The organism is Devosia sp. Leaf420 (assembly GCF_001425445.1).
Classification (GTDB): Bacteria; Pseudomonadota; Alphaproteobacteria; order Rhizobiales; family Devosiaceae; genus Devosia.
On record NZ_LMQU01000001.1, the window covers coordinates 1 to 113543 of the forward strand.

Below are 113543 nucleotides of genomic sequence, written 5' to 3' on the forward strand. Positions count from 1 at the left end.
CGGTTTCGGCTTCCTCTCGGCGGGTGAGGGCGTCGGTCACAGCAACTTCAACGCCGCCGCCGAGCTGGTAGAGGCCGGTCGACGCATTGTTGGCGGTCGAAACGCCAACACCACCGATTGCATAGACGAGGACCGAATCGGTCACGACTGCGCCAGCGCGGAGGTTTGCAAAGAACTCACCCGAAGAGGTGACGTTGTTGCTCCAGAGGTAGTCACCGGTGACTTCAACGCCGAGCAGGAGCGGCGCGAACACCAGCATAGAGGCCATCCCACGAGAAACCAGCAGATTCATAGATCGGCTGCGGGGTGGTCGGGATGATGAGGTCAGCAGCCTGAGCGGCAACCGAACCGAGAGCGGCGATCGAAACGCCAACGAGGAGAGTACGAAGAGTCATGAGGAGCCCTCAAATAGAATCCGTTGATGCCCTCAAATTGGCAGACACCTCGATGCGCTGCAATGGTACCGGCATTCACATCGGACATCCGCAGGCGTCTTTTCACTAGGTGTAACCAAAGCAACACACTTCTGTTCAGCAGCTGTTAATGGATGCCAAAAAACCAAACGGCGAACCGACAGAAGTCGGTTCGCCGCAAGGGTGCAAGAATAAAGCTCCCGGCGACAAGCGCCAGGAACTAGACATTCTTAGAAGTGGTAGAACACACCAACGGTGGCCTTGGCCGTTTCGAAGAACGGATCAGCAGCACCGGTGTTGGTGAAATCCCCCTGGCCAACAACTTCACCGCGGACGGTGATGGCGTCGGTCACAGCAACTTCAACGCCGCCGCCGAGCTGGTAGAGGCCGGTCGACGCATTGTTGGCGGTCGAAACGCCAACACCACCGATTGCATAGACGNATAGCCGATGAATTGCACGATTGCCAACACCACCGATTGCATAGACGAGGACCGAATCGGTCACGACTGCGCCAGCGCGGAGGTTTGCAAAGAACTCACCCGAAGAGGTGACGTTGTTGCTCCAGAGGTAGTCACCGGTGACTTCAACGCCGAGCAGGAACGGGTCGACGGGGAGGAAGTTCACGCCGACAACGCCACCGATGACGCCGTAGGTGGTGTTGTTGACCTGGGAAGCATATTCTTGGCCAGCGGTGTTGCCGACGAACTGACCACCGGCGCGAACACCAGCATAGAGGCCATCCCACGAGAAACCAGCAGATTCATAGATCGGCTGCGGGGTGGTCGGGATAGATCGGAAGAGCACNTTGGCCAGCGGTGTTGCCGACGAACTGACCACCGGCGCGAACACCAGCATAGAGGCCATCCCACGAGAAACCAGCAGATTCATAGATCGGCTGCGGGGTGGTCGGGATGATGAGGTCAGCAGCCTGAGCGCCACCAACCATCAGAGCAGCGGCAGCAACGCCGAGCGAGAGAGAACGTACAAACATATCTTGCACTCCCAATAGAGTTAACCGTAGTCGCCGGACTAATGACTCAAGGGGTGATGAGAGGCAACCCCGCCCCGACACATATTAGGCGGTGAGGATAAGTTTTCATGACCAAAATCGGCCATGTGTTGCCATAAGGTCGCTACTTTGGTTCAGTTTGATACAAATTGACGCAATTTCCGGGAGGCCAAGGCCAAAATGCGTAATCGTACAGCCTCTGAAATAAGGCAGCGACGGCTTGTCTTGCCACATTGTTGCCGGAAATGCAAATGGCCTCGCAAGGATTGCGAGGCCATTTTTCATGATTCTGTAAGAATCAGGTTTGTTCGGTCAAGTCTGATCAGAAATGGAAGGCGGCGCCGACCGTGAACTGGTCCTTGGGATTGTTTCCTTCGACAGGAAAGCCGTGCAAATATTGGGCGCGAACAGACATATTGTCGGTGACCGCGACTTCGACGCCGCCACCTAGCAACACGTCACTCTCCTCGGGCACGCCCAGATCGATGCCGTAGCCGCCGGCGGCATAGACGACGACATTATCGGAAACGACCAGACCGGCGCGACCGAGGAGCTGGCCATAGCTGGTGTCGAGATTTCCCCCGGTGACGCCCTGCACCGCGACTTCAGCGCCAAGCAGATAGAAATCGAATTGGGCGTTTACGCCGGCCATGGCGCCGAGACCATATTGCATCCCGCCGGCGTCGCTATTTTGGATGCCGCCATAGAGCCCTCCGTAAAAGCCGCTCCAGTCAAAACCGGCGTCTTCATAAACTGGAAGTTCGGCTGGGGTGCTCGTGGGCACGGTGATGAGATCGGCTGCAAAAGCGGAGCCCGACATGAGGGCGGTGGCAAGCGTTGCCAGGGCGATCTTCTGAGACATGCGCATCGCGGTTCTCCTTAGCATTGCGACCATCAGGTAAGTTGCAAACGGCAGATCAAACTGCTCGTTCCCTGATGGTCCTTTGCGGCCCACGAGCGATGCACATGTGCAACAGGTCTCGCGCGGCCAAGGCGAACTTCATTGGGCAATCGGGCTTCAAGCGGACGATGAGCGGGCTAAAAGAAGGCGCCCGCCAATCGTTGCCCGGAGGTCACAGTGTCAGGAGGCGGCGAGTTCGCCAACGAGGACGGGATCGGCGCGGTAGTCAGACGGAAAGAGCGAAGCGAGCGCGTCGATCTTGGGCAGGTCGTTGCGCACGATATAGGGCCAGGTCGGGTTCAGCGTCAGGAAATCCTGATGATACTGCTCGGCGGGATAGAAGCCCTTGAACTGCTCGATGGTGGTTACGATCGGACCATCGAACTTTTTGAGGGCGTCGAGCTCAGCAATGTAGGCTTTGGCCGTGTCGGCCTGTGCCGCGTTGAGCGCGAAAATGGTCGAGCGGTATTGCGTGCCGCGGTCCGGTCCCTGGAAATTGAGCTGAGTCGGGTTGTGCGCGACGGAGAAATAGATCTGGAGAATTTTGCCGAAGCTGATGACGGTGGGGTCGTAGGTCACTTCGACCGTTTCGGCGTGACCAGTGTCCCCGCGCGAGGATTGATCATAGGTGGCCGTCTCGGCGCTGCCGCCAGCATAGCCTGAAACGGCCCGGGTCACGCCTTTGACGTGTTGGAAGACACCCTGAACACCCCAGAAGCAGCCGCCGGCGAGCACAGCTTTGGCGCTCGAGCCGGTTTCCTTGAGGTCTTTGGACGGAGGCGGAATTTCGACCGGCTCCTCCTGGGCCATCGATGGGCCAGACATGAAGGGCAGGGAAAGAATCGGGAGGGCAGCGAGGCCGCCGAGCAAGGAGCGGCGCGAGAGCTGAAAGCGCGGAGACGAGGACTGCATAAGACACCTGAGTTGCGAGGCGTCCCAGTCATAATCCCCCTGCCCCAACTTGCGTAGACACAAGTTGGAGAGACAGATCAGCAAACGACTAAGTGATCAAATTGCTCGTTTAGGATTTTAGAAGATCTTCGTTTCTTCACCACCCACATCTTCAAAACTGAAGGAAAGGGTGGCGCGAGAGACGGGGCTCGAACCCGCGACCTCCGGCGTGACAGGCCGGCGCTCTAACCAACTGAGCTACTCCCGCATCGGCGAACCGTGTGGCCCGCTGAACGTGACGCTGATGTACCCAGCCCCTATTCCTAAGTCAAGCGCTGCAAACGGCATCGGGCATAAAAACTCCACAGTGCACGATTGGCCTGTGGAAAACTCTTGAGGTTCAAATGATAAGCCGGGTTCGCTCACCTGGGAGATGAGGTCGATACTCCTGATTTACGGGTTTTGGATTGTGGCGCGGCAGAGGATGCGGGCCGCGGTCGGCTTCTAGCCTCAAGAAGGATCACAAAGCCAGTGTTATTTCAGATAGCGGGGCTCAGTCTGCGGTTATGGCGCGCAAGACCTGGGCGTAGGTGGATTTGTCCTGGTCCTTGCCATCGCGGCACTGCTTGGTGCCGATGGCGATCTGTGCGATATCAGGCGCCCTGCTCCCGCTTATCGGGAAAGATTTGGCCGCGGTCGAAGCGGTTTGGTGGTCGCTGTGCTCGTTGAAGTGGATAGCTGCGACATTGGCCTTGGCTTGATTCTGGAAAAGCACGACGACGCAAACATAGTCATCGTCCTTAAGATCGTAATTTGTGAGGATGGCTTCGACCTGCAGCGCACCACTGCCATGGGCGAGGATGAGATCAACCCACTGATTCCGCTTCCAGTCCCATTTGCCATGGAAGATATGGCATGGCGCGCTCGATCCGAGATCCTGGCATTCGGCGAGTTTCACCATACGCCAATCGTAGCCCGTCCAATCGCTGCGGCTATCATTGGCGACAGCACCAGGCGTCAAGGTCATTGCAGCGAGGATTGGGACGAACTTGGAAAGGAACATTGCCGCATTGTTGCGCAGGGAACACCGCGCCGCAACGGGCTGCGATATCTTGAAGCTTCACCAAGGGAGACTGGTGGGCGATGACGGACTCGAACCGCCGACATTCTCGGTGTAAACGAGACGCTCTACCAACTGAGCTAATCGCCCGTCCGACACAGCGTGTCTGGAACGAGGCTCTGATTAGGGGGCTTGCCCTGCCCCGTCAACTGCAAAACAAAACGGCCCCACGTTTTCCGCGGGGCCGCCTGGCAGAATGCGCTAAAAGCAAAGCTCTTAGTTGATCGCGTCCTTGAGGCCCTTGCCGGGCTTGAACTTGGCCTGGTTCGAGGCCGGAATCTGAATTTCTGCGCCGGTGGCAGGATTGCGGCCGGTCGAGGCCTTGCGCTGGGAAACGGCAAAGGTGCCGAAGCCAACGAGACGAACTTCATCACCCGACTTAAGGGCGGCGGTGATGGCTTCGAACACTGCGTCAACCGCTTCAGCGGCCTGAGCCTTCGTGATCGTTGCCTTGTCGGCAACGACGCCAACCAGATCGTTCTTGTTCATTGCGTATCCTCACGGTGAATGCCCGCCCTCGCTGGCGTAGCTTTAGGTGGCGGCAACCCTTGGTCGATTCTAGCTCGCACGCAAGTGTTTCCGCCGTTTTGGCGAGGCCGAACGGTACGGAAATGTTAATGGCGCGGAATTTTGCACCCGACAAGGCCGAACTCGCCCGAAAACCGGGCTTTTCACCATCATTCCGCCGGTTTTTCTGCTGTGGCGGGCATGGTTCGGATACCAGCCATCAACGGAAGCGCCAGAAGGTAAATAACGATAGCCACCATCCAGATGAGTCCTGGCCAATCTTGGCGCACTCCCGCGTAGATGTAACTGAAGAGTAGCGGACCAAAGACGGAAGCGATGCTGACGATGCTGGCCATGACGCCCTGGAGCTGACCCTGACGATCCGCATCGACCTGTCGCGTGGCGAGAGATTGCAATGCGGGCATGCCTATGCCGCCCAAGGCGAAGATGGGCGCCATGGCAAAGAGTACCCAACCGTGACCTGCGAAAACCAGCGTCAGCATAGCGCCGATCTCAAAGGTCATCCCGACGATCAAGGCCCAGCGTTCGCCGAGGCGCGCGACGGCAGGACCGGTGAGGAATGCTTGCGCGAGGGCATGAAAAACGCCGAAGGCGCCAAGGGACAGACCAATCATCATGCCGTTGAAGGCAAAGCGATCCTCGCTGAACTGCGCCCAGGCCGTGCCATAGACGGTGCCGACGAAGTTCATGATGAGGAAAATCGCCATCAGCGGCACCAGCGCCTTGAAGTTGAACGCCCAGGCGAGCGGCTTGAAGGGGTTGAGGGTCGACCAGGTGAACTGCGCCTCGGGCTGACCGTGCCGCGATTCTGGCAGCACGAAGAGCGCTAGGGCAAAATTGATGCCGTTGAGCGCGGCAGCGGCAAGAAATGGCGCATGAAGCCACCAATCGCCCAAAACGCCACCAAGGACAGGACCGATGATGAAGCCGACGCCGAACATAGCGTGGAAGAGACCGAAGCGTTCGGCGCGCTCTTGTTCAGGAGTTATGTCAGTAATGTAGGCGGTCGCCACGGCCATATTCGCGCTGGTGACGCCAGCAATGGCTCTGCCAATGACCAGCATCCAGAGGTGGGGCGCCAGCGCCATGATCAGATAATCGATCGCAGCGCCGGCTAGCGAAACGAGCAGAACCGGGCGACGACCGAAGCGATCACTAAGCACGCCGAGGATGGGCGAAAACAGAAACTGGCAGGCGGAGTAAAGCGCCAGCATAAGGCCGAGCAGCAGCGAAACATCGGTAGTGTGCCCGACATCGCGAAGGAGCGCGGGGAGAATCGGAAAGATCAGGCCGATGCCAATCGCGTCGAGCATGACGGCGGACAGAATTACGACGAGCGCCTTGTTCATCGAGAGCTCCAGACCGCGGTTCAAACCGCCGGCTGCAGAATGAGGATGGCTTGTCTGCGCCTGAGAACAGCGCGAGGCAAGCCATTTGCTCTAGATGTATCGACGAATGGTGCTGACAGACTTCGGCAGCAGCGATCCCTTTCTTATGCCGGGACTGGCTTTGGGGATCTGACAGTCGCAAAGAGCGGTGTTGCCAGGAGATAAAGCGCAGCACCGACCAGCCAGATTGTGCCGATCCAGATATCCCGTGTGGCAAAGAAGATCACTGTGGTGAGGACGGGGCCGACAATACCAGCAAGGCTCATCAGACTGGTTAGAACGCCTTGTAACTGACCTTGCTGCTCATCACTGACCTTGCTCGTCAGCAACGACTGGAGCGCAGGCATGGCAACGCCACCGAGGGCGAAGAGCGGGGTGAGCGCATAACCCATCCAGCTTTGATAGGCGAAGGCCATCAAGGTGTAAGCCAGCGTATCAAAGGTGACGCCAATCATAAGCGTACCTAAATCGCCGAAGCGCCTGGTCAACGGACCGACAAGGAAGGCTTGAGCCAGAGCGCCGGTGACGCCGAAGACCGAAAGGGACATGCCTATATGCACCGAGTCCCAACCGAACCGCTCCGCACCATAGAAGACCCAGATCGTGCCGGGGACCGCGGCTATCAGGCCGAAGACGACCGAGACGACGACCATGGGCAGCAGCGGCTTGAAATTCCACAGCCAGAGCAGCGGCGCCAAAGGATTAAGTTGCTTGATATCGAATTTTCCCTCCGTTGCCTTGCGGCTTTCGGGAAGCACGAAGAGAGCAACGATCAGATTGATGCCGTTGAAAAGCGCTGCGGCGAGGAAGGGCGAACGGAGCCACCACGCGCCGAGAACGCCGCCGATGACTGGGCCGATGATAAACCCTGAACTCATCACCGCGCCAACCAAACCAAAGCGTTGGGCGCGTTGTTCGGGCGGGGTGATGTCGGTGATGTAAGCCGTGGCGACAGCCATATTGGCGCTGGTGATTCCGGCCATGGCGCGGCCGACGACCAAGACCCAGCCGAGAGGCGTCAGCGCCATGACGAGATAATCGAGCAAAGTGCCTGCCAAGGAAAGCAAGAGCACCGGACGCCGGCCAAAGCGATCGCTCAACGCGCCAAGGACGGGCGACGCCACAAATTGCATCGTGGCATAGACAGCGAGCATGGCTCCATAGAGAAAGCCAATATCGCCACCCTGAGTAAGCTGCGTCAGCAGTTCAGGCAGGATGGGGAAAATAAGACCGGCGCCGATCGCATCGATGGCGACGGTCGCGAGAATGACAATCAGGGCCTTGTTCATCAGGACCTCCAAAGGTAATTTATCATCGATAAGTTATTTATCGGTGATAAGCTCCTTTATCGCTGATAAGTCAAGAGGATTACGTATGGCTATCGATCGCGGACGTATTGTCGATGAGGCGCTCGCCTTGCTGAATGAAGTGGGCATCGACAAACTGACGACGCGAAAACTGGCGGAGCGGCTGGGGGTGCAGCAACCGGCGCTCTATTGGCATTTCAGGAACAAGTCTGCGCTGCTCGACGCCATCAACAGCGAAATGCTGGCGCGCTATCACACGCACCGCCTGCCCTCGCCCGGCGAGGACTGGGTGGAGTTCACCTATGCGACAGCGCGGAGCATGCGCACGACGCTGCTGGCGGTGCGGGATGGAGCGCGGATCGCAGCGGGCACGCGGCCCTCGACAACGGATTTTGCGGACGCAGAGCTGCAGCTCAAGCTCTATGTCGATGCGGGATTTACAGCGGAAGAAGCGCTACACATCTCAATTTCGATCGCGCGCTACGTTGTCGGATATGTGCTCGAAGAACAGGGCGAGCGCGAGCGGCGGGCGGAGGAAGAGGGTCAGGATGGGGATATCGATGGCGAGTTGAAGCCGTTTCCGATTTTGGCGGAGGCGTTTCGGTCGCTGGAGAAGGAGGGGAGCATCAATACTGAGGCGGCGTTTGAGCGCGGGCTGGGATATATGGTTGAGGGGATGAGGGGAAGTAAGGCAGCGCAGGGTTCCAAGTAGTCCTCATGATGAGGTGCGGAGCGCAGCGGAGCCTCGAACCACGAGGGCGTGGCGCTTGAGCCTCCACTCGCTCGCTCTCGTGGTTCGAGGCTTTGCTCTGCAAAGCACCTCACCATGAGGGCTCTTGGAAACAGGGCCACTGACGGCACAAAGAAAAACGGCGGCCTTGGAGGCCGCCGTTTTCATATTCGTTGCACAATTCAGTGCGTCAGGCTTGCCGCGTTGTCTTCGACCGGATCGGTCTTGGCTACGGCTGGCGCCTCTTCGAAATTCCATTCGATGGCTTCCGGCTTGCGCACCAGAGCGCGTTCGATGACCTGGTCCATGCGGGAGACCGGAACGATCTCCATGCCTTCCTTGACGATGTCCGGAATCTCGATGAGATCGCGGACGTTTTCTTCAGGGATCAGCACGGTCTTGATGCCGCCGCGGAGGGCTGCAAGGAGCTTTTCCTTGAGACCGCCGATGGGAAGCACCCTGCCCCGCAGCGTGATTTCGCCGGTCATGGCGACATCGTTTCGGACCGGAATGCCGGTCATCACCGAGACGATGGCCGTTGCGAGACCGATACCAGCGGACGGACCATCCTTGGGTGTTGCGCCTTCGGGAAGGTGGACGTGGATGTCGCGCGTATCGAACATCGGCGGCTTGATGCCGAAGTCGATCGAGCGAGACCGGACATAGGCCGTGGCCGCAGTCAGCGATTCCTTCATCACTTCCTTGATGTTGCCGGTGACCGTCATGCGGCCCTTGCCCGGCGTCATCACGCCTTCGATGGTCAGGATTTCGCCGCCAACCGAAGTCCAGGCGAGGCCCGTCACGAGACCAACCTGGGATTCAGCTTCGATCTCACCATGCTTGAAGATCAGCGGCCCGAGATATTCGGCGAGCTTTTCTTCGGTGATCTCGATCGACTTGACCTTGGTGCGGACGATGTCCGTAACGGCCTTACGCATCAACTTAGAGATTTCGCGCTTGAGATTGCGGACGCCGGCTTCGCGGGTATAGCCGCGAATGACCTTCATCAGCATCTCGTCGCTGAGCACGAATTCGCCATGGGCGACGCCGTTTTCCTTGGCGGCTTCCGGGATCAGGTGCTGCTTGGCGATCGCGTGCTTCTCCTCTTCGGTATAACCCGAGAGGCGAATGATCTCCATGCGGTCCATCAGCGGGCCGGGGATGTTCAGCGTGTTCGAAGTCGTGACGAACATCACATCCGAAAGGTCATAGTCGACCTCGAGGTAGTGATCGGCGAACGTGTTGTTCTGTTCGGGATCGAGCACTTCGAGAAGAGCCGAAGACGGATCGCCACGGAAATCCTGGCCCATCTTGTCGATCTCATCGAGCAGGAAGAGCGGGTTGGATTTTCCGACCTTCTTGAGCGACTGGATGATCTTGCCGGGCATAGAGCCGATATAGGTGCGGCGGTGACCGCGGATTTCGGCTTCGTCACGAACGCCACCGAGCGCCATGCGCACGAATTCGCGGCCGGTCGCCTTGGCGATCGACTTGCCGAGCGAGGTCTTGCCGACACCCGGAGGGCCAACGAGGCAGAGGATCGGGCCCTTGAGCGTACCGGTGCGAGCCTGCACGGCTAGGTATTCAAGGATACGTTCCTTGACCTTCTCGAGACCGTAGTGGTCTTCGTCGAGCACCTTTTCGGCAAGGTTCAGGTCGCGCTTGACCTTGGACTTCTTGCCCCATGGGAGGCCGAGAAGCGTATCAAGATAGTTACGCACGACGGTGGCTTCAGCCGACATCGGGCTCATGGCCTTGAGCTTTTTGACTTCGCCATCAGCCTTGGCCCGCGCTTCCTTGGACAGCTTGGTCTTGGCGATGCGGTCTTCCAGTTCGGTGATCTCGTTGGCGCCGTCTTCGCCGTCGCCGAGTTCCTTCTGGATCGCCTTCATCTGCTCGTTGAGATAGTACTCGCGCTGCGTCTTCTCCATCTGGCGCTTGACGCGCGAGCGGATGCGCTTTTCGACCTGCAAGACGCCGATCTCGCCTTCCATGAGGCCAATGACCTTCTGGAAGCGTTCGATGACGGAAACGGTCGACAGCAAGTCTTCCTTTTCCGGGATCTTGATGACGAGGTGGCTGGCAATGGTATCGGCGAGCTTACTCGGGCTTTCGATCTGACCGACCGCAGCCACGACCTCTGCCGAGATCTTCTTGTTCAGCTTGACGTAGTTTTCAAACTCGCTCTGGGCCGAGCGCGCCAAAGCTTCGAGTTCAGTCGCGTCTTCCTCGGGCTCAGGAAGCGGGCTGGCTTCGGCTTCGAAATATTCTTCGGTCTGAAGGTACTGATCGATGGTCGCGCGGCTGAGGCCTTCCACGAGGACCTTTACGGTGCCGTCGGGGAGTTTCAGAAGCTGGAGCACAGTCGCGATCGTGCCGGTGCCATATATCTGGTCCGGGGCTGGATCATCGTCCTGCGCATTCTTCTGGGTCACGACAAGAATATGCTTGTCGTCGCGCATGACCTCTTCAAGTGCCTTGACGGATTTTTCGCGGCCGACAAAAAGCGGCACGATCATACCAGGGAAGACAACGATGTCGCGCAGGGGGAGAACCGGGTAAACCCGGTCCCGGCTCGTTTCGCCGGTGGGATTGACGTCCGACATCACATTTCCTTTCCGGGGCGCGCCGGGAGGAATTGGGGTAGCGCGCCCGTATTGCGACTGCCCAATCCGTTAAGGCTGGGCGATTCAGGTTAATAAATAGGGTGGAGTGGGCTCCCCGCAAGTCAATCATTGCGGTTTTGTGACCTTGCGATGGTCTCTGCACAGGAGACATGCGCGATAGGACAGGAACAGCCATGTGCCTTGGCTGCAAAGGAGAATCTGGATTTTGGTGCAGTCCAGAGATTGGGTCGGGGGTGGAGCCATGCAATGGTGGGGGCCATTGATGACCCTGATTTGACCCGACCGGAGCACTCGCATGGCCAGCAAGACCAAACGCATCGATATTCTCGGTATCGCGACGGCGGCTGGAGCCTCGGTGCGGGGCTGCGGCATGGGGCCGGAAGCGCTGCGGGTGGCAGGTCTCTTGGAGGCACTGGTCGAGCTGGAGCATGAGATCGCCGACCATGGCGATCTGCGGCGTCCGGTGGCCGCGGTGACGACCAATCCATCGAGCTGGCGGCTACCAGATGAACGAAAGGCCGACGTGCTAGATCTCGCCGCGCGGACGAGCGACGCCGGCTACGACATTCTGGCTGAAGGCGGTTTTCCGCTGTTTATCGGTGGTGACCACTCGATCGCCATGGGCACGCTTTCAGCGGTGTCGCGGCATTGCGCTGAGAAGAGCAAGCCGGTGCATGTGATCTGGATAGATGCACATGCTGACTACAATACGCCAGACACCTCCCCTTCTGGAAATCTGCACGGCATGCCGCTGGCGCTGCTCTGCGGTGAGCCCGGTTTTGACGACAGCTTCAAGGGCGATTGGCTCGGGCGGATCGATCCGCGCAATGTGACGATCTTCGGTGCGCGGTCGATCGACCGGGAGGAACGGCGCTTGCTCCAGGCGCGCGGGGTCGAGGTCGTTGATATGCGCAAGATCGATCAGTCCGGCGTTGTGGCGCTGATGCAGCCGATCCTCAAGCGCGTGGCGGCGGAGGGCGGGCATTTGCATGTGAGCCTCGATGTCGATGCGATCGATCCAGCTATCGCGCCGGGCGGTGGAACGCTGGTGCCGGGTGGCCTCACTTATCGTGAGGCGCACCTGATCATGGAGATGCTGCACGATAGCGGTGTTGTGGGTTCGCTCGATGTAGTCGAGCTCAACCCGTTTTTGGATCACGGCGGCAAGAGCGCGACGCTGCTGGTCGATCTGGTCGCGAGCCTCTTCGGCCGCTCGATCATGGGCGAAGAGCCGGGACCGGTGGAATTCGTCACCGATGCCTGAGATCAGGCGGCGACCCGACTGATGACGGCACGGTCGCGGCCACCTGCTTTGGCTGCATAGAGCGCCTTATCGGCGCGGCGATAGACGTCTGCGAGGACAGCATCCTCATCCGATGCCTGGGCGATGCCGGCGCTAAAGCGGACGGCCTCACCGTTGGGCAAGGTTACGCTCGAAGCCACGAGATCGCGCAGGCGCTCACCGTGGCGCTGAGCGTCGACGGCATCCGTACCGGGGAAGACCAAGCAGAACTCTTCGCCACCAACACGGGCCGACAGTTCGGCTTCGGGAGCGAGCTTTTGGACATTGCGCGCTACGGCCGCGAGAACGCGGTCGCCTTCTTCGTGGCCAAACCGATCATTGACCGATTTAAAGTGGTCGATATCGAGCAAGATCAGCGAGAAATTTCGACCATCGCGCTGGGCCGAGGCGAATAGTCTTTCGCCCATGGCGTAGAAGCGGCGGCGATTGGCGAGACCAGTCAGCTCGTCCCGGAAGGCGAGATTGGCCAACGCATCTTCGGCACGGTCCTTGAGCGCCGCAACCCAGGAAAGCGTGATCAGAATGGTGCCGATGTAGGCGCCGAGGAATGGCAGGGTGACAGCGGGCACCGGCGCCATCGGATTGGCGATCAGGTCGGGCCAGAGGAACTCACCGGCGAAGCGCCCGGCTGCGGCGACAAAGGCCACGGCATAAGCCAGTGCCATGAGGATCGATGTGCGCGTTTGTACCGCGGTCGGTCCGAGCGTGACGATGAACCAGGCAAGCACCGCATATTGGACGCAGAGGACAGCGGACGTCACGAAAGCGGCGGTGCTGATATCGCGACCGATGATGGCGACAAGGACCATCGATACGGCGGGCGGTATGAAAAACCAGACGCGCTTTACCCGGCGCTCGGTCAACGTCGAGAGGGCTGCCCACTGGAACGAGACATTGGCGCTGACAAAACCGGCATAAGCGATGATCACCCAATCATTGCCCGTCGCACGCGAGAACATCGCGGTGACCCAAGCGCAGATGCCGCAGAGAAGACCCCAGCAAAAGAGGACCGTTTCGGGGCGGCTGCGGCGCAGCGTCATGATGGTGATGCCGGCAGCAAACATCACAAAGGTGATGATCCGCGCAATGATGAGCGTTCCCATATCGAGAACGAAAGTTTCGCCCATCAACAACTCCATGCCACGGACTACGCACTGCCAAGATGGCAGAAAACTAACGAAGCATACGTTCTGGCCGACTGTCTCTTAGGCAAAAAGCGAAACGGCCTCCAGCACTTAAGCTGAAGGCCGTAAACCAAAGGTAACCCGTGACAGGCGGTTAGGCCGATGCGGGCTCTTCGTCCTTCTGGCGTTCGGAATAGATGTAAAGCGGACGGACGTCCTTGCCCTTCACAACTTCTTCCGAGATGACGACTTCCTCGACGCCTTCGAGCGAGGGAAGGTCGTACATGGTGTCGAGGAGGATAGCTTCCATGATCGAGCGGAGGCCGCGGGCACCAGTCTTGCGCTCGATGGCCTTCTCGGCGATCGCCTTGAGAGCGTCTTCGTGGAAGGTCAGTTCGACTTCTTCCATCTGGAAGAGGCGCTGGTACTGACGCACGAGGGCGTTCTTTGGCGCGGTCAGGATTTCGATCAGGGCCGGAATATCGAGGTCTTCGAGGGTCGCGAGGACCGGGAGACGACCGATGAATTCCGGGATCAGGCCGAAACGGACGAGATCTTCGGGCGCAACGTCCTTGAGGAGATCGCCGACGCGACGGTCCTGCGGATCCTTGACGGTGGCCGCAAAGCCGATGCCCGAGCCTTCGCCACGCGCCGAAATGATCTTCTCGAGGCCGGCGAAAGCGCCACCGCAGATGAAAAGAATATTCGTCGTGTCGACCTGCAGGAATTCCTGCTGCGGATGCTTGCGGCCGCCCTGCGGAGGCACGGAGGCAACGGTGCCTTCCATGATCTTGAGGAGAGCCTGCTGCACACCTTCGCCCGACACGTCGCGGGTTATCGACGGATTGTCCGACTTGCGGGAAATCTTGTCGACTTCGTCGATATAGACGATGCCGCGCTGGGCCTTTTCGACATTGTAGTCGGCAGCCTGAAGCAGCTTGAGAATGATGTTTTCGACGTCCTCACCGACATAACCGGCTTCGGTCAGGGTCGTGGCGTCAGCCATGGTGAAGGGCACATCGAGAATGCGCGCCAGGGTCTGGGCGAGCAGGGTCTTACCCGAACCCGTCGGACCGATCAGCAGAATGTTGGACTTGGAAAGCTCAACGTCCTGATTCTTGGTCGCGTGGTGAAGGCGCTTGTAGTGGTTGTGGACAGCCACGGAGAGCACGCGCTTGGCGCGGAACTGGCCGATGACGTAGTCGTCCAGCACCTTGCAGATCTCTGCAGGGGTTGGAACGCCATCGGAGGACTTGACCATGGAGGTCTTGTTCTCTTCGCGGATGATGTCCATGCAGAGCTCAACGCATTCATCGCAGATGAATACGGTCGGCCCGGCGATCAGCTTGCGAACCTCATGCTGCGACTTACCGCAGAACGAGCAGTACAGCGTGTTCTTGGAGGTTTCGCCGTTCGTTGTCTCTTTGGACATCTAGTCACTCCCGGGAGCTTGAGGCCCCCAAAATCAGCGTTATCGGAAACCGTAACGCGCAAGACATAAACAAAGTCTAAGCCGAAACGACCTTAAAGGCCGTTCCGGCTGCGTGCAATTGCGTCGGGATCACAGTCCAGAGCGCATCGGCATTGTGATTAACGCGCCCCAAATCAGGCAGAGGCCTCCGGAACAGCGCGCTTTTCGTGGATGGAATCAATCAGACCGAAGGTCTTGGCTTCTTCCGGCGATAGGAAGCGATCGCGCTCGAGAGCGTTCTCGATTTCTTCGTAGGTACGGCCCGTGTGCTTCTCATAAATCTGATTAAGACGGCGCTTCAAGCCCTCGACTTCCTTGGCATGAATCAGGATATCGGTGACCTGACCCTGGAAGCCGCCGGAAGGCTGGTGGACCATGATGCGCGAGTTCGGCAGCGAGGTGCGCATGCCGGCTTCGCCTGCCGCGAGCAGCAACGAACCCATGGATGCAGCCTGGCCCATGACCATGGTGGCAACGGCCGGACGAATGAACTGCATGGTGTCGTAAATGGAAAGGCCTGCCGTCACCACGCCGCCTGGCGAGTTGATGTACATGGCGATTTCCTTCTTCGGGTTCTCTGATTCGAGAAACAGAAGCTGGGCGACGATGAGCGAGGCCATATTGTCCTCGACCACACCGGTCACGAAAATGATACGTTCGCGCAGAAGGCGCGAGTAAATGTCGAAGGCGCGTTCGCCACGGTTCGACTGCTCGACCACCATGGGTACGAGCGTGTTCATGTAAAGATCGTGCGGATCCCGCATATTGTGCCCCTTGGCCCCCATTAGCGTCGCAAGCGAATGGCAGGCTTGGTTGGTTTGTCCCGAGATGCTGCCCCGAACGCGCACAAGGCAAGGCAGTTTCTGGGATGAAAATCGAATCGGCGCGACTGGCCGATTGCAGACGATGCCGCCTTAACGGGCGGTAAAAGGAGAAATAGGCGGCAATGGGGCTGGCTTCAATAGACCCAGCCCCACACAATGACACTAAGGTGAATGCCGCGTTTGGGACGTTGCGAGATGCAAGGCTTTGTCCCCTGCCCGTTTCCGCGCCACTCTTGCCAAGATCAAGCGAACGAGACGGCAACGCCTTTTTTCTTGAAATAGGCCTGCATGAGCTTGCGACCCTGGCGATTGCCCTGGGCAAGCTTTGCCGTTTCGAAAACGGCTTCCTTGGCGCCCTCGCGCGCCAGTGCCGCCTTCAATGCGGCAATGTGCAGGTCGAGGTCTTCGTTGTTGTTCTTGATCGAGGCGTAAACCGCATCGGTCGCCTCGGAAACGGTGATGTCGCTCACGGGGTAAATCCTTCGTCGCTTTTGGCGTTCTCAAGACATGATTGGTGCCGTCTTGCCAAGCCTTTTCGGCATGATTTGGTCGGCAGAGATTTTATGGCCCGCGAAATTCGGGTCGCGATTCGCCGGTTTCGCTGTGGCGGTGGTCTTCTTTGAGCGGCCTGATCTGAATGCGGCAGTAGGCGGCGATTGGGTCGTCGGCAAAGAGCGCGAGCGCTTCGTCCACGTCAGTCGCCTCGATCAACACCACGCCGCCGATGACTTCCTTGGCCTCGGCGAAGGGTCCGTCGGTCTGCGCGACCTTGAGATGGCGGCGGCGATCGATAACGCGCTCGGCCGCGACATCTTCGAGCGGGGACGCGAGCAGAAGGTGGCCACTCCTGCGCAGCTTGTGGTCGTGTTCGATGGTCGCATCATCGAGGCGGCGCATCTCCTCGGGCGTTACGCCGTCGAAGGCATTTGGCGCAAAATTGAAAAGGCAAAGGAATTTCATGGCTGGTCTCCTTGGTTGGACAGCCAGAGGACGAGCGGCTCAACCGGTGTCCGACTATTTGTGCCGCTTTTTTTGCGAAGACGGACAAATAAATTGCATGGGGCGTGACCGGGCCTAATGTGGAGGCGAACAAGCTTCCCGGACGACCATGGCTGCCATTATCCAAGTCAAACCCATCACCGACATCCCGGCCGGCCTCAGCGCCAGCGCCGCACCGCGCGATCCCGCGTTTTTTCAGAACCCCTATGCCTTCTATGCTGAGCGGCATGCGACGAACCCGGCATTCTTCTGGGACGAATATGGGCATTGGTGTTTTGGTGGGTTCAAATCGGTGTCAGCGCTGCTGCGCGACAAACGATTTGGGCGCGAGATTCTGCATGTGGCCACGCGCGAGGAAATCGGGCTGCCGCAGCCAAAGCCGCACGTGGCGGATTTTGATCTCACCGAAAAATTCTCGCTACTGAACCTTGAGCCACCGGCCCATACGCGGTTGCGGACATTGGTCAACAGGGCCTTCGTTTCGCGGCAGGTCGAGCAGTTGCGGCCGCGCATTCGTCAATTGGCAAACGAGATCATCGATGGGTTCGAAGGCGAAGAGAGCGTTGACCTGATCAAGGCATTTGCCGCGCCCCTGCCCGCGATCATCATTGCGGAAATGATCGGGCTACCGGCTGAATCGGCGCCGCAATTGCTCAATTGGTCCAACCGCATGGTGACCATGTATATGTTCGGCGTGACCCATGAGACCGAGCTCGATGCCAATCAGGCGTCGGCAGATTTCATGGCCTATCTGCGCGAGATCATTGGCGAACGGCGCAAAACTCCGCGCGAGGACCTACTTACCCATATGCTGACTGCCGAACAGGGCGGCGAGCGGTTGAGTGATGAGGAGGTGATGTCCACCGCGATCCTGCTGCTCAATGCCGGGCATGAGGCCACGGTGCACACGACAGGAAATGGCGTCAAGTCCATCCTTGAAAGCGGGCTGGATCCCAAGACGCTGTTCGCGACGCCCGAGCAGACCGAGGCGACTGTGGAAGAGTGCCTGCGGTTCGACGCCCCGCTGCATCTCTTTACCCGTTACGCCTTGATGGACACCGAAGTGGAGGGCATCCCGTTACGCAAAGGTGACGTGATCGGGCTGATGCTCGCCGCGGCTAATCGCGATCCCTCGCGCTTCGCCAATGCCGACCGGTTCGATCCGTTCCGGACCGATGGCGCCAATGTCAGCTTTAGCGCGGGTATCCACTTCTGCATCGGTGCGCCGCTTGCGCGGATTGAGCTTCAGGAGGCGATGTCAGTGCTGTTCGAGCGGCTGCCAAAGCTGCGGCTGGCGGAAACGCCGCGCTACGCCGACGTCTACCATTTCCACGGGCTCGAAAGGCTGATGGTGCGCTGGGACTAAAGCGTCGCCAGTATTCCAGGCAGCAGGAGCGGGAGATCTTCGCTCATCATGCCGGGGCCGCCGAAACGATTGGCGGCTTCGGCGTGAAGCCAAGCACCGGCACAGGCGGCCTCAAAGCCGTTCATGCCTTGACCGATAAGGCCGCCAATAATGCCGGCGAGCACGTCCCCTGCTCCGGCCGTGCCAAGCCAGGTGGGCGCGTTTGCATTGATGGCGGCTCGACCATCCGGCGCAGCGATGACGGTGTCGCTGCCTTTGAGAAGGATAACGGCTCCCGAATGCAGCGCAGCAGCGCGGGCGCGTTCGAGCTTGCCGCCCGGTACATTGCCGAAGAGACGCTGAAATTCACCCTCATGCGGGGTGAGAACGACGGCGCGAGCCGGATTGGCCTTGATGGCGGAAAAGAGGGTTTCGCTTTCGCTCGCAAAGCTGCTGATTCCGTCGGCGTCGAGGACAAGGCTGGCGCCGGAGTTTAGCACCGAGAGTGTCTTGTCGCGGGTTTCGGCGCCTATGCCAGCGGCTGGGCCGAGGACGACGGCATTCATGCGCTTGTCCTCGAGAAGTTTGGAGAGTTCCGCTGCATTGCTCGCGGGCTTGAGCATGACGGCCGTCATGTGGGCAGCATGGACGCGTAACGCATCGGTTGCGCCTGTGATAGACACAAGGCCTGCGCCGACCCGGAAAGCCCCATAGGCCGCCAAGCGTGCGCCGCCGGTTTCCAGTTCACTGCCAGAGACAACGATGACATGGCCGCGGTCGAATTTATGACCATCAGCCATGGCTTGAGGCAGGCTCCAAAGGCTGCGCGTGTTCTGCCAGGCGCGCGGCAGGATGCGTTCGAGAACATTTTCGGGAATGCCGATTTCGGCCAAGACGACCTCGCCGCAATGTTGACGGCCGGGCAGCAACAGGTGCCCTGGCTTGAGGCGGAAGAAAGTGACCGTCATATCGGCGATCATGGCAACGCCGCGTACGGCGCCACTGGCGCCATCGATACCACTCGGGACATCGATGGAGACCACCGGCAACGTTGATGCGTTGACGAGGGCGATTATGTCGGCGATCTCGCCATCCACATCGCGGTCGAGCCCGGCACCGAGAATTGCGTCAATGACGAGGTCGGCGTCTTCGATGTCCTTCTCGGTCGGACGATCGATGCGACCAGTCCATTGTTCGGCAGCAACCTGGGCATCGCCGCGAAGCGTGTCGCGATCCCCGAGAATACGAACCTGCACCGGCCAGCCACGTTGCTGCAGCAGACGAGCGACGATGAATCCGTCGCCGCCATTATTGCCGGTGCCGCAGAGGACGAGGACGGAGCGCTGGTAATAGCGCTCTATGATGGCTTCGGTGACGGCTTTGCCGGCGGCCTCCATCAGGCGGAAGGAGCGGACGCCACCCTCTATCGCCAGACGATCCGCCTGCCCCATTTCCTGTGGCGTCAGTAGAGCATCGGTATAGGGCATGGCTGTCTCGCTTCACGAACGTCGTCTGACTCTCATAACGACTTAGGCGTGAAAATGAACAGGGTAATGGCAGGAGAAAGTGGGCCGCTGTAAAATGCGGTCGGTTCGGCCGCTTAGCAACGTTGGAGCGACCGCGGCTATCGCGATCGTGCCTCCATCTTTGCAGGCCTCGATTATCCGCAGCCTACGGGGAGCCAACGCCTTCTACCTCCACCGTGGGCATCAAACCTGCCAAGATTTCGGCGAGCTCCGCATGTCGGAAGGGTTTGGTCAGGCGCGGCAGATCGGGCGCTAGTCCTTCCACCTCCGAATAGCCCGAAACAATGACGACTGGCAGATCCGGCATGGTGCGGCGTATGTCACGCGCGAGTTCGGCGCCTGTCATGCCGGGCATCAAATGGTCCGTAATTAGAAGGTCGGGGATAGCGCCATTTCGGACGAGCAGCAGTGCCTCTTCGGCCGATGCGGCTTCGATGACGATGTAGCCCAGGTCGACCAGCATGTCGCTCGTGTTCATGCGAACCAGTGGTTCATCGTCGACCAACAGCGCAGTGCCTCGCTTGGCAGACGGCGCGAAGCTTGGCTCCGCGTCTGGCTTCATATCGACATAGCCCTCACTTATCGGTAACCAAAGCTCGACCGATGTACCTTGGCCCGGTGCGCTGACAATATCGAGGGCGCCGCCGAGCTGGGCGGTGAGGCCGTGGACCATCGACAAGCCAAGGCCTGTCCCCTTGCCGATGCCCTTGGTGGAAAAGAAGGGTTCGATCGCCCTGGCGATTGTCGCTTCATCCATGCCCGTGCCGGTATCGACGACGCGTAGGCGTACATAGCAACCGGCAGAAAGGCCGAGCTTGGTGTCGCCCGAAGACTGCTCGAGCGTGGCTGCTATGGTCAGGTTGCCGCCATCCGCCATGGCGTCGCGGGCGTTGACCGCGAGATTAAGCAACGCCATCTCAAGCTGATTCTCGTCGGCCTTGGCGGGTGGCAAGTCGGGCTCGACGTTGAGGGTGATGTTGATCGAGGGCCCAAGCGTCGAGCCAATCAGACCCTTCATGCTATCAATCAAAGCCGCGACATCGACGGCAGTCGCCTGGAGCGGCTGGCGGCGGGCGAAGGCAAGAAGGCGTTGGACCAACAACTTGGCGCGCTCTGCGGACTGAAGCGCGCGGTCGATGAGGCGGCGCTGCCGGTCGCTTGTCAGCTCCGTGCGCGTCAGCATATCGAGCGAGCCGATGATGGGGGTCAGCAGATTATTGAAGTCGTGCGCGACGCCGCCGGTCAACTGGCCCATTGCTTCGAGCTTCTGGCTCTGGCGCAGTTGCTCCTGTGCCTCGACCAAAGCATGTTCCTTGGCTTTTACGAGGCTCATATCGCGGCCGACGGCAACGAAATTCTGACCATCAGCCTCGGGCGCGACCGTCCATTCGATCGACTTCCAGCCACCATCGCTGGTTGCGATGCGATTTTCGAAACGAGTCGGTCGCCGCGTTTCAGCCATCCGGCTAATCGCTGCAAGCGTCGGGGCGGTATCGTCAGGGTGCATGAAGCTGGCATAACCGCGACTGAGCAATTCAGCCTCGGACCAACCCAGTACGCGCTCCCAGGCGGGGCTGACCGCAGACATCATCCCGCTATAGTCGGCTCGGGCGAACATGTCCTGAGAGAGGCTCCAGAGACGATCGCGTTCAGCCGAACGCTCTGCGACCTGCTGTTCCAGGGTTTCATTGAGCGCGCGCAACTCCTGCTGCGCACGCGCGCGTTCCAAGGCTGCCCAGATATAGGCGGCAACTTCCCTGACGAGATCTTCCTCATCGTCGGTCCAGGAACGAGGAGTGCTCTGATGCAAATGAAGGCCGGCGACCCAAGCCCCATTGCGATGGAGTGGTACCGAGAGCGCAGCGCCCATGCCGAAGGTGGAATAGGCTTCGGCATCGGGTTGCGTTCGCGTGTCATCGACGCGCAGCACAGACCCAGCCTCTAGCAGGCGAACAGTCGATTTTGCGAAGCTGCCAAGCTGATGCACACCCAACATGCCAGCCAGCCCATCAGCGTGCCATTCGTTCGTCACGACGAACTTGCCGTCTTCGATACGGTAGTAATTTGCCTGATCGACACCCAGATGCGGCCCCAGTCGGCGTGCGACGGCGGACTTAATTTCCATCGGATCCGATAGACTTTGCAGCACCTGACCCAATTCGGCGCGAAGCCGGTGCCGCGTCGCTGCACGGAAAGCGTCTTCGTCGGCGCGCGAGCGCTCCACCGCGAACTTCATGCGGTCGGCGACTTCGCGGATCAGAGCCTCTTCCTCGGAGGTCCAGACGCGCGCTGACTTGGCCTGGACGGCCAGAAGACCGACGAACGTGGTTTCCTTGAAAAGAACGACGTCCACAAAGGAGCCAACTTGCCGCGAACCAAGACCTTCGCGCGCCGCGTCGTTCAGGCGCTCGTCGTTGACCACGTCATCCACCCTGATCGCGGTCTGCGATCGATAGGCAGAGAGCAGATCTGGGCCAAAAGCTTCAAGAGAATGCTGGCCGATTAGCGAGATGACGCCATCGGCATATTCGCATTCGACGGTCATGAGACTGCCGGCGATTTCGGCATAGAACACGCGATCAGCGTCGAGCCACGTCCCCAGGCTGTCGCTGGCTAGCTGCATGATCGCGGATGTCGTCGGCTGGGCACGGAGATTATCGGTGAGATCGAGAAGAAAAGCCTGTTGGGCCTGGCTGGCGCGTGTTCGGTCGCGTTCTGCTAGAAGGGCTTTTTCCGTCTCTTCGCCGCGGCGGGCACCAAGCACCTGGGCTGTGATTTCGTTACAGGCGCAGTAGATGCCCATAACCGTGCCATCGTCGTCGGCGATCGGCGCATAGAAAAAGGAGAAGTGCGTCTCCTCGGGATAGCCGCGTCGGTTCATGATGAACTTAATGTCGTCCATCTCGACGGGCTGGCCGGAATATGTCCGCTCGACGATGGGCAGAAGATCGGCCCCGATGTCGCTCCAGACGTCCATCAGGTCCTCGCCCAAAGCGGCTGGATGCTTGGACGCGAGAATATCGCTATAGGCGTTATTGTAGATCAGCGTGCGCTTGGGTCCCCAGGCGACGAACATGGGCTGATTGGAGGCGAGGATAATGCCGACCAGCGTCTTCAGTTGGCTTGGCCATGTCGCACGATCTCCGAGCGGCGACAGCGACCAATCGCGACCGAAGATGGTCGTCTTCATGTCATCGCGTGGAGGCTGATCAGCCTCTGATGGATTGGAATACACGTGACGCTCCAGACGACGGCCTGCACTGGCAGTGCTTAAATCAGATGCTTAAGACACGAGCACGCGGTCTGGCTACGACATTCATTCCGCATCCGATTGTTTTGATCGGCGGCGCGCGTCGAATTCACGCATCCGCCATCGGCTTAGCTGCTGAGGCATCTGGAGCTTTTGCTGCCGGGCATGATCACAAGCCCGACCACAAAATTCAGCTCAGCTTGCGGCAGGAAGGTCCAGCTCGCCGCCAATTTCCACAGCTTCGGTCTTTTTGTCGTAGACGCAGATGATGCTCTTTGTCGTGGTGGCGTCGGCCTTGCCGGTGACAACAGCCAGTCCATAGTTCTCACTGCCGAAGGGATCGACAGTCGCTTGGGGATCGGTGAGGATTTCGCTGGTGGCGCCGAGGCAAGCTTCCTCCACCTTGGTGGCAAACTCTGCCCAGGCATCGTCGGAGGATGCGAAGGCGGATAGTGACGCGGCGGAAAGAAGCAGCGCAGCCAGGGTTAGTTTATTCAGCATGTCTTGGTTATCCCAATGATGTCGTTGGGATAAGTTTGCAACGAGATGCGGTTGTTTGAAGGCAAGGGTCAGGTCTGGTCCTTGACAATGATCCGGATCGCGAGCGGTTCGGCGCCATCAGCGATGGCAACAAGACGGTCGATATTGGGATGGGCACCGGGACGATTGCGCGCATCGGCGGTGTGTTCGCCGAACACATCGAGACCGTGACGGGCGGCTTTGGCATCGAGCGTACCGAAGGTCGCTTGAAGGTATTGATAGACCGCGACAGAGCCCTGCTTTCCGGGTTGATTCTCGATGGTCGCGATGACTGTGTCTGTCCCGTCGATCAGGAAGATACGCGCGATGGAGTCGATGGCTGGAAGCTGCTGCAGGTTGTCTTTGAACGACGGACTAGGGGTTATCATGGACTTGGGTTCCTGGTTGTCGGCAGGTGATGAGCGCGAAACACCCGTAAAACAAAAAGGGCCCCGAGGGGCCCTTCTCTCATTCTTGGTTCAACCAATTAAGCCGAGAAGTACATTTCGTATTCGACCGGATGCGGGGTCATTTCGACGCGGAGGACTTCCTGCATCTTCAGTTCGATGTAGGCATCGATGAAGTCGTCGTCCATGACGCCGCCGACCTTGAGGAAGTCGCGGTTTTTGTCGAGGTTTTCCAGCGCTTCGCGGAGCGAGCCGGAAACGGTCGGGATTTCCTTGAGTTCGTCCTTGGGCAGTTCGTAGAGATCCTTGTCCATCGGCTCGCCGGGGTGGATCTTGTTCTTGATGCCGTCGAGGCCGGCCATCAGCAGCGCGGTGTAGGCCAGGTACGGGTTTGCCAGCGGATCGGGGAAGCGAACTTCGACGCGCTTTGCCTTCGGCGACTGGCCGAAGGGAATACGGCAGGAAGCCGAACGGTTACGGGCCGAGTAGGCCAAGAGAACCGGAGCTTCGAAACCGGGCACCAGACGCTTGTAGGAGTTGGTGGTCGGGTTGGTGAAGGCGTTGATCGCCTTGGCATGCTTGATGACGCCACCGATGTAGTAGAGGCAGTCCATCGAGAGGCCGGCATACTGGTCGCCGGCGAAGAGCGGCTTGCCATCTTTCCAGATCGACATGTGGCAGTGCATGCCCGAACCGTTATCGCCATAGACAGGCTTCGGCAGGAAGGTTGCGGTCTTGCCATAGGCATTGGCAACCTGCTGCACGGCATACTTATAGATGAGAACGTCGTCAGCCGACGCGATCATCTGCTTGTACTTGAGGCCGAGTTCGTGCTGGGCGGAAGCCACTTCGTGGTGGTGCTTCTCGATGATGACGCCCATCTGGCCCATGGCTTCGAGCATTTCGCCGCGCATGTCCTGGGCGCTGTCGAGCGGGGGAACCGGGAAGTAGCCCTTCTTGAGGCCGATATGGTGGCCGTTATTGCCGGCTTCATATTCGGTGTTGTTGTTGGTCGGCAATTCGGCGGCGTCGAGGGCGAAACCAACATTGTAGGTTGTTGCCGAGTAGCGGACGTCGTCGAAGATGAAGAATTCGGGCTCGGGACCGAACACGACGGTGTCGCCGATACCGGAGGATTTGACGAGGCCTTCAGCCTTCTTCGCGATCGAACGCGGGTCGCGGTTATAAGGCTGATAGGTTGCTGGCTCGAGAATGTCGCAGTTGATGGCGAGGGTCGAGGCAGCGAAGAACGGGTCGATATAGGCCGAGTTCGGATCGGGCATCAGCACCATGTCGGACTCGTTGATGGCCTTCCAGCCAGCGATCGAGGAACCGTCGAACATCACGCCGTCTTCGAACATGTCTTCGTCGACGACCGAAACGTCCATGGTAACGTGCTGCAGCTTGCCGCGCAGGTCGGTGAAACGCACGTCGAGATACTTGATGTTCTCGTCCTTCATGCGCTGGATAATGTCTGCACCGGTCGTCATAGGTCTTCCCCTGTCTTAGACGGAAATTTTTGTTTGATGGTTGGCTGACGCGCTTCTTAGAGCGCGTCGTCGCCGAATTCGCCCGTACGGATACGGATGGCCTGCTCGATGGAATAGACGAAAATCTTGCCATCGCCGATGCGGCCGGTCTGGGCAGCGTTGCGGATCGCCTCGATCGCCTTTTCGGCGAGATCATCGGGGCAAACTACCTCAACCTTCACCTTGGGCAGGAAATCCACCACATATTCTGCACCACGATAGAGCTCGGTATGGCCCTTTTGACGGCCAAAACCCTTGGCTTCGGTCACGGTGATACCCTGCAAGCCAACTTCCTGCAGCGCCTCTTTGACTTCGTCGAGCTTGAACGGCTTTACGATCGCCTCGATTTTTTTCAACTGGTGCCTCCTGACCGTTTTGGCCCGTTTCGCCAGCTTGTATGCACGGCCTGTGCCAGCCTATGCCAAAGAAGAAAAGTTAGCGTATTTAAGGATTTAGCTGGCGGGACCATGTCGTGTCCTTACGCACCAAACCCGGCGTTGATTATTTTTTAGCCAGACTGCCGATTGTTTTGGCGGTTTTCGGGCAGTGAGGGTCGAGGCGAGGCAGCGACTGATCAAAAAGCAAGCATGACCAGCCATGCGTATTTTAGATTAAGTTCGGTTTTCGCATGAATTATGAATGTGTCAGGAGAAAATTTACCTAACCCAGTTACCAAATAGCCTACGTACTATTCCGTGCGTTACCCCTGGGGGATACGTTGAAAATCCGCCTTTTTAATCGCGCAGACCGCCAACTGGCGCAAAACAATAGCGCTATGCTCGATGCCATTTCGCGCGCGCTGGCCGTTATCGAATTCGATCTTAATGGCAATATTTTATACGCTAACCAGAATTTCCTGGACGTCATGGGCTATGCGCTGGACGAGATCCGCGGCAAGCACCATCGCATCTTTGTCGAACCGACCGAATCCGAAGGCGGTGATTACAAGGCTTTCTGGAAGCGCCTAGCCCAAGGCGAATTTCAGGCCGCCGAATATCGCCGCCTCGCCAAAGGCGGGCGGGATGTGTGGATCCAGGCGAGCTACAACCCGGTGATGGATGCCGAAGGCAAGCCGGTCAAGATCGTCAAGTTTGCCACAGACATCACCAGCGCCAAGCTGAGTTCGGCTGACTTCGCGGGACAGATCGCTGCCATCTCACGTTCGCAGGCCATCATCGAATTCTCGCCGCAAGGCGAAGTACTCGACGCCAATGCCAATTTCTGTTCCGCGCTCGGCTATCGTCTCGACGAGATCAAGGGCCGGCATCACCGGCTCTTCGTGCAGGAGAAAGAAGCCAGCTCTGCTTCCTACAAGCAATTCTGGGACGCGCTCGGGCGTGGCGAATATCAGGCTGCGGAATATCTGCGCATCGGCAAGGGCGGCAAGGAGGTCTGGATCCAGGCCACCTATAATCCAATCTTCGATTTGCACGGCAAAGTCTTCAAGATCGTCAAATACGCGACCGACGTGACGGACCGGAAGCGTGCGGTCAATCTTTTGGGCGAAGGGCTGGGCAAGCTGGCCGAAGGCGATCTGCGCGGCCGGATCAATACGACGTTCAAAGGCGAGCTCGACGTCGTGCGCATTGCCTATAATGACACGGTCGACCGTTTTGCCGAGATCATTTCGCGGCTCCGCCGGTCTTCGAGCATGCTGCATTCGGCAACGGGCGACATTCTCGCTGGTGCCAATGATCTTGCCGAGCGCACCTCTCGTCAGGCCTCTGCGATCCAGGAAACCAGCACGGCCATGGACCATCTTTCGGAAACCGTCGAAGAGAATGCGACCCGAGCCAATGCCGCAAGCGGCAAGGCCCGTGCAGTCTCCAAGACGGCCGAAGCCAGCGGCGCGGTCATGAGCGAAGCGAAGGACGCGATGGGGCGTATCCTGACGTCATCATCGCAGATCTCCAACATTGCCGGCATGATCGACGACATCGCCTTCCAAACCAATCTCCTGGCGCTCAACGCTTCTGTGGAAGCGGCGCGGGCGGGCGAAGCTGGCAAGGGCTTTGCCGTGGTGGCCGTGGAAGTGCGGCGCCTGGCACAATCGGCGGCAGAAGCCTCGGCTGAAGTCAAATCGCTGATCGAGCGCTCATCCACCGAAATCGCAACGGGGTCACGGCTCCTGTCTGATGCGGCAGAACGCATCGCCAGCATGCTCGGCGATGTGCGTGAGAACAGCGATCTGATGGATGCCATCGCCAGCGGCAGCAAGGCGCAATCGAGCGCCATTGCCGAAGCGGCAGCATCGGTGCGGCAGATGGACGAGATGACGCAGCATAATGCGGCGTTGGTCGAGGAAACTAATGCCGCCATCGAGCAGACAGAAGGCCAGGCCCGCGAACTCGAGGACATCGCCGAAATCTTCCTGGTCGGCGGGAGTGGCGAAGAAACGGGCCGGTCGACACAGCGTCGTGTTGCTTAAGCGCTGAGCCAAGAGTGCTTCTATTGCCGGTGACCAGGTGCAATCCTGGTTGCCGGCGATGCTTTTTTGGGTGTGTTAGCGCGTCAAGGCGTGAAAACTTGGCTAAAGGCCCCAGCATTCGGCTCGAATGGCCAATCGAGGCTTTGACTGGCCCACACACTTCATATAGATGCATCCCAACCCGGCCGACGGGGTACCCATGCGGGTGTGGCGGAATTGGTAGACGCACTGGATTTAGGTTCCAGCGCCGCAAGGCGTGGAGGTTCGAGTCCTCTCACCCGCACCATCTCGGTCCTGGCCTAACGAGATCAAACAATACGGGAATAACCCCCATGCAGGTTACTGAAACCCTCAATGAAGGCCTGAAGCGCAAGCTCAGCGTCACGATCCCGGCGGCGGATCTCAATTCTCGCCTCGACGCGAAGCTGGACGAACTCAAGGGCCAGGCCAACATCAAGGGCTTCCGTCCCGGCAAGGTGCCGACCGCGCACCTGAAGAAGGTCTATGGCCGCTCGGCCATGTCCGAAGTGATGACCGACGCGATCAATTCGACCGTGTCCGATACGCTCGACGAGCGTAAGGAACGCGCCGCAGCGCAACCCAAGGTCGATCTGCCGCAGGACCAGAACGTCATCAACGACGTGCTCGATGGCAAGTCGGACCTCGCATTCGAAGTCGAATACGAAGTGCTGCCGCCTGTTTCGCTGATGGACCTCAAGGGCCTCAAGCTGAACAAGCCGGTCGTCGAAGTCACCGAAGAAGAAATCGACGCCGAAGTGAACCGCGTGTTCGCCCAGAATCGCGGCTACACCGACAAGGGTGACGGCGCAGTCGTCGAACAGGGCGACCGTCTCGGTCTCTCCTTCGTCGGCAAGATCGATGGCGTCGAGTTCCCGGGCGGCAAGTCCGACCACGCTCACCTGACCGTTGGCTCGAACGAATTCATTCCTGGCTTCGAAGAACAGCTCGTTGGCCAGAAGAAGGACGAGACCCGCACGATCACGGTCACCTTCCCGGCCGACTATAACAATACCGAACTTGCCGGCAAGGAAGCCACGTTCGACGTCACCGTGCTGCACGTTGACGGCCCGAACCAGGGCGAGCTCGACGATGAATTCGCTAAGCGCCTTGGCCTCGATGACGTTGCGGCCCTCCGCAACACCATCAAGGAACAGATGGACTCCGCGCTCGACAGCATGAGCCGTCAGCACGTCAAGCGCCAGATTCTCGACGCGCTCGACGAAGGGCACAAGTTCGACGTTCCGGAACAGCTCGTGGAAGCCGAATTCGCCACCATCTGGCAGCGTGTTCAGCACGAAGTCGAAGGTCATGGCCGTTCGTTCGAAGACGAAGGCACGACTGAAGAAGAAGCTCGCGAGCAGTACAAGCGTATTGCCGAGCGCCGCGTTCGCCTTGGCCTCGTCGTTGCCGAAATCGGCAACCAGAACGAAGTTCAGGTGACCGACGACGAACACCAGCAGGCTCTGCTTGCTGAAATCCGTCGCTTCCCGGGCCAGGAACAGCAGGTTTACGACTACTACCGCAAGAACGCCCAGGCTCTCGCAAGCCTCCGCGCGCCGGTTTTCGAAAACAAGGTCGTCGACTACATCGCCAGCCTTGCCGACCAGACCGAAGCCAAGATGTCGCGCGACGACCTGGCCAAGCTGATCCAGGCAGACGAAAACGACGTTCCGGAAGAGCATCACCACTAAGGTTTGCTCCGTACGTATTCTGCAAGGCCGTCCCTCGGGGCGGCCTTCTTGTTTTTAACGAAGAAGTCATGAGAGGTTAATGCGTTGTTGGGGCCGGCACGGTAGGGTCGCAGCGGGACAGGGAACGAAGTGGGGTGTCGTTCACGTGCAGGATCAGATCTTGTTTTCGCTGGTCAATCCGATTGTCAGCTTTCTGTTTTCCGCGACCTTCGGAATCATCTGGTTTTACCAACGGCGCTATCTGCATCTCGTCACGCTGGCGCTCGCCTTCCTCTTCATGGGCTTTGGTTTCGTCGTCTACGAGTTCAGGCTGTTCATCGGGCCAGGCGACGTCAACATTCCCGCCAATGCATTCTACGTCGCAACGGTGACGCTGGCCTGTTCGAGCGCCTTGCAGCGACGGAATGTCGAGGTCCCTGCCCCGTTTCTCACCGCCATCATCGTTGCAGGCGCAATTCCCTTTTCCTGGTATCTCTTTATCGATCCCTCCACACCGGCGCGCATCTTCACGACGTCGGCCATGTTCATGGCCATTACGGCAACGACGTTCGTCAACCTCGTCCGGCAATCTGACCGCACTTTGGCGGACAAGCTCTTCGAAGCCGGCGTGGCGCTGGCCTTCTTCATCGCGCTGATCCGGCCAAGCCTCGTCATTCTCGGCATCCTCGATATCCAGAGCCCGACCGGGTTTGCGGGATCGGAATATTGGACCTCGATCCGCGCCTTCAGCCCGATCCTGTCCTTCGTCGTAGCGCTGCTGTTCATCGTCGGCATTGGCCTCGATACGATCAGCCATCTCAAGAGCCAGGCCGACCGCGATTTCCTCACAAACCTCCTCAACCGCCGCGGCTTCGAAACCAAGGCCAGCGAAGCGCTTAAGCGCGACTTTGCCAATTCACGACAGCCGGCGATCCTCCTTGCCGACATCGACGATTTCAAGAAGGTCAATGATAGCTTCGGCCACAAGGTGGGCGATGCGGTGATCATAGCCGTCGCGCGGGTCATGGCGCGCTATGGCGGCGCACTGCTAGCGGGACGTGTCGGCGGAGAAGAATTTGCGCTCTACTACAATGACGTCGACCGCGCGCAATTGCAGGAAGCGGCGCGGGTGATCAAGGCAGCGCTGACCGAAGTCAGTGTGCCTAGCCTGCCTAACGACTACCCCATTACGATGAGCATTGGGCTGCATATGAGCTACAGCCAGGAAGCGCTCACAGATATGATCGCCCGGGCCGACCAGGCGCTGTATCGCGCCAAGCGCGAGGGCAAGGATAAGGCCGTCATCACGGCTGTTCAGTTGCACCTCGCCGTGCGGAACGGCGTGACCGGCTAAGCTGGCCGCAGAACGGCCCGCCGCAAAGCCGGGCACCCTTCGTTTTGTCTTACTGGCTAGTCCATAGCCATTTCGGCGAAGAAGTCCTCTGGGCCTTCGACTTCTTTGAGGCGCTTGCCCACGATCTGCACAAAGCGGGTACCGACGCCGCGGATAAAGGCGCGGTCGTGGGAGACGAGCAGACAGGTGGCACCATGCTCCGCAATGTCTGCCTCGAGCTGTTCTTGCCCTGGAATGTCGAGATGGTTGGTCGGCTCGTCGAGCAGATAGAAGTTTGGCTGCTGCAAGCGTAGCGCGAGGAGGGCCAGACGAGACCGCTGTCCAAGTGACAGCGTGCGAATGGGCTTGCTCTGCCGCTCCGGCTCAAAGCCTGCGCCGGCGAGGAGGCTGATGCTGCGCCGGTCACCTTCATTGTAGCGCGAGAGGATGAAATCGAGCGGCGTCGTATTGAGGGGCAACCAGTCGAGAGCCTGATCAAGATAGCCAGGGACGATCTGCGGACTGAGCCTCAGACCATCGACGGATGTGTTTTGCAGGGCAGCAGCGACACGGTTGACTAACTGCGACTTGCCGGCGCCGTTGCGGCCCAAAAGGACGACGCGATCCCCCTGGAAGATATGCAGCTTATCGATCGAGAATAGCGGCCGACCGTCTGGCGTCGCTATCGCCATGTTTTCAAAAGCTAGCATGACACGGGCCTCTGCACCGCTATTGCCCAGCATAACCTTGCCGGTCTTCTCGCGGTGAACCGAAACGGCCTGGGTCTCGATCTTTTCCGCACGCTCGCGAAGCTGCTTGGATTTGACCGTCAGCAGATCGCTGCCGGAGTTAATGCCGATATTGGTGAGCTTGGCCGCCTGCTTGCGCAGTTGCGCAACTTCCTTAAGATCGCGTTGGCGCTGGTGCTCGGCAGATTGGTCCGCCTCATCAAGGGCAAGGCGCGCATGGCTATACGGCAGCGGAAAGTAATGTGATTGCTCGGGACGGAGGAAAAGTGTTCGATTGGTCGCTGCGTCAAGAAACTGCCGGTCGTGGCTCGCCATGATGACAATCGTCTGGCGCGGCAGGGCGGCAAGCCAGGTTTCGAGCGCAGCAATGCGGCCGAGATCAAGATGGTTGGTGGGTTCGTCGAGCAGCAAAAGGTCCGGCTCGGTGACCCAGCCCCGCGCGATAAGGCCCAGACGCTGCCAGCCGCCGCTAAGCTCGCGTAACGGCTTGCTGACCAGATCGAGTGGAAAGCCAAGGGAATCGAGGGCGACATCGGCGCGCCAGCCTTCGGACTCGCGATCTGCCGGCGGAAGCCTGGACTCGACGAAATCGCGCAGCGGCGTGTCGAGCGCGGCCTCGGGAACGTCTTGCGCCACATAGCCGATGGTGAGGCCACGGGAGCGGGAAAGTTCGCCCTCACTGAGTTCGGCCTGACCGATGATCGCTTTGAGCAGTGTGGATTTGCCGCGCCCATTTGCGGCGACGAGACCAACCCGATCGCCATCGCTGAGCGATAAGGTCAGATTGGAAAAGAGGACCTGGTTCGAGCGGAGACCGGCATTGCGGAGGCTGAGATTTGCCATTGGAGAAGTCTTTCTGGGGGCGCAGCGGCATGGCGCGCGCGAATTCCATCAATAAGGCATCCCGACCGAAGTCAGCATGCCGTGACGGGCAAACCAGAAGGATCAATGACTTTTAGATAGCGTCCGTACCGTGCTGGTCAGCCCTGCAGCTTGAGCCACAGGGCATGAACGGGGCCACGCTGGCGATGATGATAAAAAGCAGTCATGCATCCCTCCCCGGTTCGATTGGACAGATAGAGACCTAATCCAAGGTCCTTACAAAGGCAAGGCATCAAGTCAGATAGAAAACCAAGCTCGCGAGAAGCATTGCGCCAAAGCGCGGGACGCGAAACTGTGCCAGCCGGTACGCAGTACTGAAGGATCCGGCTCTCGGCAAAACGCCAGCAGAAGAACCGAAATGGGGCGCTGGATACGCACTACTGGTCCCATTTCGGGTTCGCATACGGCAACTCCATACAAAAAACCGTATGCGCCCAGAGTTAGCAGGGCGCGCTTAAGAAAGTGCTTTCAAGATGCAAACGAGGGGTAAACTCAGACACTAAACTTGGCCCGAATTTGAACGCATCACAGGAGAAAGCCCGGAAGTCCGGGCTTTCTCACGTGGCGAACAATCAGCGAAGTTGCTGGATATCCTTGATCCGATCACGGCAATAATCGAACTTGATCAGATAGGTTACGCCATCGCGGCTGGCTTTGACCTGGACGACGCCGCTGTCGGGGACGTTCAGATAAATCTTTGAATATCCACGGGCGGCGATGGCTTCGCGGATCTGGCGGTCGGTATAGCACATGGCCATCCGCGGCTTGAAATCCTCAGCCTGATCGCCGAAATGAATCCCGAAGCCAAAGCTTTGCGCCGAGACGGGCGCGACGAGCAATGCGCCCATGAGAGCCGCAGAAAGTATCAAGCGCTTGGCCATGGCAGTCACTCCTCATCTCGTGCGGATCGCATTATGCCAGAACGATGATGAACCCGAGAGAAGTTCCGTGTTCATTTTTCGTTCATGTTGACGTATACACTGAAAGCCCTTGGCTGTGGAATTAAACGCCCGCGCCAGACCCGCACGAATCCTTGGGTTAAGATAGATTTTCGACGCCCGATTCGGGCTCAGCGATGGAATGTGCATGTCAGAGCCTATCGATCTCTTTGGCGGTTCCGCAGCCCCTGAGAACACCGTCCCGACCCCTGCTCCGAACAAGACGAGCGCACCCAAGGCGTCGCCTGTGGGTGGGGACAGTTATGGCGCGTCCGATATCGAGGTGCTCGAAGGGCTTGAGCCAGTTCGCCGCCGCCCAGGTATGTATATCGGCGGCACCGACGCCAATGCTTATCACCACCTCTTTGCCGAGGTGATTGACAACTCGATGGACGAGGCCATTGCGGGCCACGCGACGCGGATTGAGGTGCATCTCGGGGCCGACGGGTATTTGACCGTTGGCGACAATGGGCGCGGCATTCCGGTCGAGAAGCATCCGAAATTTCCGGGGCGCTCGACGCTCGAGATCGTCCACACGATTTTGCACGCTGGCGGCAAGTTCGACTCGAAGGCCTATGAAACTTCGGGCGGATTGCACGGCGTTGGCGTTTCGGTGGTCAATGCGCTTTCCGACGACATGATCGTCGAGGTGGCTCGTGACCAGCAGCTTCATCGCATCATCTTTTCGCGCGGCAAGGTCGTCGAAGACGTCGTCAATGTCGGCCGGGTACAAAACCGTCGCGGTACGGTGACGCGTTTCCATCCTGATCCCGAGATCTTTGGAGCTGCAGCGCATTTCTCGCCGGGCCGGATTTTCAGGATGACCCGAGCCAAGGCTTATCTCTTCGGTGGCGTCGAACTACGCTGGAGTTGTGACGAGAGCCTTGCCAGCGACGAGGTTCCGGCGAAAGCGGTGTTCCACTATCCCGACGGCTTGAAGGATTTCATGACCGCGCGGATCGAGGGCGAAACGCGCATCGTCGACGATATTTTTGCAGGCAAGACCGGTCGCCCCGGTAGCCATGGATCGGTGGAATGGGCCATTGCCTGGACAATCGAGGATGGCAGCACCTCGTCTTATTGCAACACGGTACCGACACCTGATGGCGGCACGCACGAGGCCGGGCTGCGGCTCGTTCTGCTGCGAGGGCTCAAGAACTATGCGGAGCTGACCAAAAACAAGGCGGCGGCGGCTTTGACGGCAGAAGACGTGCTCGGGCATTGCAATGCCATGCTGTCAGTCTTCGTGCGCGAGCCCGAATTCGTTGGGCAGACCAAGGACAAGCTGGCGTCGCAGGAAGCCACGCGCATCGTTGAAAACGCGCTGCGCGACGCGTTCGACCACTGGCTTGGTTCATCACCGCAGCAGGCGGGCAAGCTTCTCGATTGGGCCATCGAGCGTGCCGAAGAGCGTCTGCGCCGGCGCAAGGAAAAAGAGATCGACCGGGCGAGCGCCACGCGCAAGCTTCGGCTTCCCGGCAAGCTTGCCGACTGTACGCAGAACGCCGCGCAGGGCGCAGAGCTGTTCATCGTCGAAGGCGACTCGGCTGGTGGCTCGGCCAAGCAAGCGCGCAGCCGCGCCAATCAGGCTGTGTTGCCGCTCCGCGGCAAGATTCTCAACGTGGCTGGCGCGAGCCGGGAAAAGATGGCCGCGAGCCAATTGATTTCGGACCTGATCCAGGCGCTCGGCTGCGGTACGCGCGATCGCTATACCGAGGATGATCTGCGCTATGACAAGATCATCATAATGACCGACGCCGACGTCGATGGCGCCCATATCGCTTCGCTGCTTATCACCTTCTTCTTCCAGGAAATGCCGCGGCTGATCGAGAACGGGCACCTCTACCTCGCCCTGCCCCCACTCTATCGGATCAGCCAGGGCGGCAAGACGCTCTATGCGCGCGACGACGCACATCGGGCCGAGTTGATGGCAACCGAATTTACCGGCAAGAGTAAGGTGGAAACGACCCGCTTCAAGGGCCTTGGCGAGATGCCGTTTGCGCATCTTCGCGAAACGACTATGTCGCCGAAGACCCGGACATTGCTGCAGGTGAAGGTGCTGGATGACCATGTTGCTACCAAGACGACGGTAGATCGTCTGATGGGGACCAAGCCGGAAGCGCGGTTTGAATTTATTCAGGAAAATGCGGCTTTTGTGACGGATCTGGACGTTTAGGGCCGGTCTCACCGACGGCGCATTGCTTCCCTGCGGTCGTCATTGCCCGGCTTGTCCGGGCAATCCAGTTTGCCGATGTGTGGACCACCGGGACAAGCCCGGTGGTGACTGTGGGGGATGTGTCGTTGTCCCACCATGGGGGAGTATCGACGACCCAAGGCGGTTACCGGTTCAGGATTTTTCCGGTCAGCACATCGATCTGCATGCCATCGAACGCCGGGGTGATGTGTCCGGGCGTCGCAGCTTCGGTCTCGGCGTAGTCGAGATCTATGTGCATGTCGGTAAGGACAGCTTGTTGGGGCTGGAATTTCTCAATTAAATCAAGAGTTTCCGGCAGGCTCAGGTGACTTGGATGGGGTGTCGGGCGCAGGGCGTCGACGATCCAGAGGTCGAGATTGGCGATAGCGGCGTCGGACTGTGCGGGGATGCCTGAGAGATCGCAGCTATAGGCGACATTGGCGATGCGGAAGCCGAGGGAATCGATGTCGCCGTGGTTCTGGAGGAAGACCGTGACGTCGATGGTGCCGCCTGGGCCAGTGACGCTAAGTGCTTGGCTGGGCTCAACGGTGTGCGCGTTGAGGATCGGCGGGTAACTGCTTCCCGGGGGCGTGATGAAGCAATAGCCGAAGGCTTCGAAGAGGCGTTCGCGGCATTCAGCGCTGAAGTAGACGTCTACGCGGCGGCGGTTGTGAAGGGCGAGGACGCGGAGGTCGTCGATGCCGTGGGTGTGGTCGGCGTGCTCATGGGTGTAGAGCACGGCGTCGACACGATCGACCCTGGCATCAAGGAGTTGTTCGCGGAGATCGACTCCAGTGTCGATCAGGATTCGTGTAGGTTCTTCAATGCCTTGCGTCCACCCTTCGATGAGAAGAGAGCAACGGCGGCGGCGGTTGCGGGGGTTGCTCGGATCGCAAACTCCCCAATCATTGCCGATGCGCGGCACGCCGCCGGAGGAACCGCAGCCTAAAATGGTCGCGATGATCCGGTCGGGTGCGGGCATTATTTTATGCCGGACTTTGAGAAGAGACGGCCGAAGTTTGCAGTGGTCTCGGCTCCGAGTTGTTCAAGCGAAATGCCGCGGAGTTCGGCAACTTTTTCGGCCGTGTGGCGGACAAAGCTCGGCTCATTCGATTGGCCACGATGGGGAATCGGGGCGAGGTAAGGCGAGTCAGTTTCGACGATGTAGCGGTCCCCGGGGACAAGTTTCGCAACATCTTGAATTTCCTGGGCATTCTTGAAGGTAACGATGCCGGAGAAAGAAATGTAGCCACCAAGTGCGAGAGACCGCTCTGCGAGATCGCGGCCGGCGGTGAAGCAGTGGAGGACGAAGGGGAAGACCCCTGCCCGGCTCTCTTCTTCGAGGATATTCGCCATGTCCTCGTCCGCGGCGCGGCTGTGGATAACCAGTGGAAGACCGGTGATGCGAGCGGCGGCGATGTGGCGGCGGAGGCCGGTGGCCTGGGCCTCGCGCGGGGCGTTGTCATAGAAGTAGTCGAGGCCCGCTTCACCGATAGCAATGCAACGGGGATGGGCACTTAGCCGGACAAGATCATCCGTTTTGATATGGAGTTCCTTGTCCGCGTTGTGCGGATGCGTGCCGACCGAGAACCAGACGTTCGGGAAACGTTCTGCGATGGCGGCATAGGTGGAAAAGTTATCCACCAGTGTGGATATCGTCACCATTCCGGTAACACCGACGGCGGCAGCGCGAGCCATTACGCCGTCGATGTCAGCAGAGAGCGCCTCGAAGTCGAGATGGCAATGGCTGTCGATGAGCATGCTTATTCGGCCGGTTTTTCGAGGCGCGCGAAGACGCCTTGCGGTACTGGCAGGTCAGTGTTTGGTACCATTCCGTTAACATTGAGCGCGGCCGAGAGTGTTCTCTGATCCTCAGGCACCGCCAATTGGTCCAGAAGGCGCGCGGCCGAGGCAGGAACGAAAGCCAACATCGGAATGGCGATACGTCGAACGGTGTCGGCAGTGACGTAGAGCACGGTCGCCATGCGAGCCGGATCGGTCTTTTTCAGCGCCCAGGGTTCCTGGCCGGCAAAATAATTGTTGGCCGACGAGAGGGCCGCGACGAGTGAGCCGGTGGCTTCGTGGACGAGTTGTGCGTCCATGGCCTTTTGGGCAGCGTCGAGCGCTTCGGTGACCTCGGCAATGATGGCATTGTCCGCGTCGGTCAAAGTGCCGAGTGTTGGCACTTTGGCGTCGCAGTTCTTGTTGATCATCGAAAGCGAGCGCTGCGCGAGATTGCCGAGATTATTGGCAAGATCGGCATTGACGCGATTGACCAGCTTCTCGTTTGAATAGTCGCCGTCGTTGCCGAAGGAAACTTCGCGGAGGAAGAAGTAGCGGACGGCGTCGGGGCCGAAGGTTTCGACGAGTTGAAACGGGTCGATGACATTGCCGAGCGACTTGCTCATTTTCTGGCCATCGACGGTCAAGAAGCCATGGGCGAAGACGCGGTGCTGAACCGGCAGGCCAGCGCTCATCAGGAAAGCGGGCCAATAGACGGTGTGGAAGCGGATGATGTCCTTACCCACGACATGGAGATCGGCGGGCCAGAATTTCTTGAAGAGTTCGCTCTGCTCGTCGGGGTAGCCGACGCCGGTAATGTAATTGGTCAGGGCATCGACCCAGACATACATGACGTGGCCTTCGCCGCCTGGAACGGGCACGCCCCAATCGAAGGTGGTGCGGGAGACCGAGAGGTCTTGGAGGCCGCCTTTGACGAAGGAGATGATCTCATTGCGACGCTCTTTGGGCGCGATGAAATCGGGGTTGGCTTCGTAGAGCGCGAGAAGCTTTTCCTGATAGGCGGAAAGGCGGAAGAAATAGGTCGGCTCTTCGACCCATTCGACTTCGGCGCCGGAGGGGGCAAAGCGCCTGCCGTCCTTTTCCGTCAGCTCGGCTTCGTCGAAATAGGCCTCGTCGCGTACCGAATACCAGCCCTTATAGGTGGATTGGAAAATGTCGCCGTTCTGGCTCGCTTCCATCTTCTTCCAGATGGCTTGCGAGGCGTCATAGTGGCGCTGTTCGGTGGTACGGATAAAATCGTCGTTTGAAAGGTTCAGTTCGGCGGCGAGCTTGCGGAACTCGGCCGAATTGCGATCAGCCAGTTCGCGCGCGGTGATGCCTTCCTTGGCCGCGGTCTGCACCATCTTGATGCCGTGCTCGTCCGTCCCGGTGAGGAAGTAAACTTCCCGGCCTTCGAGCCGCTTCCAGCGGGCGATGGCGTCGGTGGCGATCATCTCATAGGCGTGCCCGATATGCGGCGCGCCATTGGGATAGGAGATCGCGGTTGTGACATAAAAGGGCTTGGCGGTCATTATGGCTCGGCGGGAATTGCAGTCGTGTTGAGGTGCTTCCTGATGGCATCGAAGAGCACGGACAGTGTCTGCTTCATGTCGAGATTGACGCTGTCGGCTTCGCTCAGGAGCGCGTTTGCCTTGTCCCATAGGTCCGTGGCGGAGGCAAGCCGCAACCGCGAACCGGGGCCGAAAGCGGCGTTCCGGGCTTCGTCGGCCAGCCAATCGAGAAGGATCTCGCGGGCAAAGGACATGTCCGGCCCCTGCGGATCGGCGCCGAGCGCATCGGCCAAGGCGATCGAGACGCCAGCGGGGTGGCTCAGGGGGGATTGGAGCCAGGCGATGAGGGTACCGACGGAGGAATCCGGCGAAAGCGCCAGGGTTTCAAAGGCGCGACGGGGCCGACCGCCGGCGAGGCGTAGGGCGCGATCGAGGGTTTCGCCGTGGATATCGGGCAGGCTGCCGGTGACGACGGTGGCCACCTGCTCATCGGGCAGCGGGCGCAGCGCGATATTGTGGCAGCGGGATTTGATGGTCGGGAGAAGCTGGCCTGGGCGGTGCGACACGAGGAGGAAGGTCGTGTCGGCGGGTGGCTCTTCGAGGGTTTTGAGGAGCGCATTGGCTGCGGACGGATTGCAATCGTCGATGGAGTCGAGAATGGCGATGCGATGACCGAGGCGACCGCGCGTGTGGTGCAAGGCATCACGGAGTTCGCGGACGTCTTCGACGCGGATGATGGTGTAAAAGCCCTTGGCGTCCTTGGGACGACGACGGAGGACGAAGAGGTTTGGGTGGGACAGCGCCGTGACCTGTTCGGTCACGCGCGCGGCGCTTTCATCGCCGGTCGCCGTCAGGATGGCCGCGGCGAGTTCGAAGGCGAAGGTGGCCTTGCCAATGCCTTGCGGGCCATGCAGCATGATCGCTCCGGGTAAGCGGCGTTCAGCGACCTGCTGCAGGATCGCGGCGCGGGCGACGTCGTGGCCGATGGCCTGATGGCGCTCTTCGGGGAGCGGCAGGCCGGCAAGGGCGGCAGGATCGGTCAAGCCTCGATCCCGGCATGCAATTCCGGAAAGCGCGACTGCACGACTTTCCAGATTTCCTTTTCGAGATTTTCCTCGCCCTGATCGGCGGAGAGAACCACGCAGCGATCGGTGTTGTTGCGGGCGATATCGAGGAAGCCATCGCGGAGGCGACGGTGCCAATCGAGCTCTTCCTTTTCGAAGCGGTCGCCGGTCAGGGCGAGGCCGTCTTCGATGGCGCGTTGGGCGACGCGCTTGAAAGCTAGTTCGGGATCCATGTCGAGGACAAGCGTGAGATCGGGCGTGTGACCATCGAGGGCCAGGCTTTCAAGCGCGTCGATCAGCTTGGGATCAACGCCGCCGGTGAGGCCCTGATAGGCGCGGGTGGAATCGGCGAAGCGATCGGAAATGACCCACGTGCCCTTGGCGAGATTGGGCGCGATCAACTGATGGACGTGGTCGAGACGAGCGGCAGCGAAAAGTACAGCTTCACCACCGGCGCCCCAGCTCTCGCTGCGGCCCTGGAGGATATAGGAGCGGATCGCTTCGGCTTTCGGCGTGCCGCCGGGTTCACGCGTCCGCACGGCCTCGACCGAGGCGGATGCCAGATTGCTGACCAGCCGCTTGACCTGGGTCGATTTGCCAACCCCTTCCCCACCTTCAAAGGTGATGAAGCGTGCCGGCCTGCGATTTGGCGCTTCGAGCATGGGCTGGGTGATTCCTTGGTCGGATATCTTTTAGGTCAATGCGGGATGGGGGGAAAGGTTTTGGGACTTGGTTGAAATCCCGACCCCACCTAGCCTCCCCCTGGGAGGGGGAGGAATCGGTCGGTGGCTTACGGACAGCGAGACAAACTCGGTAAGTCCCTCCCCCTATCAGGGGGAGGTTAGGTGGGGGCGAACGGCTACCTGCCTGCGGCCGGCTCAAAGCCAACCCAGCGCCAACTGCTTGAGCGCATCGGTGGCGCGGCGAACCAAGTCGCCCTGGGGGACGTCTTCGGCCGCGAAGAGCGGGGCGCTTTGAACGAGTTCCTTGTTGCAGAACACTTGGAGTTCGGCGACCTGCTGGCCCGCGGCGACGGGGGGCATGAGGGGACCGGTATATTTGACCTCGGCGGAGAGGCAATCGCGGGAGCCGCGGGGCAGATAGAGAGCGATTTCGCCCTTGCCGACGAGGCCGACGCTGCCGGTTTCGCCACCATAGACATCGGCATAGGCGACGACGCTGCCATCGGGATAGGCGGCGAAGCGCTCGAATGCGCGGGTGCCCCAGGTGAGAAGCTTGCGGCCTTCTTCAGCGCGTTCGCGCATGGAGCCAAGTCCGTGGACGACGGCGACAAGGCGGCGATCGCCCTGGGCTGTCGAGATGACGGCACCATAGCCGGCAGCTTCGGTGTGGCCGGTCTTGAGACCATCAACGCCGATGCCGACTTCGATCAGCGAATTGCGGTTCGCCTGCTTGATGCCATTCCACTCCATCTCGGGTTCGGAGAAGTAATGGTAGAATTCAGGGAATTCGCGAATGAGATAGCGCCCGAGATTGGCGAGATCGCGGGCCGTCGAATATTCCTCCGGGTCCGGCAAGCCGGTAGCATTGGTGAAATGTGAGCCTTCGAGGCCGATCTGGCGGGCCAGTTCATTCATCATGCCGGCAAAGGTGCCCTCGGTGCCAGCAATGCCTTCGGCGAGGGCGATCGCGGCGTCATTACCCGACTGGATGATCACCGAGCGAATGAGATCTTCGACCGGAATCTGGGAATTGAGATCGGCGAACATGGTGGAGCCGCCGGAGGATGCGCCACCCGTGCGCCAGGCATTTTCGGAAATGAAGAAGGGATCGCTGAGCTTGATGCGGCCGGAGCGAAGCTCGTTGAAGACCACGGCCAGGGTCATGAGCTTGGTCATGCTGGCCGGCTCGAGCCGGGCGTCCGCATCCTTTTGGAAGATCACGGTGCCGGACTCGTAATCCATCAGCACGGCAAAGCGGGCATTGGTCTCAAAGCTTGTTTGACCGAGCGCCGGGAAGACGCCAATTACAGCGATCAGCAGGGCAAGAAGCAGTCTCACGGGCGATACCTTGCGTTGCGGCCGTATCGCCGGACAGAGGCGTTGGACCGACTTTGATTTAATAGAGAATTATATCGCCGAGTCCAAGTTCTCGCGCCAAGTTGAGCGCATCTTCCTTGGTGGCGCCGGGCTTGAGATAGCTCAGGGTTAGGCGCGTGGCGGGATGGCCATTGACCAGCACCTGCTCTTCATCGACCGCACCGATGACGGCGAAGCGTTCGGAGAGAGCTATGGCATTGTTCTGATTGCTGAAAACGCCTAGGCCCATGCGGAAGTGACGCTGGTTGGCGTCGACGCTATTGGCCCACTCCTGCAGCGCCGATGGCTCGGTCGCCATGGCGTTCACGGCGGCGAAGGCGGAGCTGATATTGCCGTCTACCGCTTGCGGCGTTGAATCCGAATAGGAGAACAAGCCATTGAAAAAATTGGATGTTATGCCGACGAGGCTACGGTCGCTGCCGGCACTGGCAACGCGAACATTACCGGTGTCGTAATTGGCGGGGCCGGTATAGGAGGCGACCAGCATGCGGGTGTCGTCGCCTTCGAGTGGCGCCGGGCCGACATATTGGACATCGACGCTGGTCGAGCCATTGTTGACATAGCCGAGCATGGCGGCGGCTCTGTGGGATAGATCGACGATGCGGCCGGGCATGTAGGGACCGCGATCGTTGATGCGGACGACCAGCGAGCGGCCATTATCCTTATTGGTGACGCGCACATAGGACGGCAGCGGCAGCGTCGGATGCGCGCCGGTGATGGCATTGGCGGAGAAAATTTCGCCATTTGCCGTGCGGCGCCCGTGGAAATCGGAGCCATACCAGGAGGCGGTGCCAGTGGCCTGATAGGACGGATCTTCCTGCGGCACATAGGTTTTTCCGCGGACGGTATAGGGTTTGCCGACCTGATAGCGGCCACCGCCGCGCGGCGGATTCGGATTGTTGGTCACGCGGGGCGAAACGGCGACGCCATATTCGCTGGAGGTGAAGGCGCCGCGCTTGACTGTCGCACCGAGGCCCATGCCACCCATACAGGCAGCGAGCGAAGGGGCGAGCAAAGCACAAAGGGCGATGCCGCGGATAAGGTGGCGCCAAGTGGTCGTCACGGTACTCTTTACTCAACACGCTTGGATCAGGGCGCACGCGATAAACAGCGTACGGACAATTTTCCCTAATTTGTCATTCGGCTGGTTGAGGAGAGGTTAAGGGTGACAATTCGTTAGCTTTGAGCGCGGGTAATGTCGGACTTGGTTACTCAAATGATAATTTTGGGTTTTCCAGCCGACGCGCTCAATCCGGCTGGGGCTCTTTCCAATTCGTGCACTCGGCCCACTCGCGCGCGCCATCGTGGATGATGTCGAAGACGGGGTCCTTGATGTCGTAATAGGCGTCCTGATCTTCGGGGAAGAAGCAGGCGAGGCGTTGCTTGATCAGTTCATAGGCGCCGGTCGTGACCGGGTGGGCGCGAAGGTAGTCGCGCATAAGGAGCGGGAACTGCTGATTGAAGGCACCGCGCTGGCGGATGTGGATATGGGCGCGCCTCGGCGTGGTGGCGACAAAAAGGAGCTTGGCAAGATCGTGGGGGGCGAGGTCCATACCGGGAGGGCAATGGTCGGACGTGTGTTCGCTTTGGCGGTGGCCGGTGGCGAGGAAACCGGCGGGGTCCACTTGGGTGAGATCGTCGACGGTAATCTGGATATCGATGATGTCCTTGGCGGCGAGGCCGGGGACGGCGGTTGAGCCGATATGGTGGGCGTAGGCGCCGGGTGGGCAGAGGGTGAGGAGCTCGGGTTTAAGGCGCTGGAAGTTGCGTGCCCAGGATTTTTGCGCCGGGATGATGATGATTTGCATGTGGCCCTCCTCGTCGGATTATGCAGCACGGGAAGAAGGGAGGGGAAGGCCCCCTCACCCGGATTGCGGTGCAATCCGACCTCTCCCCCGAGGGAGAGGTGCGCTGCGCGCTTAGGCCGGGAACGGCACGAGGGGGGTGCCGGCGCGGAGGTAGAGGGGGTGTTTGGGGGAGCCGTCGGCATTGGTGCCGAAGCACCAGAGGGTTATGCCGTCGGCGCGGAGGGTGGCAACAAGTTCGCGGCCGGCGGGGGAGAGGGCTTTGTTGAGTTTGCCGTGGCAGAGGACGACGCGCCCTGCCCCGTTGGCGGCCTGGCGGATTGCGGGGAGATTGGCGGGCGAGACGGCAATGGTGCCGGGGGCCAGAAGCGATTTTGGGTCGGTGGCGCGGTAGTCGCCGACATTGCATTTGACCATGGCGGAGAAACCTTCGCGGCGGGCGAAGGTCCATTCTCTCGCGCAGGTGGGGTCGTCCACCGTGGCATCGGCGGTGGAGGGATTCATGCCGATGAAGAGGATGTAGTTTTCCGGAAACGTTTCGCCGAGCCAGCGGCGCATGAGCTGGCGGTAGCGGCCGTCGGGGCTCATGACCGCATCGCCAGAAACCCCGGCGCCGAGGCGCAGGCGGACCTTGCCGCCGGGATCATGGGCAGCTTCCCCGCCGAGGTCTAGGCTCGTCTGGCTCATGCGGTCAGGTCGCTCGGGGGGACGAGGCCGTTGATGAGCGAAGCGGTCGTGATGGTGTTGGCGAGGAGGCAGGCGATGGTCATGGGGCCGACGCCGCCGGGAACGGGCGTGATGGCACCAGCGACTTCGACAGCAGAGGCGAAATGGACGTCGCCGACGAGCTTGGTCTTGCCCTCGCCCTTTTCGGGGGCGGGAACCCGATTGATGCCGACGTCGATGACGACGGCGCCGGGTTTCAGCCAATCGCCTTTGACCATTTCAGGACGGCCGACGGCGGCGACGACGATATCGGCCTGACGGACAACATCCGCGAGGTTTTGCGTCTTTGAATGGGCGACGGTGACGGTGCAGTTGTCGCGGAGGAGCAGCTGCATCATCGGTTTGCCGACGAGATTGGAGCGGCCGATGATGACAGCGTTCTTGCCCTCGAGCTTACCGAGGTAATCACGCAGCAGCATGAGCGAGCCAAGCGGGGTGCAGGAGACGGGACCGGGAAGACCGATCTGGACCTTGCCGACATTGGCGGGGGTGAAGCTATCGACGTCCTTCATGGGGTCGATGGCTTCGATGACTTTGTTGGGGTCGATGTGCTTTGGCACGGGGAGCTGGACGAGGATGCCGTGGACGGCCGGGTCTGCGTTGAGCTGATGGACGAGCGCAAGAAGGTCCGCTTCGGAGACGTCTTCGGGCAATTCGTGCTTATAGGAATTCATCCCGACTTCGGCGGTCTGTTTGGCCTTGTTGGACACATAGACCTGGCTCGCCGGATCGTGGCCGACGATGACCACCGCGAGGCCGGGCGTGATGCCGTGGTCGGATTTGAGGCGCTGGACGTGGCCCGCGATACGACCGCGCAGATTCTCGGCAAAGAGTTTTCCGTCGATGATTTTTGCGGTCATGCTGGCCTCGTTTTCTTGGGGATTTGGAGGCGCGGGAAGACGCTCCCGCGTTTGCGCTTGGACATAAGGGATGGTGGGGCATCCGTCCATGGTTTTGCGCGGGTTGGGTACCCCCACCTAACCTCCCCCTGGTAGGGGGAGGGACACATCGGGGAGATTAAGAGAGCGGATATAGGGCCGCGTCATTCCCGCGAAAGCGGGAATCCCTCTTTTGGTGCAATGGGATTCCCGCTTTCGCGGGAATGACGCCGAGGACTGGGAGGAATCTGGAGTGGTGGCGCCCTGCCCTCAGAGCTTGATGTCGATGATTTCGAGGTCGTGGTTTGCGAGCGTTGCAATGTCGCCGACGGATTTGCCGAGGAGGACCTGGGCGATTGGGGAGGCGTGGGAGATGGTGCCCGATTTTGGATCGGCTTCATCTTCGCCGACGATGCGGTAGGTTTCTTCGCGGCCGTCGTCGCGGGTGAAGGTGACCTGGCTGCCGAAGGTGACGGCATCGGTGGTCGTTGGGGCGGCGACCAATTGCGCTGAGCGGACGCGTTCGGTGAAGTAGCGGAAGTCGCGGAGGGGCACGGCGGATTGGCGGCGGCGCTCGTTGATGTCTTCGATCGTGTTGGCCGTTTCGAGGGCAGCGCGGGCGGATTCGATCTGAGTATGGAGGGCTTCGAGCCCGGTGTCGGTCACGAGATTGAGGCCGGATGGAATCGGGCGATCCGGGAGGACGGATTCGGCGGCGGTTTCGGCACTTTCTTCCTTGGTGAAGGCGACGCTCACGGCGAACTCCGAACAATAATCTGCATGTTGCGCTTGCCACAGACGAAGCGCCCTTGTCGACCGTCATTGCCCGGCCTGTCCGGGCAATCCATCACTTGGAGGCATGGACCACCGGGACAAGCCCGGTGGTGACGCAGGAAAAGAATTCATGCACGCCTGGAATGAAAAGACCGCCCGGCACGAGTGCCGGACGGCCTTGGGGGACATAGTCCGCCGCGCTGTTGAGGGCTTGGGGGACAAGCGGCTGACCATATCCTGCTCACTGGTGCATGGGTCGTTTGCCTTGCCAGTGAACTGACTGCAAAGATGGTGGCCAAATGCGGCAAGAAAAGTGCAGCTCACCGAAGTGTGAAAGACCGGTTTACTCCCGGCCGTTCCGTTGAGAAGGTGTCATGCGGTGCTTATATTGACCGGTCAAACAGGCGCGATTCCGAAGCGCCGAAATGAGGATGTGCAATGACGACACTCACCCCGCCCCGACTTGAGACGCAAAGTTTCACCGATCCGGAAGCGGCATGGGCGCGCATTGCCGAAATCTATCATCGCAACTGCAATTTCATTCGCGACCATCTCCATGGGCTGGCCAAGGGCGAGGTGCCGGCGGGGCGGGTGCGCGCCTGTTATCCGCAGGTGGAAGTGCGCTCGACGAGTTATTCCAAGCACGAAAGCACCCTGCCCTATGGCTATCTCCATACGCCGGGCATCTACCGCACCACGGTGACGGCGCCGGACCTGTTCCGGACCTATTTCCAAGAGCAGTTCACGGTGCTTCTCCGCAATCATGGCGGCACTATCGACGTGGGCGAGAGCGAGACGCCGATCCCGCTGCATTTTGCGCTGCCGCCGCATGAACATGTCGATGGCGCAGCGCTCAATGCGTTGGGGATTCCGCTGCGCGATGTGTTCGACGCACCGGACCTGACCAATACCGACGATGAAATCGCCAATGGCACTTATGTGCCGCCGCGGGGCGGGCCCTACCCGCTTTCAGCCTTTACGGCGCCGCGCGTCGACTATTCGCTGTTTCGGCTGGCCCATTATACCGGGACGGCGGCCGAGCATTTCCAGAACTTTGTGATTTTTACCAATTACCAGTTCTATATCGACGAGTTCTGCCGGGTCGCGAAGGCGTGGATGGCGGAAGGCCATGAGCACTATCAACGGTTCATCGAGCCGGGGAATGTGTCGACCGACAATATGCTGACCGGTGGCGAGGTGACGGGCAATGCGCCGCCGCGCATGCCGCAAATGCCGGCCTATCATCTTGTGGGCGATCGCGGGCGCGGGATTACCATGGTCAATATCGGCGTGGGGCCGTCTAACGCCAAGACGATCACTGACCATATCGCGGTATTGCGGCCGCATGCCTGGATCATGCTCGGGCACTGCGCGGGGCTGCGGAATAGCCAGGAGCTTGGGGACTATGTTTTGGCCCATGCCTATGTGCGCGAGGACCATGTGCTCGACGCCGATCTGCCGCTGACCGTGCCGGTGCCGGCGCTGGCGGAAGTGCAGGTGGCGCTTGAGCAGGCGGTGGAGGAGATTACCCAGACCGAGGGGATCGAGACCAAGAAGATCATGCGGACGGGGACCGTCGCGACCTTCGACAATCGCAATTGGGAACTGCGGGATCAGGCCGAGATCGTGCGGCAATTGAGCCAATCGCGCGCGGTGGCGCTCGATATGGAAAGCGCGACGATCGCGGCGAACGGGTTTCGGTTCAGGGTGCCCTATGGGACACTGCTCTGCGTTTCCGACAAGCCGCTGCATGGCGAATTGAAGCTGCCGGGCATGGCTTCGGATTTTTATCGGACCCAAGTGAACAAGCATCTGCAGATCGGGCTGAGGGCCATGGAGATCCTGCGGGATCAGCCGGCCGAGAGGCTGCATTCGCGGAAGCTGAGAAGCTTTGCGGAGACGGCGTTCCAGTAGAGATCGTCTCGATCACGTTTTTGTTCGGATCCGGAACATAGCGTGGGTTATCCCGTTGTTAGTGCATAACACTTTCGATAGGAGCGAAAGATGCACAAGGACGAGGCTAAAGGCGTTGGCAATCAGATCAAGGGCGCAGTGAAGGAAGCGGCAGGCCGCGTCACTGGTAACGAGCGCCTTGAAGCCGAAGGCAAGGCCGACAAGGCTGCTGGCAAGGTTCAGCAGAAGTCCGGCGAGTTTAAGGACAAGGCGCGCGATGCGCTGAAGCACTAAGGTCCACAGGACTTTTTTGAAAAAGGGGTCGCGGTAACGCGGCCCTTTTTGGGTTTGGGGATTACCCCCTCCTAGCCTCCTCTTGCGCACCCAGGTCTCCAGCCAACTCACCGGGGTTCCCTCGGGCGTGACCCGAGGGTCGCTCGTCAAGGACCAGATGCTTGTGGCTCTCGAACTGGCCCTCGGGTCAAGCCCGAGGGAAGCACAGTGGGTGGGGAGGTTCGAATGCAAAAAGGCTCGGTGTTTCCACCGAGCCTTCCAGTAAGTGAGGGCTGATCAGCGGCCTTTGACGACGGAGTAGCCGGCGTATTTGGCGGAGGTGCCGAGCTGTTCTTCGATGCGGATCAACTGGTTGTACTTGGCCATGCGGTCGGAGCGGCTGAGCGAGCCGGTCTTGATCTGACCGCAGTTGAGCGCGACAGCGAGGTCGGCAATGGTCGAGTCTTCGGTTTCGCCCGAGCGGTGCGACATGACCGAGGTGTAGCTGGCGCGGTGGGCGGTTTCGACGGCGTCGAGGGTTTCGGACAGCGAGCCGATCTGGTTGACCTTGACGAGGATCGAATTGGCGACGCCCATCTTGATGCCCGAGACAAGACGCTGGGTGTTGGTGACGAAGAGATCGTCGCCGACGAGCTGAACCTTCTTGCCGATGGCGTCGGTCAGGGCCTTCCAGCCATCCCAATCGTCTTCGGCCATGCCGTCTTCGATGGTGATGATCGGGTAGCGAGCAGCGAGATCGGCGAGGAAAACGACGTTTTCTTCGGACGTGAGCGACTTGCCTTCGCCCTTCATCTCGTACTTGCCGTTCTTGTAGTATTCGGTGGCGGCGCAATCGAGGCCGAGGAAGACGTCCTCGCCGGGCTTGTAGCCGGCCTTTTCGATCGAGCGCATGATAAAGCCGAGGGCTTCATCGGCCGAGCCGAGGTTTGGCGCGAAACCGCCTTCGTCGCCGACATTGGTGTTGTGGCCGTCGGCGGAGAGGTTCTTCTTCAGCGTGTGGAAGATTTCCGAACCGATACGGACGGCGTCGGCGATCGAGGTCGCGCCGGCGGGCAGGATCATGAATTCCTGCATGTCGATCGGGTTGTCGGCATGCTCGCCGCCATTGATGATGTTCATCATCGGCACGGGGAGAACATGGGCATTCGGGCCGCCGATGTAACGGTACAGCGGCAGTTCGCTCGATTCAGCGGCGGCCTTGGCGACGGCGAGCGAAACGCCGAGAATGGCGTTGGCGCCGAGCTTGCCCTTGTTGGCGGTGCCATCGAGATCGATCATGGCCTGGTCGATGGCCAGCTGATCGAGCGCATCCATGCCCTGGATTTCGCTGAAGATGATGTCGTTGACGTTTTCGACGGCCTGGGTGACGCCCTTGCCATTGTAGAGCTTGCCGCCATCGCGGAGCTCAACGGCTTCGTGCGCGCCGGTCGAAGCGCCCGAGGGCACGGCGGCGCGGCCGAAGCTGCCGTCATCCAGAACCACATCGACTTCAACGGTGGGATTGCCGCGGCTATCGTAAACCTGGCGACCCTGGATATGGATGATGGATGACATGGAAATTCCCTTCGGGGCAGTTTTCTCGGTGTGGAGCCTGTCTAGACGCGCCTTGTGACAGAGAAAAGAGGGGCGCGCAAAAATACTGGCGTGGGAGTCGGGGAAATGGGTTCGCTTCTGGAAAGAAAGGCCCCCTCACCCGGCCCTGCGGGCCGACCTCTCCCCCAGAGGGAGAGGTGGCGATCGCCCGCGCTTCAGTGATGGAACCGTTAGGCTTTGAGCCTGCCGTTGGCGATGAGCCAGCCGAGCGCGTCTTCGACGCCGGCGAGGGAGGAAAAGCGCGGGGCGTAGCCGAGGAGGCGCTTGCCCTTTTCGATCGAGCAACTGGGGCTGCGGGCGATGTGTTCCCAGGTGGCGGCAGCGTTTTGTTCGGACTGGCGGGATTTCCAATCGTCCCAGGGAGCGAAGGCGAGGTTCGGTTCGTGGCCGAAATAGCGATAGATGGCGCTCGCGTAGTGGCGGAGGGTGACGGCGCCGGGGGAAACGGAATGGAAGGCTTCGCCGACTGAGGCGCCCCAATTGGTCATGGCGAGGATCAGCAGCGCGGCGATGTCGTCGGCGTGGATGTGATGGACGGTTTCCATGCCGAAGTTTGGCAATTCGAGCGTGTCGCCGCGCGCGATGGTTTCGAAAACGGCGATATCGCCATTGCCGGCGGGATTGAGCGGTGCCCAGCCCTGCCCGACGATGTGGCCGGGATGGATGATGGTGGCGGGGAAATTTTCGCGCCGGGCGATGTCGAGCAGATAGGCTTCGATGGCAGCTTTTTGGATGCCGTAATCGCCGAAGGGACGCTTGGTGACGTCCTCGGGGGTTGGGACGACCTCGGACAGGCCATGGGTCCAGATGGTGCCGATGTGGAGGAAATGCTGGACCGTGCCCTTGAGGGCCTCGACGAGCTGGCGGGCGCTATCGAGGGTAAAGCAGATATTGTCGATGACCACATCGCCCTGAAGATTGGCGATGTTCGAGCCAAAACTGCCCTGGCGCTCGAGGGCGTCGCGATCGAGCGTGATGCTTTCGACCTGGGACCAGGCAGCGTCGGGCAGATAGGGCTTTGAGGTGCCGCGCGTGACGGCGACGACTTCATGGCCCAAACGCACGAGGCGCGGGACGAGATAGGTTCCGATATGGCCAGTGGCCCCAATGACGACGACGCGTGCCATGATTGAAAATCCTCCCGCGGCTGGTTTGGACCGCGGCTTCGTCCTAGCATGTATGGAAGGGCTATACAGCCCACCGATTCCGGGAGAGAGAATTGACCAAACCACTCGTCAAGCAAATGGCGCATACCTGCATTTTTGCGCGCGACCTCGACGCCGTCGAGACGTTTTATCGCGACGTGATCGGCATCGCGCCGAAGTTCGATTTCAAACGGGGCGAGGAGCGGATCGGGTTCTATCTCGATTTCGGCAATCGGACATTTGTCGAGGTTTTCCTCAAAGGCGAGTCGCGGTTCGAGGAGAGCAATCAGATCAACCACATCTGCTTCGAAACGGACGATCTCGACGGGTTTATCGCCAATGCCAAGGCGCATGGGGTGGGGATTACGGACAAGAAGCTTGGGGTGGATCACACCTGGCAGAGTTGGCTGGCGGATCCGAGCGGGGTCAAGCTCGAGATTTTTGAATATACGCCCGAGAGCATGCAGTTTGGGGCGAATGGGGTGGTTTGTCAGGTGGATTGGTAACAATCCACTGACGCGATCGGCTTCCAAGATTGTCGTCACCACCGGCTTGTCCCGGTGGTCCACGCGGAGGCGAGATGGATTGCCGGGACAAGCCCGGCAATGACGGCGGGGGAGCTATGGTGAGCCTCGGATCGTGCAGCGGTTCAGATGGAGACTAGGCCGTCACACCACGTCGCTCTTTTCCAAATCAAAACCCTCGTCGAGCCAGCCGGTGATGCCGCCGGCCATGATTTTTACGGGGCGGTCGAGGTTCGCGAGGCGGAGGGCGCCGCGGGCGGCGCCGTTGCAGTGGGGGCCGGCGCAGTAGGTGATGAAGAGGGTTTCGGCGGGATAGGCTTCCATCTTTGTGCGGGTGATCTTGCCGTGGGGCAGATTGATGGCTCCGGGGATGTGGCCGGCGGCGAACATCGTGGGGCTGCGGACGTCGAGGAGGACGAAGTCGGGACCGTTGGTTAGGGCGTCATGGACGTCCCAGCAATCGGTTTCGAAGGCGAACTGGGCTGCAAAATGCTCGCGGGCGAGGATGCTGGGCGCGGCGGGGATGGCGGCGACGGAAGTGGGCATGGTTTTTCTCCTATGCCCTCTTGATAGGAGCGCCCTGCCCGGCTGAATATTGGCGCGAATGACAATATGCGTCGATATCATGCCAAACTTGACCGGTCCCCTCGTCGTCGCCCTGATCTACGATGGGCTTTGCACTTTTGAATTCGGCATTGTCGCCGAGGTTTTCGGGCTGTCCCGGCCGGAAATGGGGACAGGATGGTATCGGTTTGCGTCAGCGGCGGTCGATGCGGGACCGATGCGGGCGCATGGCGGGATGACCGTTGTGGCCGACCATGGGCCGGAGATTTTGGCCGAGGCTGACGTGATCGTGGTGCCAGGGTGGCGGGGTGCGGATGCGCCGGTGCCGGAGGCGCTGATCGAGCAATTGCGGGCGGCGCATGGGCGCGGCGCGCGGCTGGCGTCGATCTGTTCGGGTGCGTTCGTATTGGCGGCGACCGGCCTATTGGATGGCGGGACGGCGACGACGCATTGGCGGTATGCCGACAAGCTCAGGGAGCGGCATCCCGCCATCAGCGTCGATGATGCGTCGCTCTATCGGATCCATGATCGCATTCACACCTCGGCAGGCAGTGCGGCGGGAATCGACCTGCTGATCGAGATGGTCCGACAGGATTTTGGGGCGGCGGCCGCCAATTCGGTGGCGCGGCGACTGGTGATGCCGGCGCATCGGGCGGGTGGACAGGCGCAGTTCCTCGAGCGGCCAGTGGGCGTGCGCGAGGGCACGGAGATCGGGCCGCTGCTGGAGGAGGTCCGGAAGAGCCTTGCGGCGGACTGGACCGTGGCGCGGATGGCAGACGCCATGGGGATGAGCGTGCGGACGTTTTTGCGGCGATTTAGCGAGGCGACGGGGCAATCGCCGGGGGATTGGATTGCCGATGAACGGGTGAGCGAGGCGAAGCGCCTGCTGACGCGGGGCGAACGGAAGATGGAGGATGTGGCGCTGGCGGTGGGCTTTGGGAGCGCCCACGCATTGCGGCATCATTTCAGGCGGAAGGTGGGGGTTAGTCCGAGTGAGTATCGGGCGCGATTTTTGGAGGTGGCGGGGTAGCATAGTCTAGCAACCGGCCGTCACCACCGGGCTTGCCCGGTGGTCCATGCGGAGGAGAGATGGATTGCCGGGACAAGCCCGGCAATGACGATGGAGTGGGGTGCGGAGTACCTCTTACTCCGAGGTCTGGCGGATGAAGCCGAAGGCGACGAGGGTGATCACGGCGGCGAGGATCATGTAGTAGCCGACGGTGTGGAGGCCATAGGTGGTCGCGAGGTAGGAGGCGATGTAGGGCGCAAAGCTGGCGCCGAAAATGCCGCCGAGGTTGAAGGTGAGCGAGGCGCCGGTATAGCGAACGGCGGTTGGGAATGGCGCGGCGAGAGCAGTGCCGAGGGGGCCGTAGGTCATGCCCATCAGCGCAAAGCCGATGCAGAGGAAGCCGAGTACGCCATAGACATTGCCCGAGCCGAGGAGCGGGGCGAGGATGAGGCCGAATACGGCGATGCCGATCGAAACGCCGATCATGACCGGGCGCATGCCGAAGCGATCGGCAAGTACCGCGGAAAGAGGGATGAACGCGCCGAAGAACAGGACGCCCACCATCTGCAGGATGAGGAATTCTTCGCGGCTATATTTGAGCGTGCCTGTGCCGTAGCTCAGCGAAAAGACCGTCATGATGTAAAACAGCACGAAGGTGGCGAGGGCCGCCATGGTGCCGAGGGCAAGGCTGACCTTGTGCGAGCTGATGACATCGAAGAACGGAACTTCGACGCGCTCTGATTTTTCGACGGCCTTGGCGAATTCGGGCGTCTCGGTGATTTTCAGGCGAATGAAGAGGCCGAAAATGACCAGCACGGCGCTGGCGAGGAACGGCACGCGCCAGCCCCAGGCCATGAAGGCTTCATCGCCAAGGAAATGGGCGAGGACGAGGAAAATGGTGGTGGCGAAGAAGAAGCCGACCGGGGCGCCCAATTGTGGGAACATGCCATACCAGGCGCGCTTGCCTTCGGGGGCATTTTCAGTGGCGAGGAGGACTGCGCCGCCCCATTCGCCGCCGAGACCAAGCCCCTGCCCCAAGCGGCACAGCGCCAGGAGCAGCGGCGCCAAAATGCCGATCTGGCCATAAGTGGGCAGAACGCCGATCAAAACCGTCGAAATACCCATGGTGAGGAGCGCGGCGACGAGCGTTGCCTTGCGGCCGACCTTATCCCCGAAATGGCCGAAGAAGGCGGCGCCGATCGGGCGGGCGAGGAAGGCAATGGCGAAGGTCGCGAGCGAGGAGAGGAGCGCCGAATTGGCATCGCCCGAGGGGAAGAAAAGCTGCGGGAACACGATCACCGCGGCTGTCGCATAGATATAGAAATCGAAAAATTCGATCGTGGTGCCGATCATGCTCGCGGCGAGGACGCGGCGGGCGGAATTCCGCGGCTGTGCAGCCGGGGATGTTTGCATATCTATGGTCATGGCAATCCGGAGTGTTCTTTGATCTGGTTTTAAGCCAGCGCGCCTCCATCCCGCAACGGCCGCGCCTTCGCTCGTTGACGGCGGAGTACCGTAGGGTACGGTTGGGCGCAAGGGATTTTGCCTGCTTCATCACGGGGACGTGGGGTAATTCCCGGAGCCTTCCCCAAATTTTGCCTCATGTGGCGGTGATCAGTGCTGCATGACGCTTATTCGCCCTGCCCTGCTCGCCGCCGTTTTCCTTCTGCCGCTCTCTGCCTTGGCGCAGGAGGTGGACCTCGCTCCTATCCTTGAAAATGCTGAAACATTGGAGCCGTTGGAAACGGTGATGGTGGCGGTGGATGGCAAGATCATCGCCGAGCGCGGCTATGCCGGGCACACGGTGGACGAGCCGACCAATATCAAATCGGCGTCGAAAACCGTGGTATCGGCGCTTGTGGGGATCGCGATCGACAAGGGTTTGATCGACGGTGTCGATCAGAAAATATCGGATTTTCTCAGCGATGATTTTCCCGAGGATGCCGATCCGCGGCTCAATGACGTGACGGTGGGCAATCTGCTGTCGATGCAGGCGGGCTTGGCGCCGACGTCGGGGCCGAATTACGGGCGCTGGGTGGCGAGCCGGAACTGGGTGCGCGCGGCGCTGGACCAGCCCTTTGAGACCGATCCGGGCGGGAGAATGCTCTATTCGACGGGATCGACGCATCTGCTTTCCGCCATTCTAACCGAAGTGGGCGGCGAATCGAGCCTTTCATTGGCACGTGACTGGTTTGGCGCGGTAGATGATTTTGGGATTGGCGGCTGGGAGCGGGATCCGCAGGGGATTTATCTCGGCGGCAATCAGATGGCGATGAGCCCGCGGAGCCTGCTCGCCTTTGGCGAGGTCTATCGGACGGGTGGGCTGGCACCCGACGGCAGCCGGGTTTTGAGCGCCGAGTGGGTGGAGCAATCCTGGACGGAGCGGACAGATTCGCGGTTTACCGGGGACGGCTATGGCTATGGATGGTTTCTGCGCGAGATCGGCGGCGAGGATGTGCGTTATGCCTGGGGCTATGGCGGGCAGATGCTCTATATCGTGCCAAGCCTGGATTTGACCGTGGTGATGACCTCGGACGAGAATTCGCCATCGGCTGGTAACGGGCACCGGGATGCGCTGCATGCGCTGTTGGCGGAGATTATTGGGGCGGTGCGGAGCGAGGCGGCAGTCGATACTTCCCAGCCAGAGACCTAAGCCGCTGATCGGTCGCTAAAAAGTCGCTTTTACTGGGGACGGTTCGCCAGTTTCGGAGGAGCGTCATCATGGCATTGGAAACGGTCTCGGCGGGAGAGTGGCTGGAGCGGGTGAAGCGGGGAACTGCGACTTTGCCGGTCGGGCTCGGCGACTATGTCGGCCGGTTTGAACTGACGCCTGCTGGCATGCCGCTCGATGATATCGCCGCGGGATTTCACGCTGGTGATTTGCGGATCGATGGCGAGTTTCGACCCGAAAGCCTGATCACGGCGGTGGATGGCGATCTCGTGGTCGAGGGGCTGGTATCGACGCAGGGCGGCGAGGATGCCGATGGCAATGCGACGCTGATCGTCTTTGGCGATCTGCGCTGCAAGACGCTGATCAATGACTGGGCGAGCATCATCATCGTGACGGGCGACCTGATCGTCGAGGATTGGGTGTTTGCAGCACGGGAGGATTCAGCGCTGCTGATCGGCGGCGATTTTAAGACACCGCTTTTTATCGGCGCGGATATCGGGGTGACGGTCGGCGGCGAGATCGTCGCAGATTATGCCTATGGCTATGCCAACGGCGTCCCCGCCCCGGGACAGACCTATGGGGACAGCAAGGCGATGGACAATCGGAGCTGGCGCGAGATCGCGACGCGACTAGGGTTTGGGCGCGAAGTGACGGCAGAGGAGGAATTTATGCCGGCGGTGGATTTGCGGGTGATAACGACAGGGAGCTTGCTGCCGGTGTGATCGGGGCGAGTGTTCAGTCTTCGCGCTTGTGGCTATCGAGTTTTTTGTTGGCCAAGGACTTTTCGGCGGCTGACTTTTGCTTTTCGGCTTTGGTGCGGCCGAATTTGATGCGGTTGGCTTCGGCCGCCGCTTCTTTTTCGGTGCGGGCCTTGGCCTTCCGGGCACTGCGGAGATTGATGATTTCGGCCATGGCGGCTCCGGGTCAAGCGGCGAGGTAGATGTTGGCGAGGACGGGGCCGTATGGCGTTTGGACCTCAATGACAGCGCGACGATAGCCTTCGCCTTCGAAGGCATCAAGGCGGGGCCAGTGGGTGGGGAGATCGGGGCTATAGAGGAGGTGGACCGGGACTTCGGGGCCGGAAGGATCGGCGCGGAAGACGGGGTAGCCTTCGGCAGGACCGGTGCCTGAGGGGAGGCGGTGGCCGCGGACGGTGCCGCGGCTCCAGGTGCCTTGAAGGTCGGCGAGCTGGGCGAAGTTGGATTCGCCCGGGCTCAAGGTGCCGTAGTTGGCCAAGCGGTGCTCTGGCCCCTGCCCGGTCATCAGACCAAGCGACTCTGTTCCATGGCTGCCGAGATGAAGCTCGTGAACAACGGATGGGGCTCGAAGGGTTTGGATTTCAGTTCGGGGTGGAACTGCACGCCGATGAACCATGGGTGATCGGTGCGTTCGACGATTTCGGGTAGCTTGCCATCGGGCGAGACGCCGGAGAACAGGAGGCCGTTCTTTTCGAGGAGTTTCCGGTAGTCCATATTCACTTCGTAGCGGTGACGATGGCGCTCGGAGATGCGGGTCGAGCCGTAGATGTCGGCAACGCGAGAGCCGCGGGTCAGCTGGGCGGGATAGGCGCCGAGGCGCAGGGTGCCGCCGAGATTGCCGGAGCTGTCGCGGGTTTCGGTGTCGTTGCCCTTGACCCACTCGGTCATCATGCCAACGATCGGCTCCTTGGTGGGGCCGAATTCAGTGGAGGAGGCATTCTTGATGCCGGCCGTGTTGCGGGCGGCCTCGATGCAAGCCATCTGCATGCCGAAGCAGATGCCGAAATAGGGCACGTCCTTGACGCGGGCAAAGCGGGCCGCCTCGATCTTGCCGGCAGAGCCGCGTTCGCCGAAACCGCCGGGCACGAGAATGCCGTGGACATGTTCGAGGTATGGCGCTGGATCGTCGCGCTCGAAGACTTCGGAGTCGATCCATTGCAGGTTGACCTTGACCTTGTTGGCGATGCCGCCGTGAGTCAGGGCTTCCGAGAGCGACTTATAGGCGTCCTTGAGGCCGGTATATTTGCCGACGATGGCGATGTTCACTTCGCCTTCGGGATTGTGATAGCGACGGGAGACTTCGTCCCAGGCCGACATATCGGGCTCGGGCGCGTCGGTGATGCCGAGGGCAGCGAGGATTTCGCGGTCGAGGCCTTCATGGTGATAGGCGACGGGCACATCGTAGATCGAGGCGACGTCGAGGCCCTGGATCACGGCGGATTCGCGCACGTTGCAGAAGAGCGAGAGCTTCTTCTTTTCGCCTTCGGGAATCGGACGATCGCAGCGGACGAGCAGGACGTCGGGGGCGATGCCGATGGAGCGGAGCTCCTTGACGGAGTGCTGGGTCGGCTTGGTCTTCAGCTCACCGGCCGAGGGAATGTACGGCATGAGGGTGAGGTGGAGATAGCAGGTGTGGTTGCGCGGGAGATCGTTGCCGAGCTGGCGGATGGCTTCGAAGAAGGGAAGGCCTTCGATATCGCCGACGGTGCCGCCGATTTCGACGAGGACGAAATCATAGTCCTCATTGCCATCGAGCACGAAATTCTTGATCGAGTCGGTGACGTGCGGGATGACCTGCACGGTGGCGCCGAGGAATTCGCCCTTGCGCTCTTTCGAGAGCAAATCCGAATAGATGCGGCCCGAGGTGATGTTGTCGCGCTTGTTGGCCGCGCGGCCCGTGAAGCGTTCGTAGTGGCCGAGATCGAGGTCGGTCTCGGCACCGTCGTCGGTCACGAAGACCTCGCCGTGCTGAGTGGGCGACATCGTGCCGGGGTCCACATTGAGATAGGGGTCGAGCTTTCTCAGGCGGACCTTATAGCCGCGCGCCTGCAGCACTGCGCCGAGCGCCGCTGAAGCCAAACCTTTGCCAAGGGAGGAAACCACGCCTCCGGTGATGAATACGTACCGTGCCATGGGCAATCACCATAAGCCTATAAGGAGCGATTCGTGGAGCCGAACAAAACGGTCCACACAAAAAGAAGAAGGGGATGTTTCCATCCCCTTTTTCGGCTTTGCCTTGCGGCGTCTTAGTTGCCGGTCGTTGGAGCCGGCTGTTGATTTTCCGTCGCCGGAGCAGCTTCCGGAGAAGCTGCGGGCGCTGCATCTGGTGCAGCGGCCGGGGCCGTTTCCGAAGAAGCGGCCGGGGCGGTCGTCTCGGTCGTTGCTGGAGCGGACGGGACAGGCAGATCGCTGGTCGATGCCGGAGTGGTCGCCGCTGGTGCCGTGGTGGTGGCAGGAGCTGCGGGAGTCGTCGTGGTGGACGGCGCCGGAGTCGAGGTCGCAGGTGCCGAAGCGTCGGCCGGAACCGGAAGATCCGATGTCGTGTCGCCCTGGAGAGCGTTCAGCGCATCGAGAACGTTGGATGGCTGAGTGCCATCTTCCGTGGTCGTCGCCCGATCGAGAATGCTCGACGTGCCGCGATCGAGTTCGCTGAGAATAGTCAGGCCAATGGCCGTGGCGAAGAAAAGCGTTGCCAGGATTGCCGTGGTGCGGGTCAAGAGATTGGCCGAGCCACGCGCCGTCATTAGGCCGCCACCGCCGCCACCACCGATACCGAGCGCACCACCTTCGGAGCGCTGGATCAGGATGACACCGATAAGGGCCAAAACGATCAGCAGATAGACAACAATAAGGACGTTCGCCATGAGGTCTTGGTCTTCGCGTCAGTCATAAAAGATGCGGCGTCATACACGCCTAAAACGGCAAAGGCCAGAGCGTTGCCATGTTTTTCATGGCAACGACCTAAGCCGTTCGGTCAGACCGACGAGATAATGGTGTAAAAGTCTTTTGCCAAGAGGCTAGCGCCGCCGATAAGCCCGCCGTTGACGTTGTCGACATTGAGGATTTCGCGCGCATTGAGCGGCTTCATCGAGCCGCCATAAAGAATGCGAAGCGTGTTGCCGCGCTCTTCGCCGAAGCGTTCGACAAGACGAGCGCGGATATTGGCGTGCATCTGGGCGATTTCTTCGAGCGTCGGGGTACGGCCAGTGCCGATGGCCCAGACTGGCTCATAGGCAACGACGATCTCATGATGTTCCGCGGCGTCGGGGATCGATCGCGAAAGCTGTTGATTGACGATGGATTCGGCTGAGCCACCATCGCGTTCGGATTCGGTCTCGCCGACGCAAATGATCGGCTTGAGGCCAGCGCCGATCGCGGCTTCCGCCTTGGCGCGGACGATGTCGTCGTTTTCAGCGTGATTGGCGCGGCGCTCGGAATGGCCGACGATGACGAACTGCGCGCCAGCATCGGCAAGCATATATGCGGAAATGTCGCCTGTGTGGGCGCCGGAGGCTTCCACGTGACAATCCTGGCCACCGGCCATGATGCCGCTCGAAGCGCCCTGTGCCGCGACGGCGGCAAGGATGGTTGCGGGTGGGCAAACGACGACGACGGCGCGCGGGGCCTCCCCCGTTGTGAGCAATTGGGCCAGTTCAGTCAGCTCATCGAGCGACTGTGACAGCCCGTTCATCTTCCAGTTCCCGGCGATTAGCGGTGAGATGGTCGTCAATCTTGCTACTCCTGCCTCTTGCGCCAAGGTGGGCTTTGCCCTAACCCCGGCAGTCGGAATGTCTTACTAGTCTCAGGCAACCCATGCGGTAAAGCCTCAGACCCCAAACTGGAACGTTCGAAATGCTCGATGGTTTGCGTGGCTTTGCAAAATCCTGGCCGGGAAAGATCATGGGAGCGTTTCTGCTCGTCGGCGTGGCAGGGTTCGGCATCAATAATGTCATCACCGATCTCGGCAGCAATACCGTTGCGCATGTTGGGGATCAGGAGATCACCTCCCGCGAATTTCTACGCGCCTACCAGAGCCAGGCGAACCGTTTGGCTCAGCAGCTTGGCCGCGTGCCGACCGGCGCGGAAGCCGAAGCCATGGGGCTGCCGAGCTTCGTTATTCTTAACCTAGCGCAAGGCGAGGCTCTCACCGGCCTTGCAAATAAGATGGGTCTCGGTGTTTCCGACGACAAGCTGGGGCAGATGTTGCGCCAGGATCCGTCCTTCCAGGGAACGCTGGGGAACTTTGATCCAGCCGTGTTCAACCAGGTGCTGCAGGCCAGCGGCTGGACGGAATCGGAATATTTCCAGACGCGGGGCGACGAAGCCAAGCGCGAACAGCTCGTTTCGACGCTGTTCCCGGCAAAGACGCTTCCCGATGTCGCGGCAACTCTGATCAACGACTATGCCGGTACGCAGCGCACGATCGACTATGTGACGCTCAACGAAGCCAATATCGAAACGCCGGCAGCGCCGACCGAAGAGGAACTGGCCGCCCATCTCACCGAGCACCAGAGCGAATTCCGCACTGTCGAAACGCGCAAGGTGCAGATGATCGATCTCTCGATCGCCTCGCTTGCGGCGACGAAAACCATCGCCGACGATGCCGTGGCGGTGGAATATGAGCGGATCAAGGCCAGCCTGACGACGCCGGAAAAGCGGACGATCGAGCAGGCCGTATTGACCGCCGATCAGGCGACCGCCTTTGAAACCGGGCTCGCGGCGGGCAAGGATTTTGCGACGCTCACAACCGAAGCCGGCGTGACGCCAACCAGCCTTGGCACGCTGACCAAGGCCCAGGTGACGGATACGGCGCTTGCCAATGCGGCCTTTGGGCTGCAGCAGGGTGGCGTGACCGTTATCGATGGTGTGGCGGGCAAGCGCGCCATCCACGTTTCGGCGATCGAGGCGGAACGCCAGCCAACGCTCGAAGAAGCGCGCGCCGATATCGTCAATACTCTCGCAACGGCGGAAGCCCGCACCGAGGTCAACGACGTGCTCGACCAAGTCGAAGAACTGCGCGCCGCCTTCCGGCCGCTGAGCGAAATCGCCGAACGGTTCAAGCTGCCGCTCTACGAAGCTGACGTGACGAGCGGCGGCAACCAGCTCGACGTTTTGACCAATGTATCGCCGGAAGACCGGACCAAGGTGAGCCAGGCGATCTTCAAGGCGACCGCTGGCCAGTTGACGCCATCGATCCCGATCACCGGCAATGCTCATGTGTTTTTCGATCTCGTCGAAGTGCAGGCTGCACGCGACCAGACACTGGACGAAGTGCGCGACGCCGTGACGACGGCGCTGACCACCGAGCGCACCAATAATGCGCTGCTGGCCAAGAGCGAAGAAATCGTAGCGCAGTTGCGTGGCGGTGCAACGCTTGCCGATGTTGCGACTGGTCTCAACCTCTTCCCGCAGATTTCGCCGCCTTTCTCGCGCTTCGGCTCGGATGACGGCTCGATCGACAATGTCGTGGCGCAAGCCGCATTCAATGGCGGGCCGGACTATAAGGGTTCGGTGGTTTCGAGCTCGGGCGATTTCATGATCTTCGAGGTGGTCGACAACACGACGCCGACCGAACCGCTTGAAACCGCCGCTGCCGACAACCTGCAGACGGAGGCGCAGAACGGGGTCTATGGCGATTTCGTCGCAGCGCTGCGCGACGATGCGGGCCTGAAGATAAACCAGCAGGCGCTTCAGCAACTGATTACTCTCAACTTCGGCCAATAACCCACCAACGGATCGGACACGATGGGCGACGACTTTTCCACGCGTTTTGCAGAGCAATATGAAGCCGGCAAATCGCAGATCGTCTGGCGTCGCATCGTGGCCGATCTCGAAACGCCCATCGGGACCTATCTGAAACTGGCGCAGGAGCGGACGCACTCGTTCCTGCTCGAAAGCGTGCAGGACGGGACGACGCGCGGGCGCTATTCGATCATCGGGCTGCTGCCGGACCTCATCGTCCGCGTGGAAGACGGCACGGCGCGGGTCAATCGGCAGGCGCAGCTTGATCCCGATGCCTTTGAGGTGATGACGGAAAAGCCGCTCGACGCGCTCCGCGGGCTGGTGGCGGAAAGCCAGATCGTTGTGCCTGAAGGGCTGCCGCCGCAGTCCGCGGGAATTTATGGCTATCTCGGCTATGAGATGGTTCGGTACATGGAGGTGTTGCCGAACACCAATCCCGATGACCTCAAGACGCCGGAAGCGGTGCTGATGCGGCCGTCGCTGCTGGCGATTTTCGACACGGTCAAGGACGAGCTCTATCTGACGGCGCCGGTCTATGTGAAGGCTGGGGTTTCGGCGCGGCAGGCGCTTGAGGCGGCTGAGGCGCGGATTGACGATGCGATCGGCCGGATGGGCCGGGCACTGCCGGCGACCCCTGCCCTGCCAGATCTGGCGGCGATTGAAGTCACCAGCAACACCTCGCGCGACGAGTATTTTGAGATGGTCCGCCAAGCCAAGGACTACATCTCGGCCGGCGATATTTTCCAGGTCGTGCTGAGCCAGCGGTTTTCTGCTGATTTTACGCTACCGCCGACGGCGCTCTATCGGGCGCTGCGCAGGACCAATCCCAGCCCCTATATGTATTTCCTCGACTTCGGCGACTTTGCCGTGGCGGGGTCGAGCCCGGAAATTCTGGTGCGGGTGCAGAATGGCGAAGTGACCATTCGGCCGATCGCCGGGACACGGAAGCGCGGGGCGACGCCGACGCGGGATCAGGAACTGGCGGCGGAGCTGCTGAGCGATCCCAAGGAATTGGCCGAGCACCTGATGCTGCTCGATCTTGGGCGCAATGATGTGGGCCGCGTGGCGGAGACGGGTTCGGTGAAGGTCACCGACAAGTTCTTCCTCGAATATTATAGCCACGTGATGCACATCGTCTCGAACGTAGTGGGCAAGCTCGATCCGCAGTATGATTTTGTGGATGCGCTTTCTGCCGGGTTCCCGGCGGGGACGGTTTCGGGTGCGCCAAAGGTGCGCGCGATGGAAATCATCGACGAACTCGAAAAATCGCGGCGCGGGATTTATGGCGGTTGCGTGGGGTATTTTGGGGCCGATGGCACCATGGATACCTGCATCGTCTTGCGCACCGGCATTGTGAAAGACGGCAAGCTCTATGTGCAGTCGGGAGCCGGGATCGTTGCCGACAGCGTGCGTGAGTTGGAACAGCTCGAATGCGAGAACAAGGCGCGTGCCCTTTTCAGCGCGGCAGAAGAAGCGCTACGCTATGCCGGCGAAGCGGGAGTGGGACAGTGAACGTGCGTGTGAAGTTTCTGCGATGGCGGGGCTGGTTCTGAACGATTTCACCAGAACCACTCTTGAGGACAGGCCCAAATGACCAAAACCCTCGTCATCGATAACTACGACAGCTTTACCTATAATCTCGTCCACTTCCTGGGCGAGCTCGGCGCCACAATGACCGTGCGCCGCAATGACAAGATCACCCTTGAAGAAATCGCCGCGATGGCGCCGGAGGCGATCGTGCTTTCGCCGGGGCCGTGCACGCCGACCGAGGCGGGCATTTGCCTTGCCGTGATCGACCGGTTCAAGGGGCAGATTCCGATGCTGGGCGTGTGCCTTGGGCATCAGGCCATGGGTCAGGCGCTGGGCGGCGATGTCATTCGCGCGCCGCATCTGGTGCATGGCAAGACCAGCAAGATCAACCACACAGGCAAGGGTATCTTTCGCGGGTTGAATGCGGGCTTTGAGGCAACGCGCTATCATTCGCTGATCGTAAAAGCGGAAACGCTGCCGGATGTGCTGGAAGTGACGGCGACGACGGATGATGGGCTGATCATGGGGATGCAGCACAAGACGCTGCCGCTGCATGGGGTCCAGTTTCATCCCGAGAGCATCGCATCGGAAAATGGCCATGCGCTGCTACAGAATTTTCTAAAAATCGCCCGCGACTTTAACGGCCAGAGGGCGGCGTGATGGATATCAAGCAGGCCCTCCACAAGATTTCCGAAGGGCGCGACCTGACGGGCGAAGAGATGCGTTCGGTGATGCGGCTGATCATGGATGGTCAGGCGACGCCGGCGCAGACCGGCGCGTTCCTGATGGGCATGCGCATCAAGGGCGAAAGCGTGGGCGAGATTGCCGCAGCGGTTTCGATCATGCGCGAGAAGATGGTTCCGGTCGATGCACCTGAAGAGGCGATCGATATCGTCGGGACCGGTGGCGACGGCATCGGGACGCTCAATATTTCGACGGCGGCATCCTTTGTGGTGGCGGCGGCTGGTGTGCCCGTCGCCAAGCACGGCAATCGGGCGCTATCGTCCAAGTCAGGATCATCGCAGGCGCTCGAGGCGCTGGGGGTGAAGCTCGACCTGACACCGGCGCAGATCGGCGAATGCGTGCGGCAGGCCAACATTGGTTTCATGTTTGCGCCATCGCATCATCCGGCGATGAAGCATGTGGGCCCTGCCCGCGCCGAGCTTGGCGTGCGGACGATGTTCAATCTTTTGGGGCCGCAATCCAACCCGGCGAGCGTTCGACGGTATGTGCTCGGGGTTTATTCCGAGCAATGGGTCGAGCCGGTGGCGGCTGCGCTTTTGGCCAATCGGGCGATCAAGGCCTGGGTCATGCATGGCAGCGATGGGCTTGATGAGCTCACGGTGACTGGCCCGAGCTTTGTAGCACAGATTGCCAATGGCGACCTGCGCAGCTTCGAGATCACGCCGGAACAGGCGGGGCTGCAGCGCTATGAGCTCAAGGATATTTTGGGTGGCACGCCGGACGAAAACGCTGCGGCGATCCACGCGCTCTTTGATGGCGCGTCGGGCGCCTATCGCGATATCGTGCTGCTCAATGCCGCGGCGGCGCTGATCGTGGCGGACAAGGCGGATGATCTCAAGCAAGGCGTTGCCATCGCCCGCGATGCGATTGATTCTGGCGCCGCAAAACAGACCTTGGCCAAGCTGGTGGCCGTTTCCAACGGACAGGTTGCATGACCGATATTCTCAAACAAATCGAAGCCTATAAGCGCGAGGAAATCGCGGCGGCGAAGTCGATGCGGCCATGGGCAGAGGTTGTGGCGCAGGCGCATGACCAGCCGGCGCCACGCGGGTTTTTGCGCGCGCTTAGGGACAAGCGGGCGCAAGGGCAATATGGCCTGATTGCCGAGGTGAAGAAGGCGAGCCCGTCCAAGGGGTTGATCCGGGCCGATTTCAATCCGGCGCAGATTGCGCGGGATTATGAGACGGCTGGGGCGGCGTGCCTCTCGGTGTTGACGGATAGGCCGAGCTTTCAGGGTTCGCCGAGCTATCTGATCGAGGCGCGGGCGGCGACGCGGCTGCCGGTGCTGCGAAAAGACTTTTTGTTTGAGACCTATCAGGTGGCGGAAGCGCGCTCCTGGGGCGCGGATTGCATTCTCATCATTCTTGCGGCCGTCGATGATGACGTGGCGCGGTATCTGCTCGATTCGGCGGCGGAATGGGGCATGGATGCGCTAGTGGAAGTGCATGACCAGCTTGAGCTTGATCGGGCATTGGCGCTCGATGCGAAGTTCATCGGCATCAATAACCGGAACTTGCGGACGTTTGAGACGACGCTCGAAACGTCGGTGACGCTAGCGGCCGGCGTGCCAAGCAATGTGACGCTCGTCAGCGAGAGCGGCATCGTCAATCATGAGCATGTACGCATGCTGGAGGAACGGGCCGGGATAGGCCATTTCCTCGTCGGCGAAAGCCTGATGCGGCAGGACGATGTGGTCGCGGCGACGCGGGCTCTATTGCAGGGTGTGCCGGAAACGGTGCGCTGATGGCCGAGCGGCGTCTGACCCATCTCGATGCTAAGGGCGAGGCGCATATCGTCGATATCGGCGAGAAGGCGATCACGCGGCGGCGGGCGGTGGCGCAGGCGCGGTTGAGCGGCGGGGCCGAAACGATTGCGACCATTTTGGGTGGTGGGCTCAAGAAGGGCGATGCGCTGGCCGTGGCGCGCGTTGCCGGGATCATGGGCGCCAAGAAGACCTCGGACATCATTCCGCTCTGCCATCCGATCCCGCTGACCAAGGTAAGCGTCGAGATCGAGGGCGAGACCGAGACGACGATTCTCATTCGCACGGTTGCCGAAACGACGGGACAGACGGGCGTCGAGATGGAAGCGCTGACGGCGGCGACCACGGCAGCATTGACGCTTTACGACATGGCCAAGGCGCTCGACCGGGCCATGGTGATTTCAGACATTTGCCTTGTGGAAAAATCCGGCGGCAAGTCGGGCGATTATCGAAGAGATTCATGAGCTTGCTTCCGGTTGATGACGCGTTGAATCGCATTCTGGCGCGGGTGCCGGATGTGGTTGGCGAGAGTATAGCGCTGGGCGATGCGGCGGGACGTGTGCTCGCAGCGCCGGTGATTGCGACCCATGACCAGCCGCCGTTCAATGCCAGCGCTATGGATGGCTATGCCATGCGGGCGGCGGATGTCGCTGAGGGCGTGTGGCTGAAGGTGATTGGCATGTCGCAGGCCGGGGCCGGTTTTGCGGGTAGTGTTGGTGCTGGCGAGGCGGTGCGGATTTTTACCGGCGCACCGGTGCCGGAGGGTGCCGATACAGTCATTATGCAGGAAGAGGCGGAGCGGAACCGGGATATCGTGCGATTCACGGCCCCTGCCCGGCTGGGCCATAGTGTCAGGCCGCGCGGCTACGATTTTGCCGTTGGGCGGACGATTTTGGAGCGTGGGACGCGGCTTGGGGCGTTTCAGGTGGCAGTTGCGGCGGCAGCGAATGCTGGGACTGTCAGCGTGGCGCGGCGGCCGAAGATTGCGCTACTGGCGACGGGTGATGAACTGGTGTTGCCGGGGACTGTCCTGGGGCCGGACCAGATCGTGGCGTCCAACAGTGTGGGGTTGGCGGCTTCGTTTGCGCCTTTTGCGGAGACGGTGACTGATTTCGGAATTGCGCGTGATGAGCGCGCAGATCTGGATGCGGTGCTCGATCAGATTTTTGCCAGTGATCCCGACGTCGTGGTGACGACCGGCGGAGCGAGCGTCGGCGAGCATGATCTGGTGCAGGCGGCGCTGGTCGAGCATGGGGTGACGCTCGATTTCTGGCGGATCAATATGCGGCCGGGAAAGCCGCTGATGTTTGGAACGCGTGGCAAGACGCTGGTGTTTGGGCTGCCGGGCAATCCGGTTTCGGCCATGGTGACGGCAGAGATATTTATCAAGCCAGCGTTGCGGCATTGGCTGGGTTTGCCGGAGGTCGAGGCGCTGCACCTGCCGCTCTTGGGGCCGACGCCGAAGAACACGGCGCGGCGGCATTTTATGCGGGCGCGGGTGACGACGCTGGATGGCGTGACGGGGCTGTTGCCGATCAGCGAAACGGATAGCGGACATACGTCGTCGCTGGCGGCGGCGGATGCGCTGATTGTGCAACCGGAGTTTGATCCGGGGCAGATGGTGGGCACGGTGGTTTCGGCGCTGCCGATTGGGGCGGTTTGAGGCGCTTAATGGTTATTGAGCTAGTTGCGGCACCCCCCTCATCCGGCCCTGCGGGCCACCTTCTCCCCGAGGGGGAGAAGAATAAGAGGGCCTCTGCCGCACGAATTTTGTCGCTGGAGCAATCCAGGGCTTCTTGGATAGCGTAACAGTCGTCGACGACTGGAGGTCGCGATCATGGGCGCCTTTGCTGCTTATCCTTTTCCTGCACTCATCTCGGCTTTGGCGCTGACGCTAGCGGTTTTGGCGCTGGGGTTTCGGCGGACGGATTATTTCGTCAGCCTTGGGTATGGGTTTTCGATTGCCGCGCAGGCGCTGCTGTTTCCGCTGGCTTATCTCGCCACACTGGATTTCTGGCTTGGGGCGCAGTCGATCCTGTTGCTGGCATACGGCCTGCGGCTCAGCAGTCATCTTATCGCGCGGGAGCGGCAGCCGAGTTTTGCGCGGGAGTTGGAGGCGTCGAAGGAGCGCAGCCGGCATATCGTCGGTTGGCTCAAAATCGTCATCTGGGTGAGCGTGGCGGCGCTTTATGTCGCGATGTATGCGCCGGCGCTGATCAGTCTCTCACGGGCTGGCGAAGGTGTGGCCCTGCCCTCGCTTGGTTGGGGGCTGGCTGTGGCGGTGGTCGGGCTCGCCATTGAAAGTTTGGCGGACTGGCAAAAGTCGCGGTTCAAGGCGGAGCATCCGAGCCGGTTCTGTGATGTCGGGCTTTATCGCGTGGTGCGGTCTCCGAATTATTTCGGAGAGATGGTTTTCTGGCTCGGGATTTTTGTGTCGGGGATTTCGGCTTATGGGAGCTGGCTTGATTGGGGGCTGGCGATCTTGGGGTTTGTCTGCATTCAGTTGATCATGTTGGGGTCGGCGCGCCGGCTGGAATTGAAGCAGACGGAGCGGTATGGCGCGGATGCGGCGTTTCAGGATTATGTGCGGGAGGTGCCGATCCTCTTTCCCATGGTGCCGGTTTATTCGCTGAGGGATTGGAAGATTTATTTGGGGTGAGTTGTGCCACGCCCTTGTGGTTCGAGGCTGCGCTGCGCTTCGCACCTCACCATGAGGGCTACTGGCGGAGGCGGCGATCCATGACAGGAAGCCCCCCTCACCCGGCGCTTTGCGCCGACCTCTCCCCCAGAGGGAGAGGTGAAGAAAGAGAAAGGCCGGGATTGCTCCCGGCCTTTTTGTTTAGTTCTTTTCGGCCGTGGCCTTGGGCTTCTTTGGCTTGGGCAGAGCCTTGGGCTTGGCTGGGCGCGGGGGGACCGCGACGAGTTCGAGCTTGGCTTCGGAGCCTTCGCCGACGACGGCGACGGTGACGTTACCACCATTGACCAGTTCGCCGAAGAGCACCTGGTCAGCAAGGGGCTTCTTGACGTGTTCCTGGATGACGCGACCGAGGGGGCGCGCACCCATGCGTTCGTCATAGCCGTGTTCGGCCAGCCAATCGGCAGCTTCCGGGGTCAGGTTGATCGTGACGCCGCGTTCGGCCAACTGGCCTTCAAGCTGCAGCACGAACTTTTCGACCACGCGACGGACCACTTCGCGCGGGAGCGGCGCGAAGGAAATGATGGCGTCGAGACGGTTCCGGAACTCGGGCGAGAAGGTGCGGTTGATCGCATCCTCGTCGTCTCCCTGCTCGCGCTTGCGGCCGAAGCCGATGGGCGAACGAGCAAGATCCGCGGCGCCGACATTGGAGGTCATGATCAGGATCACGTTGCGGAAGTCGACGGACTTGCCGGTGTGATCTGTGAGCTTGCCGTGGTCCATCACCTGCAACAGGATGTTGTAGAGATCCGGGTGGGCCTTTTCGATTTCGTCGAGCAGCACCACGCAATGCGGGTTCTGGTCGACGCCATCGGTCAGGAGACCGCCCTGGTCGAAGCCGACATAGCCTGGAGGGGCACCGATCAGACGGCTGACGGTGTGACGCTCCATGTATTCGGACATGTCGAAGCGCAGCAGTTCGACGCCGAGGGTATCGGCCAACTGCTTGGCAACTTCGGTCTTACCCACGCCGGTCGGGCCGGTGAAGAGGTAGGAGCCAATGGGCTTTTCCGGTTCGCGGAGGCCGGCACGCGCCAGCTTGATGGCGGACGAAAGGGCCGTGATGGCGGCATCCTGACCAAAGACCACCGTCTTGAGGCTCTGTTCGAGACCCGAGAGCAGTTCGGCATCGGATTTCGAAACCGACTTTGGCGGGATGCGGGCGATCGTTGCGATAGTGGCTTCGATGTCTTCGACGTCGATGACCTTCTTGCGCTGATCTTCCGGGACCAGCATCTGGCTGGCGCCGGTCTCGTCGATCACGTCGATGGCCTTGTCCGGGAGCTTGCGGTCGTTGATATAGCGCGCGCTCAATTCCACGGCCGCCTTGAGGGCATCGTCCGTGTACTTGATCTTGTGGAACTCCTCGAAATAGGGGCGCAGGCCCTTCACGATCTCGATGGCATCGGGAACGGTCGGTTCGTTGACGTCGATCTTCTGGAAGCGACGGACGAGAGCGCGGTCCTTTTCGAAGAACTGGCGATATTCCTTATAGGTGGTCGAGCCGATGCACCGGATCGCGCCGGAAGCCAAAGCGGGCTTCAGGAGGTTCGAGGCATCGAGCGCGCCGCCGGACGTAGCGCCAGCGCCGATCATGGTGTGGATTTCGTCGATGAAGAGAACCGCATGCGGCATCTTCTCGAGTTCCTTCATCACCGATTTGAGACGTTCTTCGAAATCGCCGCGATAGCGAGTGCCGGCGAGCAGCGAGCCCATATCGAGCGAATAGATGACGGCTTCCTTGAGCACTTCGGGCACATCGCCTTCGATGATCTTACGGGCAAGGCCCTCGGCAATGGCGGTCTTACCGACGCCAGCGTCGCCCACATAAAGCGGGTTGTTCTTAGAGCGGCGGCAGAGAACCTGAATGGTGCGACGCAGCTCGCTGTCGCGACCGATCAGCGGGTCGATCTTGCCCTGGCGGGCCTTCTCGTTGAGGTTGACGCAGAAATCGGCGAGAGCGGATGTCTTCTTGGCCTCGGCGCCGCCTTCGGTATTGCCTTCACCTTCTTCGGAGCCGCGGACCTTGCGATCCTCGGCTGGGCCGGACTTGGTGATGCCGTGGGAGATGAAATTGACGGCATCGAGGCGGCTCATATCCTGCTGTTCGAGGAAATAAGCGGCGTGGCTTTCGCGTTCGGCGAAGATGGCGACGAGCACGTTGGCGCCGGTCACTTCTTCACGGCCGGATGACTGGACGTGAATGACGGCGCGCTGAATGACACGCTGGAAAGCCGCCGTGGGGCGGGCATCCTGGCCATTCTGCACGACGAGGCTGTCCAATTCCTCGTTGATGAAATCTTCCAAATCGCTCTTGAGCGCGTCGACATCGACATCGCAGCCATTGAGCACGGCGATCGTTTCCCGGTCGTCGGTCAGGGCCAGCAAGAGGTGCTCAAGCGTGGCGAACTCATGGTTCCGCTCGCGCGCCAGGTTCATCGCCTGATGCAGAGCCTTTTCGAGTCCGCGGGAGAATGAGGGCATCTGATGTTCCTATTGCTTTTCCATCACGCATTGCAGCGGATGCTGGTTCTTGCGTGCCGTATCCATAACGCGGGTCACCTTGGTCTCGGCGACCTCGTAAGGATATACGCCGCACTCACCGACCCCCTTCTGGTGAACGTGCAGCATGATCTGCATGGCGTCTTCACGTGATTTGTTGAAGACGTCCTGCAAGACCAGAACGACGAATTCCATCGGCGTGTAATCGTCGTTGAGCAGCAGAACCCGATAGAGGTTCGGCCGCTTGGTCTTGGGGCGGGTTTTGGTAACCGTCCCAGTTTCGAAGCCGCCATCGCCGTCCCCCTTGCGACCTCCATCATCATCCTTGGGGCCGGCCACAAGCTTTCCGAGGGGCATCTTGAAGCCTTTGGCGGGACGGTTCGACAGGTGATGAGTGGTGGTAGTGGTCATATTGGATAGGGGTAACCGCAGAGGAAAGCGAAGCAGCTGGTCGACCCATTATGTAAGCAAAATCTCGCCGCTGTTAAGGGGCTCACGTTCCCGAAAAGTTGAGCGCCATTATCCTAACTCCGACAAACCCTTCTGCAATGGCTGCAAACGGAAACGGCGCGTGGCGGGATTGAGACTCTGAAACGGAAATCGTTGGCATTTTACGGATTCGTAACGTCGGGGCCCTATGGTCCCATGAGAAGCACGATCGGGGTGGGGGCCGCTGATCTGCAAACCATGTTTCAGTTGCGTACGGGCGTGTTGTGCCCGGTGAGTAAAGTTGGAGTTCAGGGTTGACCTCTCAGGCCATGACCCCTTGGCGCGTTTCCCTTTGTCGCGCCTTCGCCGCATTCGCCCTTGTCCTGGGCCTCAGCTTGCAGCTGGCGGCTCCGGCGCACGCTATCGAAAACCTGCGCAAATATGCCGGCATCGTGGTCGACGCGAAATCGGGCGAAGTGCTTTACGAAGAGCAGGGTGACAGCCGGCGCTATCCCGCCTCCGTCACCAAGGTGATGACGCTTTACATTCTCTTCCAGGAATTGCAGGCAGGCAATCTCAGCCTTTCCACCAAGATGACGGTGTCGAAGTTCGCCGCTTCGGCCGTGCCGACCAAGCTTGGCCTTCGCGCCGGTTCCACCATTGCCGTGCAGGACGCGATCAAGTCGCTGGTGACGCTCTCGGCCAATGACATGGCTCGCGTGATCGCCGAACATATTTCGGGCAGCGAATCCAAATTTGCCGAACGCATGACCGCCACGGCCCGCGCTATGGGCATGCGCAGCACGACCTATCGCAATGCCTCGGGCCTGCCCGATGGCGGCCAGGTGACCACGGTGCGCGATCAGGCCATCCTCGGCATCGCGATCTACCAGCATTTTCCTCAGTATTACGAATTCTTCCAGACTAAGTCCTTCAGCTATAACGGCAAGACCTATGGCAACCATAACCGGGTGCTCGGGTATATGGGCGCGGTCGACGGTATCAAGACCGGCTATATCAATGCTGCAGGCTCGAACCTTCTGACCGCGGCCCGCAAGGACAATCGGCACATCGTCGTCGTGGCTTTCGGCTTTAATTCGGCCGGTTCGCGCGACGAAAAGGTCCGCCAGCTCGTCGCGTCGTACCTGCCCAAAGGCCGTCGTGGCGACTATCTGGCGCAAGCCATGGTTCCGCAGCCAGGCCGCCAGGGCAATTCCAATGTGCAGGTTGCAGTGGCACAGCCCGCCCAGCCGGTTTACGTGATGCCCATGCCCCTGCCCGGCTTCCGCCTTGCAGAACTGGCGCGTGCACAACAGGGCGGTCAGCCGCAGGTTGTCGTGGCCAGCGCTGTGCCGATGCCAGCACCTGTGCCAGCCGACGTGAACCAGCAGGCCGCTGTGCAGGCTGCGGCCGTGCTCGCTGCACCGACGCAGGCGCCGACACCGGCCTATCCGAGCCAGGACATTATCGGCGCTTGGCTGAGCGACACCTATAATCTCGGTGCGCCGCCATCTGCTCTGGGCTCGACCCGCGCTTCGGCTCCGCTCGAGCCGCCAGCCAATGTCGGCGGTTCTGCGCCAGCCGAGCAGCCGGTCGATCTCCTGACAAGCGGCAGCGTGCAGACAGCCGGCCTCGAAGCGGGTGCCTGGATTGTCCAGATCGGCGCCGGCCCATCGGAAGACAGCGCCCGGGCGATGCTCTCGACTGCAGCGACCAAGGTCGGCGGTCTTGGTGACTTCCGCTCCTATGTCGAGCGTTTCGAAAAGAACGGCCAGATTTTCTATCGTGCCCGCTTCGTCGGTTTCGGCGATCGCGACGACGCGACGACCATGTGCAACCGCCTCAAGGACGCCGACATGGCGTGCCTGGCGATGCAGGGCTAACGCCCCTCGAAGTATCGATGTGGCGGGCCTGTCGCCTGCCGCACCTTGTGTAAGCAGTTTGGTGCCTGTGTTTGGAGTAGCCCAATGAGCGAACGCAATGCCTTGATCGAGCTTGCCAATTTTATTGGTCGCTCGCCCCTTGCCTCTCCGGACATGACAGCCCGGAACAAGGCACTATCGGGGATGACGGAGCGACTGCTGCCCAAGCAGCGGCGCTCGGTGGGCGAACTGATGAATGTCGTGCTGGCCCTATCGGCGCGGACGCGCCGGATGGTTCAGGAGCCGGTCAGTATCGATATCGACGTGTTTGCCCCAGGCGGGAAACGCGCGGTGTCGATGAAATTCGGCGAGAAATGAGAAAGGGCGCCTTGAGCGCCCTTTTTGTTTCCAGGTGCTCCTCCACCTCAATTTGGCGTCGAAGCGTTTTCTAAAGACCTCAAGATGGGTCCCGGCTTTCGCCGGGATGACAGCCAGTGGATGGCGCAGCTAGCGAACCACCCGAGACCACAGTTCAGACCAGTGCGACGATCTTCTTTTTCTTCCAGACGAAATGATACCAAACGGCCTGGAGGACCATCATGCCGGTGAAGCTCGTGGCGTAGGCGACCCAGATGCCGGAGAGGCCGAGGCTGGTCTGGCTGAGCCAGATAGCGCCGGGAAGCTCGATGAAGAGGATACCGCTGAGCGAGAGGAGCATAGGGGCATAGACCATGCCGCTGGCGCGCATCATCCCGGAGAACACCACGCCGAAGCCGAAGGGGATGATGGCCCAAAGGACGATGCGGAGAAGATGTTCGGTCAGTTCGATGACGCTTGGATCGGTGATGAACAGCGCGACCAGGTGCTCACTGAAGAGATAGGCGATGAGGACGAGGCCGCCGGTGATTATGAGGTTCATCAGTAACGCCGTGCGGGTGATGGCTTCGAGCTGATCGTTGCGCTTGGCGCCGATGGCCTGGGCGCCGAAGATCGAGGTGGCGATGCCGATCGACATGGCAGGGAACTGCACATAGTTCAGCACCTGGTTGAGCGCGCCATAGGCCGCCGTGGCATTGGAGCCAAAGCGGTTGACGAGCCCCACAACGACGATGCCTGACACCGAGGCGACGACCATCTGCAGGCCGGCAGGGACGCCGAGCTTGAGAATGAGGCCCAGGAGTTGGAAATCGGGCTTCAGCGCGCGGAGCAATTGGGCATCTGGCGCGAGGGGAAGCTTGCGGGCGCGCATATAGAAGAACAGGAAGATCAGCACGACAACGAAGCCGGCGATGAAGGCCCAGGCGGCAGAATTGACGCCGAGTTGCGGCAGGCCCCACCAGCCCTCAATGAGCGCGGGAGTGATGATGACGCCGACGATCATCGACAGGACCAGCGAAAAGAGCGGGGTAATCGTATCCCCCACCCCGCGCAGGATCGAGGTGATAATGAGGAAGACGAAGAAGCCGGGCATGCCGAGGAACATGATGCGGCCGTAGCCGATGGAGGTTTCCCGGATGTTGTCGGGCGCGCCGAGGACCGACATGATGCTCTCGATAAAGACGCTGCCGATGATGGCGACGATGAGACCAAGGACGAACGCCGTCGTCAGGGTCGTACCGGTGACTTGCTTGACCCGTTCGAGATTGCGCGCGCCCCATGCCTGGCCGATCAGAATGGTCGAGCCGGCGGAGAGGCCGATGATGAAGCTGATGAGAAAGAACAGAATCGGGAAGAAGGTGGCGAGGGACGCCAGCGCATCGACGCCGATCATCTGGCCGATGAAGATGGAATTGAAGGTGCCGGACAGAGCCTGAAGAATATTCGAGGCCATGAGGGGCAAGAGGAAGATGGCGAAACGCTGCCACAAGGGGCGCGTGGAATCGGGGTTCATGAATGCACTCCAGAGGAACTGGTGGTTAGCTCTATCGCATTTTGCCGGGCCGGTAAGGCAGATCGGCAAAGGCGAGCATCACAGCAAAGGCCCCTTCGGACGGCGGACTGACTGAATCAGAAAGCCGGAGGGACCAATTCACACCCAAAAGACTGGGTGCAGGCTGGACGGGCACTGGAGGCTTGGCGATGACACGTGCGATTTCTAGGCGCATCGGCAAGGACGGTCAATCGGGGAACTGATCGGTTTTCCGATGCGGAATATCGCCTGCGGCCTGTTGCCAGATTCGATGGGCTGGGCTAGGAACCCATCCCGTGCCCCTCTGGCGGAATGGTAGACGCAGAGGACTCAAAATCCTCCGCCGCGAGGCGTGCCGGTTCGAGTCCGGCGGGGGGCACCACTTTTTCCGAAATCGATGATGTGCTGACTGCTTAGAGCTCTGGTGGCTCGAAGTTGAGCGCGTCGAATTTGCGCTGAAGCTGGATCTGATCGACGCTGCGCCCGATGGCCTCGATCTCAAAATCGCGTTGGCGATCCTCAGAGGTGCGGGCGATTTCATTCTGCAGGCACACAAGGCGCTCCCGCTGCTGCGCGAGATGTTCAGGCGTGTCTTCAGTCGCCGTCGGCGCCGGGCATGCGGCGAAGGCGGGCGATGCAAAGGCGCTCAACAACAGGACAGCGGCGACGGTGTGCTTTATGGTCATGCGATAACAATGGGCAGAGATCGGGACCGTTGCAAGGCGGGAGGTATTCTCTGGGCCTTGCCTTGGATCAATAAGGCGGGAGCGGGCGAACTCTTGGCTGTCCAGGGCGGTTGCATCTTCGTCAATGGAGGATGCGATGTCTTTTCCGCCGCTCGAGCCAAGCCCTACCCTGCCCGATCCCGGGCCGGTACCGCCCATTTCCAACCCGACAGAACTGCCAGATCCCGATAGCGATATTCCCGCGCCGGACCCCGATGAGCCTTTCGACAATCCGGAGCCGGGCCCTGATTTACCGCCGGAACGAGCGCCGTTTCCGGACCACGAGCCAGCGCTTTAGGTTGGGGTTCCGGCTTTTACGGGAATGAGGAGTGGTCAGTATCCCGGGGCGCTCAGGCTCGGATCGAGATACTGGCCATTGCCGCTCGGCTGGGTGGTGTAGCCGCCGCCATATTGCTGCTGCATCTGCATTTGGCGGGCGGCGGCATCATAGCCCTGCACATCGACGCCGATAACAGAGGTCATCAGATTGGGGCCAGTGCCGGGCTTGAAGGCTTCTTCGATGGCAGATTGGCCCTCGTAAGCTTGTACGCCGGTGCTCGGATTGATCCATGCCGTGGTCATGCCAGCCGGGACGTTGAATGGCGTGGGCGGCTTACCCTGCATGGCCTTGGCCATGAAATTGGTGAAGATCGGCACGGCCATGCCGCCACCGGTCGAGGAATTGCCCATCGAGCGTGGCTGGTCGTAGCCGATATAGATGCCGACGGCGAGTTCGGGGGTGAAGCCGACGAACCAGGCGTCCTTGTAGTCGTTGGTCGTGCCAGTCTTGCCGGCGACGGGACGATTGAGGGCGCGGGCGGCGGTGCCGGTGCCGCGCTGGACGACGCCTTCCATCATCGAGGTGATCTGGTAGGCCGTCATCGGATCCAGGACCTGATCGCGATTGTCGAGGATGCGCGGCTCGCCCTGATTGTGCCAATCGGTGGCGGTGCAGCCCTCGCAGACGCGTTCGTCGTGGCGGTAGACGGTGTGCCCGTAGCGATCCTGGATGCGGTCGATAAGCGTTGGGACGATCTTGCGGCCACCATTGGCGATGGTTGCATAGGCCGAGGTCATGCGCATATTGGTGGTTTCGCCGGCGCCCAAGGACATAGCGAGCACGGGCTGCATATCGTCATAGATGCCGAACATGCGGGCGTAATCGGCGATGAGCGGCATGCCGATGTCGCGCGCGAGGCGCACGGTCATGACGTTTCGGCTGCGCTCGATACCACGGCGGAGGGTCTGGGGGCCGTAGAATTCCTGGGCATAGTTTTCGGGACGCCAGATGGAGCCGTCGCCATTGCGGATTTCGACGGGCGCGTCGAGGATGACCGAGGCGGGCGTATAGCCATTGTCGAGCGCGGCGGCATAGACGATGGGCTTGAAGGACGAGCCGGGCTGACGGAGCGCTTGCGTCGCGCGATTGAACTGGGATTCGGCAAAGGAGAAGCCGCCGACCATGGCAAGGACGCGACCGGTGCGCGGATCCATGGCGACGAGCGAGCCTTCGACTTCGGGGACCTGTTCAAGGGTATAGGCGCCTTCCTTGCCCGCGACCTGCGAGACATAGATGACGTCGCCGACCTTGAGGATGTCCTGCACGGGTTTGGAAACCCAGCGGATATCGGGGCCGGCCAATGTGCCCTCGACGCGAGCCGGGGTGACGGCACCATCGACGTCGTTTTCCGGGCGGAGGCCGATGCGGGCCTGATTGCCGCCGACTTCGAGGACGACGGCGAGCTGCCATTCGGGCACGTCGCTGAGCGGCTTTACCTTGGCAACATCGAGGCCCCAATCTTCGCCGAGCTCGATGCTGGCGACCGGGCCGCGGAAGCCGCGGGTGTGGTCATATTGGATGAGCCCGTCCATCAGGGCGCGGCGGGCATATTCCTGCAAGCGTGGCTCAAGAGTGGTGCGGACAGAGAGGCCGCCGCCATAGAGCTGGTCTTCGCCATAGAGTTTGGCCAGTTCGCGGCGCACGTCTTCGGTGAAATATTCAGCGGCATAGACCTGGCTGCCGGCGGCGCGGGGAATGACGTTGAGCGGCTCAGCCTTGGCCGCTTCGGCTTCCTCGGGCGTTGCATAGCCATTTTCGACCATGCGATCGATGACCCAGTTGCGGCGCTCGATGGCGGCCTGCGGGCGGCGGAAGGGGTGATAATTGTTCGGGCCTTTGGGGAGCGCGGCGATGTAGGCGGCTTCGCTGAGATTGAGCTGGTAAAGCGCTTTGTCGAAATAGTTGAGCGCGGCGGCGGCAACGCCATAGGAATTGAGGCCGAGGAAGATTTCGTTGAGGTAGAGCTCGAGGATCTTGTCCTTGGAGAAGGTCGACTCGATGCGAATGGCGAGGATCGCTTCCTGGATCTTTCGATCCCAGGTCTGCTCAGAGGTGAGCAGGAAGTTCTTCGCCACCTGCTGGGTGATGCTGGAGCCACCGCCCTGGATGGAATTATTGCCCTCGGCGCGCGCCAGGATATTGTCGCGGATGGCGCGGACGATGCCGTCGATGGCTATGCCGTTGTGGGAATAGAAGTCTTTGTCTTCAGCCGAGAGGAAGGCGTGGACGAGCAGCGGCGGGACAGTCTCGATCGGCTGGAACAGACGGCGTTCGCGGGCATATTCGGCAAGCAGGGTGCCATCGGCGGCGTGGACGCGCGTCGTGACCGGCGGCTGGTAGTCCTTGAGGACGGTATAATCGGGAAGCTGCGCGGAGACGGTGGCGAGATAGACCGCGGCTGCGGCAACGCCGCCGAGCGCCAGGAACATGCCGAAGCCGAAGAGCCAGCCGAGTAGTCTAAACATGCATCAAATACCTCACGACGCGAATACGGGGCGCCCTGCCCCGATTCACATCGGCAAAAAACAATAGCAGAAGCTGTAGCGTCGAAGAATCCCGTCGCTCACTGCTCCGGTCCGACGCTGTCAAAATAAGTTGAGATGCCGCGGGCGATGGCCTCGGACGTGCGGTCCTGCCAATCGGACTGGGTCAAATTGGTGATGTCATCGAGATTGGAAAGAAAACCGAGTTCGATAAGGACCGACGGAACGTCGGGTGCCTGGAGTACGAAGAAATCGGCCTGACGCACCGGGAAGCGGCGGAGGGCGACGCTGGGCTCGAGCTGATGCACAATGGCCTGAGCTGCCACATAAGACTGGACGCGCATTTCGCGCCGCATGAGATCGAGGAGGATATCGACAACCTCGGGCGCCATTTGCGGCATGGCGAAGCCGGCGATGACGTCGGACTTGTTCTCGTTATCGGCGAGAACCTTATCGAGCACGTCGGTGGCATTTTCATCGCGCGTATAGACGCTGGCGCCGCGGATTTCGGGCTGCTGAAAACTATCGGCGTGGATGGAGATAAAGATATCGGCCTTATTGGCGCGCGCCAGTTCGACGCGCTCTTCGAGGCGGAGATAGGTATCGTCCTCGCGCGTCAGGGCGACATCGAAGCGGCCCGAGGCGATGAGCAATTGCTGGAGCTTTTTGGAAAAGGCGAGAACGATGTCCTTTTCCTTGATGCCGTTGGCGGCTTCTGCGCCGCTATCGATGCCGCCATGGCCGGGGTCGATGACGACGAGGGGCTTGGTGGCGACGGGGAGTTCGGAGCCACCGGCGGGGGTCGATTGCGCCGCGGTCTCGACGGCAGCCGAAGCGGCGCGGTCCTTTTCGACATTGGCGGCGAAGGTTGCGGCATCGGCGGGGATGATATCAACGACGAGGCGCGCGGGCTGGTCTTCGAAGGGGTCAAGCACATAGGCCTGCTGCACCTGAGCGGGCCCTGCGAGAAAGAGCGTAGTGCGGACGCGGTCGGGGGCGGCCTGTTCGACCGCATAGGACGAAATGATCGTCGTATCGGTGGGCTCACCGGTTGGCTCTGGGACGGAGAAGGTCCCGGCGCGCACATCGATCGCGAGGCGGTCCGGCTCGGTGAGGGAGACGAAGGAGAATTCGGTCTTGGCGGCAAGATCGATGACAAGGCGCGCGCGGTCTTCGCCCAAGGTGATGCGGGCATCGATGACATTGGGCAGGCCGATGGGGGCGGCAGCATCTTGTGCCAAAGCCGGCAATACGGTGCCGAGGACAGCAAGAAAGCCGAAAAGCAGCGAACGGATGACGCTTAAAATCAAAATCAGACTGAGCCCCACACGTATCGATACGCCGTGTTTCATGCGCTTCGGGCGATTCTACGGCAAGTTCGGCTTATGCGATGATTTGGCAGTAGAGGCAAAGAACTGGCGCTCGGAAAAGTCCCAATAATCCTCACTTTTAGAGTTTCCTGTTGCTAATCTGGCGCAAGCCCCCTACACGCTTAGATGAAGGCGCAGGTATTTCGCGAGCGCCAGCGACCGACCCTTGGAGGTCTTGTCGCGCCGCTGCGGAACCCGTCCGGCTCTTTGTGCCACACAAGCACATGACCGGTTTGAAAGCGGCGATTTTCAGCGCCTTCGATGACGAATTTCGATTCCTATGGGATCGGACGGTGGCGGACCGTTTTCAGGTTCACTGCCCAATAGGAAGAGGTCATATGGCCCGCAGGCGGACAAAGCGCGACGCGATCGAAAAAGACGATTGCCGTTTTGCTTCGCCCTTTCTCCCGGCCATGACCGAATTTGCCGGTGCGCAGAACGTGAGAGGTTCGCGCCCGATTGTTTTCAACACATTCGCCCCGCAACGCGCCGAGCCTGGTTATCTGGTTCGCCGGCTGCCTGCTTTTGGCGCGCGGGTGCGCGGAGTTTTTTATGGCAACCAAGAGAATGCTGGTGGATGCCATCCACCCGGAAGAAACACGGATCGTCGTTACAGCCGGTAATCGGCTCGAGGAATTCGACTTTGAATCGGCGACCCGCCGCCAATTGCGGGGCAATATCTACCTCGCCAAGGTGACGCGCGTCGAACCGTCCCTGCAGGCAGCTTTTGTCGAGTATGGCGGCAATCGCCATGGGTTCCTCGCCTTCAGCGAAATCCACCCCGACTATTATCAGATCCCGGTCGCCGATCGCGAAGCTCTGCTCGCTGAAGAAGAGCACGACGACGAGAGCCACGACGAATCTGAAGAGGCCGCGCCCGTTGCAGAAGCTGCACCGGAGGCCGAGGCTGAGGCCGAGCACCACGATGGCGAAGAAGAAAGCCATATCGAACAGGCACCGGCTAATAGCGAGCCAGTGGAATCGATCGGTGGCGCCGATGCGCTCGAGGAAGTGCCGGAGCGTCGGCAGCGCAGCCAGCAGCGTCGCCATCAGTATAAAATCCAGGAAGTGATCAAGCGCCGCCAGGTGATGCTGGTGCAGGTGGTCAAGGAAGAGCGCGGCAATAAGGGCGCAGCTCTGACGACCTACCTTTCGCTCGCCGGTCGCTATTCCGTTTTGATGCCGAACACTGCGCGCGGTGGTGGCATTTCGCGCAAGATTACCAATGCGGCCGATCGCAAGCGCCTCAAGGAAATCACCTCGGACCTCGAAGTGCCACAGGGCATGGGCGTCATCCTGCGAACCGCAGGCGCGACACGCACCAAGGCCGAAGTGAAGCGCGATTTCGAATATCTGATGCGCCTCTGGGAAAGCGTGCGCACGCTGACGCTGCAGAGCCAGGCGCCTTGCCTCGTTTACGAGGAAGGCTCGCTGATCAAGCGGACCATTCGCGATCTCTATAACAAGGACATCGACGAAGTGTTCGTGGCGGGCGATGACGCCTTCCGCGAAGCCAAAGACTTCATGCGCATGATCATGCCGAGCCACGCCAAGAATGTCGTGCTCTACAAGGATGATCAGCCGCTGTTCTCGAAATATGGCATCGAAGCGCAGCTCGATTCGATGTTCTCGCCGACGGTCACCCTGCCCTCGGGCGGCTATATCGTCATCAACCCGACCGAAGCGCTGGTCTCGATCGACGTCAATTCGGGCCGCTCCACCAAGGAGCACAATATCGAGGACACCGCGCTCCAGACCAATTTGGAAGCGGCAGACGAAGTGGCGCGCCAGTTGCGCCTGCGCGACCTTGCCGGCCTGATCGTCATCGACTTCATCGACATGATGGAGAACCGCTCCAACCGTGCGGTCGAGCGCAAGCTCAAGGACGCATTGAAGGACGACCGCGCGCGCATCCAGGTGGGCCGGATTTCGCACTTCGGCCTGATGGAAATGAGCCGCCAGCGCATCCGCTTCGGCGTTGTCGAAAGCTCGACGCACAAGTGCCCGATCTGCGACGGCACCGGTCTCGTGCGCTCGACGGAAAGCCTGGCGCTCATGATCATGCGTCACATCGAAGACCACGTGCTGCGCAAGCAGGGCCAGTCGATCAATGTGCGCGTGCCGACGGACGTGGCGCTCTATATCCTCAACTTCAAGCGCGACACGCTGACGGCGCTCGAAGCCCGCAATTCGCTTTCGATCACGATCACAGCCGACAGCAAGCTGACCGGCCATCAGTTCTCGATCGAAAAGGGCGAAAATCGCGTTTCCTCTTATGTAGATCAGCGCGTCGCGAGCCATGTGCGTGTCGATAGCGCCGTGATCGACGAGGCGGACGACGTCGTCGAGGTCGAGGAAGAAGAGACCGAGGACGAAGAAGAAGCCGTCGAAGCCCGCCAGGACAATGGCGAGGGTGAAGGCAACGGCCGTCGCCGCCGTCGTCGCCGCCGCCGTGGTGGCAATGGCGAGCGAGGCGAAGAACGCCCGCCGCAGCAGGCCCGCGAAGTCGAAGCCGTTGAAGCCGATGCCGAGACTTCGGAAGAAGACGCCGGCGAAGGCGAAGGTGGCGATGACGCTAATGCCCTAGACGCCGATGGCGAACCGCGTCGCCGCCGCCGCCGCGGCCGCCGTGGTGGCCGTCGCAACCGTCGCGATGGCGAAGGCACGACCGATGGCGCCGATAGCGGGGAAGTTCTGGCTTCCGTGCTGACGAGCGAAGCCGAGCAGGCCGAGATCGCCGAAACGGTGCTGGCGCAGGACATACCGGCAGAAGCCAGCGCGGAAGAGGCTATCGCTGCAGTGGAAGCCGTGGCACCTGCTGCGGAAGAAGCACCCGCCGAAAAGCCGAAGCGCAAACCGCGCACCCGCAAGGCCAAGGCGACCGATGCCGAAGCACCGGTAGAAGTGGCTGCAGAAGCACCCGCCTCTGTTGCCGAGGAAGCCGCGGAAAAGCCGAAGCGCAAGCCGCGGACCCGCAAGAAGGCTGAGCCGGTTGCAGAAGAAGCGGTTGCCGCTGAGGCGCCTGCTGCGGTCGAGGCGCCAGCCGCTGCCGTGGCTGAGGCCGAAGCACCGGTGACCGAGACGGTTGCTGAAGTCACAGAAACCCGGCCGAAGCGCCAGAAGAAGGAACTGCCGCCTGAGGGCGTCGTGGTTTCCTCGAGCGCTAACACGCCGGAAGCGGCAGAGGCCGAAAGTGAAGGCGAGCCGGACAAGAAGAAAAAAGTCGGCTGGTGGCAACGCCGGCTGGGTCTCGGCTAGGATTTGAGGAGGGCGGCTTTCGGGCCGCCCTTTTTCCATCATGTCGCGATCCGAACGCCTGCTCGATCTCCTGCAATTGTTGCGCAACAAGCGCGTGCCTGTGACGGGCCCTGAGCTCGCGCAGGAACTCAAGATTTCCATTCGCACGCTTTACCGGGATATCGCGACGCTGCAGGCGCAGGGCGCTGACATTCAGGGCGAGCCGGGGTTGGGCTATGTGCTGCGGCCGGGATTTACGCTACCGCCGCTGATGTTTTCGGCCGACGAAATCGAGGCGATCGTGCTTGGCTCGCGCTGGGTGGCGAGGCGATCGGCGGATGAGAGGCTGAGTCGATCGGCCGAACAGGCGCTGAGCAAGATATTGGCCGTACTGCCTAGCGAATTGCGCGAGAGCGCCGAGGCGACAAATCTGCTTGTCGCCCAGACGGCGAGGCAGGCGGAGGATCAGATCGATGCCGGGGTGATCCGGCTGGCCATTCGCAACGAGCGAAAGCTTGTGATCGGTTATCGCGGGGCGGAGGGCGCTGTATCGGAGCGGACGATCTGGCCGTTCATGATCGGCTTTTTCGAGGCGGTGCGGGTCGTGGTCGGCTGGTGCGAATTGCGCGAAGACTTTCGCAGTTTCCGCATCGACCGGATCACGGCGCTGACGCCCACGGACGTTCGCTATCCCAGACGACGCGCCGTGATGCTGAAGGCGTGGCGGGAGCGCGAAGGGATTTTGCCCCGGTGAGCGAGCGAGGCACTGCCGGAAACTGACAGTCCCTGGCGCTAGGGTGAGCTCATCGAAAAGGAGCTTACCGATGCGAACTCTCAATTACATTCTTCTTGCCGTCGCGGATATCGCTGGCAGCCGCGCTTTCTATACGCCCCTGCTCGGGATCGAACCGGTCGAGGCGTCTCCCACCTTCCTACTTTATGTGCTGCCCAACGGGATCAAGCTCGGGCTTTGGATCGCGGAGGAGATCGAGCCGGCGCCACGTGCAGCGGGCGGGGTCGAAGTGACATTTAGCGAGGAGAATGACGCTGCAGTCGATGCGACATTTTCCGATTGGTCCGGCAAGGCCGAGGTCTTGCAACAACCGACGCGGATGGATTTTGGCTATACGTTCGTGGTGGCCGATCCCGACGAGCATCGTCTGCGGGTGTTTACGCCAGTGGCCAATCCGCGGTGACGGATCTAGACTTAAGGCTGGCGCTTACGCGCCGGCCTTCAAGAATTTGTCCAAGCGCTCTAGGGCAAGTTCGACGGTTTGGCTGGTGCCGGCGTAGCTGAAGCGGATGTAGCCTCGGCCGCTGGTGCGGTCGAAGTCGACGCCGGGGGTGGAGGCGATGCCGGCTTGTTCGAGGAGTGATTCACAAAAGGCCAGTGAGTCGTTGGAAAACTTCGATATTCCGGCATAGGCGTAAAAGGCGCCGTCTGCGGCGGCGGGGAGATCGAAGCCAAGGTCTTGGAGCCCCTTGGTGAGGATGCGGCGGTTTTCGGCGTAGATGGCTTTTTGCTCTTCGGAATAGTCGCGTTCGCCGAGAGCGGCAGTGGCGGCGATCTGGCTGAGGGTTGGCGCAGAGATGAAGAGGTTTTGCTGCAAAACTTCGGCGCGGCGGACGAGGCTTTCGGGCAGGACCATCCAGCCGATGCGCCAGCCGGTCATGCAATAATATTTCGAGAAGCTATTGATGACGATGGCATCGCGCGTCAGTTCGAGCGCCGACACTGATGGGCCGCGATAATCGAGGCCGTGGTAAATTTCGTCCGAGATGAAGGTGATGTCCAGCCGCTTGCAGGTATCGATGATGTCGACGAGGCCGGCGCGATCGACGGCGGAGCCGGTGGGGTTGGCGGGACTGGCAAAGAGCAGGCCGTCGAAGGGCATCTTGTTGTAGGCGGCGTCGATCTGGGCGCCTGTGAGGTGCCAGTTATTGGCAGCTGAAACCGGGATTTCGGCGACCTGGAAGCCGAGGCCGATAATGGTATTGATATAGGCGGGATAGCCTGGACGGGTGATGGCGATGCGGGCGCCCGGGCGGAAGGCGGTGTGAAAGGCGAGGATGAAGCCAGCCGACGAACCCATTGTCGCCAGAATCAAATCCGGGCTCACGGCGACGTTGTGCTGGCGCTCATAGTAACGCGCGAGTTCTTCGCGTAGAGCAGGAAGGCCCTTGGCGCTGGTATAGCCCTGCGGATTGGGGAGCGCGCGGGCGACGGCTTCGAGGACTTTTGGCGCGGGCGGCTGGCCGGGCTCGCCCAATTCAAGATGGCAGATGGTGCGGCCCTGCCCTTCCAGAACCTTGGCGCGGTTGAAGATGTCCATGGCGAGAAATGGCATCAGGCCGTCGGTGCTGGGGGCGGTCATCGGCAGTGTCCTTGTTTGACACGGGACTAGCGGCAAGCGTGGTGCAACTCAACAACAATTGAAACTGCGCTTCAGACGGCAGCAATTGTTCCGTGCCAGTGTGGCGCGCGGTCTGCTAGAAGGCCGCAAGTGAATTCAAAGCGTTGGGGATCAGATGAACCGTCTGTCTATCGTCTTGGCGGCTGTGGCCGGCATTCTTGCAGGTGCGCTGGGCTATTCGCAGCTCAATCGTCCGGCGCCGGCCACAGATACCGTCGCGGTTCGCGCCATCGTTGAAAAGGTTCTTGACGAGCGCCAGGCGGCAGCACCAGAGGTGACGGCGCCCGCGCAGGAAACGGCGGCGATCGATCCGGCCGTGCTGAACCCGATGATCGAGAGCTATTTGATGAGCGATCCCAAGCTGTTGCAGCGGCTTTCGGTGGCGCTGGACGATACGCTCAAGGCCGAGGGCGAGACCAAGGCGCGCACGGCGATCGCTGAGATGCATGATTCGATCTTCAATGGCCCCGGTCAGGTCGTCCTGGGCAATCCCAATGGCGATGTCACGCTGGTCGAATTTTTCGACTACAATTGCGGCTATTGCCGTGCTGCCCTGCCCGATCTCGCGACGCTGCTGGCGGAAGATTCTGGCCTCAAGGTCATTCTCAAGGAATTCCCGATCCTTTCCAACGAGTCGATCGATGCTGCGCGGATCGGCGTGCTCGTCGGCGAGTCGGATGTCGATTATTGGACGTTCCACGAGGCACTGTTTTCGAGCCGCGGCAAGGTGGATAAGTCGGTGGCGCTCGCGGCGGCGGCCGACCTGGGCCTGAGCCCGGTCAATCTTGAACTGCAGATGGGTGAGGATCGGGTGGCCAAGACCATCCAGACTTCGTACCAGATCGCGCAATCGCTCGGGATTACGGGGACGCCGACCTATATCATCGGCAATGAGATCATTCCCGGTGCGATCGGGGTGGATGATCTGCGCACCCGCATCGCCAATATGCGCGCTTGCGGCGAGACGGCTTGTAGTTAGCCCTTATATCGCCCGACTCTTTCGATAGTTGCCCTCAACGCACCGGGAAGGCTCGCCTTTTCGGTGCATTTCGTGTAACCGGCCTTGCACCACCGGAAACAGCCGGTGCACAACGCTAGAGATCATGGCAAAGCACGTTCTCGTCCTCAACGGCCCGAACCTCAACATGCTCGGCAAGCGCGAACCGGCAATCTACGGCGCGCAGACCCTGGCAGATGTCGAGGCCCTTTGCCGGGCCGCCGGAAACGATTTCGACCTTGCCATCGACTTCCGCCAATCCAATCACGAAGGCGAACTGGTCACCTGGATCCAGGAAGCGCTCGGCACAGCCGATGGCATCCTGATCAATCCCGGCGCCTATTCGCACACTTCGGTGGCAATCTACGACGCCCTCAAGGCCGTGGCGCTGCCGGTTGCGGAGGTTCACATCAGCAATATTCATCAGCGCGAGGCCTTCCGACACCATTCCTATGTGTCGGCAGTCGCCTTTGGCGTCATTTGCGGCTTTGGCACGCTAGGGTATAGATTGGCCCTGGAAGCCATGGCTCAGAAACTGAAATAACGCTTCGCCGCGAAGCCGGGAGACCGACAAGAATGACCAAGTCATCGCAGGTGGATCAGGACCTGATCCGCGCCATCGCCGAACTTCTCAACAAGGAAAACCTTGCCGAGATCGAAATCGAGCACGAAGAGGGTTTCAGGGTCCGCGTAACACGCTCTTACCCGGTCGAAGCTCCGGCCTATGCGCCTGCCCCGCAATATTTCGCGCCGCCGGCTGCGCCTGCTCCCGCCGCCCCGGCCGCTGCCGGCGCTTCGGCTGTTCCGGCCGCCGCAGCGACCAAGGAAGACCTGACGTCCAATCCTGGCACGCTGACGTCGCCCATGGTTGGCACTGCCTACCGTTCGCCAGAGCCGGGCAAGCCGATGTTCGTCGATGTCGGCACCAAGGTATCTGAAGGCCAGACGGTTCTCATCATCGAAGCGATGAAGACCATGAACCAGATTCCGGCGCATCGCTCGGGCACTGTCACCCGCATTCTCGTGGACGATGCCCAGCCGGTTGAATATGGCGAGCCGCTCGTCGTCATCGAGTAAGGAGGCCTTTCGATGTTTCAGAAAGTCCTGATCGCCAATCGCGGCGAAATCGCCCTGCGCATCCTGCGTGCCTGCAAGGAACTGGGCATCCAGACCGTTGCGGTGCACTCGACGGCAGACGCCAATGCCATGCATGTGCGCCTTGCCGACGAGAGCGTCTGCATCGGCCCCAATGCGGCCAAAGACAGCTACCTCAATATCCCGTCGATCCTCGCCGCATGCGAGATCACGGGCGCGGATGCCGTCCATCCCGGCTATGGTTTTCTTTCGGAAAACGCCCGCTTCGCCAAGATTCTCGGCGAGCACAATGTGACCTTCATCGGTCCATCGGCGCACCATATCGAAATCATGGGCGACAAGATCACGGCGAAGAAAACCGCTGTGGAGCTTGGCATTCCCGTGGTTCCCGGTTCGGCTGGTGCAGTTGAAACCGAAGCCGACGCGCTCTCGACGGCCAAGTCGATCGGCTATCCCGTCTTGATCAAGGCAACTGCCGGTGGCGGTGGTCGCGGCATGAAGGTGGCGCAGACGGAAGCGGATGTGCTTGTCGCCTGGTCGACCGCGCGTTCGGAAGCCAAGGCGGCTTTCGGCAATGATTCCGTTTATATGGAAAAGTACCTCGGCAAGCCGCGCCACATCGAAGTGCAGGTGCTTGGCGATGGCCAGGGCAACGCCGTGCATCTTGGTGTGCGCGACTGCTCGCTGCAGCGCCGTCACCAGAAAGTCTGGGAAGAAGCCGGTGGCCCGACGATCGCTCCGGCAGAGCGCGACCAGATCGGCGAAGTCTGTGCTGCCGCCATGCGGAAGCTCAAATATTCCGGCGCCGGCACGATCGAGTTCCTCTACGAAAACGGCGAGTTCTATTTCATCGAGATGAACACGCGCCTGCAGGTGGAGCATCCCGTAACCGAGCGCATCACCGGCATCGACATCGTCTATGAGCAGATCCGTGTCGCATCGGGCGAAGCGCTGTCGATGACGCAGGATCAGGTGAGCTTTTATGGCCATGCCATCGAAGTGCGCATCAATGCGGAAGATCCGCAGACCTTTGCGCCATCACCGGGCACGATCACCTTCTATCACCCAGCGGGCGGCGTCGGTGTACGCGTCGATTCGGCTGTCTATCAGGGCTACAAGATCCCGCCCTATTACGACTCGCTGATCGGCAAACTGATCGTTTATGGCCGGACGCGCGAGGAATGCCTCAAGCGGCTGAGCCGGGCGATCGACGAATTCGTGGTGGATGGGGTCAAGACCACCCTGCCCCTCTTCCAGAGGCTGATCAAGCAACCGGACATCATCGCCGGCAACTATGACATCCACTGGCTCGAGAAATTCCTGGCCGAAAACAAGGTCTGACGACACATGGGGCCCGCACCCGCCATCGAGGCGCTTGCGGGCCTCACTTTCAATCGCGTGGCTTTTGCCGCCGATATGGCCATGTTCGATTTCGGGCCGCTGCACTCCAAAATCATCGGTTATGGGCCGCGCAAGGGTGCGACAATCTTTGTCGGCTCGCATGCGCTGCATGTGCAATGTTGCTGGCAAGTCGAGCAGGCCGGGCAAGTGATTGCTGACTTCGAAGGCGCCTTGGTACCGGGCGCTCTGGCGCCGGTCGAGGGGATGGTTGTCGATAGTGTCGTCATGACCCATGGCGTCATCGAGATCGAGATAGGTGCTTTCAAGCTCACGGTTTGGCCTCGCGCGGATCATTCCGGCGAGCAGTGGCGGCTATTGGGCGCGAAGCCAGAAGACGACCACTTGGTGTGGGGAGGCGAATTTGGCGCGCAAGGTTGACCCGTTCGATATCGAGGTGACGCCGGAGCTGATCGTCCGCGCCTACAGCGCCGGCATATTTCCGATGTCGGAAGATGCGGCCGACGAGGATGTCTTCTGGGTTAGTCCGGAATGGCGCGGGATCATGCCGCTCGATGGCTTTCATGCCTCCAAGAGCCTGCGGAAGGCCATGCGGCAATCGAGGTGGGATATTCGCGTCGATACCGACTGGGAAGGCATTATCGAGGGCTGCGCGACGGAGGGGGAGGATCGCTCGACAACCTGGATCAACGGGACAATCCGCGCGGTTTATGGCGAACTGTTTCGGCGCGGTGTGGCGCATACAGTCGAGGTCTGGGACGGAGAGGAACTGGTCGGCGGGCTTTATGGGCTGGCGATCGGCGCGGCCTTCTTTGGCGAATCGATGTTTCACCGCAGGACCGATGCAAGCAAGATGGCGATGGCGCATCTGGTCGAGCGGCTGAATGCAGGCGGCTTTGAACTGCTCGATACGCAGTTCATCACGCCGCATCTGGCGTCGCTGGGTGGGATCGAGATTTCGCGAGCGGAGTATGAGGACCGGCTGGCGCTGGCGCTCTCATCCGAAGGCAACTGGGGAGCGCTTGATGGATCCGCGTGAGAGGCTGCCGCTGCAATTCAAATCGCTGGCTGGGCGAGACTGGCAAACAGTAACGATCGGCAAATCCGGCGCGTCGGTTTGGCGAATTCCGATGGGCGAGACGGCGCTTTTCCTTAAGGCCGAGGCGGCGCATGAACTCAGCGAACTTAGCCAGGAACTGCTGCGGCTCGACTATCTGGCTGAGATGGGTTTTCCGGCGCCGCGCATTGTCGACGAGGTAACGGCAGACGCGTTCAACTGGCTCTTGATGACCGAGGTAAAAGGCAGGGATTTGACGCACCTGGTGGGTCAACCTCAGGTTTTGATTCAAGTGCTTGCGGACGGATTGAAGCGGCTGCATGCGCTTGATCCAGCGCAATGTCCCTTCGATCATTCGATCGATCAACGGCTCCGTGATGGCGAGGCCAACATGCTGGCGGGGCGGGTGGACGAGACTGATTTCGATGATCGGCATGAAGGTTGGACGGCCCAGCAGGTCTATGACTGGCTGCAGGCGAACCGGCCAGCGGAGACCGATCGGGTCGTGACGCATGGTGATGCGTCCTTGCCGAATTTCCTTGCCCATGAGCGACGGTTCAGCGGCGTCGTCGATTGTGCGCGGCTCGGGGTGGCGGATCGTTGGCAGGATCTGGCGCTGGCCTGCTGGAGCCTCGAATTCAATGGCGGCATGGATATGGTCCATGCCTTTCTCGACGCCTATGGGGTGCAATTCGACGCCGAGCGCTACAGGTTTTACTGCGCGCTCGACGAGCTTTTTTGAGGATTAGTCCTTCAGTTTGAAGGACAGGTTGGTCACCCATTCTTCCATGTCAGGCACTTCTTCCGGGTCGCTCTCGTAGATTTCGAGCCGGCAGGCGAAGTGGTCACCGTCGGGACGTTCTTCCATATCGAAATCCTGCTGGGTGAGGCGCGCCCAGCCGATGAGCATGCCGGTGACCGTTTCGAGCTTGTCCGGATGGCCGACCCAGCTCAGACCGAGGAAATTGCCGCCGGGCAGTGTGCCGTTGCGCACATTGCCCTCGTCAGGGCCAGCCGATCCGACGGCAATGCCCGCTTCCACATCGAGCGTCGACGCCATATCGATGCGGCGATAATTGTAGAAAGCAGGGCTGCCCAGGGTCAGGCCATGCTTACCGATATAGTTGAAGAGCTGCGGAAAGCCTTCTTGGGCCGGTTTCTGCATCTGGCTCATGGTTACGGTGAACGGCACATAGATATAGGCCTGCGGCTTGCGCACTTCATTTTTGGGCAGGGTCAGCATAGTTCGTCCTCCTCTGGTGTGATCAATCGACCTGGCCGCCGCCCGTGGCATTGGCCATCGTGGCGGTCATGCTGGAAGCCAGATCGCTGGCGAGCAGCACGGCTGCATCGGCGACTTGGGCAAGGGACGCCATTCGGCGCAGCGGCGTGTCTTTCGCAAATTCGGCGTGGATTTCGTCGAAGGTCATGCCGCGCTCATTGGCGTGGATGGTCCAGGCTTCGCGAATGCCGGGCGTATCGGGCGAGCCGGGCGACCGCACCCAACAACAGCGCACGCCCTTGGGACCATTCTCGACGGCAAGATGGCGGAGATAATGTTCGACCGCGGCGCAGGCTATGCCAAAGCCGCCCATCTGGTTATAAGCCTCGCGTCCTGCATTGGCGGTGATCCCGAGAATGACGCCACCGCCATTTTCGCTCATGTGACGCGCCACGACGGCGCCGATATTGAGCCAGGATTTTAGGCCACGCTCGACCGGCATGATGAAGCGGTCAAAATCGATGTCGGTCAGATTGGTGCCTTGAGCGTCGCCCCAATCGATGGCGCTGAAGACGATATTGATCGGGCCGCTGATGGCCTCGGCATTTTTGAGTTGGGCCTCTACCGAAGAACGATCGAAGGCATCGGCCGTGTCGATATAGACTTGGCCGCCGCTGGCGCGCAGTGCTTCGGCTGCTGTTTCAAGCCGATCTCGATTGCGGGCGACCAGATGGACTGTGGCGCCCTCGCGCACAAATGCCTTGGCGACGGCTCCACCCACCGCGCCGCTGCCGCCATAGACAATGGCGGTCTTTCCCCTGAGCAGCATCGTTTCCCTCCGCAGCATGCTTCAGCACGACGACGAATGGCATCGCCGTGCTTAAACACGCTAGCGAAATAAAATTATCGCTGGTCGGGCGGCGGGACGTTGGTGCCGGTTTTGCACTCGATGAGCCAGACGTCGTAGACGGGATGGTCCACGGCATTGAGCGCGGGGCTATCGGCAAACATCCAGCCGGTAAAGATGCGTTTGGCCGTGCCGTCGAGCGAGCGCTGGTCGACCTCGAGGAAAGCGGAGGTGCGCTGCAGCGTGTCATTGGCCGGGCGGTCATAGCAGGCGCGCGGAGTGATTTCGAGCGCACCGAAAAGCACCGTTTCGCCGATATAGACGTCGAAGCGCGTAATGCGGCCAGTGATTTTATCGAGACCGGCCAAGGTCGCGACTGGATTGGCCAGCGGCTGGGCGACAACCGGTGTAACACCAATTGCCGCGGCAAGAGCCACGGCAATCAGACTACGAAAAAGATGGGACAGGCGCATGGGCGCCTTATTCGGGCGACCAGGCTTGATAATCGCCAGTGACGCGCGGTCGTTCGCCCTTGTTAAGCAAGCTACCATCTGGGCGGTAGGCTTCGGCCGTGCCGGTGAGATTGGCCTGATGCGGCTTTTCCCATTCACGCGGCTTGTAGTCGGCGCTTGCGGGCACGACGTCGGTGCGGTGATGCATCCAGCCGTGCCAGCCGGGCGGGATGGCGGAGGCATCGGCATAACCGGCATAGGTGACGTAGCGGCGGTTTGCCTTCTTGTCCTGATAATAGCGGTTGCCGAATTCGTCGGTGCCGACGAAATTGCCAAAGCGCTTGATCCAGAGTCGGGTTCCCCACGTCTGGCCGCTCCACCAGGCGAAGATTTCAGTGAGGAACTTCTTGGTATCAGACTTGGCCACGAGACGATTCCGCTCAACAGGAACGATTTGTCGAGCGGTTTATCATGCTCGCACCGGAGAGCCTAGACCCAAGCGACGCAAATTGCCGGCATCTCTGGTGATCACGAATTGCAGGGCCCGTCGAACCGGGAGCGCTCCGTGGCGTTAGCATCGCATCGAACCTTTCACGGGAGACGAGCAATGGCACCGAACCACAATAGCGGCATTCTGAGCCCGAACGAGACCAATTACGATATTCCCGACCAGACCAATATCGCGCAGCCCTATAGCCAGAGCGAAATCGAAGACCTGCTTTATGGCGGCGATCTGTCGGTCGAGGACCGATTGGCCCGCCTGCGCGATCTGCGTGACGACGCGACGATCCGGGAAAGCGGCGATTGGGGCGATCAGGACCCGGCGGCGATGCTCGATGAAATCGATCGCGCCATCGAGGAATTGAGCGCCGACAATGAAACCGCTGAAGACAATGCCAGCATGGACAATGTGCTGCTCGATGATCCCGCCGATCACTCCCACGTGCTTTCGCCGGACGATGTTGACGCTTTGACCGAACTGTCTGGAGAATCGGAAGAGGATCTGGAAGCTGCAGCTCTCGACGACGACGAAGAGGATGAAATCCTTGACGACGATGCTGACGAGAGCGAGGCGCCGGTGAACGGCTTGCACTAAGAATTCTTATCCGGGACAGGATGAGCGGGGAGTGGTGGCAACACCGCTCCCCGAGCTTTTTCAGTGGGGCTGAATGCCGCTGATGCCGAGATAGATGGCGTAGAGCGACGTCGTGGCGGTGATGAAGAGGCGATTGCCTCTTGGCCCACCAAAGGTGAGATTGGCAACGCCCTCAGGGATATTGAGGCGCCCGAGTAAAGTTCCATCGGGTGTATAGCAATGGACGGCGGGACCACCGCTGGTCCAGACATTGCCCTGGGTATCGACGCGCATGCCGTCTGGAACGCCGAATTCTAGATTGCAGAATTCGCGTCCATTGCCGAGCGTGCCGTTGGCAACATCGAAGGCGCGGATATGGCGCGGGGCACCGGGCTTATGGCTCGAACCGGAATCGGCGACGTAGAGGCGCTTTTCGTCGGGGGAAAAGGCGAGGCCGTTGGGCTGCAGGAAGTCGGTCGCGACTGCGGTCAGCTCGCCGGTTGATGGGTCCAGGCGGTAGACATTGTGGGTTGCCTGTTCGGGTTCGGCGCGAAACCCTTCGTAATCGGTGAGAATGCCGTAGGTCGGGTCGGTGAACCAGACGCTGCCATCGGAATGGACGACGACATCGTTGGGAGAATTGAGGCGCTTGCCCTCGAAGCGATCGGCGAGGACGGTGATGGTGCCATCGTACTCGGTGCGGGTGACGCGGCGGAGGCCATGCTCGCAGGAGACGAGGCGGCCCTGGCGGTCACGGGTGTTGCCGTTCGAAAAATTGGAATCTGCGCGGTACACTCCGACCGTGCCATCAGGCAAGTAGCGCATCATGCGCCGATTGGGGATGTCGCTCCAGATGAGATAGTCGCTATCCCTGAACCAGACGGGGCCTTCGGCCCAACGGCAGCCGGAATAGAGGCGCTCGAGCTGGGCGCTGCCGATGATAAGATCGCTGAAGCGCGGATCGATAATGTCATGAACTGGTGCGGACACCTATTTCCTCCTCCTTCGGCGGAGGAAGGGCATTGCCCCGACCCTGCCGCAAACTTGCCCCATGAGGGCAAGGCGACCTTAGTGGGGAGGCTCAATTGCGGCAATCCCGGCAGCCTTCGGTTAACCTCGCATCAGGCTTGCCGTGAGACTTTGGCCGCAAACGGCGCCCTAGCCTTTCAAAGGATACTCATGAAGATCACCCCTATCCGCCTCCTCGCCCTTGGATCCGCCGTTGCCGCGACGATGGCCATTGCCGGTTGTTCGATGATGGGCATGGGCGGCGGCGCCAGCTCGCCTGCTGGCCTTTCGTCAGGCCTGACGGCCAGCATGGACCAGCCCGGCGCGCGGCTCGACAAGGCCCAGGCCATTGCCTTGATCAATTCCTATCGCGCGACCGTCGGTGCGCCGGCGCTCGTGGCTGATGCCAGCCTCGATGGCACCGCCCAGGCGCTCGCCAATCAGTATGCGCAGACCAATACGGCTCCGGCCACGCCGCAGGGCATGTCGGTGATGAAGCTCAGCGCCGGCTATTCGACCTTTGCCAATACGTTCTCGGGCTGGCGCAATAGCCCCGCGGATGCTGCGGGTCTTGCAGCGCGCGGTAGCAAGGCCGGCATCGGCGTCGCCTACAGCGCCGCCTCGAGCTATGGCGTGCATTGGGTTCTGCTGATTGCGAACTGAAGACGCCTTGATCGACGCCAGGGGGGTGAGATGCCCCCTGCCCGTCTTGAAACTCGAAAAGCGTATCGAGAGCCTGGCGAGCGGCGCGGTTCTGACCGTGCTCGCGACCGACCCGATGGCGGAGATCGATATTCCGCTCTATTGCCGCCAGCGCGGCCATGCATACCTATTGCACCGCGAAGGCGACACGCTGCGGTTCGAGATCACTAAAGCCTAGCGCGACGCGGGGCGCGGTCGTGGATAGGGCACGCCGGGACTGCCGGCGAGTTCGAGGCCCGGGCGCAGGTTAGCGTCGAGCGCCGACGCTGGCGTCGTGGTGTCTGAGACCAGAGCTGCGCTCGGGAAAGCCGGAACGTGCGCAGGACGCGGACGCGGCAGGGCGATGCCGGTACGCATGCGGCCAAGATCGGTCGCGACGTGTTCGACGGCGGCGATCTGGTCGGTGAGATAGCTCGGCTGGCCCTTCATGCCCATTGGAAATGCGGCTTCCTGCGCTTTCACATAGGTGGCGGCGTCCTTACCGCAAATATTGGCGCGCATATCGATAGGCGCGGCGCCAACCGCATTGCTGACATTGAGAATGGTCTGGCCGGTTGGCGTCGCCGAGCCCGACAGGCCCTTGAGCAAGAGTTCGGCAGCGCGCTCATTGCGGTCGCGGCCCGACGAGCCGCCGAGAACGACGGCAAGCAGGCGGCGGCCATTACGATCGACATCGGCCACGAGGTTAAGGCCGGACGCGCAGACAAAGCCGGTCTTCATGCCGATGGCGCCGGAAAAGGTCGTCAGCAGATTGTTCTGCGATTCGAGCTTGAGATTACCGATCCGCACGACGCTGGTGTGGAACATTGGCATGTATTGGGGAAAGCTCTGCTCGATGTAGAGCGCGAGCACCGCCAAATCGCGTGCGCTGGTGACCTGAAGCGGGTCATGAAGACCATGCGGGTTTTCATAATGGGTGGCTGTCAGGCCCATGCGGCGCGCGACGTCGTTCATCTTGGCGACGAAATTGGCTTCGTTTCCGCCGATAGTTTCGGCGATGGCCACAGCCATGTCGTTGGCCGACTTGACGATCAGTATATAAAGCGCGTCTTCGAGCGATACCGAGGTGCCGACCTTGAGGCCCGAACGGCTCGGAGCCATGGTCAGAGCGTATTTCGATAAAGTCACCGGCGTATCGAGCGTGACGGTGCCCTTGGCGATTTCTTCGAAAGCCACGTAGGCTGTCATCAGCTTGGTGAGGGAAGCGGGATGCCAGGGCTGGCCGGCCTGCTCTGCATAGAGCACGTTCAGATTGTCACGATCGACGAGCAGCATCGGATTTGCCAAAGCGGGCACTAGGCTCAGCAAGCTCAGGGCGAGGGCAATGGCAAAACGGCGCAACAACAGCACGGGGAATCTCATGGCAATCTTCAGGAATTGGGTCGTCTTTATCAGCGACGCCTCTTGGCCTCAAGAAATGGGGCAAAGTTTGACGTCCATGTGAACTGGCTACTGACGCCATCTGTCGCGCGCCGGGCAAAGCTTTTGGGCAACCGTTTTGAGGATTTTCGCCATGACGACTATCGTGACCATTCTGACCCCCAACTATGCCGATTGGGAAACTGCCCTGCTCAACGCTGCAGCGCGCAGCTATTATGGCATCCAGACACTCTTTGCTTCGCCCAATGGCGAAGAGGTTGTGTCGTCAGGCGGGCTCCGCGTCACACCACAGCTTTCGGTGGCCGATATCGACGTTTCGACGGTGGATGCCGTCCTGGTCAATGGCGGTTCGATCTGGAGCACGCCGGCGGCGCCCGATGTGAGTGCGGTGCTGAAAAGCGCGGCAGCGGCAGGGAAAACCGTAGGCGGGATCTGCGATGGTGTCATCGCGTTGGCGCGAGCTGGCCTTCTGGACGAGATCGACCACACCGCCAATGGACCGGAGAGCCTGCCCGATACGGGATACAGAGGCGTGGCTCACTATAGGGATCAGCCGCAGGCTGTTCTCGCCGGGAGAATAGTGACTGCACCGGGGACGGCACCTGTCAGTTTCATGGGAGCGGTGTTCGAGAGCCTTGGCCTTCGCAACAATGATCTGGACTTTTATCTGGGGCTTTACGGCGCCGAGCATCACGCAAAGGTTTGAGGGCTAGTCACAACTAGTAACTGTGACTATATTTGTGCCTGAGTATCCAGATTGACGCGAGGCGCACCATGTCCCTGACAGACACATCCAAGCATGCCAATTGCTCGGCCATGTCCGATGTCCTGAGCCGCATCGGCGACAAATGGAGCGTCATGGTCGTTGGCATGCTGAGCCGGAACGGCACCCTACGGTTCAACGAGCTCAAGCGCATGATCAATGGCGTTTCGCAGCGCATGCTGACGCTGACCCTGCGAAACCTTGAGCGCGATGGGCTTGTAAGCCGCACGATCTATCCCGAGGTGCCGCCACGCGTGGAATATACGCTCACGGAAATGGGCAAGACGCTGCAGGGGCCGATCAATGCCCTGTGGGACTGGTCGGCAGAGCATCATGTCTCAATCGTCGAGGCGCGGGATATCTATGACCAGCGCCAGATGACAGTCGCTGCTAGCGAGCCGCGCAAGATCGCCTACTCCCGGGGGCAGTAAGCCCCTTTCCCGTTTTTCAGGGATCGCTTGGCGCCATATGGGCGAAGCGATTGGCTTCGCCTTCACGCGGGGCAGCTTCGAGCACTTCGCGGCGCGCTTCGGCACGGCGGCTGAACGGCAGGTTCAGCGCGGTAACGAGCTGGCGATATTCCTGACGCGCGCTGGTGTGCGACATGGATGGCACGCCGCCCAGTAGTTCCTCATCCAACGGATCAAACACGGTCATGCCAGTCGGAAAGAGCGAGCGGAAAATCACGCGCTCGGCGATGCCGTCGGACACGCGGCAGCCCAAGCGCATGGCGATGCGATCGAGCATGGTCTGAACCTGGCGCATATTGCGCGAGGACAGCATGGAAATGCGATTGCGGACCAGGACCCAATCGATGGTGCGTCCGTCAATGGCGAGGCGCTCGGAGCGGGCGCGCTGGACGAGACGGGCATAATGGCTCAATTCGCGCGGCTCGCCCGTCACCGGATCGACATGGGCCATGACGTTGAGATCGATCAGGCTATCGTTGACCGGGGTGATCAGCGTATCGGCCAGCGAATGCGCGAGGCGTGTCAAATTGGTATCAAAGCCCGGTGTATCGATGACGATAAATTCTGTCGATTGCTCAACCTCGGCAATAGCCTGACGGAAGAGGTCGAACTCGACGCGGTTGTTTTCCTTGAGGGAATCGCCGCGGGCCAAGGGCAGATGGAAATGCGTGGTGTGCGGCAGGCTGAGGCCGCGCTGGCGGGCCCAATCGCGGCGATTGCGGACGTAATGAGTTAGCGTCTGCTGGCGGCTATCGACGTCGATCGAAGCGACCTTGTAGCCCTGATAGAGTAGATAGATGGCGAGATGAAAGGCAGTGGTGGACTTACCCGACCCGCCCTTTTCATTGCCAACGACGATGACATGCGCCGCTTGCCGAACCATCTTGCCCCCAAATCACTGCGCGGAGTCTCACCGCTTCGGGCCTTATGCACAAGAGGGCGCAAGATTAACAATATTTAAACGATTAACGCGCGGCCGGAGCTGTTCACAAAAGCCCGAGGCGTGCCAATTCTGCAGCAATCTCCGAAGAATTCTCGTCGTCATTGCCGGCCATGTCGGGTGGCGCATCCTTGGGTTCGAGATAGCGCCAGCCCTGGAATGGCCGCTTCGGATAGGGAATGGTGCGGACGAGGTTGGGCGACATGATGATGTCGCAGTAGTCCTTGCCCTCGGGATCGGTATAGGGCGCGAGGCGCTCGATGACCTGACGACAGACGATGGCGCCGGCGATGACCCAATAAATCGAGCCCTTGCCTTCCAATTCTGCAGCCCGCTTGGGCATCATGCGCGTGCGGTGGACGTGGACATCCTCGCCGTAATCCGCGCCCCACCAATGGGCGCGTTCGTCGCGGTAGCTTTCCAGCTCCTCGAAGCTGGAAATGCCCACGCAGAGCTTGACCATATGGATCATGCAAGCGTTCCGGGCGCGACGCGGCCCTGGATGACGTCGATCTCATCATCATCGACGATCCACGGCTCCTTGAGCGCCAGTGCACGCCATTCCTGAAAGGCTGGCAGCGCATAAATGGCTTCGACATACTTTGCGGCTGTGTCGGACGCCGGCAGATCGTACGTGCGGAGGCGTGTCGCGAGCGGCGCAAACATGGCGTCAGCGGCGGTGAACTCGCCGAAGAGGAAGGGGCCGCCGGAGCGGCCGAGGAGATCGCCCCACAGTTGTTCGACGCGATGGAGATCCTTGCGCACCGAATCGAGATCGACCTTGCCCGGGTGCGAGGCGCGGAGGTTCATCGGCGCATGGGTGCGGAGTTGCGAGAATCCCGCATGCATTTCGGACGCGGCGGCGCGGGCTAGCGCGCGGTCGCGCCGATCAGCCGGCCAGATCGGCTTTTCGGGGAAAGCGTCAGCCAGATATTCGATGATGGCGAGGGTTTCCGGCAAGGCCAGATCGCCGTCGATCAGCACTGGTACCTTACCGGTCGGCGAGCGCTCGGCGAGCGTTTCGCGCCAGCGGGGGCCCGAAAGCATCAGGACCTCGTCCTCGAAGGGCAAATCGAAATGGCGCAGCACGAGCCATGGCCGGAGCGACCAGGTGGAGTAATTGCGATTTCCGACGAGCAGCTTCATGACGGACCTCTGGGAAAGAAAAAGGGCGCCTCTGGCAAGGCGCCCTTCCCTAAAGCTTTTCAGTGGTGATTTCCAGCGCTGGAACCTGTCACCGATCCGATATCGGGGACGTGTTCCTCCTCCACATCAGACGCCGGCCACCACAGAGATAATGAGCCCCATAGACAGGAGGCATACCAGAGCCCAGCTTACGGAATTCCAAGCCAGGGTCTTCGGTTGACTGCGCATGCGCCGCTCCTTGTCAGACCTCCAAATCCAGCCATTTGATCTCGACCAAATGACCAGTCATAGAGCGTTAACCGTGCGCATAAACCTTTGCAAGTGATCTATCTGCAACAGTCCACAGGTCGGTAAGAGGCTCAGAAGAGGCCGAACCAGAGCCCGGCAATTCCCAAAAAGGCGAAGAAACCAACGACATCGGTGATTGTCGTGACGAAAACGGCAGAGGCGATTGCGGGATCGGCCTTGAGACGTTCGAGCGCCAGCGGAATTAAAATGCCTGCCGTGCCCGCGACGATCATGTTGATGACCATGGCGGCGGCGATGACGGCACCCAATTGCTCGTTGCCAAACCGGATCCAGGTGACGATCCCGATCATGATCGCGAAAATGACGCCGTTGAAAAAACCGACGACCATTTCGCGGCGGATGAGTCGGCGCAGACGGCCGCCTGCCAGTTCGCGCATGGCGAGGGCGCGCACGGTGACCGTCATTGTCTGCGCGCCGGCATTGCCGCCCATGGAGGCGACAATGGGCATGAGGATGGCCAATTCGACCATATGCTCGATCGTGCCGTTGAAAAGGCCGATGACCAGCGAGACGAGAACGGCGGTGACGAGATTGATTGCAAGCCAAGGGGCACGGCTGCGGACGGTGTCCACCGTCGTATCGGAAAGGTCTTCGTCGCCGACGCCGGCGAGGAGCTTGATGTCTTCGTCGGCCTCCTCGGTGATGACGTCGACCATGTCATCGATGGTGAGCACGCCGACGAGACGGCGGTTTTCATCGACAACGCCGACTTCGACCAAGTCATAGCGCTCGAAGGTGCGCGCCGCTTCTTCCTGATCGTCGGCAGCATCGACGAGGACCAGGGTTGTGTTCATGATCGATTCGATCTGCGTCGCACGTTTCGAGCGCAGGACGCGGTCGAGCGGTAAGGTGCCGAGGACCTTGTAGGCCGCATCCACGACATAGATCTGGTAGAATTCGTCAGGCAGATCGCGATCGGCGCGAAGATAGTCGATCATCTGGCCGACCGTCCAGAAGGGCGGGATGGCGATGAATTCGGTCTGCATCCGCCGGCCGGCGGAGTCTTCGGGAAAATCGAGGCTGCGCTTGAGGCTCAGGCGCTCGAAAGTCGGCAGGGCCGAGAGAATTTCGTTCTGGTCGGCCTCGTCGAGGTCCTCAAGAATCGCCACCGCGTCGTCGCTGTCGAGATTGGCGACGCCTCGGGCGATTTCAGAGTTGGGGATCGCCTCCATGACTTCGAGGCGGATGCTCTCGTCGACTTCGGTGAGCGCGGAATAGTCGAACTGATCGCCGAGCAACTGGACGAGCGCCACGCGCTCATCGTGATCGAGCGCTTCGAGCACGTCGCCAACGTCGGATGTGTGCAGCGGCGCCATGACGAGGGCGACGTCTTCAGATCGCTTGGCAGCGAGAGACGCGCGGAGACGCTCAAGCCAATGCGGCGTGATGCGATCTTCAGCGTCGCGAAACGCGCTGGTATCCATCTCGGGCGTGGGGCCGAGGTCTGTCTCGAAGTCGCTGCTCATTGGGAGCCCCTTCGTCGGATGGGTGTTTCAGGGCAAGGCAAGCAGTAGCCAATCGAACGAGAAGGCGCCAGACTAGGGCCGCAAAGTTTGGTGACAATTTCGCATCCGACCCATGCATGTGAGGAGGCAGGCATGTCAGACGGCATAGATCTCGACCCACACTTTAATCGAATCGAGACCGTGGCGAAGGCGCGCGGGCTGCAGGGGTTCGAGCGGACGACCAGCTATGGCACCCCTGCCCTGAAAGTTTCGGATCGGACATTCGTGCGTCTACTCGACGCGACGACACTGGTTTTGCAGTGTCCGCTCGACCAGAAGGTGCTGCTAATGGAAATCTCGCCTGACATCTATTTCGAGACCGATCACTATGTCGGCTACGATACGGTCCTCATTCGGCTCGATGCCATTGAGGATGAGGAATTGGGGCTGCGGCTGGAAGATGCCTGGCGGTTCCGGGCAGACGAGAGTGCGAGAGATAATCTGAAGGGATAGTGGTTTGGCCAAGAGTGTTGTGACGTGCAGTTGCGGACAAGTCGCCCTCGAACTCGATGGCGCGCCCTTCATCTCGACGGAATGCCATTGCAACAGTTGCCGGGAGGCTGCGGGACGGCTGCAGCCCCTACCGCTGGCGCGACCAATGATCGAGGACAATGGCGGAACGCAGCTCGTGCTCTATCGCAAGGACAAGGTCGCCTTTCTTCGCGGTCAAGACTTGCTGGAGGTTTTCCGGCTTGGGCCTGATGCGCCCACGCGACGCGTGATCAGCCGCTGTTGCAATAGCCCAATCTTTCTAGAATTTCAGAGCGGCCATTGGCTGAGTCTTTATTCGAGCCTGTGGGCTGCGGAAACGCGTCCCAAGCCCGAACTGCGGACAATGACGAGTGACAGAACCGACGGCATCGCTTTGGCAGACGATGTCCCGGCGGGAACGGGGCAGACCCTGCGATTCTATGGAAAGCTGCTTGGCGCCTGGATCGCCATGGGCTTCAAGACGCCCAAGATCCGTATCGGCAACGATACCTAGACCCAAAAACAAAAAAGCCGCCCGCAGGCAGCTTTTTGTTTCATCCCCGAGGGGTGAATGGTGCGGTCGAGAAGACTCGAACTTCCACGCCTTGCGGCACAGCGACCTCAACGCTGCGCGTCTACCAATTCCGCCACGACCGCACATCTGTGGTAGAAGCCCTCGGTGCCGAAGCGCCTTGAGCGAGTGGGGATGTAGCAAAGGACTTGGCGAACCTCAAGCACCTAAATAGAGATTTCTTTCAAGCCTGTGGAAGATCGGCAATCAGCCCTGCTTGTAGACCTTCTCCGTGACGAGCACGCGAAGCTGCCCATCCTCGACATTGACTTCACCGCGGGCGATGAGCGTATGGTTGGCATAGATGGAGAGCGGGTCGTTTTCGGACTGTTCAAGCTCGATCACCGCGCCGCGGCCCATGCGCAGCAAATGATGGATCGGCATAAGCGTTGCGCCGAGCTCAACGGTGATATCGACTTCAATATTGTCCAGGGTGTTCATAGATAACATTCTGAAGAAGGACCGCTGCGCAGGATGCCGGCGGACTTGATGCGTTAAGGATTGCTCAGGCTTGGTTATGGAAGTCTTAACGAGCGCCGATGAGGCGTGCCAAATTCGTTCGAAATTGCATCGGGAAGACGATCAGGCGGTCGAATGGACGCAATTCGATGGCTTGATGGACTACGAAGAAACCCTCGCGGCCATGGAAGCGCGGGCAGCGGCGATCGCGGCTGGCGAAGCGCCTGAGGCGATCTGGCTGTTGGAACATCCACCGCTTTACACGGGCGGAACATCGGCTCAGGCCGAGGACCTAATCGATGCGCGATTCCCCGTTTTTGCGGCCGGGCGCGGCGGGCAATATACCTACCACGGACCGGGACAGCGCGTGGCCTATGTAATGCTCGATCTGACGCGGCGCGGGCGCGACGTGCGCTGTCTGGTCAAAGGCCTGGAGCAGTGGGTGATCGACACGCTCGCGGCGCACAATATCCACGGCGAGCGGCGCGAGGGACGAATCGGGGTTTGGGTGCAAAGGCCCGATCGCGGCTTGGGCCGTGAAGACAAGATCGCTGCGATCGGTGTGCGGGTTCGGAAATGGGTGACCTTTCACGGCATTTCGCTCAACGTCTCGCCGGACCTTGGCCACTATAGCGGCATCGTGCCGTGCGGAATCACCGACCAGGGCGTGACGAGCTTCGAAGACCTTGGGCAATTGGCGTCGCTGGCAGAGGTCGATTCGGTTTTGCGCGCCAAGTTCGAGACCATCTTTGGGCGGACTGTGGATGGGGCGCCGGTCTTGGGCCCTGCCCTTTCGGCTTGAAGCAACCGCCCAAAATCGGTGATCCATTTTTCGACAAGACGCACTAACCTCGGGAGAAATCCCGAATCGAGGAGCCCGGCATGACCACGGACGACCTGAAACGCCTCTTTACCCGCCAGACGCTGTTCCGGCTTGACGCGATCCTTTCACCCAAGCTTGTGCCGATCCTCTATGCGCTCGGGCTGGCCTCGATCCTCCTTTGGGCCATCAACCACTTCTTCTTCCGCTTCGGGACCGGTTTTGGGAATGGCCTCTGGGGCATTCTCGAAATCGTGGTGTTTGGCCTTGCAGCATTCGTTGGGCTGCGGATCGGCTGCGAGGCGCTGCTGGTTTGGTTCAAGAGCCATGAGGCGACTGGCGGCACGGTGACGCGCCCGCGTTATTCGGCATCGCTGCTCGATGAGGTGCGCGACGCCATTCGCGACTTGGCCGAGCATGGCGAAGAACCCGACTATAACGATGCGGACGACTACATCACGCCGGCGACGGACGCGCCGCCAAGCGTGGTCGATGAGATCAGGCGCGAGCCGTCGACCACTGCAGGCGAGCCCTTCAAGCCCAGGCGAACCGCCAAGCGCACACCACCGCAATCGCCGATTACCTGAAGACGAAACAAAAAAGGCCGCCGTGGATCGCTCCCGGCGGCCTTCTTCTTTGGATTGAACCAATTACTTCTTGTTGACGCTCCAGGCGCCGGGGCCGGCGAAGACCAGATAGAGGAAGACGAAGCAGAACAGGATCGCAGCGTCGCCACCATTGTTGGCGGGGAAGAAATTCGACGGTGCGTGAACCATGAAATAGGCGACAGCCATCGTGCCGGAGGCGAGGAAAGCGGCCGGGCGGGTGAAGAAGCCAATGGCGATCAAAATGCCGGTGACGATCTCGATGACGCCTGCGAACCAGAAGATCGAGAATGCTGGCGGAGACATGTCGGTGGCAGGGAAGCCGATAAGCTTCTGCGTGCCGTGGGCCAGGAAAAGCAGCGCCGTAATGATGCGCAGCACGGCGAGGGCCTGCGGCGCATAGGCGGAGAGACGATCGAACATTAAAAAACTCCCGATAGCTGCGCCAGGGCTGGCGCGAGAACGAGATGCCTAACGCACGTTAAGGGTTGCAGAAAGGTGAACAGACGCGAACGCACTGTTCACTCCACAGTTTCAAGATGCTGTGTCCACCACTGCAAGAAGGGCTGATGACCCCATATTGGGGGGCAGTAACATTGCGTAACCGTCCAAGTTTCGGTATTACGCGCCATCCTTTCATTTACCGGATTGCTGCACGCGCATGAATCAGGCGCCCAAAATCGGTTTAGTCAGCCTCGGCTGCCCCAAGGCGCTCGTGGATAGCGAGCGCATCATGACGACGCTGCGCGCGCAAGGCTATTCGTTTAGCCGCGACTATGCCGGCGCCGACATTGTGCTCGTCAATACCTGCGGGTTCCTCGACAGCGCCAAGCAGGAAAGCCTTGAGGCGATCGGCGAAGCGCTCAACGAAAACGGTCGCGTGATCGTTACGGGTTGCCTCGGCGTTGAAGAAGGCCTGATCCGCGAAACGCATCCGAGCGTGCTGGCGATTACTGGACCGCATCAGTATGAGAGCGTGGTTTCGGCGGTGCATGATCACCTGCCGCCCGTGCCGAACCGGTTCGTCGATCTCGTGCCGGAAAGCGGGCTTAAGCTGACGCCGCGGCACTATGCCTATTTAAAAATTTCCGAAGGCTGCAACAATCGCTGCTCGTTCTGCATCATTCCGCAGATCCGCGGCGATCTGGTTTCGCGCCCGGCTGCCGGCATTCTGGGCGAGGCCGAGGGCCTGATCCGTTCCGGCGTCAAGGAACTGCTGGTGATCTCGCAGGATACCAGCGCCTACGGCGTCGATATCAAATATGCCGAATCCAAATATCGCGGCCGCGACGTCAAGGCGAAGTTCTACGATCTCGCCAAGGAACTCGGGCAGTTGGGCGCCTGGACGCGCCTTCACTATGTATACCCCTACCCCCACGTCGATCAGGTCATCGAACTGATGGCGGAGGGTCTGGTGCTGCCCTATCTCGATATTCCGTTCCAGCATGCGTCGCCGAATGTGCTCAAATCCATGCGGCGCCCGGCGAACCAGGAAAAGACGCTCGACCGGATCAAGAAGTGGCGCGATATCTGCCCTGACCTGGCCATCCGCTCCAATTTCATCGTCGGCTATCCCGGCGAAACAGATGCTGATTTCGAATTCCTGCTCGATTGGCTGGAAGAGGCCGAGATCGATCGCGCGGGCTGCTTCAAGTATGAGCCCGTTACCGGCGCTCCGGCCAACGAACTCGACGGCATCGTGCCGGACGAAGTCAAGGAAGAGCGCTTTGCCCAGCTCATGGAAGTGGCGCAGGACGTGTCTTTCCACCGCCTGAGCCAAAAGGTCGGCCGGACCATCGACGTGATCGTCGACGATGTGCGCCCGGAAGAGAACCGCGTGATCGCTCGTTCCAAGTGGGATGCACCGGAGATCGACGGCCAAGTGATCGTCAGCAAGGCTGACGGCATCAAGATCGGGGATATCGTTTCGGTCACGGTGACCGATAATGACGAATACGATCTTTTCGCCGAACCGGTAGAAAAATAAGAAAATCCCCGCTTCGGCGGGGATTTTTGTTTGTGGGTTTCAGCGCGCGTAAGCGTTGAACGGGTTGTCGTGGGTGAGCTGAGTGATCGTCGCTTCGTCGATACCTGCATCGCGCAGCGCGGGCAGCAGCCATTCGGATAGATGCGTATAGGGCCGCGGGACGCCACCGCCGGGCTGAGCGGGATCGTACCAGCCGAGGTCGTGGCTGAGGAGCAGTTGCGGGCCGAGGCCAGCCTCCAGCGCCTTCAGGATTAGCGGCAGGATTTCGTCATCATTACCGTGGCCAATATTGTCATATTCGATCCAGGCGCCTCGGGCCGCCACGGCCTTATGGAGCTCGAAATCGGGCTCGGCCTGGGTGTGGATGGAGATGAAGCGCTCGAGCGAGCCACCTTCTGCTTCGATGATGTCGAGCTGATCCATCACTACCCGACCTTTGATCGTGTGCGAGCCGATGATGGCGCCCGTTCGTTTCGCGGCACGAGCGGCGGCGCGGAGGATGCGCTCTTCGAGCGGCGTGATGCCGTCGTCGCCAGCACTGATCTTGATCCAGGCGGCGATGACGCCAGTGTCCTCGATGCCGTCTGTCAGTTCGGCATACATCCAGGCTTCCAGTTCATCCTGACTGGCCGCAGCGACCCACGCAGGAATCCACGGCTCACGATAATTGCCGGTGGGCACGACGATGGGCATGCCGGTGGCTTTTGAGACGGCCAGATCGATATCGGCGCGTCGCCCTACCCCGCCGGTGGTGCATTCGACGATCGCGGTGACGCCGCGCGCCTTGGCCGCTTCGATCTGGGGCGCCATCAGGGCAATGACGTCTGCGGCTTCGGCCTCGGCATATCCCGGCTGGTCCGGGGTGCGCAGATCGACGAAGACATGCTCGTGGGGCAGGATCAGCCCCAACTGGCTGCGCTCCAGCGCGCCGAGGGTCGTGTGCAATCGCGTCAAGGATATTTCCTCCACTTTTGGCCTACTTTGGCTTCTCAAGCCGCAAAGGACAACCTCAAGGCGATCGAAACAATTTCGCGTTCACTGCGGCGTGAAAAGAACGGCTTTCCGCTGGTGGAGGGTGGGGTAAATTACTCATCCGATACAGGTATTTAGCGCTTTACGACGCATGAGCGGCCACCGCATCTAACGGGTCAATTGATCTGCTTGATGGAACAGCGTCTCAAATGAACAAGCTTCTCGCTTCTGCCGTTGCGGCCCTGGTGCTCGCCAGCTCGCCCGTACTGGCGCAGCCTACCGATATTCTCAATGCCTCCTACGACATTGCGCGCGAACTGTTCGAAGCCGAGAACGCTGCTTATGCCGCGACCAGTGCAACCGTTACCGTCAACCAGTCGCATGCCGGTTCATCGGCCCAAGCCCGCGCTATTCTCGAAGGGCTGCAGGCTGATGTCGCCACCTTCAATCAGGTGACAGACATTCAAAAGCTGGTTGAAGGCGGTTATGTCAGCGACGATTGGGCGAGCGAATTCCCCAACAATGCTGCCCCCTTCTATTCCTTCCCCTCTTTCCTCGTGCGGGCCGGAAACCCCAAGGGCATCAAGGATTGGGGCGATCTCGCCGCCGAAGGCGTGCAGGTGATTTTCCCGAACCCTAAAACCTCGGGTAACGGCCGCTACACCTATCTTGCCGCCCGCGCTTGGGCGACCGAGGAATATGCGGGCGACGAAGCCAAGATCGAGGAATTTCTCACCAAGCTTTTCGCCAATGTCCCCGTCTTTGAAACAGGCGGCCGCGCGGCGACCACCGCATTCACCGAACGTCAGCTTGGCGATGTGCTCGTGACGTTCGAAGCCGAAACGCTTGGTGTGGTGAAGCAGCTTGGCGCCGACAAGTATGAAGCCGTGGTGCCCTCGGTCAGCTTCCTCTCGGAATTCCCCGTCGCAATCGTCGATAAGGTCGTCGATGCCCGCGGTAGCCGTGATTTGGCCAAGGCCTATCTCGATTTCCTCTTCACGCCTGAAGGCCAGGAAGTCGCGGCGGCCAATTTTCATCGGCCGCAGGACGAGACTGTGGCCGCAGCCAATGCCTCGACTTTCCCTGAAGTTCGGCTCGTGACTGTCGAAGACGCGTTCGGCGGTTGGGATAAGGTGGCGAGCGAGCATTTCGCCGATGGCGGCCTCCTCGACAAGGTCTTCGTCAATCAGTAACGCCAGCGTTACGTCATGACTTTCGGCGCGGCTCCGGCCGCGCCTTATTCCGTTTTTAGAGGGGCACATGGCCAAGCAACGCAGCAAACATCTGCTGCCCGGTTTCGGGCTGACCATGGGTATTTCGCTTTTCTATATCACCCTCATCATTGCGCTGCCGATCCTCGCCATGCTGCTCAAGGTTGCGGGCATGGGGCTGCCCGAATTCTGGCGGATCGTCAGCTCCAATCGGGCGCTGGCAGCCTATCGGATAACCTTTAGCTCAGCGCTGATTGCGACTGTGATCAATGGTGTGGTCGGGCTGTTGTTGGCCTGGGTACTCACCCGCTATCGCTTTCCCGGCCGGCGCATTCTTGATGCTCTTATCGATCTGCCCTTTGCCCTGCCGACGGCGGTGGCGGGGCTCGTGCTGGTCACGCTTTTCGCCGACACCGGCTGGTATGGCCAGTTGCTTGAGCCCAATGGCATCAAGGTCAATTACACCCAGCTTGGCATTATCCTCGCGATGACTTTTACCTCGATCCCCTTCGTCGTGCGCGCGGTGCAGCCGGTGCTTGAAGAGGTCGATGCCGATTTCGAAAGTGTCGCGACGACTTTGGGCGCATCGCGCTGGCAGGTTTTCAGCCGCATCATCTGGCCGACGATTTTGCCTGCTTTCATCGGCGGCTGCGTGCTGTCGTTTGCGCGCTCGCTGGGCGAGTTCGGCGCCGTGGTGTTCATTGCCGGCAACCTGCCGGGCCTGACTGAAATTGTGTCACTGCTGATCTTCATCCGGCTCGACGAATATAACTACGAGGCAGCGGCGGCACTGGCATTCGTGCTGCTTGTCGTCGCGCTGGCGACGCTCATCGCCACCAATATGTTGGCCGCCTGGCAGGTGCGCTATGTCGGGAGGAAGAGCTGATGGTCGGCGCCCCGCCACGGTCTGCAGGCAGCATTTTGCTGATCCTGCTGGCTTTTGTCTTCGCCGGCATCGCTTTGCTGGCGCCCCTGGCGCTGATTTTCAGCTTCGCGCTGCGCGAGGGGCTTGGTGCTTACTTTGCGGCGATCTTCGAGCCGGGAACGCTGCATGCGATCTTCCTGACGGTGGTCACCGCCATCATTGTCGTTCCGATCAACATGTTTGTTGGCGCTGCGCTGGCTTGGCTCGTGACGCGCTTCACGTTTCGCGGGCAACAACTGCTTGTGGCCGTTATCGAATTGCCGGCGGCTATCAGCCCGATCGTTGCGGGCGTGGTGTATCTCTTCCTCTATGGCAATCAGGGGCTGCTGGGACCCATTCTGCAGCCGCTCGGCCTGCAGATCATGTTTACCCCGCTCGCCATCGTGCTTGTCAGTCTTTTCGTCACCGCGCCTTACGTTGCGCGCGAGCTGATCCCACTGATGCGGCAGCAGGGCACCGAGGATGAGGAAGCCGCGCTGTCGCTCGGCGCCAATGGCTGGCAGATGTTCTGGCATGTCACCTTGCCCAATATCCGCTGGGGTCTGGTCTATGGTGCGGTGCTGACCAATGCGCGCGTGATGGGCGAGTTCGGGGCCGTATCGGTCGTGTCTGGTTCGATCCGCGGGCAGACGAACACCTTGCCGCTGCAGATCAATCTGCTGTTCAACGACTTCAACATTGCCGGTTCGTTTGCAGCGGCGTCAACGCTGGCGCTGATTGCTGTGGTGACACTGCTGATCAAATCTGCCCTAGAGGCCAACGTCCGGGGATAGTTGGAATTTTCTCCGCTTGCATGTTCGCCCCGATGTAGCCGCAGATAATCTGTGTTAATGATGCACGCGGATGTGCAGGCGGCGCCGTCCAGCAAAAGAAAAAGTCGCTTGAGCCGGCGCTCTTCCGCCCCTAGAGCGTTGGGCAGGAACATTTCATGCACACCGTTCAGACCATCGACCTGCGCAATCGCGACCCACTGCTCCTCGGCGCCACGCCGCTGGTCATGGGCATTCTCAACGTGACGCCAGACAGCTTTTCTGACGGCGGGCTGCACGACAATCTTGACCTCGCTGTTGCACATGCACGGGCGATGGTTGAGCAAGGCGCGCATATTTTGGATGTTGGCGGCGAGAGCACTCGACCCGGCTCTGAAACCGTCGCGGTGCAGGAAGAACTCGACCGGGTGATCCCGGTGATCGATGCCATCCGCAGCGCCGGGATCACCGCGCCGATTTCGATCGATACCAACAAGCCGCTTGTTGCCGATCAGGCCATCCAGGCCGGTGCCGATATCATCAATGACGTGCTTGGCCTCCAGGGGCCGGCTGAAATGGCGGAGATCGCGGCGCTTTATGGCGTGCCGGTGATCGCCATGCACTGGGACAAGCTCTGGGACGCGCAAACCGACCCAATGCCTGCAATGCTCGACTATTTCAGGAAAACGCTCGCCGCAGCGCAGGCCAAGGGCATCAAAGACGCCCAAGTGATCCTCGATCCCGGCTTTGGCTTTACCAAGACCCTGTCGCAGAACTACCAGATTTTGCGAGAGCTTCCCAAGCTTGCCGAGGCTTTTCCAGAGCATGGCATTTTGGTGGGTACATCGCGAAAATCGATGATCGGCCGTTTGCTCGACAATTTACCCAACCAGCGGCTGGCGGGCACGGTGGCCACGACGGTGCAAGGCTATGAACGGGGCGGCCACATCTTTCGCGTGCATGATGTCGGCGCCAACCGTGATGCGCTTCGTGTGGCGCAGGCGACGCTTTACGGCCCCTGAATAGGACTTTTCATGACTCATCCATTCACCGGCGACCGTATCATTCTTCGCGACCTCGGCTTTTATGGCTATCACGGGCTCTTTGCCGAGGAAGAAAAGCTGGGGCAGCGGTTCTTCATCGATCTCGAATGCGGTGTCGATCTGACGGCGCCGGGCGAGAGCGACGCGATTGGGCACACCGTCTCCTATGCCGATATCTATGATGTGGTGAAGGCAACGTTCGAGAAGCGGACCAAGCTGATCGAGGCGCTGGGACAGAATGTGGTTTCGGCGCTATTCGAGCGGTTTTCCGATATCAACTGGATCATCATTCGCATTCGCAAGCCCGAGGCGCCGATTGCCATGGTGCGCGGCGAGGCGGCGATTGAATTACATCGCGTGAGGCCGAACTGATGGCCCTGGCCTGGCTCAGCCTTGGGGCGAATATCGGCGATCCGCGGGCGCAACTTGCAGAGGCGATCCGGCGGCTCGATGCGCATCCGCATATTCGGGTAGTGAAGCAATCGTCGGTAATCGCAACCAAGCCTTGGGGCAAGACCGATCAACCGGACTTTGCGAACATGGCGGCGGAGATCGAGACTGATCTTGAGCCGATTGATCTGCTGCATATCGCGCTCGATACGGAGCGGGAGATGGGCCGGGTGCGGCACGAGGTCTGGGGACCCCGCGTGATCGATATCGACATCATTGCCTATGAGCGGATCGAGATGCAGACGGGGCGGCTTACCCTGCCCCATCCGCATGCGCATGCACGCGATTTCGTGCTGGTGCCCTTGCGCGAGATCGCGCCGGATACCGCCGATTGGATCGTCGGCCTAAGCGCGTAAAGCCTCTACGACGGCGACGGCGGTATCGAACTCCACGCGGCGCTTGGCGCGGCGGACCATGGCTTCGTCGTCTTCGCCCCAGAGGCGGATCTGGTGGTCTTCATCGACATGGGCGGCGGTCCAGACCTGATCTGCCGTCAGAAGTTGATGCAGCAGCGCGATGGCGAGGAGGCCTGAGCCGGTGATGCCGGTGATGGAGACCAGCGCCGTCAGCGAGAGCAGTCCCTGCCCTTCGAGAGCGGCATCGAGCCGCTGAAGCGTCGAAGCGGGCTGCGGCTGGTGGATGATGCCTATGGTCGGCTGGAAGGCGACATCGAAGTGGCGCGCGAGCTTGACCAAGGCGCCATCCCAATGGAGTTCCTGATCAGCGACCA

114 protein-coding genes and 5 tRNA genes (1 of these 119 running past the window's edge) are annotated in these 113543 nt (G+C 60.5%); 53 read left to right on the plus strand and 66 right to left on the minus strand.

All coding sequences use genetic code 11. The annotated features are described in order from the left end of the window. The 10 genes from ASG47_RS00005 to tet(30) form a co-directional block, all read right to left on the minus strand. Nucleotides 1–259, minus strand: a 259-nt coding sequence (locus ASG47_RS00005; protein WP_156463931.1) for an outer membrane protein, incomplete at its 3' end; no start/stop codon positions are given. Further along, on the minus strand, nt 225–395 hold the full coding sequence (locus ASG47_RS20495; RefSeq protein ID WP_156463932.1) for a hypothetical protein: 171 nt from the start codon (nt 393–395) through the stop codon (nt 225–227). The genes ASG47_RS20495 and ASG47_RS00005, both read right to left, overlap by 35 nt. 1351 nt (nt 396–1746) lie before the next feature. Next, on the minus strand, nt 1747–2286 hold the full coding sequence (locus ASG47_RS00020; RefSeq protein WP_162236111.1) for an outer membrane protein: 540 nt from the start codon (nt 2284–2286) through the stop codon (nt 1747–1749). Between the two features lie 219 nt (nt 2287–2505). Beyond that, a complete protein-coding gene (gene msrA, locus ASG47_RS00025; protein ID WP_061906716.1) occupies nt 2506–3237 on the minus strand; it encodes a peptide-methionine (S)-S-oxide reductase MsrA in 732 nt (243 codons plus the stop codon). Between the two features lie 170 nt (nt 3238–3407). Further along, nucleotides 3408–3484: transfer RNA gene (locus tag ASG47_RS00030), tRNA-Asp, on the minus strand. 285 nt (nt 3485–3769) lie between these two features. Continuing rightward, nucleotides 3770–4279, minus strand: a complete 510-nt coding sequence (locus ASG47_RS00035) for a hypothetical protein (RefSeq protein WP_061906717.1) — start codon at nt 4277–4279, stop codon at nt 3770–3772. A gap of 71 nt (nt 4280–4350) precedes the next feature. Next, nucleotides 4351–4426, minus strand: a tRNA-Val gene (locus ASG47_RS00040). 126 nt (nt 4427–4552) lie between these two features. After that, nucleotides 4553–4825, minus strand: coding sequence for an HU family DNA-binding protein (locus ASG47_RS00045; RefSeq protein ID WP_035079006.1), 273 nt, complete (start codon nt 4823–4825; stop codon nt 4553–4555). A 188-nt stretch (nt 4826–5013) separates the two neighbouring features. Continuing rightward, nucleotides 5014–6213: a Tet(A)/Tet(B)/Tet(C) family tetracycline efflux MFS transporter gene (tet, locus tag ASG47_RS00050; RefSeq protein ID WP_061907242.1), complete on the minus strand. Its 1200-nt coding sequence runs from the start codon at nt 6211–6213 to the stop codon at nt 5014–5016. 143 nt (nt 6214–6356) lie between these two features. Next, nucleotides 6357–7541 (minus strand): tetracycline efflux MFS transporter Tet(30), encoded by a 1185-nt coding sequence (gene tet(30) / locus ASG47_RS00055; RefSeq protein ID WP_082461265.1) that lies wholly within the window; start codon nt 7539–7541, stop codon nt 6357–6359. Between the two features lie 85 nt (nt 7542–7626). On the opposite strand from tet(30), the gene ASG47_RS00060 reads away from it, so the two are divergent. Beyond that, on the plus strand, nt 7627–8271 hold the full coding sequence (locus ASG47_RS00060) for a TetR/AcrR family transcriptional regulator C-terminal domain-containing protein (protein ID WP_061906718.1): 645 nt from the start codon (nt 7627–7629) through the stop codon (nt 8269–8271). 200 nt (nt 8272–8471) lie between these two features. On the opposite strand, the gene lon is transcribed toward ASG47_RS00060, so the two are convergent. After that, nucleotides 8472–10895, minus strand: a complete 2424-nt coding sequence (lon, locus tag ASG47_RS00065) for an endopeptidase La (protein WP_061906719.1) — start codon at nt 10893–10895, stop codon at nt 8472–8474. A 316-nt stretch (nt 10896–11211) separates the two neighbouring features. On the opposite strand from lon, the gene rocF reads away from it, so the two are divergent. Next, nucleotides 11212–12180 (plus strand): arginase, encoded by a 969-nt coding sequence (rocF, locus tag ASG47_RS00070; protein WP_061906720.1) that lies wholly within the window; start codon nt 11212–11214, stop codon nt 12178–12180. A 2-nt stretch (nt 12181–12182) separates the two neighbouring features. Here the strand turns inward: rocF and ASG47_RS00075 are convergent, their stop codons facing one another. The 5 genes from ASG47_RS00075 to ASG47_RS00095 all read right to left on the minus strand — a co-directional run bounded on the left by ASG47_RS00075 (nt 12183) and on the right by ASG47_RS00095 (nt 16598). Then, entirely contained in the window at nt 12183–13346 is a 1164-nt protein-coding gene (locus ASG47_RS00075; RefSeq protein ID WP_162243197.1) for a sensor domain-containing diguanylate cyclase, read from the minus strand. A 151-nt stretch (nt 13347–13497) separates the two neighbouring features. Continuing rightward, nucleotides 13498–14775 (minus strand): ATP-dependent Clp protease ATP-binding subunit ClpX, encoded by a 1278-nt coding sequence (gene clpX / locus ASG47_RS00080; protein ID WP_061906722.1) that lies wholly within the window; start codon nt 14773–14775, stop codon nt 13498–13500. 173 nt (nt 14776–14948) lie between these two features. Further along, nucleotides 14949–15578, minus strand: a complete 630-nt coding sequence (locus tag ASG47_RS00085; RefSeq protein WP_061907244.1) for an ATP-dependent Clp protease proteolytic subunit — start codon at nt 15576–15578, stop codon at nt 14949–14951. Nucleotides 15579–15880: 302 nt separating this feature from the next. Next, nucleotides 15881–16108: a hypothetical protein gene (locus tag ASG47_RS00090; RefSeq protein ID WP_061906723.1), complete on the minus strand. Its 228-nt coding sequence runs from the start codon at nt 16106–16108 to the stop codon at nt 15881–15883. A gap of 91 nt (nt 16109–16199) precedes the next feature. Further along, nucleotides 16200–16598 carry a YciI family protein gene (locus ASG47_RS00095; protein ID WP_061906724.1) on the minus strand — a complete coding sequence of 133 codons (399 nt, stop codon included), beginning with the start codon at nt 16596–16598 and terminating at the stop codon, nt 16200–16202. A gap of 148 nt (nt 16599–16746) precedes the next feature. Here ASG47_RS00095 and ASG47_RS00100 point away from each other — a divergent pair, with 148 nt between their 5' ends. Continuing rightward, the gene (locus ASG47_RS00100; RefSeq protein WP_082511488.1) at nt 16747–18003 is read left to right on the plus strand and encodes a cytochrome P450; all 1257 of its coding nucleotides are present in this window, start codon (nt 16747–16749) and stop codon (nt 18001–18003) included. On the opposite strand, the gene ASG47_RS00105 is transcribed toward ASG47_RS00100, so the two are convergent. The 6 genes from ASG47_RS00105 to ASG47_RS00130 form a co-directional block, all read right to left on the minus strand. After that, on the minus strand, nt 18000–19469 hold the full coding sequence (locus ASG47_RS00105; protein ID WP_061906725.1) for a bifunctional ADP-dependent NAD(P)H-hydrate dehydratase/NAD(P)H-hydrate epimerase: 1470 nt from the start codon (nt 19467–19469) through the stop codon (nt 18000–18002). The genes ASG47_RS00100 and ASG47_RS00105 overlap by 4 nt on opposite strands. Before the next feature lie 184 nt (nt 19470–19653). Next, nucleotides 19654–22698, minus strand: coding sequence for a GAF domain-containing protein (locus ASG47_RS00110; RefSeq protein ID WP_061906726.1), 3045 nt, complete (start codon nt 22696–22698; stop codon nt 19654–19656). Between the two features lie 255 nt (nt 22699–22953). Further along, complete coding sequence (locus tag ASG47_RS00115) at nt 22954–23259, minus strand: hypothetical protein (protein ID WP_061906727.1); 306 nt, start codon at nt 23257–23259, stop codon at nt 22954–22956. A 68-nt stretch (nt 23260–23327) separates the two neighbouring features. Further along, complete coding sequence (locus ASG47_RS00120; protein ID WP_061906728.1) at nt 23328–23666, minus strand: DUF2322 family protein; 339 nt, start codon at nt 23664–23666, stop codon at nt 23328–23330. 98 nt (nt 23667–23764) lie between these two features. After that, nucleotides 23765–25174: a type I glutamate--ammonia ligase gene (gene glnA / locus ASG47_RS00125; RefSeq protein ID WP_061906729.1), complete on the minus strand. Its 1410-nt coding sequence runs from the start codon at nt 25172–25174 to the stop codon at nt 23765–23767. 56 nt (nt 25175–25230) lie between these two features. After that, nucleotides 25231–25569 carry a P-II family nitrogen regulator gene (locus tag ASG47_RS00130; RefSeq protein WP_046136017.1) on the minus strand — a complete coding sequence of 113 codons (339 nt, stop codon included), beginning with the start codon at nt 25567–25569 and terminating at the stop codon, nt 25231–25233. 362 nt (nt 25570–25931) lie between these two features. Here ASG47_RS00130 and ASG47_RS00135 point away from each other — a divergent pair, with 362 nt between their 5' ends. From ASG47_RS00135 to ASG47_RS00150, 4 genes are all read left to right on the plus strand, one after another. Next, nucleotides 25932–27641 carry a methyl-accepting chemotaxis protein gene (locus ASG47_RS00135; protein ID WP_244487008.1) on the plus strand — a complete coding sequence of 570 codons (1710 nt, stop codon included), beginning with the start codon at nt 25932–25934 and terminating at the stop codon, nt 27639–27641. A 201-nt stretch (nt 27642–27842) separates the two neighbouring features. Then, a tRNA-Leu gene (locus tag ASG47_RS00140) sits at nt 27843–27927 on the plus strand. A gap of 46 nt (nt 27928–27973) precedes the next feature. Next, the gene (gene tig / locus ASG47_RS00145; protein ID WP_061906731.1) at nt 27974–29353 is read left to right on the plus strand and encodes a trigger factor; all 1380 of its coding nucleotides are present in this window, start codon (nt 27974–27976) and stop codon (nt 29351–29353) included. A gap of 145 nt (nt 29354–29498) precedes the next feature. Further along, the gene (locus ASG47_RS00150) at nt 29499–30686 is read left to right on the plus strand and encodes a GGDEF domain-containing protein (protein ID WP_061906732.1); all 1188 of its coding nucleotides are present in this window, start codon (nt 29499–29501) and stop codon (nt 30684–30686) included. A gap of 56 nt (nt 30687–30742) precedes the next feature. On the opposite strand, the gene ASG47_RS00155 is transcribed toward ASG47_RS00150, so the two are convergent. Further along, nucleotides 30743–32257, minus strand: coding sequence for an ABC-F family ATP-binding cassette domain-containing protein (locus ASG47_RS00155; protein WP_061906733.1), 1515 nt, complete (start codon nt 32255–32257; stop codon nt 30743–30745). A 611-nt stretch (nt 32258–32868) separates the two neighbouring features. Continuing rightward, nucleotides 32869–33177, minus strand: coding sequence for a hypothetical protein (locus ASG47_RS00160; protein ID WP_061906734.1), 309 nt, complete (start codon nt 33175–33177; stop codon nt 32869–32871). A gap of 205 nt (nt 33178–33382) precedes the next feature. On the opposite strand from ASG47_RS00160, the gene parE reads away from it, so the two are divergent. Further along, nucleotides 33383–35410, plus strand: a complete 2028-nt coding sequence (parE, locus tag ASG47_RS00165; protein ID WP_061907246.1) for a DNA topoisomerase IV subunit B — start codon at nt 33383–33385, stop codon at nt 35408–35410. Between the two features lie 163 nt (nt 35411–35573). Here the strand turns inward: parE and ASG47_RS00170 are convergent, their stop codons facing one another. From ASG47_RS00170 to greA, 11 genes are all read right to left on the minus strand, one after another. Beyond that, nucleotides 35574–36410, minus strand: a complete 837-nt coding sequence (locus tag ASG47_RS00170) for an MBL fold metallo-hydrolase (protein ID WP_061906735.1) — start codon at nt 36408–36410, stop codon at nt 35574–35576. Next, complete coding sequence (locus tag ASG47_RS00175; protein WP_061906736.1) at nt 36410–37189, minus strand: TatD family hydrolase; 780 nt, start codon at nt 37187–37189, stop codon at nt 36410–36412. Before ASG47_RS00175 ends, ASG47_RS00170 begins: the two co-directional genes overlap by 1 nt. Before the next feature lie 2 nt (nt 37190–37191). Beyond that, entirely contained in the window at nt 37192–38742 is a 1551-nt protein-coding gene (gene metG / locus ASG47_RS00180; protein ID WP_061906737.1) for a methionine--tRNA ligase, read from the minus strand. Further along, nucleotides 38742–39764 carry an AAA family ATPase gene (locus ASG47_RS00185; RefSeq protein ID WP_061906738.1) on the minus strand — a complete coding sequence of 341 codons (1023 nt, stop codon included), beginning with the start codon at nt 39762–39764 and terminating at the stop codon, nt 38742–38744. Before ASG47_RS00185 ends, metG begins: the two co-directional genes overlap by 1 nt. Beyond that, on the minus strand, nt 39761–40447 hold the full coding sequence (gene tmk, locus ASG47_RS00190; RefSeq protein ID WP_061906739.1) for a dTMP kinase: 687 nt from the start codon (nt 40445–40447) through the stop codon (nt 39761–39763). Before tmk ends, ASG47_RS00185 begins: the two co-directional genes overlap by 4 nt. A 216-nt stretch (nt 40448–40663) precedes the next feature. Continuing rightward, nucleotides 40664–41806, minus strand: coding sequence for a D-alanyl-D-alanine carboxypeptidase family protein (locus ASG47_RS00195; RefSeq protein WP_244487009.1), 1143 nt, complete (start codon nt 41804–41806; stop codon nt 40664–40666). Between the two features lie 58 nt (nt 41807–41864). Beyond that, nucleotides 41865–42908, minus strand: a complete 1044-nt coding sequence (locus ASG47_RS21170) for a septal ring lytic transglycosylase RlpA family protein (RefSeq protein WP_061906740.1) — start codon at nt 42906–42908, stop codon at nt 41865–41867. A gap of 184 nt (nt 42909–43092) precedes the next feature. After that, complete coding sequence (locus ASG47_RS00205; protein ID WP_061906741.1) at nt 43093–43653, minus strand: GrpB family protein; 561 nt, start codon at nt 43651–43653, stop codon at nt 43093–43095. 111 nt (nt 43654–43764) lie between these two features. Then, the gene (locus tag ASG47_RS00210) at nt 43765–44337 is read right to left on the minus strand and encodes a DUF1643 domain-containing protein (RefSeq protein WP_061906742.1); all 573 of its coding nucleotides are present in this window, start codon (nt 44335–44337) and stop codon (nt 43765–43767) included. Continuing rightward, complete coding sequence (gene folD, locus ASG47_RS00215) at nt 44334–45236, minus strand: bifunctional methylenetetrahydrofolate dehydrogenase/methenyltetrahydrofolate cyclohydrolase FolD (protein WP_061906743.1); 903 nt, start codon at nt 45234–45236, stop codon at nt 44334–44336. The genes ASG47_RS00210 and folD overlap by 4 nt, the downstream gene beginning before the upstream one ends. Nucleotides 45237–45524: 288 nt before the next feature. Beyond that, the gene (gene greA, locus ASG47_RS00220; protein WP_061906744.1) at nt 45525–46010 is read right to left on the minus strand and encodes a transcription elongation factor GreA; all 486 of its coding nucleotides are present in this window, start codon (nt 46008–46010) and stop codon (nt 45525–45527) included. A gap of 456 nt (nt 46011–46466) precedes the next feature. Between greA and ASG47_RS00230 the strand changes: the two genes are divergently transcribed. After that, nucleotides 46467–47942, plus strand: coding sequence for an AMP nucleosidase (locus tag ASG47_RS00230; protein ID WP_061906746.1), 1476 nt, complete (start codon nt 46467–46469; stop codon nt 47940–47942). Nucleotides 47943–48032: 90 nt separating this feature from the next. Next, on the plus strand, nt 48033–48215 hold the full coding sequence (locus ASG47_RS00235; RefSeq protein ID WP_061906747.1) for a CsbD family protein: 183 nt from the start codon (nt 48033–48035) through the stop codon (nt 48213–48215). A gap of 276 nt (nt 48216–48491) precedes the next feature. On the opposite strand, the gene eno is transcribed toward ASG47_RS00235, so the two are convergent. Both eno and ASG47_RS00245 read right to left on the minus strand, forming a co-directional pair. Further along, nucleotides 48492–49769 (minus strand): phosphopyruvate hydratase, encoded by a 1278-nt coding sequence (eno, locus tag ASG47_RS00240; RefSeq protein WP_061906748.1) that lies wholly within the window; start codon nt 49767–49769, stop codon nt 48492–48494. 209 nt (nt 49770–49978) lie between these two features. After that, complete coding sequence (locus tag ASG47_RS00245) at nt 49979–50935, minus strand: NAD-dependent epimerase/dehydratase family protein (protein ID WP_061906749.1); 957 nt, start codon at nt 50933–50935, stop codon at nt 49979–49981. A gap of 92 nt (nt 50936–51027) precedes the next feature. Between ASG47_RS00245 and ASG47_RS00250 the strand changes: the two genes are divergently transcribed. Then, on the plus strand, nt 51028–51459 hold the full coding sequence (locus tag ASG47_RS00250; RefSeq protein WP_244487010.1) for a VOC family protein: 432 nt from the start codon (nt 51028–51030) through the stop codon (nt 51457–51459). Between the two features lie 162 nt (nt 51460–51621). Here ASG47_RS00250 and ASG47_RS00255 read toward each other — a convergent pair whose 3' ends face one another. Then, the gene (locus ASG47_RS00255; RefSeq protein WP_061906750.1) at nt 51622–52023 is read right to left on the minus strand and encodes a rhodanese-like domain-containing protein; all 402 of its coding nucleotides are present in this window, start codon (nt 52021–52023) and stop codon (nt 51622–51624) included. 79 nt (nt 52024–52102) lie between these two features. Here ASG47_RS00255 and ftrA point away from each other — a divergent pair, with 79 nt between their 5' ends. Then, nucleotides 52103–53071: a transcriptional regulator FtrA gene (ftrA, locus tag ASG47_RS00260; protein WP_082511522.1), complete on the plus strand. Its 969-nt coding sequence runs from the start codon at nt 52103–52105 to the stop codon at nt 53069–53071. Nucleotides 53072–53185: 114 nt separating this feature from the next. On the opposite strand, the gene ASG47_RS00265 is transcribed toward ftrA, so the two are convergent. Continuing rightward, nucleotides 53186–54463: an MFS transporter gene (locus ASG47_RS00265; protein WP_413813443.1), complete on the minus strand. Its 1278-nt coding sequence runs from the start codon at nt 54461–54463 to the stop codon at nt 53186–53188. 211 nt (nt 54464–54674) lie between these two features. Between ASG47_RS00265 and ASG47_RS00270 the strand changes: the two genes are divergently transcribed. Beyond that, nucleotides 54675–55703: a serine hydrolase domain-containing protein gene (locus ASG47_RS00270; RefSeq protein WP_061906753.1), complete on the plus strand. Its 1029-nt coding sequence runs from the start codon at nt 54675–54677 to the stop codon at nt 55701–55703. Between the two features lie 68 nt (nt 55704–55771). Next, nucleotides 55772–56443, plus strand: coding sequence for a hypothetical protein (locus ASG47_RS00275; protein ID WP_061906754.1), 672 nt, complete (start codon nt 55772–55774; stop codon nt 56441–56443). A 13-nt stretch (nt 56444–56456) separates the two neighbouring features. On the opposite strand, the gene ASG47_RS20130 is transcribed toward ASG47_RS00275, so the two are convergent. The 5 genes from ASG47_RS20130 to tpiA form a co-directional block, all read right to left on the minus strand. After that, entirely contained in the window at nt 56457–56633 is a 177-nt protein-coding gene (locus ASG47_RS20130) for a DUF4169 family protein (RefSeq protein WP_082511491.1), read from the minus strand. Nucleotides 56634–56645: 12 nt separating this feature from the next. Next, complete coding sequence (locus ASG47_RS00280) at nt 56646–56957, minus strand: gamma-glutamylcyclotransferase family protein (RefSeq protein WP_200940845.1); 312 nt, start codon at nt 56955–56957, stop codon at nt 56646–56648. Between the two features lie 26 nt (nt 56958–56983). Then, a complete protein-coding gene (locus tag ASG47_RS00285; RefSeq protein WP_061906756.1) occupies nt 56984–58612 on the minus strand; it encodes a CTP synthase in 1629 nt (542 codons plus the stop codon). A 113-nt stretch (nt 58613–58725) separates the two neighbouring features. Next, the gene (gene secG, locus ASG47_RS00290) at nt 58726–59343 is read right to left on the minus strand and encodes a preprotein translocase subunit SecG (RefSeq protein ID WP_082461259.1); all 618 of its coding nucleotides are present in this window, start codon (nt 59341–59343) and stop codon (nt 58726–58728) included. Nucleotides 59344–59453: 110 nt separating this feature from the next. After that, entirely contained in the window at nt 59454–60209 is a 756-nt protein-coding gene (gene tpiA, locus ASG47_RS00295; protein WP_200913674.1) for a triose-phosphate isomerase, read from the minus strand. 122 nt (nt 60210–60331) lie between these two features. Here tpiA and ASG47_RS00300 point away from each other — a divergent pair, with 122 nt between their 5' ends. The 8 genes from ASG47_RS00300 (at nt 60332) to ASG47_RS00335 (ending at nt 68916) form a co-directional block, all read left to right on the plus strand. Further along, nucleotides 60332–62203, plus strand: coding sequence for a SurA N-terminal domain-containing protein (locus tag ASG47_RS00300; protein WP_061906757.1), 1872 nt, complete (start codon nt 60332–60334; stop codon nt 62201–62203). 21 nt (nt 62204–62224) lie between these two features. Continuing rightward, complete coding sequence (gene trpE, locus ASG47_RS00305; protein ID WP_061906758.1) at nt 62225–63733, plus strand: anthranilate synthase component I; 1509 nt, start codon at nt 62225–62227, stop codon at nt 63731–63733. Between the two features lie 78 nt (nt 63734–63811). Further along, the gene (locus ASG47_RS00310; protein WP_061906759.1) at nt 63812–64411 is read left to right on the plus strand and encodes an anthranilate synthase component II; all 600 of its coding nucleotides are present in this window, start codon (nt 63812–63814) and stop codon (nt 64409–64411) included. Beyond that, a complete protein-coding gene (gene trpD / locus ASG47_RS00315; protein ID WP_061906760.1) occupies nt 64408–65430 on the plus strand; it encodes an anthranilate phosphoribosyltransferase in 1023 nt (340 codons plus the stop codon). The genes ASG47_RS00310 and trpD overlap by 4 nt, the downstream gene beginning before the upstream one ends. After that, a complete protein-coding gene (gene trpC / locus ASG47_RS00320; protein ID WP_061906761.1) occupies nt 65427–66239 on the plus strand; it encodes an indole-3-glycerol phosphate synthase TrpC in 813 nt (270 codons plus the stop codon). The genes trpD and trpC overlap by 4 nt, the downstream gene beginning before the upstream one ends. Then, nucleotides 66239–66721, plus strand: coding sequence for a cyclic pyranopterin monophosphate synthase MoaC (gene moaC, locus ASG47_RS00325; protein WP_061906762.1), 483 nt, complete (start codon nt 66239–66241; stop codon nt 66719–66721). The genes trpC and moaC overlap by 1 nt, the downstream gene beginning before the upstream one ends. After that, on the plus strand, nt 66718–67920 hold the full coding sequence (gene glp, locus ASG47_RS00330) for a gephyrin-like molybdotransferase Glp (RefSeq protein ID WP_061906763.1): 1203 nt from the start codon (nt 66718–66720) through the stop codon (nt 67918–67920). The genes moaC and glp overlap by 4 nt, the downstream gene beginning before the upstream one ends. A 174-nt stretch (nt 67921–68094) precedes the next feature. Then, nucleotides 68095–68916 carry a DUF1295 domain-containing protein gene (locus tag ASG47_RS00335; RefSeq protein ID WP_061906764.1) on the plus strand — a complete coding sequence of 274 codons (822 nt, stop codon included), beginning with the start codon at nt 68095–68097 and terminating at the stop codon, nt 68914–68916. A gap of 180 nt (nt 68917–69096) precedes the next feature. Here ASG47_RS00335 and clpA read toward each other — a convergent pair whose 3' ends face one another. Together clpA and clpS are read right to left on the minus strand one after the other, a co-directional pair. Then, a complete protein-coding gene (gene clpA / locus ASG47_RS00340; RefSeq protein WP_082461258.1) occupies nt 69097–71436 on the minus strand; it encodes an ATP-dependent Clp protease ATP-binding subunit ClpA in 2340 nt (779 codons plus the stop codon). 9 nt (nt 71437–71445) lie between these two features. Beyond that, nucleotides 71446–71811, minus strand: coding sequence for an ATP-dependent Clp protease adapter ClpS (clpS, locus tag ASG47_RS00345; protein ID WP_061906765.1), 366 nt, complete (start codon nt 71809–71811; stop codon nt 71446–71448). Between the two features lie 386 nt (nt 71812–72197). On the opposite strand from clpS, the gene ASG47_RS00350 reads away from it, so the two are divergent. After that, entirely contained in the window at nt 72198–73766 is a 1569-nt protein-coding gene (locus tag ASG47_RS00350) for a D-alanyl-D-alanine carboxypeptidase (protein ID WP_156352178.1), read from the plus strand. 84 nt (nt 73767–73850) lie between these two features. Continuing rightward, a complete protein-coding gene (locus ASG47_RS00355; protein WP_061906767.1) occupies nt 73851–74123 on the plus strand; it encodes a hypothetical protein in 273 nt (90 codons plus the stop codon). Nucleotides 74124–74277: 154 nt separating this feature from the next. Here ASG47_RS00355 and ASG47_RS00360 read toward each other — a convergent pair whose 3' ends face one another. Continuing rightward, the gene (locus ASG47_RS00360; protein ID WP_061906768.1) at nt 74278–75636 is read right to left on the minus strand and encodes an MATE family efflux transporter; all 1359 of its coding nucleotides are present in this window, start codon (nt 75634–75636) and stop codon (nt 74278–74280) included. A gap of 316 nt (nt 75637–75952) precedes the next feature. Between ASG47_RS00360 and ASG47_RS00365 the strand changes: the two genes are divergently transcribed. Next, nucleotides 75953–76036, plus strand: a tRNA-Leu gene (locus tag ASG47_RS00365). Between the two features lie 31 nt (nt 76037–76067). Here the strand turns inward: ASG47_RS00365 and ASG47_RS00370 are convergent. Next, nucleotides 76068–76340: a hypothetical protein gene (locus ASG47_RS00370; protein ID WP_061906769.1), complete on the minus strand. Its 273-nt coding sequence runs from the start codon at nt 76338–76340 to the stop codon at nt 76068–76070. A gap of 136 nt (nt 76341–76476) precedes the next feature. Here ASG47_RS00370 and ASG47_RS20500 point away from each other — a divergent pair, with 136 nt between their 5' ends. Beyond that, complete coding sequence (locus ASG47_RS20500; RefSeq protein WP_156352177.1) at nt 76477–76677, plus strand: hypothetical protein; 201 nt, start codon at nt 76477–76479, stop codon at nt 76675–76677. Between the two features lie 35 nt (nt 76678–76712). On the opposite strand, the gene ASG47_RS00375 is transcribed toward ASG47_RS20500, so the two are convergent. Continuing rightward, complete coding sequence (locus tag ASG47_RS00375; RefSeq protein ID WP_082461257.1) at nt 76713–79184, minus strand: penicillin-binding protein 1A; 2472 nt, start codon at nt 79182–79184, stop codon at nt 76713–76715. A 98-nt stretch (nt 79185–79282) separates the two neighbouring features. Then, entirely contained in the window at nt 79283–80554 is a 1272-nt protein-coding gene (locus ASG47_RS00380) for an N-acetylmuramoyl-L-alanine amidase (protein ID WP_082511492.1), read from the minus strand. Between the two features lie 242 nt (nt 80555–80796). Between ASG47_RS00380 and ASG47_RS20505 the strand changes: the two genes are divergently transcribed. The 4 genes from ASG47_RS20505 (at nt 80797) to ASG47_RS00395 (ending at nt 85005) form a co-directional block, all read left to right on the plus strand. Then, nucleotides 80797–81195 carry a hypothetical protein gene (locus tag ASG47_RS20505; RefSeq protein WP_156463935.1) on the plus strand — a complete coding sequence of 133 codons (399 nt, stop codon included), beginning with the start codon at nt 80797–80799 and terminating at the stop codon, nt 81193–81195. After that, complete coding sequence (locus ASG47_RS00385) at nt 81125–83830, plus strand: Rne/Rng family ribonuclease (RefSeq protein WP_061907250.1); 2706 nt, start codon at nt 81125–81127, stop codon at nt 83828–83830. The genes ASG47_RS20505 and ASG47_RS00385 overlap by 71 nt, the downstream gene beginning before the upstream one ends. 40 nt (nt 83831–83870) lie before the next feature. Beyond that, complete coding sequence (locus ASG47_RS00390) at nt 83871–84563, plus strand: helix-turn-helix transcriptional regulator (RefSeq protein ID WP_061906771.1); 693 nt, start codon at nt 83871–83873, stop codon at nt 84561–84563. Between the two features lie 70 nt (nt 84564–84633). After that, complete coding sequence (locus ASG47_RS00395; protein WP_061906772.1) at nt 84634–85005, plus strand: VOC family protein; 372 nt, start codon at nt 84634–84636, stop codon at nt 85003–85005. Nucleotides 85006–85029: 24 nt separating this feature from the next. Here ASG47_RS00395 and ASG47_RS00400 read toward each other — a convergent pair whose 3' ends face one another. Then, nucleotides 85030–86184 carry a pyridoxal phosphate-dependent aminotransferase gene (locus ASG47_RS00400; RefSeq protein ID WP_061906773.1) on the minus strand — a complete coding sequence of 385 codons (1155 nt, stop codon included), beginning with the start codon at nt 86182–86184 and terminating at the stop codon, nt 85030–85032. Nucleotides 86185–86338: 154 nt separating this feature from the next. Between ASG47_RS00400 and ASG47_RS00405 the strand changes: the two genes are divergently transcribed. The 7 genes from ASG47_RS00405 (at nt 86339) to ASG47_RS00435 (ending at nt 91473) form a co-directional block, all read left to right on the plus strand. Then, the gene (locus ASG47_RS00405) at nt 86339–87202 is read left to right on the plus strand and encodes a DsbA family protein (RefSeq protein ID WP_061906774.1); all 864 of its coding nucleotides are present in this window, start codon (nt 86339–86341) and stop codon (nt 87200–87202) included. Between the two features lie 124 nt (nt 87203–87326). Then, entirely contained in the window at nt 87327–87764 is a 438-nt protein-coding gene (gene aroQ / locus ASG47_RS00410; protein WP_061906775.1) for a type II 3-dehydroquinate dehydratase, read from the plus strand. A gap of 32 nt (nt 87765–87796) precedes the next feature. Beyond that, nucleotides 87797–88297, plus strand: coding sequence for an acetyl-CoA carboxylase biotin carboxyl carrier protein (accB, locus tag ASG47_RS00415; RefSeq protein ID WP_061906776.1), 501 nt, complete (start codon nt 87797–87799; stop codon nt 88295–88297). A 12-nt stretch (nt 88298–88309) separates the two neighbouring features. Then, entirely contained in the window at nt 88310–89656 is a 1347-nt protein-coding gene (accC, locus tag ASG47_RS00420; protein WP_061906777.1) for an acetyl-CoA carboxylase biotin carboxylase subunit, read from the plus strand. Nucleotides 89657–89662: 6 nt separating this feature from the next. After that, a complete protein-coding gene (locus ASG47_RS00425; RefSeq protein ID WP_061906778.1) occupies nt 89663–90094 on the plus strand; it encodes a hypothetical protein in 432 nt (143 codons plus the stop codon). Further along, on the plus strand, nt 90078–90713 hold the full coding sequence (gene aat, locus ASG47_RS00430; RefSeq protein WP_061906779.1) for a leucyl/phenylalanyl-tRNA--protein transferase: 636 nt from the start codon (nt 90078–90080) through the stop codon (nt 90711–90713). The genes ASG47_RS00425 and aat overlap by 17 nt, the downstream gene beginning before the upstream one ends. Next, entirely contained in the window at nt 90700–91473 is a 774-nt protein-coding gene (locus ASG47_RS00435; protein WP_082461255.1) for an APH(3') family aminoglycoside O-phosphotransferase, read from the plus strand. The genes aat and ASG47_RS00435 overlap by 14 nt, the downstream gene beginning before the upstream one ends. A 3-nt stretch (nt 91474–91476) precedes the next feature. On the opposite strand, the gene ASG47_RS00440 is transcribed toward ASG47_RS00435, so the two are convergent. From ASG47_RS00440 to ASG47_RS00455, 4 genes are all read right to left on the minus strand, one after another. Continuing rightward, entirely contained in the window at nt 91477–91974 is a 498-nt protein-coding gene (locus ASG47_RS00440; protein WP_061906780.1) for a GyrI-like domain-containing protein, read from the minus strand. Between the two features lie 22 nt (nt 91975–91996). Beyond that, nucleotides 91997–92782 carry an SDR family NAD(P)-dependent oxidoreductase gene (locus ASG47_RS00445; RefSeq protein ID WP_061906781.1) on the minus strand — a complete coding sequence of 262 codons (786 nt, stop codon included), beginning with the start codon at nt 92780–92782 and terminating at the stop codon, nt 91997–91999. A 74-nt stretch (nt 92783–92856) separates the two neighbouring features. Then, nucleotides 92857–93273 (minus strand): DUF2155 domain-containing protein, encoded by a 417-nt coding sequence (locus ASG47_RS00450; RefSeq protein ID WP_061906782.1) that lies wholly within the window; start codon nt 93271–93273, stop codon nt 92857–92859. A 7-nt stretch (nt 93274–93280) separates the two neighbouring features. Beyond that, entirely contained in the window at nt 93281–93679 is a 399-nt protein-coding gene (locus tag ASG47_RS00455) for an NADH:ubiquinone oxidoreductase subunit NDUFA12 (protein ID WP_061906783.1), read from the minus strand. Nucleotides 93680–93859: 180 nt separating this feature from the next. Here ASG47_RS00455 and ASG47_RS00460 point away from each other — a divergent pair, with 180 nt between their 5' ends. Then, nucleotides 93860–94348, plus strand: coding sequence for a hypothetical protein (locus ASG47_RS00460; protein WP_061906784.1), 489 nt, complete (start codon nt 93860–93862; stop codon nt 94346–94348). 60 nt (nt 94349–94408) lie between these two features. On the opposite strand, the gene ASG47_RS00465 is transcribed toward ASG47_RS00460, so the two are convergent. Next, nucleotides 94409–95317, minus strand: a complete 909-nt coding sequence (locus ASG47_RS00465; protein WP_061906785.1) for an SMP-30/gluconolactonase/LRE family protein — start codon at nt 95315–95317, stop codon at nt 94409–94411. 189 nt (nt 95318–95506) lie between these two features. Between ASG47_RS00465 and ASG47_RS00470 the strand changes: the two genes are divergently transcribed. Then, on the plus strand, nt 95507–95998 hold the full coding sequence (locus ASG47_RS00470; RefSeq protein WP_061906786.1) for a CAP domain-containing protein: 492 nt from the start codon (nt 95507–95509) through the stop codon (nt 95996–95998). 7 nt (nt 95999–96005) lie between these two features. Next, complete coding sequence (locus tag ASG47_RS00475; RefSeq protein ID WP_244487013.1) at nt 96006–96215, plus strand: sulfurtransferase TusA family protein; 210 nt, start codon at nt 96006–96008, stop codon at nt 96213–96215. On the opposite strand, the gene ASG47_RS00480 is transcribed toward ASG47_RS00475, so the two are convergent. After that, the gene (locus ASG47_RS00480; protein WP_061906788.1) at nt 96212–97399 is read right to left on the minus strand and encodes a D-alanyl-D-alanine carboxypeptidase family protein; all 1188 of its coding nucleotides are present in this window, start codon (nt 97397–97399) and stop codon (nt 96212–96214) included. The two genes, ASG47_RS00475 and ASG47_RS00480, sit on opposite strands and share 4 nt — an antisense overlap. Nucleotides 97400–97550: 151 nt before the next feature. Between ASG47_RS00480 and ASG47_RS00485 the strand changes: the two genes are divergently transcribed. Beyond that, entirely contained in the window at nt 97551–98123 is a 573-nt protein-coding gene (locus ASG47_RS00485; protein WP_061906789.1) for a DJ-1/PfpI family protein, read from the plus strand. A 68-nt stretch (nt 98124–98191) separates the two neighbouring features. Continuing rightward, nucleotides 98192–98611: a winged helix-turn-helix transcriptional regulator gene (locus ASG47_RS00490; RefSeq protein WP_061906790.1), complete on the plus strand. Its 420-nt coding sequence runs from the start codon at nt 98192–98194 to the stop codon at nt 98609–98611. A 16-nt stretch (nt 98612–98627) separates the two neighbouring features. Here the strand turns inward: ASG47_RS00490 and ASG47_RS00495 are convergent, their stop codons facing one another. The 4 genes from ASG47_RS00495 to mgtE all read right to left on the minus strand — a co-directional run bounded on the left by ASG47_RS00495 (nt 98628) and on the right by mgtE (nt 102511). Continuing rightward, nucleotides 98628–99533, minus strand: coding sequence for a division plane positioning ATPase MipZ (locus ASG47_RS00495; RefSeq protein ID WP_061906791.1), 906 nt, complete (start codon nt 99531–99533; stop codon nt 98628–98630). A gap of 103 nt (nt 99534–99636) precedes the next feature. Next, nucleotides 99637–100062: a DUF1489 family protein gene (locus ASG47_RS00500; protein ID WP_082511494.1), complete on the minus strand. Its 426-nt coding sequence runs from the start codon at nt 100060–100062 to the stop codon at nt 99637–99639. Next, on the minus strand, nt 100059–100736 hold the full coding sequence (locus tag ASG47_RS00505; protein WP_061906792.1) for a glutathione S-transferase family protein: 678 nt from the start codon (nt 100734–100736) through the stop codon (nt 100059–100061). Before ASG47_RS00505 ends, ASG47_RS00500 begins: the two co-directional genes overlap by 4 nt. A gap of 359 nt (nt 100737–101095) precedes the next feature. Next, nucleotides 101096–102511, minus strand: a complete 1416-nt coding sequence (mgtE, locus tag ASG47_RS00510; protein WP_061906793.1) for a magnesium transporter — start codon at nt 102509–102511, stop codon at nt 101096–101098. A gap of 132 nt (nt 102512–102643) precedes the next feature. On the opposite strand from mgtE, the gene ASG47_RS00515 reads away from it, so the two are divergent. Both ASG47_RS00515 and ASG47_RS00520 read left to right on the plus strand, forming a co-directional pair. After that, nucleotides 102644–103003, plus strand: coding sequence for an MmcQ/YjbR family DNA-binding protein (locus ASG47_RS00515; RefSeq protein WP_061906794.1), 360 nt, complete (start codon nt 102644–102646; stop codon nt 103001–103003). A 4-nt stretch (nt 103004–103007) separates the two neighbouring features. Further along, nucleotides 103008–103535 (plus strand): GFA family protein, encoded by a 528-nt coding sequence (locus ASG47_RS00520; protein WP_061906795.1) that lies wholly within the window; start codon nt 103008–103010, stop codon nt 103533–103535. A 58-nt stretch (nt 103536–103593) separates the two neighbouring features. Here the strand turns inward: ASG47_RS00520 and ASG47_RS00525 are convergent. Both ASG47_RS00525 and ASG47_RS00530 read right to left on the minus strand, forming a co-directional pair. Then, nucleotides 103594–103678: transfer RNA gene (locus ASG47_RS00525), tRNA-Leu, on the minus strand. Between the two features lie 121 nt (nt 103679–103799). Next, nucleotides 103800–104033: a FliM/FliN family flagellar motor switch protein gene (locus ASG47_RS00530; protein ID WP_061906796.1), complete on the minus strand. Its 234-nt coding sequence runs from the start codon at nt 104031–104033 to the stop codon at nt 103800–103802. 76 nt (nt 104034–104109) lie between these two features. Between ASG47_RS00530 and lipB the strand changes: the two genes are divergently transcribed. Beyond that, on the plus strand, nt 104110–104853 hold the full coding sequence (lipB, locus tag ASG47_RS00535; protein WP_061906797.1) for a lipoyl(octanoyl) transferase LipB: 744 nt from the start codon (nt 104110–104112) through the stop codon (nt 104851–104853). An 80-nt stretch (nt 104854–104933) separates the two neighbouring features. Further along, a complete protein-coding gene (locus tag ASG47_RS00540) occupies nt 104934–105458 on the plus strand; it encodes a DUF4282 domain-containing protein (RefSeq protein ID WP_061906798.1) in 525 nt (174 codons plus the stop codon). A gap of 63 nt (nt 105459–105521) precedes the next feature. Here ASG47_RS00540 and ASG47_RS00545 read toward each other — a convergent pair whose 3' ends face one another. Further along, a complete protein-coding gene (locus ASG47_RS00545) occupies nt 105522–105899 on the minus strand; it encodes a DoxX family protein (RefSeq protein ID WP_061906799.1) in 378 nt (125 codons plus the stop codon). A 238-nt stretch (nt 105900–106137) separates the two neighbouring features. On the opposite strand from ASG47_RS00545, the gene rimO reads away from it, so the two are divergent. Next, complete coding sequence (rimO, locus tag ASG47_RS00550) at nt 106138–107463, plus strand: 30S ribosomal protein S12 methylthiotransferase RimO (protein WP_061906800.1); 1326 nt, start codon at nt 106138–106140, stop codon at nt 107461–107463. A 39-nt stretch (nt 107464–107502) separates the two neighbouring features. On the opposite strand, the gene ASG47_RS00555 is transcribed toward rimO, so the two are convergent. Continuing rightward, a complete protein-coding gene (locus tag ASG47_RS00555; RefSeq protein ID WP_061906801.1) occupies nt 107503–108417 on the minus strand; it encodes a phosphotriesterase in 915 nt (304 codons plus the stop codon). Nucleotides 108418–108644: 227 nt separating this feature from the next. Between ASG47_RS00555 and ASG47_RS00560 the strand changes: the two genes are divergently transcribed. From ASG47_RS00560 to folK, 6 genes are all read left to right on the plus strand, one after another. Next, entirely contained in the window at nt 108645–109628 is a 984-nt protein-coding gene (locus tag ASG47_RS00560) for a sulfate ABC transporter substrate-binding protein (protein WP_061906802.1), read from the plus strand. 67 nt (nt 109629–109695) lie between these two features. After that, nucleotides 109696–110532, plus strand: a complete 837-nt coding sequence (cysT, locus tag ASG47_RS00565) for a sulfate ABC transporter permease subunit CysT (protein ID WP_061906803.1) — start codon at nt 109696–109698, stop codon at nt 110530–110532. Next, nucleotides 110532–111344 carry a sulfate ABC transporter permease subunit CysW gene (cysW, locus tag ASG47_RS00570; RefSeq protein ID WP_061906804.1) on the plus strand — a complete coding sequence of 271 codons (813 nt, stop codon included), beginning with the start codon at nt 110532–110534 and terminating at the stop codon, nt 111342–111344. The genes cysT and cysW overlap by 1 nt, the downstream gene beginning before the upstream one ends. 155 nt (nt 111345–111499) lie before the next feature. Next, nucleotides 111500–112342 (plus strand): dihydropteroate synthase, encoded by an 843-nt coding sequence (gene folP / locus ASG47_RS00575; protein WP_061906805.1) that lies wholly within the window; start codon nt 111500–111502, stop codon nt 112340–112342. Between the two features lie 12 nt (nt 112343–112354). Beyond that, nucleotides 112355–112735, plus strand: a complete 381-nt coding sequence (gene folB, locus ASG47_RS00580; RefSeq protein WP_061906806.1) for a dihydroneopterin aldolase — start codon at nt 112355–112357, stop codon at nt 112733–112735. Next, nucleotides 112735–113169, plus strand: a complete 435-nt coding sequence (folK, locus tag ASG47_RS00585; RefSeq protein ID WP_061906807.1) for a 2-amino-4-hydroxy-6-hydroxymethyldihydropteridine diphosphokinase — start codon at nt 112735–112737, stop codon at nt 113167–113169. The genes folB and folK overlap by 1 nt, the downstream gene beginning before the upstream one ends. Here folK and ASG47_RS00590 read toward each other — a convergent pair. Then, nucleotides 113158–113543, minus strand: partial view of an ATP12 family chaperone protein gene (locus ASG47_RS00590; RefSeq protein ID WP_061906808.1) — the end only. 394 nt of this gene lie beyond the right edge of the window; 386 of the gene's 780 nt are visible here — the last part of the coding sequence; the start codon falls outside the window, past its right edge; the stop codon is at nt 113158–113160. The two genes, folK and ASG47_RS00590, sit on opposite strands and share 12 nt — an antisense overlap.

Bases quoted from the DNA above. Each gene is read 5' to 3' on its own strand.
- ASG47_RS20495 (WP_156463932.1), bottom strand. From the start codon at position 395: ATGACTCTTCGTACTCTCCTCGTTGGCGTTTCGATCGCCGCTCTCGGT.
- ASG47_RS00255 (WP_061906750.1), bottom strand. From the start codon at position 52,023: ATGCCCACTTCCGTCGCCGCCATCCCCGCCGCGCCCAGCATCCTCGCC.
- ASG47_RS00460 (WP_061906784.1), top strand. From the start codon at position 93,860: ATGGCACCGAACCACAATAGCGGCATTCTGAGCCCGAACGAGACCAAT.
- ASG47_RS00120 (WP_061906728.1), bottom strand. From the start codon at position 23,666: ATGATAACCCCTAGTCCGTCGTTCAAAGACAACCTGCAGCAGCTTCCA.
- ASG47_RS00020 (WP_162236111.1), bottom strand. From the start codon at position 2,286: ATGTCTCAGAAGATCGCCCTGGCAACGCTTGCCACCGCCCTCATGTCG.
- folP (WP_061906805.1), top strand. From the start codon at position 111,500: ATGCACACCGTTCAGACCATCGACCTGCGCAATCGCGACCCACTGCTC.
- ASG47_RS00440 (WP_061906780.1), bottom strand. From the start codon at position 91,974: ATGCTGACCCTGCCCAAAAATGAAGTGCGCAAGCCGCAGGCCTATATC.
- ASG47_RS00490 (WP_061906790.1), top strand. From the start codon at position 98,192: ATGTCCCTGACAGACACATCCAAGCATGCCAATTGCTCGGCCATGTCC.
- secG (WP_082461259.1), bottom strand. From the start codon at position 59,343: ATGGCGAACGTCCTTATTGTTGTCTATCTGCTGATCGTTTTGGCCCTT.
- ASG47_RS00175 (WP_061906736.1), bottom strand. From the start codon at position 37,189: ATGCTCATCGACAGCCATTGCCATCTCGACTTCGAGGCGCTCTCTGCT.
- ASG47_RS00470 (WP_061906786.1), top strand. From the start codon at position 95,507: ATGAAGATCACCCCTATCCGCCTCCTCGCCCTTGGATCCGCCGTTGCC.
- ftrA (WP_082511522.1), top strand. From the start codon at position 52,103: ATGCCAAACTTGACCGGTCCCCTCGTCGTCGCCCTGATCTACGATGGG.
- ASG47_RS00205 (WP_061906741.1), bottom strand. From the start codon at position 43,653: ATGCAAATCATCATCATCCCGGCGCAAAAATCCTGGGCACGCAACTTC.
- ASG47_RS20505 (WP_156463935.1), top strand. From the start codon at position 80,797: ATGACCGGTTTGAAAGCGGCGATTTTCAGCGCCTTCGATGACGAATTT.
- ASG47_RS00355 (WP_061906767.1), top strand. From the start codon at position 73,851: ATGAGCGAACGCAATGCCTTGATCGAGCTTGCCAATTTTATTGGTCGC.
- mgtE (WP_061906793.1), bottom strand. From the start codon at position 102,511: ATGAGCAGCGACTTCGAGACAGACCTCGGCCCCACGCCCGAGATGGAT.
- ASG47_RS00360 (WP_061906768.1), bottom strand. From the start codon at position 75,636: ATGAACCCCGATTCCACGCGCCCCTTGTGGCAGCGTTTCGCCATCTTC.
- ASG47_RS00085 (WP_061907244.1), bottom strand. From the start codon at position 15,578: ATGCGGGATCCGCACGATCTTTACATGAACACGCTCGTACCCATGGTG.
- ASG47_RS00505 (WP_061906792.1), bottom strand. From the start codon at position 100,736: ATGAAGCTGCTCGTCGGAAATCGCAATTACTCCACCTGGTCGCTCCGG.
- ASG47_RS00495 (WP_061906791.1), bottom strand. From the start codon at position 99,533: ATGGTTCGGCAAGCGGCGCATGTCATCGTCGTTGGCAATGAAAAGGGC.
- ASG47_RS00100 (WP_082511488.1), top strand. From the start codon at position 16,747: ATGGCTGCCATTATCCAAGTCAAACCCATCACCGACATCCCGGCCGGC.
- ASG47_RS00370 (WP_061906769.1), bottom strand. From the start codon at position 76,340: ATGACCATAAAGCACACCGTCGCCGCTGTCCTGTTGTTGAGCGCCTTT.
- moaC (WP_061906762.1), top strand. From the start codon at position 66,239: ATGGCCGAGCGGCGTCTGACCCATCTCGATGCTAAGGGCGAGGCGCAT.
- ASG47_RS00115 (WP_061906727.1), bottom strand. From the start codon at position 23,259: ATGCTGAATAAACTAACCCTGGCTGCGCTGCTTCTTTCCGCCGCGTCA.
- glnA (WP_061906729.1), bottom strand. From the start codon at position 25,174: ATGACGACCGGTGCAGACATTATCCAGCGCATGAAGGACGAGAACATC.
- folK (WP_061906807.1), top strand. From the start codon at position 112,735: ATGGCCCTGGCCTGGCTCAGCCTTGGGGCGAATATCGGCGATCCGCGG.
- tet (WP_061907242.1), bottom strand. From the start codon at position 6,213: ATGAACAAGGCGCTCGTCGTAATTCTGTCCGCCGTCATGCTCGACGCG.
- folB (WP_061906806.1), top strand. From the start codon at position 112,355: ATGACTCATCCATTCACCGGCGACCGTATCATTCTTCGCGACCTCGGC.
- ASG47_RS00400 (WP_061906773.1), bottom strand. From the start codon at position 86,184: ATGACCGCCCCCAGCACCGACGGCCTGATGCCATTTCTCGCCATGGAC.
- ASG47_RS00545 (WP_061906799.1), bottom strand. From the start codon at position 105,899: ATGTTCGATCGTCTCTCCGCCTATGCGCCGCAGGCCCTCGCCGTGCTG.
- lipB (WP_061906797.1), top strand. From the start codon at position 104,110: ATGGAAGTCTTAACGAGCGCCGATGAGGCGTGCCAAATTCGTTCGAAA.
- lon (WP_061906719.1), bottom strand. From the start codon at position 10,895: ATGTCGGACGTCAATCCCACCGGCGAAACGAGCCGGGACCGGGTTTAC.
- ASG47_RS00445 (WP_061906781.1), bottom strand. From the start codon at position 92,782: ATGCTGCTCAGGGGAAAGACCGCCATTGTCTATGGCGGCAGCGGCGCG.
- ASG47_RS00270 (WP_061906753.1), top strand. From the start codon at position 54,675: ATGACGCTTATTCGCCCTGCCCTGCTCGCCGCCGTTTTCCTTCTGCCG.
- rocF (WP_061906720.1), top strand. From the start codon at position 11,212: ATGGCCAGCAAGACCAAACGCATCGATATTCTCGGTATCGCGACGGCG.
- accC (WP_061906777.1), top strand. From the start codon at position 88,310: ATGTTTCAGAAAGTCCTGATCGCCAATCGCGGCGAAATCGCCCTGCGC.
- ASG47_RS00380 (WP_082511492.1), bottom strand. From the start codon at position 80,554: ATGAAACACGGCGTATCGATACGTGTGGGGCTCAGTCTGATTTTGATT.
- metG (WP_061906737.1), bottom strand. From the start codon at position 38,742: ATGACCGCCAAGCCCTTTTATGTCACAACCGCGATCTCCTATCCCAAT.
- ASG47_RS20500 (WP_156352177.1), top strand. From the start codon at position 76,477: ATGTCTTTTCCGCCGCTCGAGCCAAGCCCTACCCTGCCCGATCCCGGG.
- tig (WP_061906731.1), top strand. From the start codon at position 27,974: ATGCAGGTTACTGAAACCCTCAATGAAGGCCTGAAGCGCAAGCTCAGC.
- ASG47_RS00235 (WP_061906747.1), top strand. From the start codon at position 48,033: ATGCACAAGGACGAGGCTAAAGGCGTTGGCAATCAGATCAAGGGCGCA.
- ASG47_RS00285 (WP_061906756.1), bottom strand. From the start codon at position 58,612: ATGGCACGGTACGTATTCATCACCGGAGGCGTGGTTTCCTCCCTTGGC.
- ASG47_RS00385 (WP_061907250.1), top strand. From the start codon at position 81,125: ATGGCAACCAAGAGAATGCTGGTGGATGCCATCCACCCGGAAGAAACA.
- glp (WP_061906763.1), top strand. From the start codon at position 66,718: ATGAGCTTGCTTCCGGTTGATGACGCGTTGAATCGCATTCTGGCGCGG.
- ASG47_RS00390 (WP_061906771.1), top strand. From the start codon at position 83,871: ATGTCGCGATCCGAACGCCTGCTCGATCTCCTGCAATTGTTGCGCAAC.
- cysW (WP_061906804.1), top strand. From the start codon at position 110,532: ATGGTCGGCGCCCCGCCACGGTCTGCAGGCAGCATTTTGCTGATCCTG.
- ASG47_RS00500 (WP_082511494.1), bottom strand. From the start codon at position 100,062: ATGATCCATATGGTCAAGCTCTGCGTGGGCATTTCCAGCTTCGAGGAG.
- ASG47_RS00110 (WP_061906726.1), bottom strand. From the start codon at position 22,698: ATGAAGACGACCATCTTCGGTCGCGATTGGTCGCTGTCGCCGCTCGGA.
- ASG47_RS00405 (WP_061906774.1), top strand. From the start codon at position 86,339: ATGAACCGTCTGTCTATCGTCTTGGCGGCTGTGGCCGGCATTCTTGCA.
- ASG47_RS00230 (WP_061906746.1), top strand. From the start codon at position 46,467: ATGACGACACTCACCCCGCCCCGACTTGAGACGCAAAGTTTCACCGAT.
- clpA (WP_082461258.1), bottom strand. From the start codon at position 71,436: ATGCCCTCATTCTCCCGCGGACTCGAAAAGGCTCTGCATCAGGCGATG.
- ASG47_RS00095 (WP_061906724.1), bottom strand. From the start codon at position 16,598: ATGAAATTCCTTTGCCTTTTCAATTTTGCGCCAAATGCCTTCGACGGC.
- ASG47_RS00245 (WP_061906749.1), bottom strand. From the start codon at position 50,935: ATGGCACGCGTCGTCGTCATTGGGGCCACTGGCCATATCGGAACCTAT.
- ASG47_RS00530 (WP_061906796.1), bottom strand. From the start codon at position 104,033: ATGAACACCCTGGACAATATTGAAGTCGATATCACCGTTGAGCTCGGC.
- ASG47_RS00450 (WP_061906782.1), bottom strand. From the start codon at position 93,273: ATGCGCCTGTCCCATCTTTTTCGTAGTCTGATTGCCGTGGCTCTTGCC.
- ASG47_RS00540 (WP_061906798.1), top strand. From the start codon at position 104,934: ATGACCACGGACGACCTGAAACGCCTCTTTACCCGCCAGACGCTGTTC.
- ASG47_RS00160 (WP_061906734.1), bottom strand. From the start codon at position 33,177: ATGGCCAAGCGCTTGATACTTTCTGCGGCTCTCATGGGCGCATTGCTC.
- ASG47_RS00395 (WP_061906772.1), top strand. From the start codon at position 84,634: ATGCGAACTCTCAATTACATTCTTCTTGCCGTCGCGGATATCGCTGGC.
- msrA (WP_061906716.1), bottom strand. From the start codon at position 3,237: ATGCAGTCCTCGTCTCCGCGCTTTCAGCTCTCGCGCCGCTCCTTGCTC.
- ASG47_RS00335 (WP_061906764.1), top strand. From the start codon at position 68,095: ATGGGCGCCTTTGCTGCTTATCCTTTTCCTGCACTCATCTCGGCTTTG.
- ASG47_RS00075 (WP_162243197.1), bottom strand. From the start codon at position 13,346: ATGGGCGAAACTTTCGTTCTCGATATGGGAACGCTCATCATTGCGCGG.
- rimO (WP_061906800.1), top strand. From the start codon at position 106,138: ATGAATCAGGCGCCCAAAATCGGTTTAGTCAGCCTCGGCTGCCCCAAG.
- folD (WP_061906743.1), bottom strand. From the start codon at position 45,236: ATGACCGCAAAAATCATCGACGGAAAACTCTTTGCCGAGAATCTGCGC.
- accB (WP_061906776.1), top strand. From the start codon at position 87,797: ATGACCAAGTCATCGCAGGTGGATCAGGACCTGATCCGCGCCATCGCC.
- ASG47_RS00155 (WP_061906733.1), bottom strand. From the start codon at position 32,257: ATGGCAAATCTCAGCCTCCGCAATGCCGGTCTCCGCTCGAACCAGGTC.
- ASG47_RS00105 (WP_061906725.1), bottom strand. From the start codon at position 19,469: ATGCCCTATACCGATGCTCTACTGACGCCACAGGAAATGGGGCAGGCG.
- clpS (WP_061906765.1), bottom strand. From the start codon at position 71,811: ATGCCCCTCGGAAAGCTTGTGGCCGGCCCCAAGGATGATGATGGAGGT.
- tmk (WP_061906739.1), bottom strand. From the start codon at position 40,447: ATGCTCGAAGCGCCAAATCGCAGGCCGGCACGCTTCATCACCTTTGAA.
- trpC (WP_061906761.1), top strand. From the start codon at position 65,427: ATGACCGATATTCTCAAACAAATCGAAGCCTATAAGCGCGAGGAAATC.
- ASG47_RS00210 (WP_061906742.1), bottom strand. From the start codon at position 44,337: ATGAGCCAGACGAGCCTAGACCTCGGCGGGGAAGCTGCCCATGATCCC.
- ASG47_RS00560 (WP_061906802.1), top strand. From the start codon at position 108,645: ATGAACAAGCTTCTCGCTTCTGCCGTTGCGGCCCTGGTGCTCGCCAGC.
- clpX (WP_061906722.1), bottom strand. From the start codon at position 14,775: ATGTCCAAAGAGACAACGAACGGCGAAACCTCCAAGAACACGCTGTAC.
- ASG47_RS00425 (WP_061906778.1), top strand. From the start codon at position 89,663: ATGGGGCCCGCACCCGCCATCGAGGCGCTTGCGGGCCTCACTTTCAAT.
- ASG47_RS00375 (WP_082461257.1), bottom strand. From the start codon at position 79,184: ATGTTTAGACTACTCGGCTGGCTCTTCGGCTTCGGCATGTTCCTGGCG.
- aroQ (WP_061906775.1), top strand. From the start codon at position 87,327: ATGGCAAAGCACGTTCTCGTCCTCAACGGCCCGAACCTCAACATGCTC.
- ASG47_RS00045 (WP_035079006.1), bottom strand. From the start codon at position 4,825: ATGAACAAGAACGATCTGGTTGGCGTCGTTGCCGACAAGGCAACGATC.
- ASG47_RS00435 (WP_082461255.1), top strand. From the start codon at position 90,700: ATGGATCCGCGTGAGAGGCTGCCGCTGCAATTCAAATCGCTGGCTGGG.
- ASG47_RS20130 (WP_082511491.1), bottom strand. From the start codon at position 56,633: ATGGCCGAAATCATCAATCTCCGCAGTGCCCGGAAGGCCAAGGCCCGC.
- ASG47_RS00035 (WP_061906717.1), bottom strand. From the start codon at position 4,279: ATGTTCCTTTCCAAGTTCGTCCCAATCCTCGCTGCAATGACCTTGACG.
- ASG47_RS00485 (WP_061906789.1), top strand. From the start codon at position 97,551: ATGACGACTATCGTGACCATTCTGACCCCCAACTATGCCGATTGGGAA.
- ASG47_RS00275 (WP_061906754.1), top strand. From the start codon at position 55,772: ATGGCATTGGAAACGGTCTCGGCGGGAGAGTGGCTGGAGCGGGTGAAG.
- ASG47_RS00310 (WP_061906759.1), top strand. From the start codon at position 63,812: ATGACCAAAACCCTCGTCATCGATAACTACGACAGCTTTACCTATAAT.
- ASG47_RS00515 (WP_061906794.1), top strand. From the start codon at position 102,644: ATGTCAGACGGCATAGATCTCGACCCACACTTTAATCGAATCGAGACC.
- ASG47_RS00265 (WP_413813443.1), bottom strand. From the start codon at position 54,463: ATGCAAACATCCCCGGCTGCACAGCCGCGGAATTCCGCCCGCCGCGTC.
- eno (WP_061906748.1), bottom strand. From the start codon at position 49,769: ATGTCATCCATCATCCATATCCAGGGTCGCCAGGTTTACGATAGCCGC.
- ASG47_RS00060 (WP_061906718.1), top strand. From the start codon at position 7,627: ATGGCTATCGATCGCGGACGTATTGTCGATGAGGCGCTCGCCTTGCTG.
- ASG47_RS00170 (WP_061906735.1), bottom strand. From the start codon at position 36,410: ATGCCCGCACCCGACCGGATCATCGCGACCATTTTAGGCTGCGGTTCC.
- ASG47_RS00480 (WP_061906788.1), bottom strand. From the start codon at position 97,399: ATGAGATTCCCCGTGCTGTTGTTGCGCCGTTTTGCCATTGCCCTCGCC.
- parE (WP_061907246.1), top strand. From the start codon at position 33,383: ATGTCAGAGCCTATCGATCTCTTTGGCGGTTCCGCAGCCCCTGAGAAC.
- ASG47_RS00300 (WP_061906757.1), top strand. From the start codon at position 60,332: ATGCTCGATGGTTTGCGTGGCTTTGCAAAATCCTGGCCGGGAAAGATC.
- cysT (WP_061906803.1), top strand. From the start codon at position 109,696: ATGGCCAAGCAACGCAGCAAACATCTGCTGCCCGGTTTCGGGCTGACC.
- trpE (WP_061906758.1), top strand. From the start codon at position 62,225: ATGGGCGACGACTTTTCCACGCGTTTTGCAGAGCAATATGAAGCCGGC.